The 112,407-nt window shown below is 38.2% G+C and carries 137 protein-coding genes, 1 pseudogene and 1 other annotated feature (2 of these 139 only partly in view); of the genes and pseudogenes, 8 read left to right on the forward strand and 130 right to left on the reverse strand.

Going from position 1 to position 112,407, the window contains the following annotated elements; all coding sequences use genetic code 11:
• From pezT to WKT08_RS00595, 7 genes are all read right to left on the reverse strand, one after another.
• Positions 1-656: the 5' portion of a type II toxin-antitoxin system toxin PezT gene (pezT, locus tag WKT08_RS00565; RefSeq protein ID WP_037606801.1), read on the reverse strand. 115 nt of this gene lie to the left of the window's left edge; only the first 656 of its 771 coding nucleotides appear in the window; the start codon lies at positions 654-656; the stop codon falls past the left edge of the window.
• Entirely contained in the window at positions 656-1,132 is a 477-nt protein-coding gene (gene pezA, locus WKT08_RS00570) for a type II toxin-antitoxin system antitoxin PezA (protein ID WP_340279508.1), read from the reverse strand. The genes pezT and pezA overlap by 1 nt, the downstream gene beginning before the upstream one ends.
• Positions 1,133-1,199: 67 nt before the next feature.
• On the reverse strand, positions 1,200-1,472 hold the full coding sequence (locus WKT08_RS00575) for a hypothetical protein (RefSeq protein ID WP_037606804.1): 273 nt from the start codon (positions 1,470-1,472) through the stop codon (positions 1,200-1,202).
• A 37-nt stretch (positions 1,473-1,509) separates the two neighbouring features.
• Positions 1,510-1,893 (reverse strand): DUF5945 family protein, encoded by a 384-nt coding sequence (locus tag WKT08_RS00580; RefSeq protein ID WP_340279509.1) that lies wholly within the window; start codon positions 1,891-1,893, stop codon positions 1,510-1,512.
• Positions 1,890-2,123, reverse strand: coding sequence for a DUF5965 family protein (locus WKT08_RS00585; RefSeq protein WP_000152419.1), 234 nt, complete (start codon positions 2,121-2,123; stop codon positions 1,890-1,892). Before WKT08_RS00585 ends, WKT08_RS00580 begins: the two co-directional genes overlap by 4 nt.
• Before the next feature lie 50 nt (positions 2,124-2,173).
• A complete protein-coding gene (locus WKT08_RS00590) occupies positions 2,174-3,259 on the reverse strand; it encodes a toprim domain-containing protein (RefSeq protein WP_125394038.1) in 1,086 nt (361 codons plus the stop codon).
• Between the two features lie 9 nt (positions 3,260-3,268).
• On the reverse strand, positions 3,269-3,910 hold the full coding sequence (locus WKT08_RS00595; protein WP_340279512.1) for a peptidylprolyl isomerase: 642 nt from the start codon (positions 3,908-3,910) through the stop codon (positions 3,269-3,271).
• Positions 3,911-4,069: 159 nt separating this feature from the next.
• Here WKT08_RS00595 and WKT08_RS00600 point away from each other — a divergent pair, with 159 nt between their 5' ends.
• Positions 4,070-4,267: a hypothetical protein gene (locus WKT08_RS00600; protein WP_340279513.1), complete on the forward strand. Its 198-nt coding sequence runs from the start codon at positions 4,070-4,072 to the stop codon at positions 4,265-4,267.
• Between the two features lie 862 nt (positions 4,268-5,129).
• Here the strand turns inward: WKT08_RS00600 and WKT08_RS00605 are convergent.
• The 30 genes and pseudogenes from WKT08_RS00605 to WKT08_RS00735 all read right to left on the reverse strand — a co-directional run bounded on the left by WKT08_RS00605 (position 5,130) and on the right by WKT08_RS00735 (position 20,028).
• Positions 5,130-5,312, reverse strand: a complete 183-nt coding sequence (locus WKT08_RS00605) for a hypothetical protein (RefSeq protein WP_340279514.1) — start codon at positions 5,310-5,312, stop codon at positions 5,130-5,132.
• 191 nt (positions 5,313-5,503) lie between these two features.
• Complete coding sequence (locus WKT08_RS00610; RefSeq protein ID WP_340279515.1) at positions 5,504-5,908, reverse strand: immunity 22 family protein; 405 nt, start codon at positions 5,906-5,908, stop codon at positions 5,504-5,506.
• 127 nt (positions 5,909-6,035) lie between these two features.
• Positions 6,036-6,461, reverse strand: a complete 426-nt coding sequence (locus tag WKT08_RS00615) for a hypothetical protein (RefSeq protein ID WP_340279516.1) — start codon at positions 6,459-6,461, stop codon at positions 6,036-6,038.
• A gap of 100 nt (positions 6,462-6,561) precedes the next feature.
• Positions 6,562-7,062 carry an SMI1/KNR4 family protein gene (locus WKT08_RS00620; protein WP_340279517.1) on the reverse strand — a complete coding sequence of 167 codons (501 nt, stop codon included), beginning with the start codon at positions 7,060-7,062 and terminating at the stop codon, positions 6,562-6,564.
• A 61-nt stretch (positions 7,063-7,123) separates the two neighbouring features.
• Positions 7,124-7,528, reverse strand: a complete 405-nt coding sequence (locus WKT08_RS00625; RefSeq protein ID WP_340279518.1) for an NTF2 fold immunity protein — start codon at positions 7,526-7,528, stop codon at positions 7,124-7,126.
• Positions 7,529-7,551: 23 nt separating this feature from the next.
• A complete protein-coding gene (locus WKT08_RS00630; RefSeq protein WP_340279519.1) occupies positions 7,552-8,136 on the reverse strand; it encodes a hypothetical protein in 585 nt (194 codons plus the stop codon).
• Positions 8,137-8,204: 68 nt separating this feature from the next.
• A complete protein-coding gene (locus tag WKT08_RS00635; protein WP_075567210.1) occupies positions 8,205-8,657 on the reverse strand; it encodes a hypothetical protein in 453 nt (150 codons plus the stop codon).
• 96 nt (positions 8,658-8,753) lie between these two features.
• Positions 8,754-9,167 (reverse strand): DUF4279 domain-containing protein, encoded by a 414-nt coding sequence (locus WKT08_RS00640; RefSeq protein ID WP_340279520.1) that lies wholly within the window; start codon positions 9,165-9,167, stop codon positions 8,754-8,756.
• The gene (locus tag WKT08_RS00645) at positions 9,154-9,483 is read right to left on the reverse strand and encodes a hypothetical protein (RefSeq protein ID WP_340279521.1); all 330 of its coding nucleotides are present in this window, start codon (positions 9,481-9,483) and stop codon (positions 9,154-9,156) included. The genes WKT08_RS00640 and WKT08_RS00645 overlap by 14 nt, the downstream gene beginning before the upstream one ends.
• A 95-nt stretch (positions 9,484-9,578) precedes the next feature.
• A complete protein-coding gene (locus tag WKT08_RS10455) occupies positions 9,579-9,824 on the reverse strand; it encodes a DUF7683 domain-containing protein (RefSeq protein WP_445330251.1) in 246 nt (81 codons plus the stop codon).
• Positions 9,825-9,859: 35 nt separating this feature from the next.
• Positions 9,860-10,009: a colicin E3/pyocin S6 family cytotoxin gene (locus tag WKT08_RS10460; protein ID WP_445330252.1), complete on the reverse strand. Its 150-nt coding sequence runs from the start codon at positions 10,007-10,009 to the stop codon at positions 9,860-9,862.
• Positions 10,010-10,158: 149 nt separating this feature from the next.
• Positions 10,159-10,554 (reverse strand): hypothetical protein, encoded by a 396-nt coding sequence (locus WKT08_RS00650; protein ID WP_340279522.1) that lies wholly within the window; start codon positions 10,552-10,554, stop codon positions 10,159-10,161.
• Between the two features lie 10 nt (positions 10,555-10,564).
• Positions 10,565-10,927: a deaminase gene (locus WKT08_RS00655; protein ID WP_340279523.1), complete on the reverse strand. Its 363-nt coding sequence runs from the start codon at positions 10,925-10,927 to the stop codon at positions 10,565-10,567.
• Between the two features lie 42 nt (positions 10,928-10,969).
• Positions 10,970-11,071 (reverse strand): hypothetical protein, encoded by a 102-nt coding sequence (locus WKT08_RS00660; protein WP_340279524.1) that lies wholly within the window; start codon positions 11,069-11,071, stop codon positions 10,970-10,972.
• A gap of 249 nt (positions 11,072-11,320) precedes the next feature.
• Positions 11,321-11,554 carry a hypothetical protein gene (locus WKT08_RS00665; RefSeq protein WP_340279525.1) on the reverse strand — a complete coding sequence of 78 codons (234 nt, stop codon included), beginning with the start codon at positions 11,552-11,554 and terminating at the stop codon, positions 11,321-11,323.
• Positions 11,555-11,737: 183 nt separating this feature from the next.
• Complete coding sequence (locus WKT08_RS00670; protein WP_340279526.1) at positions 11,738-12,172, reverse strand: SMI1/KNR4 family protein; 435 nt, start codon at positions 12,170-12,172, stop codon at positions 11,738-11,740.
• Positions 12,173-12,301: 129 nt separating this feature from the next.
• On the reverse strand, positions 12,302-13,000 hold the full coding sequence (locus WKT08_RS00675; protein ID WP_340279527.1) for a hypothetical protein: 699 nt from the start codon (positions 12,998-13,000) through the stop codon (positions 12,302-12,304).
• 269 nt (positions 13,001-13,269) lie between these two features.
• Positions 13,270-13,593, reverse strand: coding sequence for a tetratricopeptide repeat protein (locus WKT08_RS00680; RefSeq protein WP_074324580.1), 324 nt, complete (start codon positions 13,591-13,593; stop codon positions 13,270-13,272).
• Positions 13,594-13,847: 254 nt separating this feature from the next.
• A complete protein-coding gene (locus WKT08_RS00685; protein WP_247912209.1) occupies positions 13,848-14,144 on the reverse strand; it encodes an Imm40 family immunity protein in 297 nt (98 codons plus the stop codon).
• Between the two features lie 184 nt (positions 14,145-14,328).
• A pseudogene (locus WKT08_RS00690) lies at positions 14,329-14,691 on the reverse strand (SMI1/KNR4 family protein); the annotation flags it as partial.
• A gap of 187 nt (positions 14,692-14,878) precedes the next feature.
• On the reverse strand, positions 14,879-15,355 hold the full coding sequence (locus tag WKT08_RS00695; protein ID WP_340279530.1) for a hypothetical protein: 477 nt from the start codon (positions 15,353-15,355) through the stop codon (positions 14,879-14,881).
• Positions 15,356-15,466: 111 nt separating this feature from the next.
• The gene (locus tag WKT08_RS00700) at positions 15,467-15,604 is read right to left on the reverse strand and encodes a hypothetical protein (protein WP_340279531.1); all 138 of its coding nucleotides are present in this window, start codon (positions 15,602-15,604) and stop codon (positions 15,467-15,469) included.
• Between the two features lie 178 nt (positions 15,605-15,782).
• Positions 15,783-15,986, reverse strand: a complete 204-nt coding sequence (locus tag WKT08_RS00705) for a DUF4926 domain-containing protein (protein WP_340279532.1) — start codon at positions 15,984-15,986, stop codon at positions 15,783-15,785.
• 236 nt (positions 15,987-16,222) lie between these two features.
• Positions 16,223-16,858 (reverse strand): Imm43 family immunity protein, encoded by a 636-nt coding sequence (locus tag WKT08_RS00710; RefSeq protein ID WP_340279533.1) that lies wholly within the window; start codon positions 16,856-16,858, stop codon positions 16,223-16,225.
• Between the two features lie 251 nt (positions 16,859-17,109).
• On the reverse strand, positions 17,110-17,625 hold the full coding sequence (locus WKT08_RS00715; RefSeq protein ID WP_340279534.1) for an SMI1/KNR4 family protein: 516 nt from the start codon (positions 17,623-17,625) through the stop codon (positions 17,110-17,112).
• 82 nt (positions 17,626-17,707) lie between these two features.
• The gene (locus WKT08_RS00720; RefSeq protein ID WP_340279535.1) at positions 17,708-18,475 is read right to left on the reverse strand and encodes a hypothetical protein; all 768 of its coding nucleotides are present in this window, start codon (positions 18,473-18,475) and stop codon (positions 17,708-17,710) included.
• A gap of 57 nt (positions 18,476-18,532) precedes the next feature.
• Entirely contained in the window at positions 18,533-18,919 is a 387-nt protein-coding gene (locus WKT08_RS00725; RefSeq protein WP_340279536.1) for an ankyrin repeat domain-containing protein, read from the reverse strand.
• Between the two features lie 106 nt (positions 18,920-19,025).
• Positions 19,026-19,511, reverse strand: coding sequence for an SMI1/KNR4 family protein (locus WKT08_RS00730; protein WP_340279537.1), 486 nt, complete (start codon positions 19,509-19,511; stop codon positions 19,026-19,028).
• Between the two features lie 37 nt (positions 19,512-19,548).
• Entirely contained in the window at positions 19,549-19,728 is a 180-nt protein-coding gene (locus tag WKT08_RS10465; RefSeq protein WP_445330256.1) for an HNH endonuclease, read from the reverse strand.
• The gene (locus WKT08_RS00735; protein WP_340279538.1) at positions 19,729-20,028 is read right to left on the reverse strand and encodes a hypothetical protein; all 300 of its coding nucleotides are present in this window, start codon (positions 20,026-20,028) and stop codon (positions 19,729-19,731) included.
• 156 nt (positions 20,029-20,184) lie between these two features.
• On the opposite strand from WKT08_RS00735, the gene WKT08_RS00740 reads away from it, so the two are divergent.
• Entirely contained in the window at positions 20,185-20,316 is a 132-nt protein-coding gene (locus tag WKT08_RS00740; protein ID WP_340279539.1) for a hypothetical protein, read from the forward strand.
• 8 nt (positions 20,317-20,324) lie between these two features.
• On the opposite strand, the gene WKT08_RS00745 is transcribed toward WKT08_RS00740, so the two are convergent.
• The 25 genes from WKT08_RS00745 to WKT08_RS00860 form a co-directional block, all read right to left on the reverse strand.
• Positions 20,325-20,600, reverse strand: a complete 276-nt coding sequence (locus WKT08_RS00745; RefSeq protein WP_340279540.1) for a hypothetical protein — start codon at positions 20,598-20,600, stop codon at positions 20,325-20,327.
• Between the two features lie 145 nt (positions 20,601-20,745).
• On the reverse strand, positions 20,746-20,940 hold the full coding sequence (locus tag WKT08_RS00750; RefSeq protein ID WP_247912195.1) for an RHS repeat-associated core domain-containing protein: 195 nt from the start codon (positions 20,938-20,940) through the stop codon (positions 20,746-20,748).
• Positions 20,941-21,021: 81 nt separating this feature from the next.
• Positions 21,022-21,474: a tetratricopeptide repeat protein gene (locus tag WKT08_RS00755; protein ID WP_340279541.1), complete on the reverse strand. Its 453-nt coding sequence runs from the start codon at positions 21,472-21,474 to the stop codon at positions 21,022-21,024.
• 293 nt (positions 21,475-21,767) lie between these two features.
• Entirely contained in the window at positions 21,768-22,100 is a 333-nt protein-coding gene (locus tag WKT08_RS00760) for a DNA polymerase III (RefSeq protein WP_340279542.1), read from the reverse strand.
• 197 nt (positions 22,101-22,297) lie between these two features.
• Positions 22,298-23,149: a hypothetical protein gene (locus tag WKT08_RS00765; RefSeq protein WP_340279543.1), complete on the reverse strand. Its 852-nt coding sequence runs from the start codon at positions 23,147-23,149 to the stop codon at positions 22,298-22,300.
• A gap of 232 nt (positions 23,150-23,381) precedes the next feature.
• A complete protein-coding gene (locus WKT08_RS00770; RefSeq protein WP_006155758.1) occupies positions 23,382-23,621 on the reverse strand; it encodes a hypothetical protein in 240 nt (79 codons plus the stop codon).
• 77 nt (positions 23,622-23,698) lie between these two features.
• Positions 23,699-23,806 (reverse strand): glycohydrolase toxin TNT-related protein, encoded by a 108-nt coding sequence (locus WKT08_RS10470; protein ID WP_445330253.1) that lies wholly within the window; start codon positions 23,804-23,806, stop codon positions 23,699-23,701.
• 14 nt (positions 23,807-23,820) lie between these two features.
• Entirely contained in the window at positions 23,821-24,204 is a 384-nt protein-coding gene (locus WKT08_RS00775; RefSeq protein WP_340279544.1) for an RHS repeat-associated core domain-containing protein, read from the reverse strand.
• A gap of 164 nt (positions 24,205-24,368) precedes the next feature.
• A complete protein-coding gene (locus tag WKT08_RS00780; protein WP_340279545.1) occupies positions 24,369-24,944 on the reverse strand; it encodes a hypothetical protein in 576 nt (191 codons plus the stop codon).
• A 115-nt stretch (positions 24,945-25,059) separates the two neighbouring features.
• On the reverse strand, positions 25,060-25,245 hold the full coding sequence (locus WKT08_RS00785; RefSeq protein WP_340279546.1) for a hypothetical protein: 186 nt from the start codon (positions 25,243-25,245) through the stop codon (positions 25,060-25,062).
• Between the two features lie 26 nt (positions 25,246-25,271).
• Positions 25,272-25,853 (reverse strand): hypothetical protein, encoded by a 582-nt coding sequence (locus tag WKT08_RS00790; RefSeq protein ID WP_340279547.1) that lies wholly within the window; start codon positions 25,851-25,853, stop codon positions 25,272-25,274.
• Positions 25,768-25,959: a toxin C-terminal domain-containing protein gene (locus tag WKT08_RS00795; protein WP_340280082.1), complete on the reverse strand. Its 192-nt coding sequence runs from the start codon at positions 25,957-25,959 to the stop codon at positions 25,768-25,770. The genes WKT08_RS00790 and WKT08_RS00795 overlap by 86 nt, the downstream gene beginning before the upstream one ends.
• Positions 25,960-26,104: 145 nt before the next feature.
• Entirely contained in the window at positions 26,105-26,275 is a 171-nt protein-coding gene (locus WKT08_RS00800; protein ID WP_340279548.1) for a hypothetical protein, read from the reverse strand.
• A gap of 225 nt (positions 26,276-26,500) precedes the next feature.
• Positions 26,501-27,067, reverse strand: coding sequence for a hypothetical protein (locus WKT08_RS00805; RefSeq protein WP_340279550.1), 567 nt, complete (start codon positions 27,065-27,067; stop codon positions 26,501-26,503).
• A gap of 137 nt (positions 27,068-27,204) precedes the next feature.
• Entirely contained in the window at positions 27,205-27,624 is a 420-nt protein-coding gene (locus tag WKT08_RS00810) for a DUF2750 domain-containing protein (protein ID WP_340279551.1), read from the reverse strand.
• A gap of 2 nt (positions 27,625-27,626) precedes the next feature.
• A complete protein-coding gene (locus WKT08_RS00815) occupies positions 27,627-28,055 on the reverse strand; it encodes a DUF2750 domain-containing protein (RefSeq protein WP_340279552.1) in 429 nt (142 codons plus the stop codon).
• A 14-nt stretch (positions 28,056-28,069) separates the two neighbouring features.
• Positions 28,070-28,339 (reverse strand): polymorphic toxin type 8 domain-containing protein, encoded by a 270-nt coding sequence (locus WKT08_RS00820; RefSeq protein WP_340279553.1) that lies wholly within the window; start codon positions 28,337-28,339, stop codon positions 28,070-28,072.
• Between the two features lie 99 nt (positions 28,340-28,438).
• Positions 28,439-28,639 carry an RHS repeat-associated core domain-containing protein gene (locus tag WKT08_RS00825; RefSeq protein WP_340280084.1) on the reverse strand — a complete coding sequence of 67 codons (201 nt, stop codon included), beginning with the start codon at positions 28,637-28,639 and terminating at the stop codon, positions 28,439-28,441.
• Positions 28,640-28,796: 157 nt separating this feature from the next.
• Positions 28,797-29,129 carry a hypothetical protein gene (locus tag WKT08_RS00830; RefSeq protein WP_340279554.1) on the reverse strand — a complete coding sequence of 111 codons (333 nt, stop codon included), beginning with the start codon at positions 29,127-29,129 and terminating at the stop codon, positions 28,797-28,799.
• A gap of 48 nt (positions 29,130-29,177) precedes the next feature.
• Positions 29,178-29,723, reverse strand: coding sequence for a cation:proton antiporter (locus WKT08_RS00835; protein WP_340279555.1), 546 nt, complete (start codon positions 29,721-29,723; stop codon positions 29,178-29,180).
• A 147-nt stretch (positions 29,724-29,870) separates the two neighbouring features.
• On the reverse strand, positions 29,871-30,008 hold the full coding sequence (locus WKT08_RS00840) for an RHS domain-containing protein (protein WP_340279556.1): 138 nt from the start codon (positions 30,006-30,008) through the stop codon (positions 29,871-29,873).
• A 37-nt stretch (positions 30,009-30,045) separates the two neighbouring features.
• Positions 30,046-30,729 (reverse strand): hypothetical protein, encoded by a 684-nt coding sequence (locus tag WKT08_RS00845; protein ID WP_340279557.1) that lies wholly within the window; start codon positions 30,727-30,729, stop codon positions 30,046-30,048.
• A gap of 163 nt (positions 30,730-30,892) precedes the next feature.
• Positions 30,893-31,216: a sel1 repeat family protein gene (locus WKT08_RS00850; RefSeq protein WP_340279558.1), complete on the reverse strand. Its 324-nt coding sequence runs from the start codon at positions 31,214-31,216 to the stop codon at positions 30,893-30,895.
• Positions 31,213-31,377, reverse strand: coding sequence for a hypothetical protein (locus tag WKT08_RS00855; protein WP_247912185.1), 165 nt, complete (start codon positions 31,375-31,377; stop codon positions 31,213-31,215). The genes WKT08_RS00850 and WKT08_RS00855 overlap by 4 nt, the downstream gene beginning before the upstream one ends.
• Before the next feature lie 252 nt (positions 31,378-31,629).
• On the reverse strand, positions 31,630-32,229 hold the full coding sequence (locus WKT08_RS00860; RefSeq protein ID WP_340279559.1) for a hypothetical protein: 600 nt from the start codon (positions 32,227-32,229) through the stop codon (positions 31,630-31,632).
• A gap of 547 nt (positions 32,230-32,776) precedes the next feature.
• Here WKT08_RS00860 and WKT08_RS00865 point away from each other — a divergent pair.
• Positions 32,777-33,637 (forward strand): helix-turn-helix domain-containing protein, encoded by an 861-nt coding sequence (locus WKT08_RS00865; RefSeq protein ID WP_125394041.1) that lies wholly within the window; start codon positions 32,777-32,779, stop codon positions 33,635-33,637.
• A gap of 82 nt (positions 33,638-33,719) precedes the next feature.
• On the opposite strand, the gene WKT08_RS00870 is transcribed toward WKT08_RS00865, so the two are convergent.
• The 4 genes from WKT08_RS00870 to WKT08_RS00885 all read right to left on the reverse strand — a co-directional run bounded on the left by WKT08_RS00870 (position 33,720) and on the right by WKT08_RS00885 (position 41,059).
• Positions 33,720-34,010 (reverse strand): DUF5966 family protein, encoded by a 291-nt coding sequence (locus WKT08_RS00870; RefSeq protein WP_199774062.1) that lies wholly within the window; start codon positions 34,008-34,010, stop codon positions 33,720-33,722.
• Positions 34,011-34,023: 13 nt separating this feature from the next.
• Complete coding sequence (locus tag WKT08_RS00875) at positions 34,024-34,308, reverse strand: DUF5962 family protein (protein WP_037606821.1); 285 nt, start codon at positions 34,306-34,308, stop codon at positions 34,024-34,026.
• Between the two features lie 74 nt (positions 34,309-34,382).
• The gene (locus WKT08_RS00880; RefSeq protein ID WP_340279560.1) at positions 34,383-40,601 is read right to left on the reverse strand and encodes a DEAD/DEAH box helicase family protein; all 6,219 of its coding nucleotides are present in this window, start codon (positions 40,599-40,601) and stop codon (positions 34,383-34,385) included.
• 47 nt (positions 40,602-40,648) lie between these two features.
• Entirely contained in the window at positions 40,649-41,059 is a 411-nt protein-coding gene (locus WKT08_RS00885) for a thrombospondin type 3 repeat-containing protein (protein ID WP_000387510.1), read from the reverse strand.
• Positions 41,060-41,201: 142 nt separating this feature from the next.
• Here WKT08_RS00885 and WKT08_RS00890 point away from each other — a divergent pair, with 142 nt between their 5' ends.
• Positions 41,202-41,390 (forward strand): hypothetical protein, encoded by a 189-nt coding sequence (locus WKT08_RS00890; protein ID WP_199774063.1) that lies wholly within the window; start codon positions 41,202-41,204, stop codon positions 41,388-41,390.
• 30 nt (positions 41,391-41,420) lie between these two features.
• Here the strand turns inward: WKT08_RS00890 and WKT08_RS00895 are convergent, their stop codons facing one another.
• The 47 genes from WKT08_RS00895 to WKT08_RS01125 form a co-directional block, all read right to left on the reverse strand.
• On the reverse strand, positions 41,421-44,234 hold the full coding sequence (locus tag WKT08_RS00895) for a phage tail tip lysozyme (RefSeq protein WP_340279561.1): 2,814 nt from the start codon (positions 44,232-44,234) through the stop codon (positions 41,421-41,423).
• 11 nt (positions 44,235-44,245) lie between these two features.
• A complete protein-coding gene (locus tag WKT08_RS00900) occupies positions 44,246-46,603 on the reverse strand; it encodes a VirB4-like conjugal transfer ATPase, CD1110 family (RefSeq protein WP_230268859.1) in 2,358 nt (785 codons plus the stop codon).
• Complete coding sequence (locus WKT08_RS00905; RefSeq protein WP_105026534.1) at positions 46,554-46,913, reverse strand: PrgI family protein; 360 nt, start codon at positions 46,911-46,913, stop codon at positions 46,554-46,556. Before WKT08_RS00905 ends, WKT08_RS00900 begins: the two co-directional genes overlap by 50 nt.
• 53 nt (positions 46,914-46,966) lie before the next feature.
• Positions 46,967-47,821 (reverse strand): conjugal transfer protein TrbL, encoded by an 855-nt coding sequence (locus tag WKT08_RS00910; protein WP_001054259.1) that lies wholly within the window; start codon positions 47,819-47,821, stop codon positions 46,967-46,969.
• A 16-nt stretch (positions 47,822-47,837) separates the two neighbouring features.
• Positions 47,838-48,080, reverse strand: coding sequence for a hypothetical protein (locus WKT08_RS00915; RefSeq protein ID WP_000627865.1), 243 nt, complete (start codon positions 48,078-48,080; stop codon positions 47,838-47,840).
• Positions 48,081-48,100: 20 nt separating this feature from the next.
• Positions 48,101-49,978, reverse strand: a complete 1,878-nt coding sequence (locus tag WKT08_RS00920) for a VirD4-like conjugal transfer protein, CD1115 family (RefSeq protein ID WP_105026568.1) — start codon at positions 49,976-49,978, stop codon at positions 48,101-48,103.
• Positions 49,978-50,466: a hypothetical protein gene (locus tag WKT08_RS00925; protein ID WP_105026535.1), complete on the reverse strand. Its 489-nt coding sequence runs from the start codon at positions 50,464-50,466 to the stop codon at positions 49,978-49,980. Before WKT08_RS00925 ends, WKT08_RS00920 begins: the two co-directional genes overlap by 1 nt.
• Positions 50,456-50,755 carry a hypothetical protein gene (locus tag WKT08_RS00930; RefSeq protein ID WP_105026536.1) on the reverse strand — a complete coding sequence of 100 codons (300 nt, stop codon included), beginning with the start codon at positions 50,753-50,755 and terminating at the stop codon, positions 50,456-50,458. The genes WKT08_RS00925 and WKT08_RS00930 overlap by 11 nt, the downstream gene beginning before the upstream one ends.
• A gap of 282 nt (positions 50,756-51,037) precedes the next feature.
• The gene (locus WKT08_RS00935) at positions 51,038-51,874 is read right to left on the reverse strand and encodes a nucleotidyl transferase AbiEii/AbiGii toxin family protein (protein WP_000492399.1); all 837 of its coding nucleotides are present in this window, start codon (positions 51,872-51,874) and stop codon (positions 51,038-51,040) included.
• Positions 51,874-52,464: a type IV toxin-antitoxin system AbiEi family antitoxin domain-containing protein gene (locus tag WKT08_RS00940; protein WP_105026537.1), complete on the reverse strand. Its 591-nt coding sequence runs from the start codon at positions 52,462-52,464 to the stop codon at positions 51,874-51,876. Before WKT08_RS00940 ends, WKT08_RS00935 begins: the two co-directional genes overlap by 1 nt.
• A gap of 129 nt (positions 52,465-52,593) precedes the next feature.
• Positions 52,594-53,181 carry a CPBP family intramembrane glutamic endopeptidase gene (locus WKT08_RS00945; RefSeq protein WP_105026538.1) on the reverse strand — a complete coding sequence of 196 codons (588 nt, stop codon included), beginning with the start codon at positions 53,179-53,181 and terminating at the stop codon, positions 52,594-52,596.
• A 2-nt stretch (positions 53,182-53,183) separates the two neighbouring features.
• The gene (locus WKT08_RS00950; RefSeq protein WP_000840776.1) at positions 53,184-53,417 is read right to left on the reverse strand and encodes a hypothetical protein; all 234 of its coding nucleotides are present in this window, start codon (positions 53,415-53,417) and stop codon (positions 53,184-53,186) included.
• A 12-nt stretch (positions 53,418-53,429) separates the two neighbouring features.
• Positions 53,430-53,810 (reverse strand): hypothetical protein, encoded by a 381-nt coding sequence (locus WKT08_RS00955; RefSeq protein ID WP_105026539.1) that lies wholly within the window; start codon positions 53,808-53,810, stop codon positions 53,430-53,432.
• The gene (locus WKT08_RS00960) at positions 53,803-54,252 is read right to left on the reverse strand and encodes a hypothetical protein (protein ID WP_000645887.1); all 450 of its coding nucleotides are present in this window, start codon (positions 54,250-54,252) and stop codon (positions 53,803-53,805) included. The genes WKT08_RS00955 and WKT08_RS00960 overlap by 8 nt, the downstream gene beginning before the upstream one ends.
• On the reverse strand, positions 54,236-55,594 hold the full coding sequence (gene dcm, locus WKT08_RS00965) for a DNA (cytosine-5-)-methyltransferase (protein ID WP_105026540.1): 1,359 nt from the start codon (positions 55,592-55,594) through the stop codon (positions 54,236-54,238). The genes WKT08_RS00960 and dcm overlap by 17 nt, the downstream gene beginning before the upstream one ends.
• 98 nt (positions 55,595-55,692) lie before the next feature.
• Complete coding sequence (locus WKT08_RS00970) at positions 55,693-56,472, reverse strand: replication initiator protein A (protein WP_105026541.1); 780 nt, start codon at positions 56,470-56,472, stop codon at positions 55,693-55,695.
• Positions 56,469-56,642: a hypothetical protein gene (locus tag WKT08_RS00975; RefSeq protein WP_078934346.1), complete on the reverse strand. Its 174-nt coding sequence runs from the start codon at positions 56,640-56,642 to the stop codon at positions 56,469-56,471. The genes WKT08_RS00970 and WKT08_RS00975 overlap by 4 nt, the downstream gene beginning before the upstream one ends.
• A gap of 201 nt (positions 56,643-56,843) precedes the next feature.
• Positions 56,844-57,212: a 50S ribosomal protein L7/L12 gene (gene rplL, locus WKT08_RS00980; protein ID WP_003001622.1), complete on the reverse strand. Its 369-nt coding sequence runs from the start codon at positions 57,210-57,212 to the stop codon at positions 56,844-56,846.
• A gap of 74 nt (positions 57,213-57,286) precedes the next feature.
• Positions 57,287-57,787 carry a 50S ribosomal protein L10 gene (gene rplJ / locus WKT08_RS00985; RefSeq protein ID WP_003001722.1) on the reverse strand — a complete coding sequence of 167 codons (501 nt, stop codon included), beginning with the start codon at positions 57,785-57,787 and terminating at the stop codon, positions 57,287-57,289.
• A 38-nt stretch (positions 57,788-57,825) separates the two neighbouring features.
• Positions 57,826-57,960 (reverse strand) — a sequence feature (ribosomal protein L10 leader region).
• A gap of 61 nt (positions 57,961-58,021) precedes the next feature.
• Positions 58,022-58,819: a formate/nitrite transporter family protein gene (locus WKT08_RS00990; RefSeq protein ID WP_049472301.1), complete on the reverse strand. Its 798-nt coding sequence runs from the start codon at positions 58,817-58,819 to the stop codon at positions 58,022-58,024.
• 166 nt (positions 58,820-58,985) lie between these two features.
• Positions 58,986-59,690 carry a glucosaminidase domain-containing protein gene (locus tag WKT08_RS00995; protein ID WP_021153281.1) on the reverse strand — a complete coding sequence of 235 codons (705 nt, stop codon included), beginning with the start codon at positions 59,688-59,690 and terminating at the stop codon, positions 58,986-58,988.
• A gap of 149 nt (positions 59,691-59,839) precedes the next feature.
• The gene (yihA, locus tag WKT08_RS01000) at positions 59,840-60,442 is read right to left on the reverse strand and encodes a ribosome biogenesis GTP-binding protein YihA/YsxC (RefSeq protein WP_070662235.1); all 603 of its coding nucleotides are present in this window, start codon (positions 60,440-60,442) and stop codon (positions 59,840-59,842) included.
• An 11-nt stretch (positions 60,443-60,453) separates the two neighbouring features.
• Positions 60,454-61,686, reverse strand: a complete 1,233-nt coding sequence (clpX, locus tag WKT08_RS01005; RefSeq protein ID WP_003001797.1) for an ATP-dependent Clp protease ATP-binding subunit ClpX — start codon at positions 61,684-61,686, stop codon at positions 60,454-60,456.
• A gap of 208 nt (positions 61,687-61,894) precedes the next feature.
• Complete coding sequence (locus tag WKT08_RS01010) at positions 61,895-62,404, reverse strand: dihydrofolate reductase (RefSeq protein ID WP_049474509.1); 510 nt, start codon at positions 62,402-62,404, stop codon at positions 61,895-61,897.
• A gap of 146 nt (positions 62,405-62,550) precedes the next feature.
• Complete coding sequence (locus WKT08_RS01015; RefSeq protein ID WP_340279562.1) at positions 62,551-72,147, reverse strand: CshA/CshB family fibrillar adhesin-related protein; 9,597 nt, start codon at positions 72,145-72,147, stop codon at positions 62,551-62,553.
• 203 nt (positions 72,148-72,350) lie between these two features.
• Positions 72,351-73,190, reverse strand: a complete 840-nt coding sequence (locus tag WKT08_RS01020) for a thymidylate synthase (protein WP_340279563.1) — start codon at positions 73,188-73,190, stop codon at positions 72,351-72,353.
• 89 nt (positions 73,191-73,279) lie between these two features.
• Positions 73,280-74,239 carry an ROK family glucokinase gene (locus WKT08_RS01025; RefSeq protein ID WP_340279564.1) on the reverse strand — a complete coding sequence of 320 codons (960 nt, stop codon included), beginning with the start codon at positions 74,237-74,239 and terminating at the stop codon, positions 73,280-73,282.
• 86 nt (positions 74,240-74,325) lie between these two features.
• Positions 74,326-74,844 (reverse strand): hypothetical protein, encoded by a 519-nt coding sequence (locus tag WKT08_RS01030; protein WP_024055631.1) that lies wholly within the window; start codon positions 74,842-74,844, stop codon positions 74,326-74,328.
• A 9-nt stretch (positions 74,845-74,853) separates the two neighbouring features.
• Complete coding sequence (locus WKT08_RS01035) at positions 74,854-76,722, reverse strand: ABC-F family ATP-binding cassette domain-containing protein (protein WP_340279565.1); 1,869 nt, start codon at positions 76,720-76,722, stop codon at positions 74,854-74,856.
• Positions 76,722-77,930: a CCA tRNA nucleotidyltransferase gene (locus WKT08_RS01040; protein WP_340279566.1), complete on the reverse strand. Its 1,209-nt coding sequence runs from the start codon at positions 77,928-77,930 to the stop codon at positions 76,722-76,724. The genes WKT08_RS01035 and WKT08_RS01040 overlap by 1 nt, the downstream gene beginning before the upstream one ends.
• Positions 77,927-78,694, reverse strand: a complete 768-nt coding sequence (gene dapB, locus WKT08_RS01045) for a 4-hydroxy-tetrahydrodipicolinate reductase (protein ID WP_003007457.1) — start codon at positions 78,692-78,694, stop codon at positions 77,927-77,929. The genes WKT08_RS01040 and dapB overlap by 4 nt, the downstream gene beginning before the upstream one ends.
• A 10-nt stretch (positions 78,695-78,704) precedes the next feature.
• Positions 78,705-79,553, reverse strand: coding sequence for a DegV family protein (locus tag WKT08_RS01050; protein WP_003007460.1), 849 nt, complete (start codon positions 79,551-79,553; stop codon positions 78,705-78,707).
• Positions 79,554-79,556: 3 nt separating this feature from the next.
• Positions 79,557-79,931 (reverse strand): DUF1149 family protein, encoded by a 375-nt coding sequence (locus WKT08_RS01055; protein ID WP_003001888.1) that lies wholly within the window; start codon positions 79,929-79,931, stop codon positions 79,557-79,559.
• A gap of 131 nt (positions 79,932-80,062) precedes the next feature.
• A complete protein-coding gene (locus WKT08_RS01060) occupies positions 80,063-82,030 on the reverse strand; it encodes a PTS fructose transporter subunit IIABC (RefSeq protein ID WP_340279567.1) in 1,968 nt (655 codons plus the stop codon).
• A complete protein-coding gene (gene pfkB / locus WKT08_RS01065) occupies positions 82,027-82,938 on the reverse strand; it encodes a 1-phosphofructokinase (protein WP_150906168.1) in 912 nt (303 codons plus the stop codon). The genes WKT08_RS01060 and pfkB overlap by 4 nt, the downstream gene beginning before the upstream one ends.
• The gene (locus WKT08_RS01070; protein WP_031573070.1) at positions 82,935-83,678 is read right to left on the reverse strand and encodes a DeoR/GlpR family DNA-binding transcription regulator; all 744 of its coding nucleotides are present in this window, start codon (positions 83,676-83,678) and stop codon (positions 82,935-82,937) included. The genes pfkB and WKT08_RS01070 overlap by 4 nt, the downstream gene beginning before the upstream one ends.
• A 229-nt stretch (positions 83,679-83,907) precedes the next feature.
• Complete coding sequence (locus WKT08_RS01075; RefSeq protein WP_340279568.1) at positions 83,908-86,229, reverse strand: CAP domain-containing protein; 2,322 nt, start codon at positions 86,227-86,229, stop codon at positions 83,908-83,910.
• Between the two features lie 138 nt (positions 86,230-86,367).
• The gene (gene trmD / locus WKT08_RS01080) at positions 86,368-87,084 is read right to left on the reverse strand and encodes a tRNA (guanosine(37)-N1)-methyltransferase TrmD (RefSeq protein WP_049472535.1); all 717 of its coding nucleotides are present in this window, start codon (positions 87,082-87,084) and stop codon (positions 86,368-86,370) included.
• Positions 87,074-87,592 (reverse strand): ribosome maturation factor RimM, encoded by a 519-nt coding sequence (rimM, locus tag WKT08_RS01085; protein ID WP_031573063.1) that lies wholly within the window; start codon positions 87,590-87,592, stop codon positions 87,074-87,076. The genes trmD and rimM overlap by 11 nt, the downstream gene beginning before the upstream one ends.
• 53 nt (positions 87,593-87,645) lie before the next feature.
• Positions 87,646-87,978, reverse strand: coding sequence for a MazG nucleotide pyrophosphohydrolase domain-containing protein (locus WKT08_RS01090; RefSeq protein ID WP_031573060.1), 333 nt, complete (start codon positions 87,976-87,978; stop codon positions 87,646-87,648).
• A 41-nt stretch (positions 87,979-88,019) separates the two neighbouring features.
• Complete coding sequence (gene kphA / locus WKT08_RS01095; protein ID WP_003001620.1) at positions 88,020-88,259, reverse strand: RNA-binding protein KphA; 240 nt, start codon at positions 88,257-88,259, stop codon at positions 88,020-88,022.
• A gap of 20 nt (positions 88,260-88,279) precedes the next feature.
• On the reverse strand, positions 88,280-88,552 hold the full coding sequence (gene rpsP, locus WKT08_RS01100; RefSeq protein ID WP_003007475.1) for a 30S ribosomal protein S16: 273 nt from the start codon (positions 88,550-88,552) through the stop codon (positions 88,280-88,282).
• Positions 88,553-88,675: 123 nt separating this feature from the next.
• Complete coding sequence (locus WKT08_RS01105; protein ID WP_340279570.1) at positions 88,676-89,365, reverse strand: YjjG family noncanonical pyrimidine nucleotidase; 690 nt, start codon at positions 89,363-89,365, stop codon at positions 88,676-88,678.
• Entirely contained in the window at positions 89,365-89,859 is a 495-nt protein-coding gene (locus tag WKT08_RS01110) for a YkgJ family cysteine cluster protein (protein WP_003001664.1), read from the reverse strand. Before WKT08_RS01110 ends, WKT08_RS01105 begins: the two co-directional genes overlap by 1 nt.
• Before the next feature lie 84 nt (positions 89,860-89,943).
• Positions 89,944-90,588: a hypothetical protein gene (locus tag WKT08_RS01115; RefSeq protein WP_340279571.1), complete on the reverse strand. Its 645-nt coding sequence runs from the start codon at positions 90,586-90,588 to the stop codon at positions 89,944-89,946.
• Between the two features lie 154 nt (positions 90,589-90,742).
• Positions 90,743-92,569 carry a translation elongation factor 4 gene (gene lepA / locus WKT08_RS01120; RefSeq protein WP_340279572.1) on the reverse strand — a complete coding sequence of 609 codons (1,827 nt, stop codon included), beginning with the start codon at positions 92,567-92,569 and terminating at the stop codon, positions 90,743-90,745.
• A gap of 66 nt (positions 92,570-92,635) precedes the next feature.
• On the reverse strand, positions 92,636-93,073 hold the full coding sequence (locus WKT08_RS01125; protein WP_340279573.1) for a GNAT family N-acetyltransferase: 438 nt from the start codon (positions 93,071-93,073) through the stop codon (positions 92,636-92,638).
• Positions 93,074-93,268: 195 nt separating this feature from the next.
• Here WKT08_RS01125 and WKT08_RS01130 point away from each other — a divergent pair, with 195 nt between their 5' ends.
• From WKT08_RS01130 to pepT, 3 genes are read left to right on the forward strand one after another with little or no spacing between them, the layout of a single operon-like run.
• Positions 93,269-94,024, forward strand: coding sequence for a LexA family transcriptional regulator (locus WKT08_RS01130; RefSeq protein WP_049517721.1), 756 nt, complete (start codon positions 93,269-93,271; stop codon positions 94,022-94,024).
• Positions 94,021-94,842: a Cof-type HAD-IIB family hydrolase gene (locus tag WKT08_RS01135; RefSeq protein ID WP_024056087.1), complete on the forward strand. Its 822-nt coding sequence runs from the start codon at positions 94,021-94,023 to the stop codon at positions 94,840-94,842. Before WKT08_RS01130 ends, WKT08_RS01135 begins: the two co-directional genes overlap by 4 nt.
• 2 nt (positions 94,843-94,844) lie before the next feature.
• Positions 94,845-96,065 (forward strand): peptidase T, encoded by a 1,221-nt coding sequence (gene pepT / locus WKT08_RS01140; protein ID WP_070466036.1) that lies wholly within the window; start codon positions 94,845-94,847, stop codon positions 96,063-96,065.
• A gap of 37 nt (positions 96,066-96,102) precedes the next feature.
• On the opposite strand, the gene WKT08_RS01145 is transcribed toward pepT, so the two are convergent.
• From WKT08_RS01145 to WKT08_RS01225, 17 genes are all read right to left on the reverse strand, one after another.
• Positions 96,103-97,842 (reverse strand): ATP-binding protein, encoded by a 1,740-nt coding sequence (locus tag WKT08_RS01145; protein ID WP_340279574.1) that lies wholly within the window; start codon positions 97,840-97,842, stop codon positions 96,103-96,105.
• Positions 97,839-98,930, reverse strand: a complete 1,092-nt coding sequence (locus tag WKT08_RS01150) for a carbamoyl phosphate synthase small subunit (RefSeq protein ID WP_227197761.1) — start codon at positions 98,928-98,930, stop codon at positions 97,839-97,841. Before WKT08_RS01150 ends, WKT08_RS01145 begins: the two co-directional genes overlap by 4 nt.
• Positions 98,931-99,054: 124 nt before the next feature.
• Positions 99,055-99,978 (reverse strand): aspartate carbamoyltransferase catalytic subunit, encoded by a 924-nt coding sequence (locus WKT08_RS01155; protein WP_049488079.1) that lies wholly within the window; start codon positions 99,976-99,978, stop codon positions 99,055-99,057.
• Positions 99,979-100,024: 46 nt separating this feature from the next.
• Entirely contained in the window at positions 100,025-100,543 is a 519-nt protein-coding gene (gene pyrR / locus WKT08_RS01160) for a bifunctional pyr operon transcriptional regulator/uracil phosphoribosyltransferase PyrR (RefSeq protein WP_003001719.1), read from the reverse strand.
• 262 nt (positions 100,544-100,805) lie between these two features.
• Positions 100,806-101,441: a Pr6Pr family membrane protein gene (locus WKT08_RS01165; protein ID WP_227197760.1), complete on the reverse strand. Its 636-nt coding sequence runs from the start codon at positions 101,439-101,441 to the stop codon at positions 100,806-100,808.
• Positions 101,442-101,665: 224 nt separating this feature from the next.
• On the reverse strand, positions 101,666-102,001 hold the full coding sequence (locus WKT08_RS01170; RefSeq protein WP_003016288.1) for a zinc ribbon domain-containing protein YjdM: 336 nt from the start codon (positions 101,999-102,001) through the stop codon (positions 101,666-101,668).
• Between the two features lie 127 nt (positions 102,002-102,128).
• Positions 102,129-102,881 carry an HAD family hydrolase gene (locus tag WKT08_RS01175; RefSeq protein ID WP_340279578.1) on the reverse strand — a complete coding sequence of 251 codons (753 nt, stop codon included), beginning with the start codon at positions 102,879-102,881 and terminating at the stop codon, positions 102,129-102,131.
• Positions 102,856-103,260, reverse strand: coding sequence for a PaaI family thioesterase (locus WKT08_RS01180; protein ID WP_003016342.1), 405 nt, complete (start codon positions 103,258-103,260; stop codon positions 102,856-102,858). The genes WKT08_RS01175 and WKT08_RS01180 overlap by 26 nt, the downstream gene beginning before the upstream one ends.
• 84 nt (positions 103,261-103,344) lie before the next feature.
• On the reverse strand, positions 103,345-104,442 hold the full coding sequence (locus WKT08_RS01185) for a hypothetical protein (protein WP_340279579.1): 1,098 nt from the start codon (positions 104,440-104,442) through the stop codon (positions 103,345-103,347).
• A gap of 3 nt (positions 104,443-104,445) precedes the next feature.
• Positions 104,446-105,150, reverse strand: a complete 705-nt coding sequence (locus tag WKT08_RS01190) for an ATP-binding cassette domain-containing protein (protein ID WP_340279581.1) — start codon at positions 105,148-105,150, stop codon at positions 104,446-104,448.
• Positions 105,147-105,287: a hypothetical protein gene (locus tag WKT08_RS01195; protein ID WP_340279582.1), complete on the reverse strand. Its 141-nt coding sequence runs from the start codon at positions 105,285-105,287 to the stop codon at positions 105,147-105,149. The genes WKT08_RS01190 and WKT08_RS01195 overlap by 4 nt, the downstream gene beginning before the upstream one ends.
• Positions 105,288-105,441: 154 nt before the next feature.
• Complete coding sequence (locus WKT08_RS01200; RefSeq protein ID WP_340279583.1) at positions 105,442-105,912, reverse strand: 8-oxo-dGTP diphosphatase; 471 nt, start codon at positions 105,910-105,912, stop codon at positions 105,442-105,444.
• A gap of 26 nt (positions 105,913-105,938) precedes the next feature.
• Positions 105,939-106,370: a hypothetical protein gene (locus WKT08_RS01205; RefSeq protein WP_340279584.1), complete on the reverse strand. Its 432-nt coding sequence runs from the start codon at positions 106,368-106,370 to the stop codon at positions 105,939-105,941.
• Between the two features lie 499 nt (positions 106,371-106,869).
• Complete coding sequence (locus WKT08_RS01210; protein ID WP_340279585.1) at positions 106,870-107,493, reverse strand: NAD(P)H-dependent oxidoreductase; 624 nt, start codon at positions 107,491-107,493, stop codon at positions 106,870-106,872.
• Between the two features lie 12 nt (positions 107,494-107,505).
• Complete coding sequence (gene uvrB / locus WKT08_RS01215; RefSeq protein WP_215194472.1) at positions 107,506-109,494, reverse strand: excinuclease ABC subunit UvrB; 1,989 nt, start codon at positions 109,492-109,494, stop codon at positions 107,506-107,508.
• A 1,114-nt stretch (positions 109,495-110,608) separates the two neighbouring features.
• Entirely contained in the window at positions 110,609-111,421 is an 813-nt protein-coding gene (locus WKT08_RS01220; protein WP_340279586.1) for a hypothetical protein, read from the reverse strand.
• A gap of 1 nt (position 111,422) precedes the next feature.
• Positions 111,423-112,133, reverse strand: coding sequence for an ABC transporter ATP-binding protein (locus WKT08_RS01225; RefSeq protein ID WP_049505934.1), 711 nt, complete (start codon positions 112,131-112,133; stop codon positions 111,423-111,425).
• A gap of 159 nt (positions 112,134-112,292) precedes the next feature.
• Here WKT08_RS01225 and WKT08_RS01230 point away from each other — a divergent pair, with 159 nt between their 5' ends.
• Positions 112,293-112,407: the beginning of a response regulator transcription factor gene (locus WKT08_RS01230; protein WP_118095237.1), read on the forward strand. 557 nt of this gene lie beyond the right edge of the window; 115 of the gene's 672 nt are visible here — the first part of the coding sequence; its start codon is at positions 112,293-112,295; the stop codon falls past the right edge of the window.

Here is a 112,407-nt window from a genome sequence, read left to right on the forward strand (position 1 = left end):
GGAGCTGTATTTTCTTTTGAATCATATACACAACTTCTATCTCGTTGATAAATTTGAATTCTTTCAAAGATAGCTAGTTCTTCCAATTGTCGTGTTTTATCAACTAGATGATTTACAATGAAATCATGATGTTCTTTTGGAGTTGCGCGTGCTTGATTTGGATTGATAGCGTACAATTCTTCGTATCGGATAAGGGTGTTCAGATAGGACAATTCGGGCTTTGTTGCGATTATGACTAATTGTACTTCATATCCCTTACTTTTCAAGTGTTGTGCTGTTTCCTTTGGAACATCAATTGTTCGTAAAGTTCCCTCGATCAAAAGATTGTATCCCAAATGACTCAATTCGGTTACTAAAGACTCTACCATTTTCCCTGCAAAATCTTTGGTGTATTCAACACTATCTTTGCCATATTCTTGCTGCAGTTCTAAATAGTGTGGATGCTGATAACGAAAACTATCGCCATCTATGATAACAATATTTCCTTGAAATTCTTTCTGTTTAATACGATGAATTGTAGTCTTACCGGCACCACTTTGCCCTCCAAGCAAAATCGCTATAGGGTGTTTACTGGGCTTTTTTCCTCTTGTCAGTGAGCGAATGTTTCGCGCTAGAGCATGTTTGAATTCACTATCAATATAATCTTGGATTCCCACTAGGCCACCATCCGTTTTTCAGATATCTCTAACATACGTTCAATTCCATCCAAATAGCCGCTATATCTCTCTATTTCATCAAAAGTTTCAACTAGATAGATATTCGTATGAATCAAATCAGAAAGATCATCACTCATTAAAATCCAAGGATTAGATTCATCATCAATGCTAATTCCCTGACTATCTTGATAACGATAGAGTCGATATAATAGATTAGCACCTCTTTCTTTCACAATTTCAATTTTTAAAGTCAATTCATAATCTTCAACAGGATTGAGCATTTTATCTTCTCCTACAATATCGACATAAGATACATTAAACTTCTGACAAATGATGTCTATTAGTTCCGTAGAGACTGAACTCGTTCCATTTTCATAACGACTAAGACTATTTCGTGAAATACCTACAATCCGTGCAAATTCGGTTTGTGTTAAGTCATGTGTTTTACGTAAGGATTTTATGTTCTTTCCAATCATGGCAAACTCCTTTATTTTTATAATTCAATTATAGCATAAAAAAGAATAATGCACCAAATTTGGTGCATTATTGACTATTTTTCCTAAATCTCTCTAAATTCTTCTCCAATTGTTCCTTATGAAGTTGATTCTTAGCTTCCTTTAATGTGTCGTCCAAAGTTTCTTCTCTATAAGTTGCTTCTGTTTTTAGTTGTTCTGATCCTTGATCTGGAGTGAAAATGATATCTAGCAGTCGGTCTATTTTTTCAAGATCTTGGACAGACATATCAGATAGTCTATGAATCAGCTTTTTAAATACATCACTATTGTCGTGATTTTTCTTAAAAAGTTTTGTAAACATCTATAACCTCTCAAAAAAAGCAGCCTATCAGGACTGCTTAGTGTAATTCGGAAATCGCATCATAAATTGACTGCAATTTCTTATTGTCTTTATTCTTTGTGTCAATCAGTGTATGTAGCTCTTCAATTTTCTTTTGACTACTTTGAATATCGCTATTGTTATCTGCAATAAGTCTTTTAAGATGTTGCTGATAACTTGTAGTGATATCTGTCTCTTTTCCTGTTCTAACCTCTGTAACTTTGGGTTTAGAACTAGAATTTGATTCCGTCACAGGTGCTTGTTTGCGCTTTTGAAAAGCTGCTTCATAATTTACATCATTACCTCCTTGATGATTTCCAAATAAGGCCGCAATTTTATCTGGATCTTCTTGATTTTCTGATTTACTTTCTAATGGTTGATTAAAACTCCAATCTTTTGTCATTCACTCATTTCATCCTTTCTAAATTCAGAATCATCGAATTGTCTTTCTTTGCCAAATGCATGGTCAAGAGCTTCTTCAAAACTCATGTGACTAATGCTTTGACGCCTTTTGAACGTCGCAAACATCGCTGTCTCCAGTTGCTCTTTGTAAGCAGCTAGTTTTTCTGTCTCTCTTGCTACCTTACTTTCTTGCCTAGTGACCTTTTCTTCTAAGCGTTCAATAATGGTCATATACGATCCTCCTTCATTCTAATATTAGCTAAAACATCTTGATTTTGTTATCACAATTCTAAACATTGAGAGGTTTGTCTTACTGGTGGATTTCCAAATGTCTCTTTTGCATTCTCGATCATCAATTGTAAATCTGATTTCTTTTCTCGAAGAATATCGTTCCAGTCTACTTTTTCTTTCCCAGATTCATTATCAGGTAAATCCAGTAAAACAGGCAATCCAGCTTGAGATAACTTATCAGAAAAATCTTTACCTGCATCATCACAATCTACTGCCAGTGTCAATAAATCAGGATGATTATCAAAATAGCTGGTTGTATCACGAATTGTATTGATTAAAGGCAATAACTTTGAAGGTATTACTGTATCTAAAAATTCCAATTTCTGATTTTCTTCAGCTATCAGTCGTAAAGTTTGATAAGCGACAACAGACCTTTTTAATCCCTCCATAGATACCAAACGAACATCAGATAGATTTTGTTGATGAAGTTCGTAATAGCTCATCAAATCGACGAACGATTCACAAAAGACCAGTCTATTTGGTTTACCAATATCAAAGGATATTCCAATATATCCATGGCTTCCTTTTAGAATCGTTTTCAGCCTCTCTCTAGGAAGAGAGTGATTCTTATAAATCCCCTGTAAGCTTGCTGCCTGCAGCTTGTGACGATGATCAAAGATTTTAAAAACAATAACAGGTTCAACTGTTTCATTTGTTTTCCAGCTGGCTTGTGCTATTAAACCTTGTTGAATCATCCTTTGTACGATTTCTTCTGAAATTCCTCTACATTCTGTTAAGTAATATCTGGCCAGACTACAGTTAGAATCTTCTATTCTCTTTAAAGGATAATAAAATGGTCTCTCTCTTTTTTCTTGAACAGCTTCTTTTTGAAAAGGTTCTTCAGAAAGAAAGGCTAGAGCTTCTTTAAAGGAAATTCCCTGAACAAGTCGAACAAAATCAATGACATCACCTTGAATATCTCTTGAAAACCATTTAAAAGTATTGGTAGTTGAAAAAATCCGAAATGAATCGTGTTCAGGATGTTCATAGACACTGCTCGAAACTTGTTTAAAGGAGATACCTAAACGATTGGCTACATCAAGAATTGAAATTTGCTTACATTCTTCTATTTCCATGCAATATCATCATTTTGTTGTAGTATTTGGTAATGATGGAACAGATGAGGATTCTTCTAAAGTTTTGGGAGTTGCATTATCTAAATCATCTAATCCAGATTTCCAAACCTGTACTTGGTTGACCAATAACTTACCAGGTAGTTTAGAATAGGACAATTTAACAGTTCTGGTTTCTGTCTGATTGGTCTTTGATTGGTTGGCATTCTTTAAATCGGATACATAGGTTACATTATAAGAGACCATGGCAATGGCTTGATTCGTAGTCTGATTGACAAAGATATCAGCTTTTTCAAAATGATAATCTAAAATATAATCCTTATACACTTGGTTCATGGCATCATTTTGACTTGACAATTCTTGAGAATAAGCCGATTCAGTCATATAGGGTTGAATACGTGTATTATTTTCCCCTAGCTTTTCTTTCGTATAGTATTGAGTCAAAAATTCTTTTACTGTATCCGATGACAAAATGCTTGTTTTATCTTCTGCTTGTTTATCCTCTACAAGTTTAGCTGCAACCAATTCAATCTCTTTACGACTTTGCTTAGCAGTAGAATGTTGACCAACAGTATATCCCATCATGAGAATAAAGCTAGTTGCGGCTACTGCTCCAACACTAATTAAGGCTTTAGTTTTGACTTTATTTAACATCTTAGACCTTCTTTCTATAAAAACTAGGTCAAGAATAACAAAAAGGACTTGTAAGTTTTATCACACCATAATAAAAGGTGATTCCTACATTTAAGAAGCAAAATCGTACAGTTAAGAGAAAAATATCAAAACTATCTGTCTTCAGCTTATAATGTAACTATGAAAAATTTAAAAGAAGAAAATTTGAGAAGAGCTCTTTCTCATATTGAACGACATAAACAAGCCATAAATACAAGTAATAACAGTAAGGATAATGATTTTCATAAATTACTGCTCCAATTTAGCTATGAAGTATATGAAAGAATCAAGACTAATAAAAAACCTTATCCGAATTTAGATTCAGATAAAGTCTTCTGACAACAAATCTCATGTTACCTCCTTGTTTATTATGACTGAAGGTTCTTACTGTGTTTTATGATGTCAATACAGAAAAAAACGATCAAATCAGTACTATTTTCCTTTGTGCTCTAAACTGCATAAAGGGAATATCGATGAGTACTTTCATTGATCGTTATTATTATTCAAATTAATTCAATAATAAAAGTAACTTCATCTAAATAATAAGAGCAATTAATTAGCTCAGCAACAACGATAACCACAGCAACTCCTTCTAAACGATGCAAGGAATATCCGCCGTGGCTATCTATTTACTTTTTTTCTTTTACTTCTGTAAGTTACTTTTGTTATTTTTACTTTTTCTGTACTATATCATATTTTGATTAAATTGTCATCTAAGGAAGTAATTTTAAAAAAAATGGAAATTTTTTCAACTGTATATTTTGACAATAAAAAACACTTTTATGTCAATTTAATGATTTTAGAGCGTTTTTAGCTTATTTGATTTTAAAGTTGTCGTCTATTCCTTAGAATTACTTGAAGAACAGGAAAAATTCGACAACAAAGTAAGTCGATCTATTCAGTTATAAAACCTATGAAGGTCTTTCTGCTGGAACTAGCCACTCCTACTTTGGAGATGTAGATTATACTCTTACTTATTCAACTGATAATATCCCTCATGATTTCTCCTCATGTGGTGCTAGTAAACTTCTATATTATAGAACGAAAGGGATAGAATCAACATTTAAATAACACTTTAGAGCGAAAGAATATACTGTCTTGTACCAAATTCCTATTTTAAAAAAGGTAAACTAATTTATTACTAAATTAGTTAATAATTTACTCCAATAACACTACACTCTGTAAAACTAAAAACACAAAATTACCAATAGTACCTTTTCTCACTCAGATATTTTTCTTTTTGTTCTCTAGAATTTTCATGATTTCTAATTCCTAGTAATTCGTCTGTTGAAGAAACTATTGGGTCAATCCAGTCAGCTTTGGATCTAATCCAATCAATTTCTTCTTTACTAAGCTTCCCCGCTATCTCCAGTTTATCAGCCATCAGGAAAAATGACCTCTAGATAGAATGCCATTGCTAATGGTAATGAGATTGTTAAAGAACAAATATTTCAGACGACCTCGAAAAAGAATTGAGGTTGTCTGAAAGGCAGAAACTGCGTGCGTACTTTGACGTGCGCACCTTACTTGTAAATTTAAAAATTTATGCAAGCTACAGCTGGCTAGGCAACCAATTTAACGAAACTTTTTTCTAGGATCTTTAAACGTTCCTATAAATTTTAAGTCATTATAAAGTTTTTCTGGATCATCGGGTTTAAAAGTAGCGTTTGCATAATAATACAAAGAATTCCCTTCATTCACACCTTTTTCTTTAGATGCTCTTATAATTTCTTCTGTGGCTTTTTTCGAATGCGTACCAATTTCTTCAGCTAAAATTTCAATTGGAACAATCTCTCCGTTTTTGGTACGAAAAGCTACAAAAAAGGCTGAATCAATAAATGAAACCCCAAAATCTGCAAATGCTGGACATTGAGAATCTGAATCTTCCATTCCTTCAGTGTATTTATTAAATTCATCTAACGTCTTATTTGATGTTCCTATCCATACAGAAATCATATTTTTTGTATCTGAATCAAGCATTTTAATCGTCCTTTCTCAATTATTGAAAATTTAATTTTAAATTTATTTCATTGCAGAGGTTGTCTGAAAACAGAAACCGCGTGCTTCCCTACGTCAGGATTTGAGGTTTCATGCGGGCTACGGCTTGCTATTTATCATATATTTCCAAGTTTTCTAATTCACCTTCATAAGTTATTTGAGCAGATATTTCCATATCAGGAAGAAACGAACCAGAATAGTATATAAATACTAAATCATCAAAATATGCTCTAATATTGACAATTTTTAAATCATTTGCTAATTCTTTATTATCTAATTCTGTTGGTTCATAATCACTTTGCTCATAACAAGTTTGATTAATCTCTATTGAAATGTCTCTTATTAAATCATCAATGTTTATTCGTTTAAAAAAGCTCTCTACCCTATCAAGAATTGGATAAATTTGGCTTTCTCTTTGTATATCTCCTGATTCATCATCAATAAAAATGGGTATATCATACGGTTGCATATCACTAGGCGATAAAGATATTAAAGCAGTAGCTTTACCGTCATTAAATTTTAAATTTTTAATCATGGATTAAATCCTTCCTAGGGTTGAAATTTAGAAACTACTTACGTGCGCTCCAAACATACTCTCCGTTGTGATAGAGAGTTACATAAGGGCTACAACCTACTCATTCATCTTCATAAGCATCACCATAGCTTTGAAAAGAAGAATCTAACCAAAACCATTCTTTTTCATTGGAAACCAATTTCTCCAGTAGTTCTGTAAATGACTTAGCAATAATGGGAGACTCATCAGGTGTTGCATGAGTTTCTATAAAACTATCATAACAAAAACCAAATCTTTTTTTGTTTAAGTCTATACTGATAAATTGACCAAGCTCTTGAGAAGATGCAATCATGAACCAATCATTACTGATATCATCTGCCAACTCCTCCCAAATAACATCATCAGCTGGATATAGAATTTGGTTTGTTGGTTGCAATTCTGAAAGTGAACTGATTCTTATCTCACAAGAAGTATTAATATTAAGAATAGCATATTCATAATTTTCATAAAAGAATTCTAAATCTTTTGGCAAAGAAAAAGCAAATTTTGGTTTTGATACTGCCTTCAAAAATTGATGACTACTTTTTTGTTCTAATTTTTCAATTAATTCTTTGATTTTCATAAAATACTCCTTAGGACTGAGAGTTTTTGTTCAGGTTACGACTTGCTATAATTACTTTAATTTAGATATGTATAGAATACCATTTCCCATCATAACTATCAAATTCTTTTACATTATCTAATTTCCAGAGACCTGTCTGTTTTTTAAATTTATAAAGTCTTTGTGTTTCCATTCCAGCGTAAAGCACATCACTTTTTACAGTTATAGAGCTACCTTTTTCTTCTATTTCAATGATTTTCTCGTTATTTGGATTGAATGTTGGAGGGTAGCTAACAGTCATACATTCTAACTTTCCCATTTTTCTTGGTTTATCTGTTAGGTATTTATCGTATATTTCCTTTAGTGTTTGTTTCAATATCTCATCAGGAATATCTGTGCCTGCATCAATATGCTTATTAGCATTATCTTCCCATTTATACATTTCCATCAGAAAACAATTTAATACAGTTTCAATACTTTCATTCATAATTCAATCCTTTTTAGTTTTGTTTAAGTTGTTTGTACGAAAAATAATCCACCAGATAGATCTCGATTTATAAAAATATATCCGATGTTCTCAGTTAGATAAAAAATTTCATTTATTTTTTCAGGTAGATCCATTCCTAAGATTTGACCTATGAAAATATATTTTTCTAGAAAATCATCACTCTCTTGCTGTAAATATTCAGGTTGTCCTCCTAGAAAACTCATTTCATCTATATTCTCAATAGGATTAATTGGATAAAATTTATCTAGGTTAAACCTGAACTGATGTTTATCTCCGACGATAACTCTAGTGTATCTTTGAATAGCATCGTCAATTTCAGTAATGTAGTCAAGAAAATAATCTTCTTTATCATAATAAGAAAAAACGTAAATTGCTTTATCTTTATATTCCTTATCCTGAAAATCTGTTTTAAATTGAGGTGCAATAGTTAGTAGATTTTCAATTGGTATAAAAGCAACCAATGCTAACTCATGACCATCTGGCGCTATCACTTTATTTGAATAGTCTAAATCTAGCCCAACTAATATATTATTTATATTTGGTTTACTATCTAAAAAGTTAAAATTAACGTATCCATTTTTTTTCATTTAAATTCTCCTAAAAATTTAAGGGCATTTCTTACCTGATTTTTTAATTTTTGAGGTGCAGTGCAATCTTACTTTTTGGTTTTTTTCTTAGGATTTAATTCGTCTTTACGTTGCTTATAAAACTGCCAATATTTTTTGTCCTCAATACTAAATGGATAATATCCAGCATCATTATAAGCAATATCAAAATATTTATAAGCTTCATCATATTTTCCAAGGTCATAATAAAAAATACCAGCTAACAGGTACGTCCCTGCATTAGTGGTTCCTAAGTCAGCGACACTTAAAGCAATACTCAGCCATTCCTTAGCCTGTTCATATTTTTGATTTTTATAATACAACTCAAACAAAGCAATCGTAACCATTGTCGTTGGATGCGCCCATTGAGTTACTGGCTTGGGTATTAGCTCAAATGCTTCTTTTAATAACTTTTCTTGTTCTAAAAAAGGTTTATTATAAGCCTCACAGACTAAATCATTAATCTTTGATTCTAATTCTGGATTAACGGCATCTAAATTCATAGCATACAACTCCTCAATAAAAATGAAACAAGGTTGTCTGAAAATTGATATCAGATACCCTTGATATTTGGTGGGACTCGACCTAACCCACGCTTACTAAATATTATAATGAATGATTTTTAACTCTATTCCTAACTCAGATAATAATTGAATTTGATTTAAGGAGATTTTATATTCACGAGTGGCCTCATCGGTACCCCAGCTGTATATTATAAGCTCTTTATTTAGTTTATATTTTTTAAATATGTAATTTAAATCCTTCTTTATGCTTTCTATTGTTTTTATAATTTTATTAATTTTTTCCTTTAAATTTTCCTCTTTATCTATGCCAAAAGAATAGTAAGAGTGTTCAATTACAAATTGAATCTTTTGGTTTGGTGATGTAAATAAATCTCCCTTGCTATAAAATTCAGCATTTTTAATATTAAGTATTTTGTCTATTTCTTTCATGTTGATGTAATCATTTGATTCCATATAAAATGTTACTTCAATTAAATTATTCAGCATCATCGCAACCAATTCCTGTTCTAATAAATTCAGAAGAATTTTTTCTTCTTAATAAATGTTCTCCAGTTTTATTTTGTTTATAAACATCATAATGAGATACGGCTCGTTTACCAACATAATCACCTTTAAACGCATGTGGATCTGTGCCTATTTGATCTAAAATCCGGTTCAATTCTTTTTGGTTAATTAGTTTACTATCTTTTGTATCTCCGTCATTACAACTAGACGACAATCTATATAAATCTACCCAAGCTTTTACATTTTGAGAATAGTTATAAAAATTGCTTCCTCCCCACAAACCGACTCGCATCAGGCTCATAGTACCTGAAGAAGTTGAAATGCGGCATCGGCATATTGGTTTTGCAAGTAGAAGGACGATATGCGTTATCTATAAATATAATTTTTGAATTTTGCTTAAATATTATCTTCTTCGCAAGACAAGAAGTAGTCATAATTATTTATGTCTAATTTCTCGCATAAATAAGGTTCGATTATTTTTGCAACTTCATTTGATATCCAATATTCTTCATACATCGAGCTAGTTTCATGAAAAATTTTTTGTAAGAAATCGAGAGATGGTTCATTCTTAAAATTTATGATTTCAATAAATTTATCTCCATTTTTTTCGAATTTTGATATAAATCTTATGATTCTTTTCACAGTTCTATCCTTCTGTTTTTAATAGGTTCTTTTAATTATTTGCCAGTCTTAGAGGAAAATGCGCCAAGGTATTTTCCTCGTTTATCATATTTTTCAACTTCTCCATGTTGAGAGTCACATTCTAGAATGCAGGCTCCAGTGATGGGGCTTCGATAGGCGAAACCGCGTGCGTGCGTACCGCACACACTCCACGTCAGGACTTAAGGTTTTGTCCGGGCTATGGCTTCTTTCTCCGTAAGGAATAAAATGAAGATCGAAGGTCATCTGAAATTTATTTTTCAAACTACCCTATGGTTTAGTTTTATCTTGACTCAACCAACTTACTAGGTTTACTTTAATATTTTTCCCAGGATAAATCTAAATCGTTTTGTGGAATACATCCCATAGTCAAACATTTTACAGCACATTTGTATGCTATTTCTTTAGATAAAATATATTTAGACTCAAATAAACCAATTTGCCCTCCCGTATTTAATTCTATTTTTAAGGTACTTCCTTCCTTAGGGTTTGATAAATTAAAAACAATGCCATTTTCTTCACCTGTTACAACATATTTCCCTCCCCCTCCACCAATCATTAAATAGTTTTCTTCTGATAAAACTAAATTTACAAGAGTATGTTGCTTAGCATCTAATTTTTCTAAAATTTCTAAAAGTCTCTCCGAGGAATTAATATGATAAACCTCTTCCTTACAATGAGATCCACTCCAGTTATCCAAAGTAATTTCCATAATAACCTCCTTATTTAGGTGGGAAATATCTTTTACTTCCACTAAGTGTATGTACATTAATTGACTCAAGCCCTAACTCTCTAGCTAACGAACCAATACCATTGTTTCTACCACATGAAGGGCATAATTCTCTATCAACATAAATATCAACTGTTTTTGCTTTGCCTTTCATACCAGTATTTAAAGCTCTTTGAGTAACATGCCCTTCTGCATGTGTCTTAGTAATAGCATTGACTTTGTCAAAAGTAGTATCTATTCCGTGTTCATTATGTCCATAAAATACTCGACCACCGATTTCTAAACGAGCAGCTGTATGCGCATCCAATTCATGCCCTGCCTTAGACATTTTTTTACGTTTGCGGAATCTAGCCAATAATCGAAACTTGTGTTTAATATCACATGGAGGATCAATAGTTTACGTTCTAGCCCAACCAGAAGGATCAATCCATCCCAGTACATTAAGCGCAAACTGATACAGGTTACTACCACCTGCCAACCCAATCGGATCCTGATTCACAAACCGACCTCAGGCTCGTAATAGCGCATCAGGTTCTAATGCAGCCCCGTCTCTTCATCGAAGTATTAGTTTTGCAATCTGAACGGCTGGTGCGCATTCTTGTAAACCCGCTCATCCTTTTTCAGACGGCCATTGCCTATCCTTCTGCCCAAGGCGTCGTAGCTGTACGCTCAAGTTTCTTTCGTGCCGTCTTTTTTAAAGATTTGGGCTTTAACCAAATTGTTGAGGCTTGTCTCACTCTACAGATTGCTAATTATTGATAATAGATTTTTTAGCTATATGTATTAGATCTTTATAATTCTCCATAAAAGGTTCTTCTAATGTGGATTCTAACAAGCATTCTAAGTCATATATTATTTTTTGCTCAGCTTCATCAATAATTTCATTATTTTCAACGAACTTAACAAGACATTCAAAAAAAACTAATACTTCATAGTTGTTTAATTTAATAATATAGTCGTTGGACTCTTTTTTAATTTCCATAATATTATAATGCTCCTCGAGAAACTACATTTTGTAAATGACTGGTAATGAGATTGTTAAAGAACCAATATTTCAGACGACCTTAAAGAGGATAGTGAGGTCGTTTGAAAAACAGGAACCGCGTGCATGCGTATAGCGAAGACTTTACGTCGTGATTGGAGGTTTCATGCGGGCTACGGCTTGCTATTCACCCAACAATGTTTCTTTAAATAAGTTTTCAAGTGATTCATATAACATTTCCATTTCTGATGAATCATGATAATAAATAAAAATATGTCCCTGTTGGTCCATTAAAATAGGATTGCCTGAACCATCATCTGATATTGCATAAAGTTTATTCATTGGTTGTTCATATAATTCTAAAAGTTTTTGAAATCCCTGAGTTAATTCGATAACTGTTTCTTTTCCAATTAATGTTGAATTATGGAAAGCATGGATATCCAAACCAGCGCTTGCGCCACCGAATTTTTTAATAAATTCAATGTAATCATCGTGAAAATTTATTCCTAAAATATTTTCAGCAAGTTTAATTTCCTCACTACTAGCGGGTATCCCTTTAAACTCAGGGTAATCTTGAAAATATTTAATAAGTAAATTCATTGTTTCTTGGCTAATCATTAAATACCTCTTCTTGATAATTCTTTTAAAGCTTGGTCGTACCAGAACTAGCGTTTCCATTGATTAAATTCTTTAAATTTAGTTAATATGGAAGTCCTTTGGCTATGATGTTTACAGCATATCCTTGAGTTATATTTGTTCATATAAAGTTAAGTTTTTTTCTGTACTTTTATATATATCTGTATAGAAATAAATTTTATTATCTTTTATCTCTTTCAGATAAACCAAGTCTTCGATACCACCAATATACTCAATTGATAAATCATCTAAATTTAATACTGCAAGCCTAAATCCAACAACCCAAAATCGTCTAATGAAAACTGGAATATAAATTTTTCTATTGAAATACAACAAAGGCCCTCCAAAACCCTGTTCTTGAATAATAACTTGACCGTTAATGGACAGACTTCCAACTAGGGGAGAACCTTGATTTACTTCCATCAAATCAAGGTAGCTGACTTCCCAATTGTCAAACAAAAATTTTTCTTGAAAGTCTAAAGGAGTTTCATTCAAGATTTTTAACTTAGACATGTTTATATTTTTTCTTGTCAAAGAATTGAAATCTTCTTCTATTTCTACAAGGAGTTTACCCACCTCATTATTAAATGGCCAAGAATCAATTACTATCCGAGACAATAAAAATTCTTTTCCTTTTTTTGGTTGAGAAATACTTTCTGAATTTAGATAATTAATCATGTCATATAGTTCATTTTTTATAGAAATCAACTGCTGTTTATTTGTATAACTATATTCATCACAATTATTAATCATTTTATCAATTTCGACTAAAACTATATTAGTCTTTTTTATAAATTGCTCCTGATTCATTGTCGTATTAACCTTTCTAAGGCATTAATATATTTGTGTTTATCCGCCAAGAAAACCCAAACCTTGAGGTGCAGCTTTGCCTTCAATAATAGTTGTTCCTGGTTTCACTATAAATTGAGCAATATTAGTCATGTGGTTTCATTTTGGTTTGACTGCGAAGCTACTTCTGGTAGCATGGAATGTTTCAAATAAATAACGACCTAATCGAATCCTGATTCACAAATTGATCCACAGCAGGTTCGTAACGATAATCTGCTCAAACTTATTAATTAATCGATATTTATTAGTATTTTTAATTCTTCTGGTAGTTTTGCACCATTTCTATGTGCCTTCTTAGCCCAAAATATGGCTTTTTCTTTATTGTCTTGTTTGAAAAATAAATCAGCTAAATTGAATTGGGCAATTGGATGTCCATTTTTTGCCGCGATCTTTAGCCATTTAAATTCCAAATCTTGATCTAAAGATACAAACATATGATATTGATATAATTTGAATGCTGAGTTTTTATCTCCATTAGTGGCCTTCTCTTCGAGAATATGAATTTCTTCATCTGAAATCCAATAAATACTACCTGTTGATATGCAATTAGTCATTTTCTCATCCCTTTCTGGATGTTGTGCGCGGGGGCGAAGGCGAACACTTCGTTGCCCGCTTGGGTAATCCTGCCCAGTTTGTCGTACTCGAACCAGGTCGTTCGCGTCCGTTGGTCGGTGCTGTGGGTCAGGTTGACTGAAGGGTGCGGGGGTAGCAATTGACCACACAGCGTCGGGATTGGAGGTTTTGCCAAGGCTACGGCTTGCCACGACTTGTTTTTGGGTCTCGATCCAACCTACGCTTGCTGACAGTTTTATTTGAAAACAAATGATACATATAAATTTTGATTATTTTTAAAGTTATCTAGATATTCTCTAGTTTTTATAATACTATCACTTTGAATATTTCCTTCGTAATACCAATTATCATAGGTATGTTCAAATTTATTATTATTTTTTTTATATAAATCTCCTCCTAAAATAAAGAAATTTAAATTTTCTAAAATATCTATAATATCATTAGATAATTCTATAGGTATAATTACAGTATTTTCTCCTTGTTCAAGTAAACTGACTCCATTATTAATATAAATGCTAATTAATTTATTCATAAATACACTTCCATATGGCATTTTAAACTTTCTCTTCTCCGTTTTTTGACTTTTTTCTTATTCGAGGCCGTCTAAAAAGCGGAAACCGTGTACGTGCGTACCGCAGCCCACGTCAGGATTGAAGATTTCATACTTGCTACGGCTTGCTACGCTTACTATATATATACGACGCTACGCCAGTTTATCAATCATCAGGAGTTTCTTCTAAATTATTTAAAAACGCCTCAAATGATTTCGCAATAATAATTGAATTTCTTTTAAAATTAGCTTCCCTTGATATATTTTCACTCCATACGTCCCTTACATAATAAATAATTTGCCAACTATTTTTTTCTAAACAGAGATAATTACCTCCCCAATCAAAAGCAAAAGGAATTAAATTCCTAGGTAACTCATTAAGTTCCCATTCATTTATTGATCTTCCTTCTAATGTGAAATCTGGATCATCCTCAAACTGCTTAGAATATTTCATTGGAATGAAGTCGCGAATTTCAATATAGTCATAATCAATATTATCATTGACAAAACAAGAAAGATTGGGCGTACCTCCATTCCATTTGAAGTAATGTGACTTGAATGAAGATGGAAAAGATACTTCTAGTTTTTTTCAACTTCATTAAAATCATTTTCAGATAAATTTTTATCACAATCATAAAAATTGAGCATGCTAAACTCCTTAAAGTTATACAAAGCAAAGGATTGCTTCTTCTGGAATAGTTTATTTATTTTTAAAGTTAAGCGTTCACTCCAATAGAAATAGATAAAACATCTTCCTCATTGTCGAGTAGAGATATATCGATAACTTTATCTATTTTATGACCAAAGAATTTTAAACAATAAAAATTAGGTTTGTTTATTAATTCTAGCCAATTGCTAATATTTTTTATTTTGATAATAAACAAGGGGAATAATTCTATTGGTATTTCAGCCGAATCATTTATTCCTCCATAAAAGTATACATAAGCAATATCATTTTCCTCTGATGCAAAAAAACTTAATATTTCATTTTTTATCGATAAACTAAAATTTTCTTTTGATAATTCTATATTTCTATAGGGGGTAAAAGTACGATTTATTATTTCACATGAGAGTGGATATGGAATAATTTTTTCAGAATCTGACATTAAATTATTTAAAAAATGAATTTCTTTCATTTTTTTCATTAAATGATTCTGTTTTAAGGTAAATATTTTATCTTCTAAAGTTGTCATGATACTATTTCCTATGTTGTACGGTTACATTATCTTTGTATTACTCCCAAGAAAATGTACGATTCCCATTATTTCTTTTTTGACTAAGATTTCTATCCATTTTGGCAGTAGCTACATGCCACTGTGGACAAGGGTGTTTTGCAATCGGAAGAGTTTGTGAGCAGTTCCGGATATGTTGGTTTCACTCTTCAGGTTACCCCAACCGTAATAATTGCCGAACCAATCTAGGTTGCCATCCTTATCGGTCATCTCTCTCGGGATGCCGATTTGGTCGCAGTGGAAGTAGTGGGTTTGTTGGCGGTTTTCTCCGTCTTTGTTGGTCCAGTTATGTACCTATGCCAAGGGTTCGTGCGTACCGCACACCCTACGTCGGGATTGGAGGTTTCATGGGGGCTACGGCTTGCTTTTAAGTTTTATAAGAATAATATTATGTATCAAGAAATGGCATTAATTGTTCTGGCTTTAAAGTTAGTAGTGAGATTGTTTTTCCTTTAGTATCGCAAAATTCAACCTCATATGCTTCATAAGGATTTGAATAAACTTCTACAATTGTACCGATGTCTCCTTGTTGTAAATTAAAACCAGGAAGATCTTGTTGCAATTTGACTACTTCTAAAAGTGAATATTTCATTAGAAACTCCTTAATAATTAACTATAAAACATATGTAGTTGCCTTTGGAGGTGTACTCCTGAAGTAATCGCGTTCCGTCCACCGCGAGTTCGTAGGCGGTTTTGGCACCGAGTCCGTCGATGTAGGCGGTCAGTCGGTCGAGGCAGTCGTTTTGCCCTCTCCCCAGCCTTCTCCCACGAGAAAGGGAGTAGATGTTGGGATGGAAAAAAGTTCATCCAACACTTCTTTGATTTATATTAATCCCAATAAAAGTCTGAATTATTTAATTCCTTCCACTCTTCCAAAGAATAAAGAAAAGGCAAAGAAAAGTTTTCCAATATTTTTTCTTTTAAATTTTCTGACACCATAAATGCTCCTGAATAATTATAATTGGAAGACAATAAAATATCCTTATCTGAATTAGTATATGCCTCCAGTGAATAATCATCTTCATCTAATGCTAAATCTGGGTAAACAATTTCATCCTGAATTTCCCAATCAACTATTCTTACCAAATAATAGATTTCATTCGTCAATAGCTCGCCTTTTGTATTGACAATAATTACCTTGCTCATACCAAAATCATGATCAAACCCGTATTTTTTAATAAATTCCAAAAAACGCGCTGACATGATAAAGAAATCATTATATGGAAGAAAATCAAAAGTAACACCTCGGGCTTTTTTCAAGCATACATACACCTGTTCAGGCATTGGAGGAATTTCTTGTCCCTTTACGAACCAACTCCATGGAAAGTCAAAATCAGGATGCGTTTTTTTAGGGTTAAACTTCTCTGATATACCTAGAACACCACTGCTTACACGTGGTAGCCCTATTTTTTCTGCTTTATCCATGCTTTGTAGGGCATATCCCCATACTAGTAATTTTTTCATAATATTCTCCTAATCTAATCGTTTTGGTGAGTTGGTAGATGAACATCCTCCAACAGATATGGACTTACTCAAACGTTTTTTTAACCTTTCTTGTAAATTTCGTAAACGCCGTCGCGCTTGTGCCTGTAATCGACCATGATATGGTTGCGGTAGGCGAAACCGCGTGCGTATAATTCTGCGCACACCTAACATTAAAATTGAAGGTTTGTGCGGGGCTACGGCTTGCTTAATAAATTTATTGAATATTCCAATTAAAAATACTTAAATGGATAAACATTAAACAAATTATTACTTACACTATTTACTGAATTTATAAACTCAGCTTTTACATTATCCGTAAGTGTCTCTCCTTCATCTAATAGGTATTCTAAATCTCGGTATAAGAAAGCCAACTGGATAAATTGTGAGAAATCTATCCCTAAATTTGTAAATCCAGATTTGGTATATTCTCCAGTATCATGATTATAATGAAAAATGGTATTATCTATTTTATTTAAAAACCATCCATCTCCCTGTCCTGCTTGTCCAACACTCCAAAAACACCTTGATATTTCGGGATAATTACGCTCTAAGTATCTATTTTCATTTAAAGCCTCTTCATAATTAAAAAGAGAAATATCAGGTATTATCACTACCTCCTGATACTTAGTAATGAATAACAAATAGTTATTATCTAGCTTGGGAAGTTTATCTAACTTTTTAATCTCTACTTTACGCTTAATACATATATTAAAAAAATCCTCGGGAAATAATTTTAATTTGAACATAAAAGTATCCTCCATAAATTTCAAACCATGTATCGGATTCACCAGCCGATCGACTCCTACCGTCCCCTTTACGGTAGGGAAGTTATAAATAAAGTTGAATAGTATTTGTTATTTTTTTTTGTGTTTCAACACTAATTTCCTGGTTAAAATTTTGGATTAATTTTAAAAAATCAATAATTAAGTTGATTTGACTAGTGTTAAATATCGTACTTTGGTTTCTTAGGGCAATATATAAAAATTCAACAACGTAACCATATAAATGAAATTTAGATAAATTAGAAAAAATATGTTTTAAACAGCAAGGAGTAAAATATAATATAGCCTTATTAGTGAAGGCTTGCCACTCTAGTGATTCAAGTATTGAGAGAAAATCATCGTATGTTATCTCAATCCAAGTTTTAGTAGATAGTTGCATTATAGAAAATATATAAGAGTTGTCACTGTCATCAAAACTTATGATGTTATTTTTATCAACTTTGAAAACTGGGAAAGTAGGCCTAATCTTTTCCTCTAGACAATTTCGTTCTTGTATATATTTTACCTCCATAAGAAATTTTTCAAATTCACAACATAGTCCTAAGTCTTTGACAAATTTAGAGATATATTCTAAAAAATCTTGAATTATATTGATTTCATTTTTGGTTAAAGATTGTAGCAAATTAAATAGTTCACTTACTTCTCCTTGGGATAGGTTAGAATAATAGCTAAATAATTCTATGAAACAATCATTATCTATACTAGGATTTTCTATTGAACTTAGTAAAAGTGTATTTAAATGTAAGGCATTTTCATTTTTTTGTTTATCTGACATTTGATTTTTAATTAATAAAATTAGATTGTTTTTATTCATGTCTTACTTTCTATATTTTAAGGTATGGCACCATTTGATTGAGTTATAATCTATTTTTTATTTACGTTTTCTAAAATCATTTAATAGTTTTACTATCTTCTCTTTATTTTCGCTGGATGAGTTAATTGCAATTCTAACGGCATTTTCTCCAAATTCATTTTGTATATTTGTATCAGATCCATTGTCAAGGAGTACTTTCACCATTTCTATATTTCCAAACATGCATGCATAATGTAGGGGGGTATATCCTAAGTCCCCTTTAAGATCGATCAATGCCCCATTTTGAAGAAATACAAGAGCATCATTTAAAGAATTATTTCTGGCTGCAATATGTAAAACTGTATCATCCATACCTCCTACTTGATTTACATCTTCAATAGTGTCACCTAAAAAATCAGGATGCGTTTCATATTTTTTTAAAATAGATAATAATTCTTTTTTCATTAACAATACCTATAGTTCTAAGTTGATAAATTTAATAAAACAGAAACCGCGTGCGTACTGTACACACTCTATGTAAGGATTGAGGGTTTCAGCTAACCAAAGTTTACTAATATAATTTCTCAAGCAATTCTAAAAAATTATTTGCAATCACACCGACTTCTTCATCAATAGAATCAATATTATGATTAAAAAAACGAACTTTCCCATCTGAGGACAAAATAATACTATCTCCAGAAGGAGTTTCTGCAATTGGTAATCCATATTGTTGAAAATCGGAATATATATCAATGATAGAGTTAAGTTTATAATCAGACTTAAAAGACAAAAAATGATCAATGACCATCTTATTGCCTTTTATTCTAATCTTAGATGGAACTCCTCCATTATTTTTAAGCAAAAAATCAACATAATCTGTATCAATCTTAAAACCTAATTTATCTTGAAATTCAATAATATCTTTGATATTTGGGTTACTTGAATTATATGCTTTACTTAGACTTTGTAAAGTCCTCTTATCTGGCAAAATTCCATAATTTTTCATCTGCTGTATGTCATCTGGGCTCAAACCAAATTTTTTAAATTTAATATTCACTTTTAAATCACTCCTATTACTAATTTTACTAAGTTATTTAACACTTTCCTTTTCCCTTCCGTGTTTGATGTTGAGCCGCACTACCTGTATGTTTCACAGACTTATGTATATCTTTAGGAAGTAACCTCATCATCCCTCCTGTATCATGATGCCATACAAACCCTGGAGGAGTCTTTGCATCATATTTATCGTTTGCTGTTTTTTTACAACGTGTTATTTAATCTACTTTATTTTCAAATCTCATAAAAAAGCATCCTTTGTATATATTTAATGAAAGAATATTATCATTATTTTCAATAATATATATTTTTTCATATAGAAAATTTGGAAAATCAGCCAATATATCTGTAACTGCACTATCTATTGCTTCATACTCATCATCTGTCAGTGGTGAGTCAATATATACATAAAGAGCAAATAATTCTTCAGTCATATCAAATGCAATAAGTCTGACTTTATTACAAATTGCCCCAAGAAAAGCCATTTGCATACTTAAAATAATTTCTTGTTTTTTCATAATTAATTTCTCAAATAAAATATAGAATTTATGTTATATCAGGCAATGCAGGAACAATATGTTTACCTTTTGCACCATATGAATGACTGTTGAAATAGATAGCCCCAACGGGTCACCCCACCCCACATCAGGCTCTTAATACCTGAAGAAGTTGTAATGCAGCCCCGTCTCACGATCGGCATACTGGTTTTGCAGGCTGAACGGTTGGTAAGCACTATCCGTTACCTTGGTTTCCTATTTCAGACGACCTTGATGTTTTGTTGGGTCTCGACCCAACCTACGGTCTAAAAATGGTCTTAAAGAGGCTTGTTACCTTTAAATACATTAAATCTTGATAGATTTGCACCTTTTGATTGTATATGTCTTATAGCTAATTCAAATTCATTAAATTTATCGAATTCTTCTATCTCATAATCTTCGGCCTGATCCAATTTATTTTTGGGTACCGTATAGTAATATGTAATATAAATTCCATTACTTTTCTTAATAGCAAACACTTGATAAACAACTTCTCCATCAATTTCAATAAGTTCATCATATCCTTTTGTTTGTAAATTAGTTAAATTTAACATATCTATTTTCCTATAATATCAATACGCACTTTTTTTCCATCCAGATGTCTAATACTTATGTGCGGGTACTTTTCATGTCCTTTTCCTTGTGGATCATCATGTCCTTTTCAACATCCTGTTGCTTTATCCATAGCATAATCTTTTCCTAATTCACAAACCGCCCTGCATCCGGCGCGTAATACCTGAATAAATTGTAATGCAGCCCCGTCTCACGGTCAGCGTACTGGTTTTGCAGGCAGAAGTGCTGGTACGAGCTATCCGTTACCTTGGTTTCATCTTTCAGACGCCCCCAGCCGGTGTAGTTGCCAAACCACAAGAGGTTTCCGTGGATGTCGATCATCTCTCTTGAGATGCCGAACGGGTCGTAGGCGTAGCGGCGGTTAAGTACGGTACAAAAAAGGTCGTCTGAAAATATCGAATCTTACTTTTTGGTTTTTTTCTTAGGATTTAATTCTTCTTTACGTTGCTTATAAAATTGCCAATATTTTTTATCCTCCATAGAGAACGGCGTGTAGCGTAACTCATTATAAGTTAGGTCAAAATATTTATAGGCATTCTCCATATCGCCCAATTCATAATAAACGATTCCTGTCCATATGAACACACCTGCTGCAGGTTCATCTTTTCGTGCCTCAAGTGCAATTAACATCCACTCAAGGGCTTTTTGATAATCGCCTAATTTTTTATAATTTTCTGAAATACCACAGGCGATTGCCGAAGTTGGCTCGACGAATTGAGTGGCTGGTTTAGGCAAAAGTTCCCATGCCTGCTTTAGAATATCAATTCTTTCCTCCGGTGTGGGCGCGTCATTTGAGTTACATACAAAATCATTGATTTTCTTATTTAATTCATAATTTACTTGATCTAAATACATAATTTATCCTTCTTAGATTAACAGCCTTTAGGTAATTTTCCATTTTTAGGCTTGCGGGGTTTCTTATAACGTTCTTTGCTCTTTGCTCCACGGGAACAGTTTCATGGTCCATATTCTAATCGATAATTATTAGAATCAAGCATCCTTTTTCGTACTGCCTGAGACTTGGCTCCATAATAACGACCGCAACGATTCCAATAAGAAACGGCATCTTCAGGATTATGTCTCATATGTGCATTCCTTATTTTTAGAAGACCTCAAAGAAGATATTGAGGCCGTCTGAGAATATAAAATTACTTTTTCTTGGCACGAATTTTTTTCAACCCGTTCTCTAAAATAGTAACTTTCTCGGGAGGAGTTCCCCTATCCAAAGCATTCCACCAGTTATTTACTGGTTTAACGAATAATTGAAAACCTTCATCCGTTAAATTTGATTTCTTAATAATTAAATCATTTTTTACTGATCCATCTTGATTAAAAGGATTTATATTTACCAACAAATCATTTTCTATTAAAAATTTCATCAAAGACAAAGACATTTTTTTTATTGCTTCTTGGTAATCAACATCTTTACTTCCTGAAATAAATGCATCAAAATCAAATAAAACTATATCATTTGCTTCCATAAGATTCCTTTCTATTTCAATCGGATAATTTTAAATAATTCATCTGAAGGTGACGGAAGTGAGGCTGTGCGTCGCCTTCGGGTTAGGCGATTTGACAGAGGTCGTCTGAAAAACAGAAACCGCATGCGTACTGCACACACCCTACGTCAGGACTAAAGGTTTTGTGTGGGCTACGGTTTGCTATGGCTTACTTGTGATTACCAGCTAGTAATAGGTCTATGCAAATTTACCCAAAATTTTAATAATGATTGTTCAAAAAAACGAAATTCGGACAGATCTTTTTCTACAACTAGACCTAATTCTTTGAAAAGATATTTAGATTTCGTTCTCTCAATAACTTCATATTGACTTAATAGCTCAGCAAACCCTTTTTTTGATGATATATCCATTTCATTATAGTATATTGCAAACTCTACTTTTTTATCATTGAAAATTGTAACCTCAGTTAACTTTTCATTATCAAACCTTAGTACAAAATTGTTTATCTCTATAATATTTTTTACCTTCGGGATAACATTGTTTGATAAGTCATATTTTTTTATAACATCTGATAGAGAACAATTTAATTCAAAATCGCCTATGCTCTTATAAGGAATAAATATTAATTTATCATGATCTAAAGTTGGGTTTTTAAGTTTACTTTTTTGAAAGTCTGAGTACTTTTTACCTTTATTATCATATAAATTTCTTATAGTCTCATCGTAAATTAATATCTGCAGAAACAAATTATCCATATAGTCGACATATAAAACTAAATTATATTTTGGAAAAATATAAAAATAATTTTCTTCATCCGAAACTTCTATTAGAGGATCCTCCTCTTCTAAAAATTTTTCAAGATTTGAAAAGTTAATAACTTTTCCATTTAAGCAAAATTCATCACAATTCATCAAGGAGGATACAGTAATCAATTCTGAATCAGATTGTATCTTATGCTTTCTATCAAACTCTAATGAATAACTAGGATCATTTAAAGTAACATCATCAAAATCAGCCTTTTTTTTACCCAATACAATTCCATCCAAAGAATTATTCAATATTTTCAACATAATATATATCCTTTCCTGTATTTGTCAATGTCAATTAGCTTCTCAGCCATCAGGAAAAACGACCTCTAGATAGAATGCCATTGCTAATGGTAATGAAACTGTTAAAGAATCGATAGCTCAGACGCCTTCAAAGAAGATTTAGATGTCGCTTAAAAAGTAGAAGCCGCGTGTATGTTACGCACATATCCCATACCATAATTAAAAGTTTCATACAGGCTACAGTTTGCTTTTTTCATTCGAAAGAAAAATTTAACATTTTTGATAACCGATTTATAAAATATAGAATTGCCAAATGTTCATCTTGGTAACAATATTCTTCGGTTCTCAATCCTCTTTCAGAATAGAATATATGCCATTTTTTATTTTCTTCAACAATACATAATGATTCATCATTTACTTCATTGATTGAGTAACTATCTTCTGGTACTCCTTTACTTTTAAGATATGAATTCAATTCATTAATTTTTAACATTTTCCTATTTTCACCTTTTCCATATGCTCAGATTCTATATATGATTTAATAATTCTTACTGCGTCCCTAAATCCAATCTATCCAAACAACGGCATAATTTTGCTTGCAGCTACATTATCAATTGGTTTCAGTACCCTATATATGGTATAAGGCTTTCCATTAGAACCAGGAGGTAAGGCTCTCATAGGGTATGGTGTTCCTACTGGAGATACAGATTGTCTCCGCCTGAAAGCCCAATCGGATCCTGATTCACAAACCAACCTGCATCAGGCTTATAATACCTGAAGAAGTTGAAATGCAGCCTCGTCTCACAGTCGACATATTGGTTTTGCAGGCGGAAGGGTTGGTATGCGCTATCCGTTACTCGGGTTTCCTCTTTCAGACGACCCCAGCCGGTGTAGTTGCCGAACCATAAGAGGTTGCTGTCCTTATCGGTCATCTCACGCGGAATGCCGATTTGGTCGCAGTGAAAGTATCGGGTTTGTTGTCTACTTTCGCCGTCTGCGTTGGTCCAGTTACGTACCTGCGTCAAGGAGTCGTAGCTGTCGTATTGTAAGTATCGGTAACGGTTTCGGGCAGCCATCGGGCGTTGTAGCCGTAGCTGGTGGTGTAACCGGCGGTGTCGGTGATATTGATGGCGATTTGGTAGAGGTCGTCTGAAAAACAGAAACCACGTGCGTGTCACATACACCCTTACGTTAGGATTGAAGATTTTGTGCAGGCTACAGCTTGCTACGACTTGCCCATTTATAGAGACTGTATGACTTCTGTATATCTATCTGATTTTTTATCCCAAAAAATGTACAAATAAGTAGTATCATGCTTCATCTTCGATATATCTAACTGCCCTAGAAACATTGCGGGAATATTATCGACGATAGGCCAATCAGGCTCCTGTAACCATTTGGGATATTTATCCATACAAATGAAATGTTCCTTAATAATCTTTTTAAAAGTGGTCGCAGTCTTAGGTTTGTACTTATCATACAAGAAATTTAAATAATCCATATCAGCAGGTATCCAGTTAGGAATAGATTCCAAAATTAAATCGAATTTTTTTTCTGTCGTTGAATTCGAAGAGTACGGGATATGCTTGTAATCTAAAATTTCCCTGAAAATATCCATCAAATTTAACTTTGCATCAAGAGATGTCAAATCCTGACTAATTAAATATTCATAAGTAGAATTACTATTCATATAAGGTTTAGCTTTAGTACTTTCCAACAGGGAAATTAATTCTTGATTGGAATACAACGCCATTTCCAATTCTTCAGTTGATAATTTTTCTTCCACAAAATTCTTTAAAATTTCTATTGCTTTCATAGCTAATCTCCTAGATTCCTATAAGGGTCAAGCGCTGCATGTTGTTCTCTAGTTACTTCTCTCAAATTAAAAGGACTATGCCTATTCTTCTACCCAAGGCGTCGTAGGTGTAGGATCAAGTTTCTTTTATGCCGTCTTTTTTGAAGATTTTGGCTTTAACCAGTTGGTCATGCAGGTCGTAGAAAAAGTTCTGCACCTCGCCGTCGGCCAGTTCGCGGTGGATGAGGTTGTCGAAGTAGTCGTATTCATCATTTTTTTGTATTTCTAAAGTGTTTGGAGTTATATTTTCTTTGCGATCCATATCTTTTGTTAATTAATAATTTGGTTTTAAAATGGTTTAATTCTCTTAATTTGTTTGTATTTTATATATGGAGATATATATTTTTCAATATTTAATGTCGTTGATGAAGTATTAAAAAAACAGTATAAATCCTTATTGCATATGCAATATAAGTAATAATCATAGCCAAAATGGAACTCACAATTTCTGGAACATAATTTACACCAAATTTTTTCTCTCAAGATAAGTTTTAATAACTTAATCAAATCTTCTTCATTGGTTATTTTCTGATTGTTACTATATTGTTTTAAGTTATTGAAATTATCTAGTTCTTTTATTTTTAGAGATTTGATCTTATGTAATTTACAAATTTTTAATATAAGACAGATATATTCAGATTCAATTTTTGTGTATTCATTAAGAGAGACTATCCCTTTTCCTACATCAGAAAAACTCGTCCATTCTTCAGGCGAGGTACATAATATCTTTTTATCTTCGTTTGAGTATTTATGGTATTTTGTGATTCTATAAGAGAACTTCATTTTAATCTCCAATTCGTTTATGTGCTGCATCATACGTACCTGAGCGTATTTGCTTACTATCCAATGCCTTAGCTGAATCAGCACCATTCCAAACACCTCCATTATGACTATCTACATCAGTAGTGATAAATATAGGACATCCCGATGGAGCAGTTTTTGTTTTCTTAAGAACGGGTCGTCCATGCGATATCACACTTGTTTTCGTGTATCCCAATGCTTTTGTAGCCTTATTTTCCTCTGAAGAGGTTATAAGTCCCAAAGGATCAATCCATTCTTGAGCATTCGGTGAAAACTGATACAGATTATCCCCCCCAAAAACAACCTAATCGGGTCCTGATTCACAAACCGACCCGCATCAGGTTGTAGTGCAACCCAGCTTCATGGTCGCAAAACTGGTTCTGCAGACTGAACGGCTGGTGAGTAGTTCCGGATATGTTGGTTTCACTCTTCAGTTTACCCCAACCGTAATAATCTCCGAACCAAACCAGGTTACATTCGCCATTGGTCATCTCTCTTGGGAGGCCGATTTGGTCACAGTGGAAGTAGTGGGTTTGTTGGCGGCTTTCTCCGTCTTCGTTGATGGGGTTTCGATAGGCGAAACCGCGTGCGTGCCACACACCCTACATCGGGACTGAAGGTTATGTGCGGGCTACGGCTTGCTACATCAAAATAGAAATTTCATACAAACTACAGCTTGTTTAAGAAGTTCGGAGTTAAATTATTATGGGAAATACTCAATAGATGTATAAATATCCTGCTGAATAATCAAAAGGCCTCTCACTAAAATCCATTATGTTTTCAGATTTAAAACTCCAACCACAAGGCATATATCCATCATTAATGATTTTAAGAAGATTCAAATTTAAGTCAACTTTTATATTTTCATCTACCTTATTAATTGAATATTCTAAAAAAGCCCCTAAAACAATACTATATAATGCAAAATATGTATCATCTGTTTTTAATTTACTTTCTTTTATTTTTTCTTTTAAAAGAGATTCATGTGAATGAAAAAATTTTGCAATACATTGCCCAAATTCATTTACCATGGCCCCTTTACCAGTTGCGTTTTGAAATAAATTAAATAAATAGTCATTAGAAGCCCTTTGCACTCCTTCCCATAACTCATCATTAGCAATCCATTTTTTTGCATCTTTTAAGGTTACTATTTTTTTACAAGAAAATGGATAAGGTTGTTTTCTTTGCTCTTCTGGGAAATCTCCTACTTTTCTTAGCCAATTATCAAAATAAAGGTTACGTTGAAATTCGTTAAGAATAGAAGTTATTGTTTCTTTATTCATTATTTTACCTATTTTTCCTTTTTTACTATTACTTTTAGAAATTGGTGCAGTACAAGTATATTTTTAAAATGTTTATTTAAAGAACAAATATTTCAGACAACCTTACGGTTTGGTTAGATCTTGAACTGACTATTCGTTTAAAGATAAGGCAAATCTAAGGCCTCATCATAACTTTCATCTAAGATTTTATTAACTGAGGCGGCAAACTGAATAGCCTTCATATCAATAGTTTCAGGATTGTCAGGAATCGGAAAGACAGCTATACCTATATTATTTTCTATCAACCATGGTATTCCATCCTCTAAAAATTCTTCTATCTCAATTTCATAAATATCAGAATTCTTATCCTCAGAATTTGCCATAATTCTCGCGAATTCTAATTCAGGCCATATGGCTAAAGATGAATTTTTCTCATCTCCCCATAATATCCAATCTCCGTCTTTGTCTGCTAAAACATATAAAACTCCAGAGTCAGTTATCCTTTTTAAAGTATGCTCATAACGTTCTTGACTGGACAAATTAAGAATTGCATTTATTGCTTTTTTATGTAAACCCATTGTTAACCTCCTAATAAATAAGGTAAATCAAATTCTTCCCCATACCACTCATAAAAATAATCATTGATCATCTTGGCAAATTCAATTGGATCAAAAATAATAGTTTCTGTTTTTTCATCTATAGGAAAAATAGCTAATCTAATATTACTTTCAGACATTAAAGGAACGGTATCTTCTAAGAAGTTCTCTAGTTCCATTTCATCTATTCTCAATGCTTGAGGATTCCATTGGAGAGCTAACTCCGCAAACTCAGATTCTGGAAAGATCATTAGATATTCTTTTCCTTCATCATCTTGCAAACATATCCAGTCATCTTTTCCATCTAGTAGGTATAAAGTTTCAGTACCGGATATAGTTTTAATAGAATAATCCAATCTTTCTTTAGCTGATAATTTAACAATTGAATCACTTGCTTGTTTTGGCAGGCCCATTATTTAAATCCTTTCTACTTTCGTGAATCTTTGATTTCTTGCTCAGATTTTCCACCACATTTTTTTGATGCTCGCAAAGGTTGTCTTCGACCACCATTATCTTTTTTATACTGAAGTCTATGTAATATTCTTGTCAAAAGACACGTAAAGGTATAACTAAACCCTTTCTTACTCTCATATTTTCTCCAGTGAGCTAAATCAAAGCTAGGTGGTAATCTCAAGGACAATTTAGTAGTTTTACCTAGACTCTTACGAGTCTCTACTCTTCTAATTTCATTCTGCACCCAGCCACGGACAAAACGAGGTTGAGATTTATCAGTTGCAAGTGCCCTAATACGTTCCTGTTTTCCTGCATAACTTCTTCGCAGTCCTAAAAAATAAACCTAATTTTGAATATTAGGAGCAAACTGATACAAATTCTCTCCACCCAACAATCCAATCGGCTCCTGAATCACAAACTGACCTGCATCAGGCTCGTAGTATCTGAAGAAGTTGTAATGCAACCCCGTCTCACGGTCAGCGTACTGGTTCTGTAATCGGAAGAGCTGGTATGCGCTATCCGTTACCTTGATTTCCTCTTTCAGACGGCCTCAAAGGAGGTTGTGAGGTCGCCTGAAAAGCAGAAACCGCGTGCGTGCGTTCCGCACATATCCTACGTTGGGACTGGAGATCTCATACAGGCTTAGGCTTTCTAATACTTGCTTACATAAAAGTACGAGACCAATCATAGGTATATCTAGATTACAGTAAATCTATTATAGGTAATTCAAGAATATCTTTCGTTGTTAACTCTCTAATTTTCTTTTCAATAAAAGACAACTTCCTATTTTTCACTAATTTGTCATCATGGAAAGCATATTCGTAGATTTTTCCATTTGTTTTATTATAGACATATCCATAATAATCATCCTGATTATCCTCATCTTCAACAAAATTCATAAAGAATACTTCATCGTCTTGCTTTAATCTCTCCATTACTGCACTGTATAAATTTGGCACCTCATTTACTACAAAATTTGTACATTCTAAAACACTTTCCAGCAAAATTTTAGAAGTTAATTCCTCAGACTCCATCAACTCAACTCCTATCTTTCTAAATAGTCTACTCAGGCTTGCATCCATTTATCTATATTTCTTAATATCCTGTAAGGTAATTATACTATTTCTTAAATCATCTAAAAATAACAATTGAATTTCATATTCACGTTTTAAATTTTCGTCCTCTATTTTGTCATCTTCGGAGTATGAGAAATTCGCTAAAGCATCTTTCCAGTTAATTACGTTTTCAGCACATGCAGCAAAGTAATAACTATCAGATGATTTTTGTTGTATACCTAGTAACATATTTCGAATCGAAGCTAATAATTCTATAGTTCCTTGTGTTTCTATCATATCATTTAATGGATCATCATCATCCCAATTTATATCTTCTATAGCTTTTTGAGAGATTCCAATATTTATTTGGGAGAAATCATACCAACCAGCTTTAATGATAGCATCACAGAGTTGGTAGTTCACATTTGAATTAGTTATTTTAGTCAAATTTTCATTAATTTTTTTCTCAATGATCAGTGCATTACAGCACCAAGCTGCAAATTTACATTTCTTTTGTAAATCCATTTGATCTAAAAGAGATTGTACTCTTTCAATATGCAATTCTATATTCATAACTCATCCTTTCATTAATCATATACGCCGCTAGCATCGTCAACACTTGATCATCGTAATACTGGTTTTGCAATCTGAACGGCCGATGCGCGTGCTGATAGACACACTCATCTTTTTCAGATGACCCCAGCAGGTATAGTTGCCGAACTACAAGAGCTTGCCGTCCTTATCGGTCATCTCTCTTGGGATGCCGATTTGGTCGCAGTGGAAGTAGTGAGGTTGTTGTCGGTTTTCTCCGTCTTCGTTGATGTAGTTTTGATAGGCGAAACCGCGTGCGTACCGCACATATCCTATGTCAGAACTGAAGGTTTTATGTTAATTATTAAGTGTTTTGAATAAAGAAAATACCTGCTTGACTTCCAGATAGAAGTTTTTTCTTAACATTTTGGTCATAATAAAAATAACCAATACCATTCTGAAAAATATGTAACTTTTTATCTATATCTTCTTCTAATAATTGCAAGCAAAAATTAAACTTAGGAGAAGGATATATTATATCTTGTTCAAAATAAGGATTGCCAAAAATTTTGGATACATCCAATCCCATCCCATTATCTTCAAAGAATAAATGTTCATTTTCATTGTATTTCGCATCGGCTTCTTTATCAACTTCATCAAGTCTTTCAAAAAATTTTCTTTCCAAAGAAGTACTTCCTAAATCTTGCTTGCCGGTATCTTGTTCCCTTTCATAAAGAACAGCACAACTAAAACCATCATTTAGTAAAATTAAATCACCCTGACAATTAACAGTATATTTAGATGAAATAGAGTCTTTTACTCCTCCCAGTGCATGCTCCTCTATGGAAATAAAAACAGAGATATAATAATTTCTACGAGGAAATACATTTTCAGGTAAAAAGTCAGAATAAAGAGTAAATAGATGCGTTTGATAGGCATCAGAATTTGGAACTTTAGGCCATAATTCTAACGGAATATGGTCAGCTCCTCCTCCAATATAACCGATACTATGTGATGTTTTAGAAGAAGTAAAAAGTAATTTTGACATTTAAATTTCCTTAATAGCATTTATTTTTTTGCAAATTTTATTGCCTGTTTGTGCATTTGGAGTAAACTGATACAAATTCTCTCCACCCAACAACCCAATCGAATCCTGATTCACAAACCGACCCGCATCAGGCTCGTAACGATAATCCGCTAAATCTTATTAATTAATTGATATTTATCAATATTTTTAATTCGTCTGGTAGTTTGGCACCATTTCTATATGCCTTTGTAGCCCAAAATATGGCTTTTTCTTTATTGCCTAGTGTGAAAAATAAATCGGCTAAATTGGATTGGGCAATTGGATGTCCATTTTTTGCCGCTATCTCTAGCCATTTAAATTCCAAATCTTGATCTAAAGATACAAACATATGGTATTGATATGATTTGAATGCTGAGTTTTTATCTCCATTAGTGGCGTTCTTTTCGAGAATTTGAATTTCTTCATCTGAAATCCAATAAGTACTACCTGTTGATATAAATTTAGTCATTTGCCACCAATACCTGCTCCCAATGCTCCAGCTAACACTTCTGGGATTGGACTCTCTCTTATTGTACGTGTTTTATCATTAAGAGCTGCCGCGGCCTCATTAATTACGTTTACAACTTGTTGTAGTGATTCTACACTTTGAAATACTAGTTCTTTACTCATAAAAAATCCACTTTATTTTATTATTTTAATTATACCATGTATAAATTGAAAAACTGCAACATAAAAGTTACATTCTAACAATATTTATCCAAAAACAGTGTAATGAATTATACCCTATCTTTTATCATTCACGAGCAATACTCACACATCAACGTGTGCTTACATCTAGCTTTTCCTTCTATAAATTTACTAAAGTTAAATTTGGGGTATTAGAGGAATAGAAATATTCTCTTTCTAATCCTATAGATATGCCTATTCTGTTCGAGTTTCAGCTAAATATATTCCCCATTCAGCTAATTCTTCAGGCAAATCATAAACAGTTTTTCCATTACTTTCATAGATTTCAGAGATTCCTGGTGAGGTCTTAGAAAAAGTTTTCCAAGCTGTCACTAGTTCTTCTACAAATTGAATATTATGAGGTTCAAAAAAGTCATTAAATTTCGATAGTTCTTTACTATAAATTGTCACAACATTATAGCTATCAAGCATGATTTCATCGTGACTTTTATGTCCACCAAATCCAAACTTACTTAATCCATCATTTACAAGTAAATCACCGTATCTAATCAACAGTGCTAGACATTCTTCTCTTGAACAACCATCAATATAATAAACATCCTTATGGGATTCCTTAATAATATTCTTTGCTATCACTTTTTCTCTATCAATACTGACAGGCAATTCCAAAATAAAAAACAAGGGCTCGTCATGAATCACAATAAAGTGTTGAAAAATCTCTAATATTTTTTCTGCGTGTACATTCGCCATCAAATGATGTTCAGTTAACTTTGTAAATGATTCAAATAGGTTTTCTACCAAGCTAACTTGGTGTCCTTTTACTAAATTCAGCATTATGCGTCCTCCAGAGATTTAAACAATATCCACATTTATAATCTCATTATACCATTAAACCTCTAAAAAGACTGCAACTTCCCAGTCACAGTCTCTTATAAATCTACCTCAGTTCCTTCAAGGAAAGTTACTACAATTTGTCCAGTTTCTGAAATAGATTGATAGCATGTCAGACTATAGTATCCAGAAGCCATACTTGAACTATTACTCTGATTCTTACCCTCTATTCGGTTAGAGAAGCTACCTTCACGCTTTTCATTCTCCCTTTCGTTACAAGGTTTCTAAACTTTTACAAGTAGTGATACCGCCTCAACGTGGGTTTTAGAGGACTAAATGGAGTCTGAATTGCCTGATAGAGATGTAGTATTGATTAAGCAATCAACAAATAATGTACAAAACAAAAATAAAGTACACTGCTTAATAAGTGTACTTTATCCTTCTAATTCAGTTTTATCAATGGTTTAGCTCTAGTTTAGTCAATTGTACATAAATTTTTAGTTTTAAAAGTATATAATTAATCGTAAATTTATTTAAAGAAGGTTTAAAGATGAGCATATTATCTGATAAACTAAAAGCCAAGAGAAAAGAAAAAGGATTCTCACAAAAAACACTTTCCGAAGAAATTTGTGAGCAAAGCCAAATCAGCAAAATAGAACGTGGTAACTATATGCCTGCTGCTGATTTACTCTATAAACTTGCAAATCGGCTTCAAGTTCCCTTAGATTATTTTTTCGATGAACAGATTGAAATGACTTCCAATATAGCACCGTTTAAGAAATTAGCAGAAAAATTACTTGAAGATCGTAATTACGAGGATTTAAAATACCTCTTAAACTTAGAAAAAGAAAAGTATCAGTATCTGTCTACTGAGGATGAATTTTATCTTCTATGGATTCAAGCGATTATCCTTTTCTACTTACATAGTTCCAAAGATGAAGCTATCGCCAGTCTAGAAAACACTTTGCCAAAGCTTTCGGTCAGCTCATCTGTGTATCTTAAACTCCTCAATACTTTATCTAATTTTTATTTTTCTGTAGGGCGTGATGCAGAATACGAAGAAAATAACTCACTTCTTATCAGTTTGTATCAGGAAAAAGATTTAAACCACCAAGAGTATTTATTTGGTTATATTCGAGTTAAACATAATTTCGCCTATTATTTACACTCTAAAGGTAAGGAATTAGAAGCCGTCCAAGAAGCCTTAGAAACCATTGACTTTTGTAAACAAAAAGAGACCAGCTATCAGCTGGCGCCTCTTTTAACTATCGTTGCAAATGCCGGAAAAGATTTTTTAAAGCACGATGAAATTCTTGACTATTATTTACAGGCTCGTGATATCTGTAAAATATACGAGCACAAGCTCATGATGGCTAAGATTGATCATTTTTTAAAAGATAAGGATAGGTGACTTCAATCGTAATAAGTTATAATTACCAATTAGCTAGAAACGTAAAAGTGGAGAGGAACTAATATAGTTTTCTCCACTTTTGTTAATATCCCCTCTTCCATTTGTATCCCGCCAAACTTACTAATACAAGTAAAACTAAATTAAAGATGATAAAGAAAATCGTAAAACTAAATAATCCATTCTGTGCCAAATCTTCCGTGTAAAGTTCAGTCTCTGTAAAGAACAGATAAATTCCATATCCCTCCACGAAAATAAGAAAACTGACAAAACCAATAAGGAAAAGTCCACTGGCAATAAGAAAGAGTCTCCATAAAAGAATGAGAATTCCTCCTACTGATAAAAAAATTACTGGGACAAGGAGTAAATCATTCATGACTTTCTCCTTTCTAGTCAATCAATTGACAATAATGGGTGGCAAGAGAGGAATCAAATACCTCTAGCTTTTGAACTAAGTCCAAATACTCCTCTTTCTCATGTTCTTCAAAGTCCACACCTCGATGATTCTGAAGAGCGATTTCCAATTGACTAGTGAGCTCTCGTTTAGAAAAACTGTAATCCCCCGTCACTTCCTCAAAATGTTCCTTTAGTTCCTTGTAGGCATGGTATTCTTCAGGTGTTTGAAATCCCTGTACCAAAGCCTCTTCTAATTGATAATAGGTATCTTCCATCATAATTGTTACCTCGTTTCTTTCTATCTTTATTCTACCGCGCTTTCCTTTTCTTGTCCGCTATTTGTATCTATTTTTTACTCCAATTCAAAAGAAAGTTGTTCTTGCTTTTCTTTTCCTTTTTCATGGAATTGTCTTAAGGCCTGATCAATAATATCTAAATCCGTTTCCGTTTCAATCAATGGCGCGAGTACATCGTATTCGGCCTTTTTAGTTTGATAATCCTCTTCCTTTGGAAAGTTTTTCTCAATTTCTACCTTAGCAGTATTCCATTTATCCTTTAATTCATCCAATAAGTTCTGAGTTTTCACTTGGTCCTCTTTAATGTGATCAATCGTATGCTGAAGCCTTTGAATTGTCCCCAAAGGAGAGTACAAATCTAAACTGACAGAATATTGATTTTCTCCTACAATCTTAACAGAGAAGGTTTCAGGAAGAGGTTGATTTGTTGGAAGACTAAGCATTTTAATGTCAAATCCTCGATAACTTGCTAGGGTACGAAATTCTTTGCTGTCAGATTGATTATGACGGATAAGACGGTGTAGGGATTCACCTGCTTCAGCTCGTTGCTCAAAAGCTTGCTTACCTACTGTCATAGAAAATGATTGGTCTTTCGACATTTCAGACTGTTGAATGTCGCCTTCATACTTGCTTAATCGTTTCTCAAGAATGGGAATATTTTCTTCACAGTAAGAGATTGTATGACGATAGTGATCCTTGCTGCGTTGAAAGGCGCGTCTTTGATTTTCTAATAGAGTTAGATCATTCTCTAGTTCCATCTTATATTTGAGATATGGATTACCTGTTGCTAGTGCTTTAAAATCAGAAGCTGTCATGGTCTGTTCATCAATGTCTTCCGCAGCACGAATCGGCTCCTTAGAAGTCATAATCTGCTTAATATAACGAAGTTTGTTCTCCTGAGTTGCCCATAGATAATTATCAAATGAACCTTTGGTAATGTAGTGGTAAATATCCACTTCCTTGTTTTCATTTCCCTGTCGGATAATCCGTCCATTGCGTTGCTGAATGTCACTTGGTCTCCACGGTACATCCAGGTGATGAACTGCTTTCATCTTGCTCTGAACATTTAAACCTGTTCCTCCTTTTTCAGTTGAGGCAAGTAAGATCCGCACCTCTCCTGCATTGACCTTTCGAGACAAACTATTCTTCTTTTCATCACTATTGGCATCATGTACAAAGGCAATTTCCTTACTAGGGACTCCTCTATCAACTAATAAAGCCTTAATCTCAGAATAAACATCAAAGCCATTGTCCTTTTTCTTAGGTGTTCCAATATCTGAAAAAATCATCTGAGTAGCCTTATTTTCCATTCCTTCACGATAAATTCTTTCAACATTATCCACTACCTGAAGCAGTTTATGATTGTCTGCTAGACTATAACTAGAGTCTAATAAACGCATATCAATAGCTAGTTTCCGTGCCTCACCTGTTATCTTTAACATGTTATCCTGGCTTGGATCAACTGTTCCACATTTAACCGCATCTGACCTCATAACTAATTCTTCTAAATAGAGTTTCTGGTTTTCAGTTAACTCACTCTCAATAGGTATAATACGAGCTTCTGGAACAGGTAAATCCAACATATCTTGTGTTTGAATGTCGGCTGTTTCTTTATAGATTTTCATCAACTCAGGTAGATTGACAAACTTTTTAAATCGTTTCTTAGGTTGGTACTTATCCCCTGTAGGAGCTAATTCCATAGAGTTTTGAATTTCTCCAAAAGCACCTACCCAAGAGTCAAAATAATCAACTTGATAGCGTTTTAAGATATCCGGTTGAATGTAGTTCATCATAGTATACAACTCACTAATAGAATTGGAAACAGGTGTTCCTGTCGCAAAGACAATATTTTTAAAATCATGTTCTTCCTGAATCTGTCGAACCTTCATTTCCATATCCACGTTCTTCTTAGAGGTTGTATTGGTAATCCCTGCTACATTTCCAAGTCCAGTAATTGGACGAATATTTTTAAAGTGATGTGCTTCATCCACAAAGAGAAAATCAATTCCTAAGTTCTCAAAATCAATAAAACTATCACGATTGAAACGTTGGAGTTCTTCCAATTGTTTCTCTAGACCACTTATTGATTGTTCTGCTTCTTTAACGGTATACTTATTTTCAGAATGTGTTTTAATCTCTCGTAGTTCATTGAGTTTATCCTCGATATAATTCATCTGTCTTTCTTTACTGACAGGGATTTTTTCAAATTGAGAATCCCCAATGACAATGGCATCGTAATCTCCTGTAATAATACGTGACACAAATTGTTTTCTTCTCGCCTTCACAAAATCTTTCTTAGTGGTCACAAAGACTTTTTTAGTAGGGAAAAATTTCATGATTTCTTGGCCAAATTGAGCAGACAAACTAGAGGGCACCACATACAAGGGCTTATGAACCATCCCCAACTCTTTTAATTTAAACCCAGCACCAAGCATGGTCAAGGTCTTTCCTGAACCTACCTCATGAGCTAATAAAGCTCTTTTTTCTTCTACGATTCTTTGAATGGCATTCTCTTGATGAGGGCGAAGACTGATGTTTTGTGCCAAGCCATCAATGACTAGATGCCTACCATCATACTCTCGACTAACCGTTCGATTATAAAGACGATTGTAACTTTCTTCAATGACTTGTTGGACTTCTGGATACCGTGAGACAAATTCTTGAAAGAGCTCTTGTAAATGCTGCTCTTTTGCTCTTAGAACAGAGGTTTTTTCCAAATCTGTGATGGTCTTTTTCTTTTCCCCTTCCGTAACAGTCATAGTAATAGTCGGTTGGTTCGAATTAAGTAAATTCTCAAAAATCTTTCTTCCTGTATCATAACGTGAGCCACTGACTCCAAGACTACTATCTTTGGCACTTGGATAGCGATAAGCAAATGATGTCCTTAAATGAACCTGCCCATCGACAGGATTCACTTCAATGACTTGTTCAACATCAGGCGAAGACAATTCAAATTCACGGTTGGTAAAACATTCAAAGGCAAATTTACCATAAACGGATTGAGGAATCCAACGTGACCCTATTTTAAACTCAATATCTGCCAGATGAATCCTTGGAGGGCGAACAGATTCTAACAAATCTAAAGCATGAGACCAGTCACATTCTTGATTGTTTTCCTCTACTAATAGTTGAACTACTTCTATCTTGTTGAGAATATCTCCTGACAAAAACTGGTTCTTAGAAAGATATTTTCTTTCCCCTCTTAAATAGCTTTCTGGATCCATTAAGATCTGGTCACCCAACTCATCTAAAATAGCTACTTGGCTATGTTCAGGGTAAATTGATACCATATAGTCTATATCAACCCCTCTACCATCTGATAAACTGGAGTTTAGGGCATCTAAAGCCGTTGAAACTCTTGTAATCACTCTCTCCGGCCTAACCAATGCTTTCTCAAAGGCTAAAGATTTTTTATATTTTACTTTCTGATCTTTAGAATCAATGTATTCATCTTCTAAACTTGCTAGTAAAGAATACTTATCGTCACTATCAAATAAGTTCCGATTGACTGAGACATTCAAGTATCCAAATTGGCTTACAAACCGATCATAGTCACGATTGAGTTTACTAAGTAATACCTGAAAATCTGTCCGACTATAATCTGGATGGCGTTGGATTTCAATTAAGGCTTGATATGTCTCTCTCAAATCAACCATACCCTTAATGCGACTAATATCCTTATCCGATAAGGGGTTTTCATAAAAGACCGTTTTTTTGAACAAGCCCTTATATTTCCCTCTTTTACTCGCTTCTTCTGACTTGTATACATCTAGTGCTTCCTCATCTGTCAAATGAAGTTGCACGAATCGATCTATTTTATGTTCAGACAAGGAACTGTCCCAAGCTTTAAAATCTCCCTTCTCATCTACATAATAACTAATCTCGTCTACTTTTGAACTTTTCCGAATGCCATGCGTATCTCGATAATAAATTTGATTTCCCTCATATCCAAAAGAATATAGAGCTAAGTTCTCACGTATATGACTTGGGATAGAATTATCCACTTCTTCTTGGATAAAAACAGGTGCTTTCAAAGAATTGTCAATTTGTTTAGGTGCTTCTACATTCTCTAATGCTTTCATTATTTCAGTAGCTAATGTTTCTGATTCCCCCTTAACATTGAGGGTTCCTCCATTAAAATTACGTACCTCATATTCACCCAAAACTTGTGTATTGTATTTCCCATCAAAATAAGGATTGATCCAGACACGCTTATCCTCCTCAAAGGGAATAGAGCCACTAAAGACAAGTTCCTCCTCATTAAGATTCTTTGCTTGATCCTTTTGAAAGAATAGGAGATCTGTGGTCACTCGAGTACCTGCAATCTTTTTAAAAGCCGTATCCGGCAAACGAACTCCCCCTAAAAAATGAGTGTTGGTTTTAATCTCTTGTAAGACATTATCTGTCCGCTTATCCATTGTCCCGATAGATGAGATAATCGAAACTTGTCCCCCGTCTCTTACTAAATCAAGTGAGTGTTTGACAAAGTAGTCATGAATCATATAAGGTTTATCATAGTTTTTATCGGCAATGCGAAAATTTCCAAAAGGAACATTCGTTAAGACTAAATCAAAACTATTATTTTGATAGGGAACTTCTTCAAATCCTCGCACTTCAATATGGGTATTGGGGTGGAGTTGTTCTGCGATTGCGCCTGTCACACTGTCTAATTCAACCCCATAGAGTTCTGACTTCTCTCGTATACTTCTAGGCATCGCCGCAAAGAAGTTCCCAGTCCCCATAGAAGGATCTAGTATCCTTCCTCCTTCAAAACCATCATCCAGTAATTTTTGCCAAATCTGGCGAATAATCATTGGGTCTGTATAATAGGCTGTAAGAGAACTTTGTTTCATGGTGGAGTATTCTGATTTACTTACTAAGCTCCTAAGAGTTAAACGTTCTGATTCGTACTTTGGATTGAGTTCATCGAAAAATTCATTGGCAAGACCGCCCCAGCCGACATACTTGGCGAGTAGCTCTTGTTCTTCTGGATTCGCTTGTCGTCCCTCTTTTTCTAATCTTTTAACAAGTTCAATTGCGGCGATATTCGTTTCAATCTTTTCTCGATTTGTCTTAGGATAAAAGTCCTCTAAGTCATCTGGAAAAACAAAATCTTGAACAGTAACATCCGTCTCTTCTATACCTGAAATTAAAGGTTTTGTTTCCTTGTCCTTTTCCTTTTCATTATCTTCTTCCAGGTAGGAAAACAAATCTATTTCCTGACTTTCACTTGATGGATCAATCTCAATCTCTGAATCTTCTTTTTCAAGTTCTACATGAGACAACACTTGTTCAATCTCTTCCAAACTGTTCAAGTATAAGATAGGATTCTCTTCAAATAACTGGTTGGAATCACTGAATAGTTCTAGGCGAACCAAGTCATTTAACTGAGCATTTTCAATCGAAACCAACTGAAATACTTGTCCTTTATAACTTACTTGTGAACCAATTGGATATTCCCTCAAAGCTTCTTCTACAATTTTATCGACATTAGAAAAAGAGTTCGTTTCTTCCGTTTCCTGTTCAATATCACTTGAAGGAGATAAAGATTCCTCTACTTGATTAGACTTTTCTCTTATAGCTTTCACTTCATCAAAATGAGTAATAATCTTCAGCTTTTGTGTCAGTGGGAGTTGTGTGTAGTTTTCTTCATGATGGACAAGATCCGTAACGGTATCTAAAGTAGCCATCAATTCTGAACCCAAATAGGCTAGAACATCTCCCTCTTTTTCTTCAAAATGAATCTCAAGAACCTCTTTTTTTAGTTCTTTGGAATCAACCATTAGAAGAAACTTCTCTATATCTCTACTAATGCGATCAGATAGATTATTCGCAACCCGATAGACATTGACTAAATTGACATCCTGATTCTGATAAAATACAAGCTCACTTAGTTGTTCTAGTTCTTCTTTTTCAGATTGAATGTGAAATCGAGTGGAAAGGTTATAGGTTGCGACTTCTAGAACCAAGTTTTTCTCCCAATTGCTTAATTGAGATAATTTACTTAGACCTGCTTGTCCAAAATTTCTTGTGTAACTTTCTAAATCTTGGTCATTATTTTCAGAACTGGCCTCTAGGAAAGAAACAATATCTTGATGAAAAGAATAGACATGAGGTATCTCTTTTATCTTTCCCTCTTCAGTCAAAAAACTCTCTACTAAGTCCTGCCATTTCTCATCAAAATGTTGTGCTTGATAACGAAGAAATAAGTCCATTTTCTCTCTATCTTTTGGAATTGTTCCACGAAACATAGCCAATAATTGCATTACTTCCATACTTGCTCCTTTCATCTATACGAAAATAGGAGAATCACATGATTCCCCTACAACTCTATCTCCATTTCAACCTCTTGAGGACTGGTTTCTAAATCACTAGACAAAAGAGAAACGGCATCTGTTCTCATGTAGTAAGTATATAAGTCTTCAAGGTCTTGTTCGTTTTCAATCCCTGTTTCAATACTAATCAGAGCCTGTATAAATTCCTTGTAGTGACTCTCCATCATATCTGAAATCTTTTGTTTCATTTCCATAAATACTGAAGACGGTTCAGTTATACTTGTTTGGTCTATGTCTTGTAAATCCTTTTCTAAGGGATTGGTTCCTTCTTCTACTTCCACTAAATCTGAACGTCCATCACCATCAGAATCTGCGCTAAGAGGATTGGTTCCTAGCGCCAATTCTTGAGCATCAGTCAGTCCATCTTGATCCGAATCACGTTGATAAATGGCTTCCATATACTTCCTTCTTTCCTAGTTAATCTTTTTTCACTCCAATCCTACCAAATATTCCTTGAAAGAAGTATCACAACAAAAAAAGAGAACGAGCCAAAACTGCGTTCTCCTTAAAATGATAGAATATTATTATCAAAGTAAAAAGATGACTTACAGAATCTGTAAGCCACCTAGTCAGTCGGTTTATTCTGGTGTCTGCCACCGCTTGGCCATTACGTCCAAGATTGCTATCGGATTTTGTTCTGGTGTCCGCCACCGCTTGGCCCTTATGTCCAAGATTACTATCAGATTGACCATGAGCCGACCACTCATCTACACTATTTATTCTACCTGAAAATGGTTAAAATTTCAAGTGTAAACTCTTCTATTTCGTAGTATAGGCAAAACTAATGGCACTATCTGCTTGAGAGATTTTTCTAAAGGTATAGTTAGGATTGCCACCATAGTTTGTTTCAGAAACTAGGAAAGAACCATCATCATATACTTTCTCTACAAAAGCCACATGACCGTAGATGGCTGGTGTGCCATGTGTACCTCCCACAAAAGAAACAATTGCACCTGCTCTTGGTGTAGAGCCAGTTTCCCCACCAAGACTTGAAGCTGTCGCAACCCAGTCCTGACCATTTCCCATGGTATTAATGATTGAAATCTTTTCTCCATTTCTACCTTTTAATTTTAAGCCTAACTGGTTCATACGAGCCGCAACACCCCATGTACATTGTCCATAAGCATAAGCCATACCATCTCCACCACCAGGAACAGAATGATCATACAAGTCTCCACGAACACCTTCAAGGGATTGCGGGTCACTTTTTGCCTGACCTCCATTTGTTTGGCTAAAACCTTTTTCAATTTGGTAATACCATTCCGTTGCTCTGGTTTGTCTTTCCAGTAGTTTGTCACCAGAATTTCCCTCCCAATAGGTGAGGAAGAGTTGGGCCATATTGGCTGCACTGCCTGTATTTTTAAAGAAATCCTTTAACCAACTTTGATAGTAAGGACTATCCCCATGAAGCATAAAATCAAGTTGTAGGTCTAAATCATACCATTTCTTATTTTGGGTGCGTGCATAATTTAACAAAGCTGTATGCCGTGTTGACCCATCTGCGGTATCCGTCCATTGCCCTAAACCTAGACCTCTATGAAGAATATTAGGATAAGCACCTCCATAAATGGCTGGACCTCCAATCGCTAACCAGGTTTCATCATCCCATGAGGAATCGGTAGCGCCAACTGGAGGAGATAAATAATCTCCTTCAGCTCGTTTAGGATTGATAGAAGACTCTACAGACCAATTTCCTAAAATTGCCGCAATGGCTTGGGGACTTGCCCCTTGAGATTTCAAAAACTCATAAATATGTTTCGCTCGTTCAAACTCATCTCCGCCAAACTGACCAATGGCTGGCAAGATAGTGGTCTGAAGTTGAATGACTTTTGGAAAATAAAATTGCGGATTGACATACACCAATTTTTCTTTCTTGTTTTTATACTTTTGATAGGAAACTTTCAAACCTGTATCGTCTGGTGTTTCACCAATAATATCACCCGTTAGAACTCTTGTCCCCTCAATAGCACGGTCATTATGAATAGAATACAAGGTCAATCGACTCTCATTCTCTCCTTTTCCGTTAGTGAGAATAACATCATCTCCGTCTAGAGATACAACACCATCCATTGGTGCAACAATTGTTTGGTGCGCCTTCGCTTCTAGTAGAATATACTCCTGAAGAGTAGGTTTTCCGTCTAAATCATAGTATCCATAACGATAAGTCATGGTTAGACTATCTTCGTTGCTTTTCCCCTCAAATGGATTGTCCAATTCCTGCATGGAAGCATAGACACCCTCTTCTTTTAGTTCCTTTATTTCCTCTTGATCGTCTTTCGAGAGTTTATACTTAGGAGTTTCATAGAGGTCTTGCATGGATTTCAAATCATCCCCATCGTTTAAATCATGCCACAAAGTAGACAGATAATCCTTGTAAGTTTCTGAACTAAATAAGTGAACTGGTTTGTGTAACTCATAGTCATGGAATTTAAAGTTCATATACCCCATCACATAATCAACTTTTGTGTAATAAGTAATTCCTTTGTCATTTGTGCGAGTATGTTCTGCATCTTCCCAAGTTAGGTGGGTATAAGCTTTTGTTAATTCAAATTCATCTTGTTGAATTAAACTAGCAGATGAAAATCCTAAAAAGAAGCTCATCATAAGTAAAAGAAGAAAGACTATTCCTCCAACTATCCAGGTTACAGGATTTCCAGCCGCAAATGTAAAGAAGGAAAAGGCTGCTTTTAGTTTTTGATAGATATTTCGGACAGTTGTAAGACCTTGTTTCTTTAATTTTCGAAACCGATTTTTAAGGGAACTTGGGTTATCTTTCGCTAGTTTCCATCCTTTTCCATCCTTAAAATGATGGTATCGCTCTTTTGTGTTGGTCAGTCTTTTCTTGGTAAAACGACCTGATGCTTGTCCTGTTTTGACACTAGCTTTTCCAAGGTTATAAGAAAGGCGACTGTAGCGTTTTCCTTTTCTAATTGTCTCTTGAAGTGTGCGATAGCCTTCTAAATCTTCATTATCTGAAGCTAACTCTCCACCTTCACGTCCAAGGACATAAAGAAAAGTTTTGGCTTTCCTACTGACTTTTTTGGACTTATAGGCTTGTTTAGTAGATTTTAGATCCTCTTTTGCGGCCTTGACTTCTTTCTTAGCTTTTAATTCTTCTAAACTCTTGCCTTGAAAGAAAAAATTAGATTTATGTTTAGATTCCTGACCGTAGAAAAATTTTTGATTGGTTTTTCTTTCTTTACGACCCTCTTTTCTTTCTTCTTTTGCTTCTTCCTTTGCTTCCTTAAATTGCTTCTTGGCTATTTTCAATCGTTTCCTAGCATGAGGCAACAGTCTGTCTCTTAATTCTTTGCGATTTAAAAGAGAAGGAGGACTATTTTGAAGAATATGATTGTAGTCTTCATTTGCTTGTTTTACTCTAGGCTTTGATGCTTCTCTCATCTCCTCTAGCTTTTCCTTTATCTCTTTTTTCCATTCTTTTTCATCCAGTACAGCGGAATCTTTTTTCTGTTTCTTCACCTCCTTCTTTCCTTGTTTCAAGAATTTCTTCTCAACTTTTAGACTTCTTCTAAATGCCTTTCGGGCACGTATGATTTTTCTTTTATCCTTCATTTCACTTCCCCTTAATTAGAAGCCATTTTATCAGGATCCGTACTCATGATATCAAACAATTGAGTACCTTGAGGAATCTTATTTTTAAAGGGAACGACAACGGAACCAGCTTTTATTAGTCCAGCCCCTTTTTCTGGATTGACAAGGTATTTTTCAAGTTCTTTTGACAAACCTAAGAGTTGAACCAGTTCTTCTCGGTCATTTTTTGCTTGCTTGAGGAGAATCATAAATTCACTATTTGCAATAATCCGTCTACCATTTGGATCTAACAATAAGGTTTCGACGTTTTGAGTTATTCCAGTCGGACTGGCTCCATATTTTCTGACACGACTCCACAATTTAAAGAAGAAATCACTGGCATATTTATCTAATAAGAGAAGCTGCATTTCATCAAAATAAATCCAAGTCTTCTTCCCTAATTTTTGGTTTCGAACAACACGATTCCATATCTGATCAAACACTACCATAAGAGCGATTTGTTTCAGCTCATCTCCTAACTTTTTAACATTATAGATTAAGAAGTTAGATCCTGTCTGAATATTGGTCTTATGAGAAAAAATATCAAGAGAACCTTCGACATACAGTTCCATATCAAGTGCCAAATTCTGCGCTTCTTCTTCTGGTTGTTGACTCAAGACAAAGACCCATTCTTCCAAAGAAGGCTCTTTAAATGACTGATAGGTGAGTCTCGTAACTCGGTCGATAATCGATTTTTCTCTTCCATCCATTTTCCTATCCAATAATTTGCCGATAAAGGATAAAAGAAATTCTGATTTTACCTTTACAGGATCCTCATCCATATTTTCTTCAGACAAGTCAAGGACATTGAGATAGGTTTGGGAATCAGGCGCAATATCAATCATTTCTCCACCAAAAGCCCGTCCAATGATACTGTACTCTGCTTCTGGATCCACAATGATAATTTCAGTATTTTCACCAGATTCCTTGATTTTGGTCGTGATAATTTCATGCTTGGTTGCCATCCCTTTCCCAGCTCCAGATGTCCCTAAAATCAGACCAGACGGTGTATTTAATAGGCTGCGATCAATGGTAATAATATTACTTGATATTTGATTGATACCATAATATTTCCCACTACGATCTTGTAAGTCTACTGAAGTCCAAGGTGAGTTCACTGCTATATTGGACGTTAATAAACTCCGTGATACTCCCTCTAAAAAATCACAACCAAATGGCAGCAAACTATTAAAGGCTGCTTCTTGCATATATGGAAGTTTATCAATCATTAGGTCATTTGAGCCGGCCACTTGTTGGATAGTGTCTAGGGCTTGTTTGAGTTCTTCTTCATCCTGACCAAAAACCCCAATCAAGAAGACCGTTTGAAATAGTTTATCTCCTGTCTCGGTCATGGTTTTTAAGAGTTCCTCAGCTTCATCGATATTGCTTTCTAATACATGACCTACTTTTTCCAAATAGATACCTGTACGAGCTAGTTTTTGTTGTTCCCCAATCTTTTGGGATTCCATTAAGGTTTTCTTTGTTCGTAGTTTCTTCATGGCATCTGCCTTGGTCGAACTTTGAGCATGAAGGCTTACAATCAATTCCAGATCTCCTTGCATGAGGTCTCGGATAAACTGATCCCCTAATTCCATACCGTAGTCTCTCACATAGACAATCTGTAATAAGCGGTCATTGATTTGTAGGTAATTCTTGTTTTTAAAATCCAAGAGATTAGGTGCTATGAAGTGACGAGTTGTCTGGCCAGATCTCGTTAAATCACGATATGAAAAAGGAAGATGGTGTTCTCCTCTAAGCATATCTGCCAACAAGTTCACCCGTTCTTCTCCAGTCAAGGATCCAAATCGAGCATCAATTTCTGAGAAACCACTCTTGAAATATTCGCCTATTTGAGACAAGGAACGATAAGCTTGTTTGGGATTAGAATCCTTTCTACCAAAACTAATCAGTTTCACAGCCGAAAAGTTATTTTCACCACTATCTAAATTTTGATTCATCATCCGATTCAATTCTTTACGATAGCTATCGTACCCATCTTCTTTTTCCTCATACAAAACACTGTGTCTGAATTTTTCTAAATTCAATCTTTTATTAAAAATGGTCAATTGGAAGTTGGTTTGGTCATCTAAAGAGTTAATCAAATCAGAATACTTCTCAATGATTGCTCCCTTATCTTCTAAACCAACAGTCTGGTAATTGACATCACCAAGTAAATAGCTTTGTGAAAAATAATCTTCTTTTACCTGCATCAGACCATTTTGATACAAGGCTTGATAGGAAAGAGTATTAGCCGTTGATGGTAACACTTCCTCTTTTTTATCTTTAACTTCTTCCTTTTTATTAGTCGTTGAAGTTTTTTGTTTCTTTAATGTATTTGATTTTCTTTTCATGTTCAAGTCCTTTCTTTCCTGAAATTGTGCGTAGGGGTATCGTTAGTTCAAAATGAAGACGGTATTTCAAATAATGTTCAAAATTTAAATCATTGGGTTTATAGACTCCAAAAAGCAAGAGGGGGATGGTAAAAGCAAACACAAAACCGTAAACAAACCAATCTCCAAATTGCCAGAAAAAGAGATTCAAGCCCAAAACAATAATTGTGACAATAAAGGCTGGTAAAACAAAGATGATTTGTCTTGTGGTGAAACCTAACCAAGCCCTGTGTTGGTATTTTGAGATGTCTTTAAAGACACGTGTATTCATGACTTTCCTTTCTAAAAAGGCTAAGAAGCAACCACTTCCTAGCCTTTATCTAATTACATACCTAAGATTGAGCGAGCAGTACGTTGAGAACCAACGAGGGCAATAATCAGTAAGATAGCTTGTACCAAACTACCAAACATAATCGCAAGTGATTGCAGGACTCCTGCACCATTTGAAACAGCTATTTTACCAGCAGATTCAAACAAAGGAACAAGAGAAACAATCAGAAAAATAAGAACCCCTTGTACCGCATAGACCATAATATTTTTTAAATAGCCTATACCAATAGACTTCCATTCATCACTTAAAAATGTTGGAATCGTAAGAGGGGCAAATGGGATCATAAGGTAGAGTTGAATAAATCGAATAGATACCAAAAGATTAACCATGGCTGCACTTACTATCCGAACTAGCCAAATGAGAAGGGCGAAAAAGCCCACAATCATCCGGCCAATAAATCCTGACCCTTTTAATCCAGAGAGTGTATCATACTTTGCCCCACCGTGAGCCACAATCGAGGCCACTTGTTCAATGGCATGACTCGCAATCCCGATGATGGCTTCTACAATGACGGTAGTGTTGGTAATTACAACTGCGACCATAATATAACTAATCAGCATTGGCGCTAAGGCTTCAAAGGTCATCGCTCCACCTGAGTTAGCAATTTTCTTTGCCATCTTCGAAAATTCTAGGATGAGAACAACCGATAAAATCGCAACTCCAAGGGGCTGCATGACACTTTTAGTAATACTAGACATATAAGTCCAAACAGTTGGATTGTAGCTTGATAGGGATTTAATCAGATCTACCGTAGATTGTAAATCCACATTAAATCCTTCAAATAAATTTTCAGCTGATATTTTTTCAGATGCAAGGTAAACAAAGGGTGAGACTAAACTAAGATTCATGTCATTGTTTATCCTCCTAAATTGAAATCTGGGTTACAAAGGCTCCAGCAGCCCCGACCATAACACCACCGACAATTTCAAGAATGGCATTCCGAACACCTGGTCCACCATCTTTAATGTTGGTTGCAAGGTTGACAATCCCTACAACAACGAGAAAGGCACCAACCGCAATCAATCCCTTCTGTAACAAAGACATAGCTTGTGCAAACATAGCACTTGCGTCTACTCCATAAACAAAACCTTTAAAATGCGTAATCATCTATTTCCTCTTTTCTATTTTTATTTTAAACTAGATTCAAAAGTTAGATCACGAATTCTAAGGCCGTCAAGATGATTTTCTTGTCTTTGATTCAAAGGATTGATCTGATAGTTCCACCACCGTTCATCGGTTTCTTGATTGGCTAGGTATTTCCAGTTTGGATGCTTAGTGGAATTGTACTTTTTGCTTTTAAAGACAGGCATATTGGCAATTCGAACCAGGCATTCATGTCGTTTCATATTTCCGACTTCATCAGGTGTCATTAAATCACGAGCAATCTTTTGATGAGAAAGGGATCCTGAACCTGTCTGGCCAAAGGAACGACTAGTATTTCGAACATCAATGGTTTGTTTACCGAGTAAGCCACTCATAAATTTAAAGGTATCTTCATCATTCCCACCTAAGTAGACTAAGCTATCACAGTTCCCAAGAATGGTTTTCCAAGCTTCTTTTTCTTTATAGAGTCCTTGAAGTTGGGCAATATTTTGAAGAATGGGAACGAGACTCATATTACGAGAACGAACTGTTGAGGTTTGTTCAGCAAAATCTGGAATTTCTCCGATATTTGCGAACTCATCTAAGTAAACTCTCACATGAAGAGGCAATTGACCCTTAAAATCAATATCTGCTTGTCTTGTTAGGGTTTGAAATACGGTTGAAAAAAAGAGGGCTGAAAGAAAGCGAAAGGTACTATCGTTATCTGGGATAACTAAGTAAACCATTGATTTTTCCTTGCCCCATGTCTTCATATCAAGGGTATCTCTTTTGGTCAAATCCATGACACTTTGAATATTGAAGAGGGCAAATTTAGCAGTGGTTACAGCTATAACAGAATCCAGAGTCTTATCCTTATAATTTTGAAAATCTGCCCAATTTCGCATGGTAAAATTTTCAGTCCCATACTTTTTAGCATAATTTTCAAATAGAATTTCTAAGACACTTTTTTCTTGGTTTTCACCCTTGGATAGGTGTTTAATGAGTTTTGAGATTTCAGCAAAACTTGGATAACGCCCTCGTTTTTTTCGCTCTTCCACTTCTTTTTTTTGACGTTTCAACAAGTTTTGGTATTCCTTTTGACTCAAACGACTCTCTTCAATGAGCTGTTCTCTTGTTTTAGGTGGGTTATAGAAATCGACCAAGTAGGAGGCTAAAGCTCGTACCAAAGTCATAGAAGCTTCATCCCAAAATGGATCACTACGGGAGCCAGAGCCTTTGGTGTTATTGAAATAAACCGTCAGCATGCGATTCAAATCGTTTTCTGTCTCTATATAGCGAAAAGGATTAAAGCCATCTGAGTTCTTCATATTGACTAAATCTAACACCTTTACTTGGTAGCCATGTTCTAAAAAGAGTTTGCCTGTTTTTTCGGCCAAGTGATCTTTAGGATCCACTACAATATTAGAACTATTCATCTGAATCAGATTGGGTTTCACAAAGCGAAAGGTCTTCCCACTTCCTGAACCTCCAATCACCGCAATATTCTTATTTCTATCATATTGGGGTGGTTTTTTATCTAATAATGTCAAACGAACATCTTGTGCTAAGATCGTATCATGAGAAAATTCTTTACCGTAAAAGAGCTTCTTTTCTTTTAGAGTTCCAAAACGGGCGCTCCCGTATTCTGCCCCTTCTCGGTATTGTTTTTTGCCAGTCTCTAAATAGAGATAAACCAGCAACATCATCACAAATCCTAGTAGAAAAAAAGCACTTGATTTTCCAGTAAAGGAAACATTCCATGGCGACTGAAGAACTTCATCTTGACCTTCCATCAGAAGATGAGTCCATTTATCTAAGCTATTTCCAGTATAGGAATCATACAAAAGCGTCAAACGATGAAAAAGATAGCCTAGTAAGATTCCTAACAGTGAGAATAGTAGGAATTTCTTTCCACTGTACATCATCTCACCATCTCTTTCTGTTTGACGGCCCCTTCTTGTCTAAAGGTAATTTGGGATTTAGCCTCATCAATTGCTTGGTCTAAAGACTTATCCATGGTAAAATCAGCTAATTTCTCTGGATCATTAACCATTTTTTCTAACAGATGGTCTAAATGATTATCTAGAATCGAACGGTCTTTCGTGTAGAAATGCAGAGAATCCCCTTGCCAAGCGATGGCTAAAGGAATCTCTTCTTTTTCTAAAAAAGCTTTAAATTTCTCTATATCAATTGATTTGTCTAAAAAATCTTTTTTCAGATTAATTGTATCAATCGCATAGGGAGATTGTAGCAATTCTTCTAATTTCTGTACCCCTATTTTATAGGCGGAATCCTGTGCTAAAGCCTGACGTCTAGACCATTCTAGAATCTTTAAGAGACTTTTTACAGTAAATAAAAGACTACGCTCTGCATATTGAACCGCCATTCGTTCCTGTTGTTCAGAGGACATCTGATGCCTCCTCCTTAACAAATAGCAGCTTTCCTTCTTTAAAACGATAAGCTATCAATTTCTGACGTTGCTTAATCGACTTGACAACCTGCAGTAGATCTCTAGAATAAGGTTCTCGAAGAGTAACTTCTACTGCTTTCCCATCAACGATACCAACACGTTTAAATTCAATGTAGTCTTTTTTGAGATGTCCTAAGCCCATACCAAAAGGAAAGTGATGAATCAATTGGATGGTACAACCATCTTTATTTCCCATTTGTTTCAAATCATACAAGTTTACTACCTTCATGATTAACTCCTTTATCTAGTTTGTCGCATCGTTTAAGTCTGGTAACGATAAACTCCGTGTCTGTTAGAAAATTCTCACACACGTCTTGTGCCAGTTGCCCTTCACAGGGAAATACTCTCAGTCCCTACTTACACAGGCACGCTAATCAAGACGGAGTGGATTCAATTTTCAAAGAACAGGTAGCTTTATTATAGATAAGAGTAGTTGAAATTTTTATCACATTTTTGGGGTTGTTGGAATAAAAAAAGCAACTCACTGCTTTACGAATGAGTTGCTTTTGTACTAAAATATTTGTTGCATAATTTCCCTAATGACCTGAACAGAGTTATCAAATGAGATATCTTTAGCATACTTAAATTGGCGTTGATAACGAATCCATAGCTCTTTCTGATAATCAGAAATTTCAATTCCTCTCACTTGTTCTTCCCAATTATAAATAGTATCTTTACTTTTACGTTTTTCTGCCGTATTCTCAAGTGCATTTTTTAATACTTCTAGATTAATCTCTTCTTTTCTAAGTTTATACAAGGTGAAAAGATCATATCGATCACGTGGGCGTGTCGAAGCTAATCCCCTACTGATGATCGTTTCTAACTTTTCAGCAAGTACAGTCTCTAGATTATATGTCCATATCTTGATGCTTTCATTAGTAAAGATAGAAGTCATTGAATAAGTAATTTCTCTTGGTGTGATCTTATCACCAGTAGTAATATCAATAAAAACAACTTCCTTTAATGTATCAAAAGTTGCATTTAATTTTAATGAAAATCCTCCATATTCATCATCTTGGCGAATAGGTTCTAGCTTATCTACTGAAAATGAAAATCCATCAGTTTTAGAACAAAGAATCTCTTCAAAGATATGAATCAAATTTTCTCTGCTCATTTCGGTTCCCTTCAGAGTGACATCTAAATCCATTGTGGTTCGCTTATCTAGTCCAATCATTTGACCTATTAGATACCCTCCTTTTACAATGAAGGAATCTCTATAAGAACTAGTAGAAATCAGCTTTAATACTTGCTCAATTAAATAATGTTGTTGTACTTGTTGAGCTGGAATTCCCTTATCTTTTGAAATGTTTTTGATTTTTGCTTTAAAGCTATTCGCATTTGAAAACATTAAGATAGTACCTCCGTATAAGATTGTAACTTATCAGTTACTTTAAATAGCTGGGCATAATAAAATAATTTGTGTAATTGAATTTTATTTTGTTGAAAATATTTTTTAAACGCTGGTGCAATAATTTGAAGATCCACCTGATGAACTGGTCTTAGACATTCAACCAAAACTCGTTCAACTTCATAAACTTTAATAAATTGACCAGGAAGGCGCTCTATTTCAATAATTCCTTCACTATAGTGAGAGCGTAAAATAATAGGACATATATCTGCTTCCTTAATGTTTTTGGTATTCGTACCATAAGGAAAACTCATCGTCATATTAAAAGGGATAGTCAAAGATAAACCATGTAACCAAAGTGCTGTCTCCAAAGAAAAGATTCCCTTTGGAAATCGATACTGAAGGACAAACCACTCATCTAAATAAATATCAGGTAAGCGATATAACCCTTTTTCTTCAGCATCGATTTTTCCTTCTGCAACCATTTTTAATAAGGTTTTGTAGTGTAAATTTTCATCTATTACTTGTTTAAAAGTTAAAAAACCATACTGATTGAAAGAGTTCATCAGTTTCTCTCTTTTATCAACCATATCATTCTCCTTTCTTAGAAATAAAATGCTAACACCTACTATATATGTTAGCATTTTATTTCTTTAAAATCAATTCATTTAGTTTTTTTATTTCAAAATTAATCCATGCTTAAGACAGACCAGCTATTATTAAAGAAAAAATAAGACATAGACTGATAGGTTCCACACCAAATGTAGCCCCATACTGCCCCATAAGTCCGATTTGTATCGCACAAGCCCTAAAAACATCCCAAGTGAAACATACAAACACCAAGCTAAAATGGTTCCTGGATGATGAGCTAAGGCAAATAAAATACTTGTCAAAGCAACTCGAATATCTAATTTTCTAACCAGGTTCCATAAAATTTCTCGATACAGAAATTCTTCAACCATACTCGCATTGATTAATAACAATAAAAATGAAAACCAAGGGACTTGATGTTGAAGGCCAATTAAGTTTGCTTGATTCGTAGTTCCTTGAGCATGGATTAGGCTAAAACATAGATTTATAATCAGTAGGCTAACGAATCCAATACCAAGCCATTTCATCCTAGTTTTCATATTGACCTTGACAACTTGTTTTCGTTGACCATACATCCATAAAAAAGAAATGAGCGACGCACAATAGAGAATCTGTAGTATGGTTAACTCACTAATACAAAGCAATTTCAGTAAGTATAGGGATACCAATAAGACATTTACTTGTTGGAATATATAAACTGGAATTATTCTTTTCATAGTTACCTCCGAAATAAATCTTCATAATCTAAATCTAATACCTGCACAATCCTTTCTACCCATGGACTTTGAGGCATTCGTTGTTCCATCTTGTAGTGGCGTATCTTTTGATACAAACGATTCAATTCACTTGGATAGTGAAACTCTCCCGCAAACATTTTTCTGGTTAACTCAATCCAGCTGATATTCCTTTCAGCCAAAATAATGGACAAGTTCTCCCAAAATCGTTCTGCCATATTGATTCTCCTTTAGTTAGATAAATAATGTGTTTGTGCCATGTAAATCAATTGTTTCGTATCTCTTGGCAATAAAGCTCTAGCCTCCTCCAGATTCAAATTTGGATAAACTCGCTTATTTGAAACCGCAAGAGGAAGTCTGATGGTTAGTTCAGGATTTTTTAATATCATTTCGATGAAATCTGTTAATTTTAGGTTATCTCGATTCTTAAAACGTAATAAATTGGGAGATAAAAACTCGAAACAATCTGAAGAATAGCTCATCATCTCAATTAATTTATCCTTTGTCATTTCAGAAATAGAATGAGGAGTGACATCTATGCCATACTTTTGAAAGAAATCCAAAAGAAGTTGATTTCTATGACAATTTTTACTTAGATAGAGATCAATCATGGGAGACCTCCCAAAGATTCGGTTCCATTTGATATTCTGAGACGATTAAGGAATCTAATAAATTTGAGAAGTTAATCGGTTTCTTGTCTTCATCATAAGCTTTTACAGTTACTTGGGTTGTAAGTATTCCCTCTTTTCCCTCGGCTCGATAGCCTTGTCCATATAAAACAAAAACAAGATTTTGATGATCATCTACAAAGGCATCAACCCCATTCTTTATGTCTTGACTTTCAAGGAATTCCATCACGTTTTGAAGATAGGATTCGTAAAATAGTGGGTAGTTGTGTTTTTTATGGTAATCATCTAAAAATGTTACTTCAAACTCACATGGATAATTGGGTATCAAAAATAATTGTTCATCCAGCTGTTTGATTTCTGCATCATGTAATTCTGTTTCTAATTCATCACAATCTAGTATTGATTCTTTATTTAATGCTTTCATCTTTTTCCTCTATTTCTTTTAATTTCTTTGCGATTGCGGCAATCACAGGAACGGTTACACTATTACCAGCTTGTTTATAGAGCTGACTATTACTAGAGACTCTTCTAGCAGCTTCAAAAGCCCAATCAGGAAAGCCCTGCAAGCGAAAACACTCTTTAGGAGTGATTCGTCGTATCCTCAGACGGTAAAATTGTTCATCTATTAATATACCGGCTACATGATAAACTTGTTTATCTTCTCCTTCATAACTAGCAACTACTACTCCCATTTGTCCACTAGTTGTTAACGTATTAGCTATACCTTTTCCAACTCTACCACGACGATACTGAGAACTTGGTCTTTCCAAATTGATTGAATCTCCTATTTCTGCTTGAGCGTATCCTTTTTTCGTTGCTTCCCGGACTTTTAGAAATTGGATTGGTTCTGGAATCAGTATTTTGGGGATTTTATCTCCACCTTGCATCGTAGTCAGTGTTGGAGATAACCCCTCACTTCCATAGACACGACCGGTCTCCTTAAAGCTAGTCGGTAAATCTCCAACAACGACAATGCCCTGACGATCCTGAGTATTTAAAGTAAACATTGGCTCTTGGTTTTCCTTAAAGCGTCTACCATTTTGTCTCTTGTCTAATCTATCTGGTGTCATACAAGGAATCGCAATCTTAAATCCTTCTCCTTTCCCACGAACTAAGGTTGGCGCAAGACCTTCTGAATAATAAACTTTACCGCTCATTCCACTTTTTGATGGATTCAAATTTCCTAATGTTTTTAAAGTCTCAGAGTTAGTTGCTTGACCTTCTCGTCTGAAAGGAAATAAGAGTCTGATACCTTTCTTTCTAGAATGTCCGATAATAAACACCCTCTCTCTATTTTGGGGAACGCCAAAATCCTTACTGTTAAGCACCTGCCACTCAACATCAAACCCCAACTCATCAAGTGTGGTAAGGATTGTGGTGAACGTCCGTCCCTTATCGTGATTGAGTAGGCCTTTAACATTTTCAAGAAAAAGAAAACGTGGTTGGATTTGTTTGGCCGCCCGAGCAATTTCAAAGAACAAAGTTCCTCTAGTATCTTCAAATCCCAATCGTCTTCCTGCGATTGAAAATGCTTGACAAGGGAATCCCCCACAGATGATATCGACTTTCCCTCTAAGTTTTTTAAATTCGTCATCTGAAACATCTCGTATGTCATGAAATTCAATTTCTCCTTCCGTTTGAAAAATGGACTTATAAGATTCTCTAGCAAATTTATCAATCTCACAAAATCCAATACACTCGTGTCCGACACTTTCCATTCCTAGTCGAAAACCACCGATACCTGAAAATAAATCAATAAATTTCATTTCTTTATCACCCCTTTCTGATCGACTATCAATGTCCAAAGAGTCACACCACTTGAAATGAAAATGAGCATAACTAATATCCACTCGATTGGTGACATTTAACCACCTCCTTTTCTAACACGGTTATTCCAAACGGAATATAGGCCATTAAACACAAATTCAGCAAGTACTTCCGCACGTCTAACAAAGCGAACATTGTCAAGAGCATACTGATAGATTCTCTCAAAATCAGTCATAGCAATTTCACTGGCTGTTTCAGAAAACCCCTCTCGTCTAAATTGATCTTGCACCAATCCCCAAATATAATCTCGATCATATTTTGTGACGTTTTCTACTTTTCTTTTCAAGATAGGTTGAGTATTCCTATCCTCCTCATCCTCACTAAATAAAGAATCAGTCTCACTATAGTTAGTCTCACTAACTTCAGTCTCACTAGGGGCTGAATATGAGACGGGGGCCGTTTCATTTTCAACCTGCCCTAGTCTTTTTTTAACACTAGGCCTGTCAGAAATAGATACTGGGGTAGAAGATAATTCCCCTAAGTAAATCTTATTGGCTAGTCTTCCTTTCTCACTTGAAGACTGTTGAACTTCATCAATTAAGTCATATTCTTTAAGAGTCTTTTTGATGGACAGTAATTTGGACTTCGAACAACCTAACAGCCTCATCAGTTTAGAATTAGAAAATACTAAATAGACCGCGCCTTCTTCATCTATCCAACCACGATTGAGAGATAATTCTAAGCGATCTTTTAAAATAGAATAAGCCACCTTTACTTCTAGTTTCATATCCATATATTTCTCATCTTCAAAAAGAATCTTAGGTAATTTATAATACCGTTCTGAAGTTTGGTATTGATTTGCGGTAATTCGTTTCATAGCACTCCTCCAAGTTCTTTGAGTATTAAATCTCCACTTGATTCCAATCGAACCAAGCCACTTTTTTCTAATTCAGCCATAAGAGATATGGCTTCAACAATGTCAATTCCCATTTCACGTACTAAAAATGAAATGACAATATAGCGTGATGATTGTAATTCTTTTGTCATTTTCCCTCCAGAAAATAAAAAAAGGAGAACAATATTCAACTGTTCTCCAAAATAATTTTATTAAAAAGAAAAACCCTGCCAAATTAATTTTTGGTAGGGTTTTTGGCAGGAAACTAAATTAATTTATCAGTTTCTAAAATGTGTTCACGATTCTAAAAGGCTGATACTATAGTATTCCGAATTCTAATTGGTATATGCCTCTTATTTAAGAGTAACTGAAGCTCCAGCTTCTTCCAATTTACCTTTGATTTCTTCAGCTTCAGCTGCAGCAACACCTTCTTTGATAACCCCAGGTGCACCATCAACAAGTTCTTTAGCTTCTTTAAGACCAAGACCAGTGATTTCACGTACAACTTTGATAACGCCGACTTTCTTGTCGCCTGCAGATGTCAATTCGATATCGAATGAATCTTTAGCAGCACCTGCGTCAGCAGCACCAGCTGCAGCAACAGCTACAGGAGCAGCTGCAGTTACACCAAATTCTTCTTCGATAGCTTTTACAAGGTCGTTCAATTCAAGGATTGAAGCTTCTTTAATTTCAGCAATAATGTTTTCAATGTTCAATGCCATTGTTATTTCCTCCAAATAAGTTTTAATTTTATATTTTTATTTTTTGTAGCTAGGCTACGCTGCGTAGCTTAAGATTAAGCTGCGTCTTCTTTGTTGTCTGCAACCGCTTTGACTGCAAGAGCAACGTTGCGCACTGGCGCTTGAAGTACAGAAAGGAGCATAGAAAGAAGTCCTTCGCGGTTTGGAAGAGTTGCAAGTGCAAGAATCTCTTCTTTAGATGCGACAGCGCCTTCGATTGCACCACCTTTAATTTCAAGTGCTTCAGCGTCTTTTGCAAAATCGTTCAAGATTTTCGCAGGTGCGATAACATCTTCGTTAGAAAATGCTACTGCAGAAGGTCCAACGAATACAGATGCAAGATCTTCAAGACCAGCTTTTTCAGCTGCACGACGCAAGATTGAGTTTTTGATAACTTTAAACTCAACTTCGCTTCCGCGAAGGTTGCGACGGAGAACTGTATCTTGCTCAACTGTCAAACCGCGAGAATCTACAACGACGATTGATGCAGCAGCTTTCATTTTTTCAGCTACTACGTCAACAAGTTCCGCTTTTTTAGCAATAATTGCTTCACTCATTAGTGTGTTCACCTCCGTAATTATTTTGCTTGGGGAATTTTTCCAAAAGAAAAACGCGCCCAAACCTAGACACGAAAGTACAATACGCTTCTTTTAATTGATACGTTTTGTCCTCGGTAGGATCTTTATGAGTCGAGCTCCCCTACTGTCTTAGGCAGTTTTTTCAAACCGTAGATTAGTTTATCATATATAAAAAAAGAATGCAAGTACTTTTGCAAACTTTTTTTATATTTTTTAATCGTTGTAGAGGCTCTTGATATTATTCAACCAAGCATAGGCTAGTCCCATTAGAACTCCTCCTCCTACCCAGTTGGCAAAGAAGGTCACGCTATAATGACGTAAAATATTTAAAAACTCAAAATGTGGCAATTGGCTAGAAACTGAATTAAAGCTCAACAATGAGAAAGAAGCAAAGTTTGCAGCCAAGTGTTCATTGGTCATAAAGACAAACATATAGATAGCAGATAGGGCTAAGAGCACCTTCGCTGTTTCATCTTTGAAATATAGATATGAAAGAATAGCAATATTTACAAAGATATTGGCAATAACTCCCTCAAAGAAAACCACTTGATTGCTTCGTTGGAGTTTATTTTCTGCTACCGTGGCTAGGAAACCTTTTGGATCGATATGTGCGAAGGCTGTTGTCTGATTGAAAAGAAAAGCTACGATTAAAGCACCAATTAAATTAAAGAAGGTACAATAAAGAAGAATCTCCAACGCTTTCTTCCAGTTAATTTTCTTTAGATAGGTACCCGCCGTCAGATACATCATATTTGAGGTGGTTAATTCCGCATTTAAGAATAAGAGGTAAACCAAGCCCCAGGCAAAGATGAATGGAAATAGAAAACGACCAGATCCAGGTACGAAGGTATTCAACAGGTCTGCAGCAACTGCTCCGACCGCCGTACTTAAAGTAAGAAATCCTCCAGCAAAAATAGAACGCACTGCATAGCGCGTTTTAGATTTCTGATAGAGATCCTCTTTCTTATTACACGCCGCTCCTACTTTTTGAATGAAATTAGATTCAGACATAATATTCTCCTTATATAATGTTTGTGAATAAAATCATTATAACATAGAGAGAAAAGAATGAAAAGGTTTTCAGAGAGAATTATTATTTTTTCATCACATACGTTTTATATCGAATATCACTGTGTGAAAAAAACAACAAAAAAACAGGCATCTGCCTGTTTTACTTTTAATAATTCAAACGGTTAGCCCAAGCGATATCCAAATTCAAGATTTCTTGTGAAGTGAACTGTTGACGGTATGGATTGTATACCGAACCTGTGATACCACCTTGAACATTTGGTGAATCGTATTGAGTCAAATTATAGGTTTCAATGATGTTATTAAGTTTTGCATAGTAGCTTGTGTCTGTTGCATAAACCCCTGTCAAAGCTGCTGTTGCATCTTGGTAACTTGAGGTGTTGCTCTTCCATGCGCCAGCAAAATGCCCTTGTTTCAAAACAGCTACATAGTCTTGCAATGATTCATAGTAAGATGGGTAAGAACGAAAAGCGTCATTAATCGTATAGGCATTTCCTGCACCGTCATCCTCCCAAGTTTGCATCACTGCAGATTGGCCAGCATAACTTCCTTTAATACCGAAAAGGTTGTAATGCGGATAAGAAGACAAGCCAGACTGACCTGATCCACTTTCAAGAATAGCTTGTGCGATCATAACGGAAGCATAAAGGTCATTCTCTTGACCGAGCTGACGAGCTGACTCACCAATTTGTGAGATGAAAGCTTCAGTAGGGTCTGAATAAGCTTGGTAAGTTCCGTCATTAGCGCCAACTGATGTGACGTGCTCGCTCATAGCAGCAGCAAATGTCCCCACTGCTAATACAGAAACGAACAAACCAAATAATTTCGTTTTATTCCGTATTTTCTTTTTCATAATACAATTTATCTCCAATTAAATTTTTATCATCTTTTATCTTTATAGAAATTATACCATATAGATAGAAGAAAACAAAGCCACTTATATTACACTTGTATTACAATTGCGAGATAAATCCAAAACAAAAATGACATTTTCATGTCATTTCAATTTATTTCGTAAAACGCATTTTCTAAAATAGCATCCCATGACTTCTCTAGTCCTTCCTTGGTTACCGAAGAAAAGACAATGAAAGTGTCTGCTGGATCAAAATCTAGTTTTTTCTTAATGATGGATTCATGTTTGTTCCATTTTCCACGTGGAATCTTATCTGCCTTGGTCGCTACTAAGATCACAGGGATCTCATAATATTTTAAGAATTCATACATCTGAACATCATCTGCAGAAGGTTCATGACGAAAATCGACTAGACTAACGACTGCTTTTAAGTTCTCACGACTGGTGAGGTATTCTTCAATCATCCGCCCCCACTTCTCGCGCTCTTTTTTAGAAACACGTGCATAGCCATAACCAGGTACGTCTACCAAACGGAGTTTATCATCGATATTGAAGAAATTTAGCAATTGGGTTTTTCCTGGTTTCCCAGATGTTCTGGCTAGGTTCTTTCGATTTAAGAGAGTATTAATAAAAGAAGACTTGCCGACATTTGATCGACCGGCAAGTGCAACTTCTGGAATCTCATCTTGAGGATAATGGCTCTTATTTGCAGCGCTTAAGAGAATATCCGCATTATGTGTGTTAATTTCCATATTTCATCTTTCTAGGCTGTTTCAAGAATTGGTTTTTCAGTTCCATCTACAGCTTCTTTTGTGATTCGGACAAGTTTGACATCTTCTTGACTTGGAATTTCAAACATGACATCCATCATAGTTTCTTCGATAATCGAACGAAGTCCACGAGCTCCTGTTTTTCTTTCGATAGCCTTATTAGCAATCTCTTGAAGGGCTTCATCATCGAATTCCAATTCAACATTATCATAAGAGAGCAAGGTTTGGTATTGTTTTACCAAGGCATTGCGTGGCTCTTTCAGAATACGGACAAGGTCGTCAACTGTCAATTGCTCAAGGGCCGCAAAGACTGGAAGACGTCCGATCAATTCTGGGATAATCCCGAATTTTTGAATATCTTCTGCCACGATTTCTTGCATGTAAGAGCTTGATTCATCAATAGCTTTATTGTTCTTACCAAAACCGATGACTTTTTCACCGAGACGTTGCTTAACAATTTCTTCGATCCCGTCAAAAGCCCCACCCACGATAAAGAGGATGTTCTTGGTATCCACTTGGATCATCTCTTGTTGTGGGTGTTTGCGTCCACCTTGTGGTGGGACACTAGCGACAGTTCCTTCGATGATCTTCAAGAGGGCTTGTTGTACCCCTTCACCAGAAACGTCACGTGTGATAGAGACATTTTCACTTTTCTTAGCGATCTTATCGATTTCATCGACATAGATGATGCCTCGTTCTGCACGCTCAATGTTAAAATCAGCTGCTTGAAGAAGTTTCAAGAGAATGTTTTCAACGTCTTCTCCCACATAACCAGCTTCTGTCAAGGCTGTTGCATCGGCAATAGCAAATGGGACATTCAAGCTACGTGCTAAGGTTTGGGCCAAGAAAGTCTTACCTGAACCAGTAGGACCAATCATGAGGATGTTTGATTTTTGCAATTCAACATCTGTCTCATCTTCGCGCGTATCGTGGAAGTTGATGCGTTTGTAGTGGTTGTATACCGCTACAGCAAGAGCACGTTTGGCACGATCTTGACCGATCACATAGTGGTTCAAGATATTGAGCAATTCGATTGGTTTTGGAACTTCGCTAAGGTCTGCAAGGACTTCTTCTGCTAGCTCCTCACGGATAATTTCTTGTGCTAACTCGACACATTCATTACAGATAAACGCGTTGTTTCCTGCAATGATTTTTTGGACTTCATCTTGACTCTTTCCGCAAAATGAACAATAAACCATCATATCATTATTTTGATTCGTTGGCATGTATTTCCTCTTTCTGTCATTTTCTGTTTCTATTTAGTTTAAAATAAGGTCATGTAAAAGGCGTGAATGGAATTCACAAGATTGGTAAAAGCATTTAGTAAGAATAAAATAGCGAGGCCAAACCGTTTTTTACGAAAGGTTTGTAAGGCGCAAATCAAACAGATGACACATAGGACAGCTGTAAAAAAACCAAAGACACTTCGCTCCATTAGTCTAAATCCTTTCTCTTATAATAGTTGACCGTAAAATCATATGGGTTCTTCTCATCTTTCGGATGATGGACTTGACGGACTCTTTCATAGCGGTTCTCTTCAAATCTCGGTGCCAATGTATCTCCATCAATCGTTGCATGAATCATGGTCTGGATCAATTCTTCTAACTGGTCAGAGAAGAGCTTTAAAATCTGACTGCCTCCAATAATGTAAAGATTCTTCTCTTGGTTCTGGTACCACTCCAAGACTTCTTCTTTGCTGTGCATGACGAGTACAGCATCATTTTCAGGATCATAGGCTTGATCTTGCGTTAAGATAATACTAGTCCGACCTGGTAGAACCCGTTTTTTCATACCATCAAAGGTCACTCTTCCCATGAGAATGGCTTGTCCCATGGTTGTTTCTTTGAAATGCTGAAGCTCAGCTGGCAAATGCCAAGGCATGACTTGGTCCTTCCCAATAATGCCATTTTCAGTTTGAGCCCAGATACCAATTATCTTTTTCATTCTCTCATCCTTTACACTGATACTTCTATTTTATCAAATTTTCTTATAAAAGACTGATTTCAACTATCTAGTTTGGAGGATATTTTTTTAGATACAAACAGAAAAAACCGCGAGATTTTCGCGGTTTTTCTTAGCCACAAGTTAGCTTAGTCTTCTTTTTTACGTTTTGCAAATCCGAATAATGACAGACCTGCTAAAGCGCTAAAGATTGCAAGACCAGCAGTAGAAGATTCTTTTGTTCCTGTATTTGGAAGTTGTGCAGTAGGATTTTGTGGATCGATATACTTCACTTCTTCTTTCGTTTCTGGAACGACAGGAATAGTTTGTTCTTCTGGTTTTGGTTGTGGAGTAGGTTGTGGTTGTGGTGTTGGTTGCGGTTGTGGAGTAGGTTGTGGCTGTGGCTCTGGTGTCGGAGTTGGATCCGGCATTGGAGTTGGTGTCACAGTCTTCTTGTAGATATGTTGAATGTTTCCATCTTTATCTACAACAGTCTTCACGAAGTCATAACCTGGGATATCTTTCTTCGGTTGTTCCCCATCTTCTGTTGGGTTACCTGGGATTGGGTCCCCATTTTCGTCTACATATGAAGTCGTCACTTTTTCATAGACGTGTTCAGTATCACCATTAGGCAATTTCTTCGTTTCCACAAAGCGGTAACCTGGAATTTCAGATTTTGGCTCTTCTCCATCAACTGCAGGATATCCTGGGATTTCCTTACCTTCTTTATCAACAAACTTAGTGATTGGAAGGACAGTTGGTGTGTAAGTTGCAGAAGCTTTTGTTCCGTTCACATCTTCACGAACCACTGTTACAGCTGGTGCTGTTCCAGTGAATTCAGGTTCTGGTGTGAAGGTTACAGTTCCATCTGCTGCTACTGTGTATGTACCAACACCTGGAATTGTCTTCGTAGTTGAACCATCTTCAAAGGTTGCTGGAACTCCGTCATTCATTGGTACACGGCTATCGCCTTCTGTGAAGGTTGGTTTGCCTGTTTGAGTGGCACCCTTCTTACCAATTGAAGTAGCTGGTTCTGCAGTTGGTGTAACTGGTGTTACAGTTGGTGTGTAAGTTGCGGTAATTGGTGTACCGTTCTTATCAACACGTTTCACTGTTACGCCTGTACCGGTTCCTGTGAATGATTTTTCTGGTACGAAGGTTACGGTTCCGTCTGGAGAAACGGTGTAAGTTCCTTCACCTGGAATAACTTTAGTAGTTGATCCATCTTCAAAGGTTGCAGGTACATCATCATCCATTGGTACACTTGGGTTACCAGGCGTGAAGCTTGGTTTACCTGTTTGAGTTTGACCTTGGATATCTGTTGATGTAGCAGGATCAGCTGTTGGTGTCACAGGTGTAACAGTTGGTGTGTAAGTTGCGGAAGCTTTTGTTCCGTTCTTATCTTCACGAACAACTGTTACTGCTGGTGCAGTTCCGACAAATGATTTCTCAGGTACGAATGTCACTGTTCCGTCTGGAGCAACTGTGTAAGTACCAACACCTTTAACTGTCTTCGTAGTTGAACCATCGTCAAATGTTGCTGGAACATCATCGTTCATTGGTACACGGCTGTCACCTTCAGTAAATACAGGTTTACCAGTTTGTGTTGCACCTTGGATGTCAGTAGATGTTGCTGGCTCAGCGGTTGGAGTTACTGGTGTTACAGTTGGTGTGTACTTAGCAGTAACTGGAGTACCGTTCTTATCAACACGTTTCACTGTTACGCCTGTACCTGTTCCTGTGAATGATTTTTCTGGTACGAAGGTTACGGTTCCGTCTGGAGCAACTGTGTAAGTTCCTTCACCTGGAATTGTCTTCGTAGTTGAACCATCTTCAAAGGTTGCTGGCACATCATCATCCATTGGGATTGCAGGGTTACCAGGTGTGAAGCTTGGTGTACCTGTTTGAGTTTTACCTTGGATATCTGTAGATGTTGCAGGGTCAGCAGTTGGTACAACCGGAGTAATCTTAGGTGTGTAGGTTGTTTCAGCAACTGTTCCGTTTGTATCTTTACCTTGAACCTTAACTGGAACAACATCACCTGAGTAAGATTTATCCGTTGGTGTGAAGGTCACAACACCTGTTTCTTTATCGACCGTGAAAGTACCAATTTCTTTACCTTCTGGTGACTTAGCAACTACAGATTCTGCTGGTTGGCCATTTTCGTCAAGAAGAGTAATGGTATCCTTGTCGATTGGTGCAACTGGGTCACCTTCAGTGAAGGTTACAGTTCCAGTTTGAACCACACCTTGAGGTGCTTCTGATTCAGCTGGACTTGCTGTTGGGGTTACTGGTGTCACAGTTGGTGTGTACTTAGCAGTAACTGGAGTACCGTTCTTATCAACACGTTTCACGGTTACGCCTGTACCTGTTCCTGTGAATGATTTTTCCGGTACGAAAGTAACAGTTCCATCTGGAGCTACTGTATAAGTACCTTCACCTGGAATAGTCTTGGTTGTTGATCCATCTTCAAATGTTGCAGGTGTATCATCATCCATTGGAACATTTGGATTACCTGGTGTGAAGGTTGGTGTACCTGTTTGCGTTTGACCTTGTTTGTCAGTAGATGTTGTATCTTCTGCAGTTGGTGTAACTGGTGTTACGGTTGGTGTATAAGTCGCAGAAGCTTTTGTTCCGTTCTTATCTTCACGAACCACTGTTACGGCTGGTGCAGTTCCAACGAATGATTTTTCTGGTACAAAGGTTACTGTACCGTCTGCTGCTACTGTGTATGTACCAACACCATCTACAGTCTTCGTAGTTGATCCATCATCGAAGGTTGCTGGAACATCATCGTTCATAGGTACACGGCTGTCACCTTCGGTGAATTTAGGTTTACCAGTTTGAGTTGCACCTTGGATATCTGTTGATTCAGCTGGTGTTGCTGTTGGAGTTACTGGTGTCACAGTTGGTGTGTACTTGGCTGTGATTTCAGTGCCGTTCTTATCCACGCGTTTCACTGTTACGCCTGAAGCAGTTCCAGTGAATGATTTTTCTGGTACGAAGGTTACGGTTCCATCTGGAGAAACAGTGTAAGTTCCTTCACCATCTACTGTCTTAGTGGTTGAACCATCTTCGAAGGTAGCTGGTGTATCTTCATCGATTGGTACATTTGGATTACCTTCTGTGAAGGTTGGTTTACCAGATTGTGTTTGACCTTGAATATCTGTCGATGTTGCAGGATCAGCTGTTGGTACGACTGGAGTAATCTTAGGTGTGTAAGTTGTTTCAGCAACAGTTCCGTTTGTATCTTTAGCTTGAACCTTAACTGGAACGACGTCACCTGAGTATGATTTATCCGTTGGTGTGAAGGTTACAAGACCTGTTTCTTTATCAACCGTGAAAGTACCGATTTCTTTACCTTCTGGTGATTTAGCAACTACTGATGCAGCTGGCTGACCATTTTCATCAAGAAGAGTAATGGTATCCTTGTCGATTGGTGCAACAGGATCACCTTCTGTGAAGGTTACACTTCCAGTTTGTACCACACCTTGAGGTGCTTCAGATTCAGCTGGAGTTGCTGTAGGTGTTACTGGAGTCACAGTTGGTGTGTACTTAGCAGTAACTGGAGTACCATTCTTATCGACACGTTTCACAGTCACGCCTGTTGCTGTTCCTGTGAATGATTTTTCTGGTACGAAAGTAACTGTTCCGTCTGGAGCTACTGTGTAAGTTCCTTCGCCTGGAATTGTCTTGGTTGTTGATCCATCTTCAAAGGTTGCAGGTGTATCATCATCCATTGGAACATTTGGATTACCAGGTGTGAAGGTTGGTTTACCTGTTTGCTCTTGACCTTGTTTATCAGTCGAAGTTGCATCTTCAGCTGTTGGAGTCACAGGAGTTACTGTTGGTGTATAAGTTGCAGATGCTTTGGTTCCGTTTTTATCTTCACGAACCACTGTCACTGCTGGTGCAGTTCCGACAAATGATTTTTCTGGAACGAATGTTACTGTACCATCAGCTGCCACTGTGTAAGTACCAACGCCTTCTACTGTCTTAGTTGTAGAACCATCATCAAATGTTGCTGGAACATCATCATTCATTGGTACACGGCTGTCTCCTGCAGTGAATTCAGGTTTGCCTGTTTGAGTAGCACCTTGAATATCAGTTGTTTCAACAGGTGTAGCTGTTGGTTTAACAGGAGTTACTGTTGGTGTATAAGTTGCTTGAGCTTTGGTTCCGTTCTCATCTTCACGAACAACGGTTACAGCTGGAGCAGTTCCAACGAATGATTTTTCTGGAACGAATGTTACAGTTCCGTCTGCTGCTACTGTGTAAGTACCAACACCTTCTACTGTCTTAGTTGTAGAACCATCGTCAAAGGTTGCTGGAACAGCATCGTTGATTTCAACAGTCTTCTCAACGCCATCAACCGTTACAGTTCCACCCTTGAATTCAGGTTTACCTGTTTGAGTAGCACCTTGAATGTCAGTAGTTTCAGCTGGGGTTGCTGTTGGAGTTACTGGAACGATTTCAGGTGTGTAAGTTGTATCAACTTTAATACCGTTTGAGCTTTCAGCTTGAACCTTAACTGGAGTAACTGCACCAGTGTATGATTTATCTGTTGGTGTGAAGGTTACTTGGCCAGTTGCTGGGTCAATAGAGAACGTACCGATTTCAGTTATTCCATCTGCAGCATAAGCTGGTGTGCTTGAAACTTCGTTACCATCTTTGTCCAACAATGTGTAGCTATTGTCTTTAATCGTGATCGCTTTATCTTGACCATTTACTTCAACAGTTGTACCCGCAAAGGTTGGTGTTCCTGTTTGAGTAGCACCTTGGATATCTTTAGAGGTTGCTGGTTTAGCTGTAGGAACAGCTGCTACAACTGTTGGTGTGTAACTTGCATCTGAAGTGATGGTGGTTGTTTTACCATCTTCATTTGTAATCGTTGCAGTCGCTTGGACTTTCACTCCAGTTGCAGTTCCAACAAAGTCTTTTTCAGGTGTGAAGGTCACTGCTCCTGTAGTCGGATCGATTGTGTAAGTTCCTTCACCCGCTACAGTCACTGTTGTTTCATCAGTTGGTTGACCTGTTGCAGGGTCAATCAACTTCTTGCTAGTGATTTTAGCAGTCTTGTCGTTACTTAAATCAAAGGTTGGTGTTTGGGTTTGAGGGACATTTTGAATGTCTTCAGAAACTTTATTTGTTGGAGTAAGAGTGACTGGATTTACAGTTGGTGTGTAAGTTGCAGAAGCTTTGGTTCCGTTCTTATCTTCACGAACAACAGTTACGGCTGGAGCAGTACCAGTAAAGCTTGGTTCTGGAACAAAGGTTACTGTACCATCAGCTGCTACTGTGTATGTACCAACTCCATCAACTGTCTTAGTTGTTGAGCCATCATCAAATGTTGCTGGAACGTCATCGTTCATTGGTACACGGCTGTCGCCTTCAGTGAAGGTTGGTTTGCCTGATTGAGTAGCACCTTGAACGCCTGATGTTTCTGCTGGTGTTGCAGTTGGAGTCACAGGAGTTACTGTTGGTGTATAAGTTGCAGATGCTTTGGTTCCGTTCTTATCTTCACGAACTACTGTCACTGCAGGTGCAGTTCCGACGAATGACTTCTCAGGAACAAATGTAACTGTTCCGTCTACTGCTACTGTGTAAGTACCAACGCCTTCAACCGTCTTAGTTGTAGAACCGTCGTCGAATGTTGCTGGAACATCTTCGTTGATTGGAACAGTCTTTTCAACACCGTTAACTTCAACTGTACCACCCTTGAATTCAGGTTTGCCAGTTTGAGTAGCACCTTGAATGTCTTTTGTTTCTGCTGGTGTTGCAGTTGGTGTGACAGGAGTTACTGTTGGTGTATAAGTTGCAGATGCTTTTGTTCCGTTCTTATCTTCACGTACCACTGTCACTGCTGGTGCAGTTCCGACAAATGATTTTTCTGGAACGAATGTTACAGTTCCGTCTGCTGCTACTGTGTAAGTACCAACTCCTTCAACAGTCTTAGTTGTTGAGCCATCGTCAAATGTTGCTGGAACAGCATCGTTGATTTCAACAGTCTTCTCAACGCCATCAACCGTTACAGTTCCACCCTTAAATTCTGGTTTACCTGTTTGAGTAGCCCCTTGAATGTCAGTGGTTTCAGCTGGTGTTGCTGTTGGAGTTACTGGAACGATTTCTGGTGTATAAGTTGTATCCACCTTGATACCGTTTGAGCTTTCAGCTTGAACCTTAACTGGTGTAACTGCACCAGTGTATGATTTATCCGTTGGTGTGAAGGTTACTTGGCCAGTTGCTGGGTCAATAGAGAACTTACCGATTTCAGTTGTTCCATCTGCCGCATAAGCTGGTGTGCTTGAAACTTCGTTACCATCTTTATCCAACAATGTGTAGCTATTGTCTTTAATAGTGACTTCTTTGTCTTTACCATTTACAGAAACAGTTGTACCCGCAAAGGTTGGTGTACCTGTTTGAGTAGCACCTTGGATATCCTTAGAGGTTGCTGGTTGTGCAGTTGGTTTAGCAGCCACTACTGTTGGTGTGTATGTTGCATCAGAAGTGATGGTTGCAGTCTTACCTTTTTCATTGGTAATGGTTGCTGTCGCTTGGACTTTCACTCCAGTCGCAGTTCCAACAAAGTCTTTTTCAGGTGTGAAGGTCACTGCTCCTGTAGTCGGATCGATTGTGTAAGTTCCTTCACCTGCTACAGTCACAGTTGTTTCATCTGTTGGTTGACCTGTTGCAGGGTCAATCAATTTCTTGCTTGTGATTTGAGCAGTCTTGTCGTTACTTAAATCAAAGGTTGGTGTTTGGGTTTGAGGGACATTTTGAATGTCTTCAGAAACCTTGTTTGTAGGAGTCACTGTGATTGGTGTAACAGTTGGAGTGTACTTAGCTGTTGCTGTCTTGAGGTATTCATCACGAACTAAACCATCTTTGTCTTGTCCAACTGGAGCTGTGAGCGAAACTGTTACACCGTTTGCAGTACCTGTAAATCCAGGTTCTGGTACGAAAGTTACTTGACCAGTCGTATCATCGATGGTGTAAGTTCCTTCTCCTGCTACAGTCACAGAAGTTGCATTTGTTGGTTGACCTGTTGCAGGGTCTACCAATTTAGCAGGATATGTTGCACTTGGAGTGACAGTAATCTTAGTACCATCTTGGTTCGTTCCAACTACATTAAAGGTTGGTGTACCGGTTTGTGTAGCTCCTTGCACATCGGTAGACGTCTTGTCTTCGCCTTCCATGTCTTTTGGAGTAACTGTTGGGATGTATAGACCGTCCATAGTATTGATGGCCGTATCGACATTTGCTTCATCGGCCGGGAATTTCGTTGACCAACCTGTATCATAGCCATTGGTATCTGTACGACGAATCGAAATACCATCCGCTGTTCCTAAGAAGTGATCTTCAGGAATGAACTCAACATCCACAGAAGTTCCGTTTGGAGTGATCTTGTATTTCCCTTGACCAGCTACAGCATAGTAGCCATCTGCTCCAGGTGTTACGACTTGCCCTGTACGGTTATCGATCATTTGTGGAGCTACTGTTTCATCAATTTTTGCTGACTCAGTAAGGCTATAGCCTTGCAAACCTCGAGCAGTAAAGGCTACGGTTGCTGTTTGTTTCTCAGCTTGAGGGCCAGTTGTTTCTTTGACTTCTCCTTTTGGTGGGTGAGTGATTTGAGTCTTAAAGTCCTCAACTTCCCCTGAAAAGGCCATTCCCGTCGGACTCTCAATTTGAGTAGCATCCTTAGCAATACGGACACGTACCCCTAATTCATTGACACTAGGGTCGATATAGGTTTTGCTTTTGGTGAATCTTAGAGTAACGGGTCCATCCTTAGTAATGGTTGCTAAATCAGAGCGTTCGTCTTCATCAAAGGTACCGTTTTGGTTAAAGTCAACCCAACCATAAATATTGGCTTGAGGCGCCCCATCTGTGTGAGCTTCAACAGTAATCGTATAATTCCCTGGTTTGGTACGATCCATCTTGATCAACTCATTGGTTTTTCCTTTGAGGTCATTCGGAAGCAATTGGTCGATGCCTTCATCAGCTGTCGTCGCTTTATCATCACCGGTCCAATCAAGAGTGTTGTTTTCATCCATATCTGGGCTCAAGTGACCAAGATAAGGTTGGTTGATTTTTTTACCGGTTATTCCATCAACCGTTGCGATAGAATGAACAGCCTTGCCATATGATTCAGGAGCATCTCCCTCATCAAGCGGGAAGAATCCAAGCATAGCTGATTGTTTACCTGAGGATGCGATATACAAACCAACTTCGGACGCTCCACGTGTCATTACCATAGGTACGGCAATCGTGCTTGCAGAAACGTTAGGACCAAATACGCCTGTTCCTAAACCACCTGTCTTCAAGTCTGCGCTTCCATAGTATTTCCATGCTACAGTTTTACCGTCTTCACCCACACCAGTTGCTCTACGTAAAAGGTTTAAGTTAAGTGCACTAATGTTAACTCCATCAACGTTTACAATACCGTAATTTTTTGACGGGTCAAATAGATCTGCTGTATTTTGAGGAACATAATTTTTTGTATTCTTATTATTATTTTTAAACCATTCCCCAACATGTTGCCAACCTGAACCGTTTGTAGTGAAGAGTACTAACTCACCTGGGTTAGCTGACTCACCATCCGCCATGACAATAGCAGGTTTGACCGCTTTCCCGCGGAAGGTCGCAGAAATTTCAAACTGAACACCGATATTTCCACCGTTGAATTCTGAAGAAATCGTAGTTTGTTTATTACCAGTGTCGATCCCTTCTTTACGGATTTCAGTCCATCTATTTTGTGGATCCGCAATTACTTTTGCTTCTTCTTTATTATTAAAAGCAGCTTTTGTTGCTGCATCATTAATAGAGTTGATATATCCATTTTTTGCATTTGGATCATAAGTTGCTTTTTCTGCTTCTGTTGCTCCTCGCTCTTCAAGACGTTTTTTATAGAGTTCAGTTGCTTGGAATGGTTTCAAAGACTTAACCTTGATGGTAACTACATAGCCTGGCATTATTTCCTTAGTATAGGTAGCACCAACTTGGAGTGCAAGTTTGCCATCTGACGTTGTCGTTGTACCTGTCCAGTTAGCCTTATCCCCAAAGTCCAACCATGAGATTTGACTAGCAAGGTCTGCGGCTTTTACATTTGTTGTAAAGCCTGGTTTTTCTTCTTTCGGAGTTGAAGTTGCATCGACAACATCATCCCCAATCAAGTTTGGATCATTTGCGTCACCCAATGCACGGCGATTACGGCGTTTACCACCAGATGTTTCTGCCGTCACAGCAGGAGTTTCAGTTGCTGGTGCTTGGACACCTGACGCAAGTTCTTCCTTCTTATCTGTAGTTGTTGAAACTGCTTCTGCTGCCTTGTTTGCTGACGTAGTCACTTCTAGGCTTGGTGCAGTTGATGTTGCTGGTGCAGTTGAGGCTGCAGACGCTGCTGTACTGGTGCTACTTGCTTCACTAGTTGAAGCAGGTGCTGTTGATGTTGCTGCAGCAGTTGAAGTCTCTGGTGCAGTGATTGCTGCGTTTGCATCATAAGTAGATGTCGTTGCAGCTGTTGATGTTGCTGAAGTTGCTGTAGCTGTTGAAGTTGCGGACGCTTCTGACGCTGTTGCAACTGTTGCTACATTTTCACTTGTCGTATCTGTCTTTTCTTCTGCGGCTGCACTTGCTGCTGTACCAACCATGACAAGTGTCCCCAAAAGTACTGAGCAAACACCCACATTCAATTTACGAATTGAGAATCTGCTAATACGATCATTAAATAAGTCTTTCCCCATCTAATGGACCTCCATATTTATCTATAAATTAACATTCTTTTTAAAATTGTTTAGTTTTTACAAACCTTATCTATTTTAACGAAAACCGAACGATTTTCAAAACATTTTGACTCAAAAATGAGTAAAAATTTTTAGCTAAAATTGTTTTAATTCTAAAAGGATTTTACCAATTGATCAAGGCATCAAAAAACCTTGATTTATTACTAAATGGCAAGATCGAACTTCAATTGTGGCTTCACTGGGTCATAATCGACAAGTTCAAAATCTTCTGGTTTGATATTAAAGAAATTGGTCCCATCTGGCACATTCAAGACCAAGCGCGGTTGGCAATCTGAGGGCTCGCGACGGAGCAATTCTTCTGCTTGTTCAAATTGATTATCATAAATATGAAGATTATTAATAAAGTAAAAGAATTTTCCGACCTTCCAGCCAAAGTGCTTGGCAATCATCATCTGAAGAGCAACATATTGCATGGCATTGATATGGTGAGCTACCAACATATCATTCGAACGCTGGGTCAAGGTTGCATCTAGATAGATCTCTCCATCCACGCGCCGTACGTCAAACATGGTCTGAAAAGCACAGGGCAAGAGTCCTTCCGTCTCCTCGAAGGCATCATAATCCCAGAGGGAAATAATATTGCGGCGATTCCAAGGATTGGCTTCTAATTGCTTGAGGATCTTGTTCGTAATGTCATGCTTTTTGACGACAGCTCCATAGCGCTGACCGATTGTCCGGCTATCTCCTACTTCCCAATCATTCCAGTAGTGGACATTGTACTTGTCTTCTAAAAGATCCAAACTATTCGACTGATCCTGGTAGATCCAGAGCATCTCTTTGATAGCTGATTTAATCGCGATGGGACGAAGGGTGGTAATGGGAAACTCGCCTTTTGCGAGGTCGAATTCCATAAAGGCTCCCGTGATATACTTGGAGTTGGCCGTTCTACCATCCTTGTACTTGGGACGCGCCTGCTCTGACCAGACTCCTTCTTCCATGATTTTTCGAATGTTTTCTTTAAAAATTGTATCTGCTTTTGTCATATACTCTCCTTGAATCCAGTTTTGTCTTCATTATATCACAGGAGACAGAAAAAAGGAGATCCCAGCACGAGCCAGATCTCCATTTCATCTTATTGTAATACAAGGGATGCAGCACCGATGACACCGGCGTCATTTCCCAAAGTAGCAAGTGCCAATTGAGTAGATTCACGCACTTGTGGGAATGAGTTTTCTTCAAAGACCTTGCGCACACCATCCAAGAGGAAGTCTCCAGCAGCGGAAACCCCACCACCGATAACGATCTTAGATGGGTTCAAGGTTGAACCGATGTTAGCAGCAGCAAGTCCAAGGTAACGTGAGAAGTTCTTGTAGACGATCAAAGCAAGAGCATCGCCTTCTTTTGCCAGGTCAAAGACCGTTTTAGCCGTTACTTCTTCTCCGTTGTCGATCAAGACTTTCAATTGAGAGTCCCCTTCGTACTCATCGGCATAACGACGAGTCAAATTGACGATACCTGTTGCAGATGCAACCGTTTCAAGACAGCCTTTTTTACCACAGGTACATTGGATTGGATCATCAAAGTCAACAGTGATGTGACCAAGCTCCCCAGCAGCTCCACGTACACCGTGCAAGAGACGACCTTCAGCGACGATCCCACCGCCGACACCAGTACCAAGTGTCATGAAGACAACATCTGGTTGGTTTTCACCAGCCCCTTTCCAACGTTCACCCAAAGCAGCAACGTTGGCATCGTTGTCGATGAAGAATGGAATGTGAAGCGCACTTTCGATTTTTTCTTTGACTGGTTGAAGGGTCTTCCAGTTCAAGTTGTAGGCACCGATAACGGTTCCTTTTTCGCGGTCGACAACACCAGGTGAACCCATTCCAATTCCTTGGAATTCAGCAGCATCTAGTCCCAACAATTCCAAACGATGGGCGATAGACTCGATCATATCATCCACGATATGGCTACCTTCATCTAAGATATTTGTTTTAATAGACCATTTTTCTTGAACTTCCCCATCCAAAGTAAGGATGGCAAACTTAATTGAAGTTCCCCCAAGGTCAATCCCAATAATTTTTTTAGACATCTGTAACTCCTTTCAAACTTGTAAACACTTACAGATCTATTATATCAGACTTTTTATCAAACGCAAAGGTTTGCACGTAACTTTTCTTAACTTTTTAACAAGAGACTAAAAGATTGAAATCCTAAAATGAGGAAAATCAAGCCAATAATATTTAATAGAAAGACGCTAATCGAAAGCGGACTAACGATTAAGAATAAGCCGATGAAGAGCTGTAGCAAGGCAAAGAAAATATAACGCTTGGACAGTTCCTCAACCTTCCTCGAGTAGAAATTGGCTTTTCGGAAGTTTAAAATCGAACGGTAGATCAGCCAAATTCCTAAAGTGACTGGAAATACAATCGGCAAGGTCTTGTAGCCATAGAGCAGTAAGTAGACCGCAAAAACCAAAGCGACCATACTGTGAAAGAGCTGTTGCTGCTGAATGATACCAGCTTGGCGCAATCGGTAATAGCGTGAAAAACGCGAAAGGGAAATTAAAAAGAAGCCACAGGAAATCAACCAGCTAAATGAGCCGATGTGCTCAATCGGATTGATAAACAAGACGATACCGATAATGGTAAAAATAGTGGCTGAAATCCCAAGGGATATACGGTTCAATTGATTCATAGGGCCTCCTTATTCATCTAATTCGCTCAGGTATTCATAGCGATCGTATTTCTCAAGCAATCGCTCATTTTCCTGATCCAATTCCTTTTGAAGAGCTGACAATTTGCCAAAGTCAGAGCCGTTTTCATTCATCTCCACTTCAATCTCTGCGATCCGATTTTCAATCGCTTCGATATCTGCTTCAATGCTCGCCCACTCTTGCTTTTCCATGTAGCTCATGCGCTTCTTCTCTTCTTTTGGCTTGACAGGTTTCTCTTTTTCAACCTTGTGACTAGCCGTTACTTGAGCAGCTTCAAAGGCTTTCTCATCCAGGTAATCCGTATAATTGCCAAAGAACTCACGAATGCCCCCATTTTCAAAAGCCAGGATCTTGCTTGCAACCTTGTCTAGGAAATAGCGGTCGTGGCTAACGGTAATGACGGGACCTCCAAAGTTTTGAAGAAAGTTTTCCAAAACCGTCAAGGTTGCGATATCCAAATCATTGGTTGGCTCATCGAGGAGAAGCACATTGGGTTTTTCAATCAAGAGTTTTAAGAGAAAGAGGCGTTTCTTCTCCCCACCGGAGAGTTTTTCGATTAAGGTTCCGTGCATGGAACGCGGGAAGAGAAATTGCTCTAAGAGATCTGCTATCGAAGTTGTCCCAACGGTCGTCTTCACTTCCTCAGCAACTTCCTGGAGGAAATTAATCACGCGCTTGCTCTCATCCAACCCATCAATCTGTTGAGAGAAATAAGCCACCCGCACAGTTCCCCCGATAATGACTTGCCCAGACTGTGGCTGGAGTCGCTCAGCGATCAAATTGAGTAGAGTCGATTTTCCGACGCCATTATCTCCGACGATCCCGATGCGGTCCTTGTTTTGGACTAAGAGGTTAAAGTCCTGTAAAATTGGTTTGTTTTCAAAAGCAAAACTCACATCTTTAAACTCGATGACTTTCTTTCCGATTCGGCTGGTCTCAAAGTTCATCTCCAAATCTGTCTGGCTGCTTTGACCAGACAAGTCTTGTTTGAGATCATGGAATCGATTGATCCGCGCCTGTTGCTTGGTCGCACGCGCCTGTGGTTGACGCCGCATCCAGGTTAACTCCTGCTTATAGAGTTGCTGCTTCTTATGAAGAAGGGCTGCATCACGCTCGTCTTGCTCAGCCTTTAAGCGGACATAATCCTGGTAGTTGCCCTGATACTCGATCAAGCCACCTCGATCCAACTCAAAGATCCGCGTCGAGATATTATCCAAGAAATAGCGATCGTGAGTAATGAAGAGCACGGTTTTCTTAGAGTTCTTTAAGAAATTGGTCAACCATTCGATGGTATCAATGTCCAGGTGGTTGGTCGGCTCATCTAGTAAGAGCAGGTCGTGATGAGACAGCAAAACTTGGGCCAGTTGCACCCGACGACGCAAGCCCCCAGATAGATCCCCAACTTTGGCATTCAAATCTTCAATCCCAAGTTTGGAAAGGACTGTCTTGACCTGACTCTCGATTTCCCAAGCATTGAGCGAATCCATCTCCGCCATGACCTTTTCAAGACGGGCTTGATTCTCTTCTCGGTAATCCGCCATCAAGTATTCATAATCACGAATCAGCTGCATTTCGCGCAAATCACTAGATAGCACCGTATCCAGAACCGTCTTTTGATCATCAAAGTCTGGCTCCTGAGTCAAGTAGCCAATCGTATAATCACTCTTTGCAGAAAAAGGACTCACATCTCCATCAAAGCCAGAGCGACCTGACAACACATCTAACAGAGTGGTCTTGCCAGTTCCATTGACTCCGATCAGTCCGATCCGATCCAAGTCGTGAATGATAAAGGAAATCTCACGAAAGACAGTCTTATCTCCGACCGATTTGGTTAATTTATCGACAATAAAATCGCTCATTATTCCTCCTCTTTTACTTGCTGGATATAGGCGATGATGGCCTCTTTCTCATTAGCCAGCTCCCCATCGACAATGGCATATTCAATCTTTGTCAACATCTCCCCTAAGGCTGGACCCGGTTGGAAGCCATATTCCTTGATCAGCATACCGCCATTGACCACCACTTCATGCTTATCATGAATGGTCAAGCTATCATAAACGCGCTCAATGGCCAAATAATCCACACTCAAGGCATACGCTTCACGGAGCTCTTCAGCTAGTAGCAACAAACGCTTCTCATACTTGTAGCAGGCACGCTGGTCTAGACTTCCATTTTCTCGAAGTTTTAGAATCTCCACGATCTGCTCCACCGTCTTGGCAAAGTCTCTAGAGGTCTTCCATTTCTTAAAGAATTTTGGAATATCTTGAATCTCTAATGCTAAGACCAAAGCAGCCCAGGCTTGCTCAGAAGTTGAAAAGGTATATTCTAGCTCTATATCAAACAACCGCTCGATCACTTCTTTACGATCCTTCATCTCTGGCAGATAGTGATAGGCTCCACTGGCCAGCATGGCTTCCAATCCCTGTCTCCAGTATGGGGAAAGTAAGAGCTTATCAAACTCGATGAAGGTGCGCTCTACTGAAATCTTTTCAAGTAATGGAGCACACTCCTTCATGGCATCAAAGGTTGCCTCTTCTAATTCAAAGCCAAGACTGGCCTGAAAACGAAAGCCTCGCATGATCCGGAGCGCATCTTCGTTAAACCGTTCGTTTGGAAGGCCAACCGCCCGAAGAACCTTGTTTTCTAAATCTTCTAGTCCATGAAAGAGATCAACAATTTCTCCTTTTTCATTTAAGGCAAAGGCATTCACCGTAAAATCACGACGCTTGAGGTCTTCTTCTAGTGAGCGTACAAAAGACACGGAGCTTGGACGGCGATAATCGACATAGACATCCTCCGTCCGGAAGGTCGTAATTTCATATTCTTGCCCATTTTCAAGGACCAAGACGGTCCCATGTTCGATACCGACATCTACTGTGCGATCAAAAATCGCCTTGGTCTCTTCTGGGTATGAGGAGGAAGCGATATCGACATCGTGAATGGGACGATCCAAGAGGGCATCACGGACAGATCCCCCGACAAAATAGGCCTCAAAACCAGCTGCTTTAATCTTCTCTAATATTGGTAAAGCCTCCTGAAACTCAGAAGGCATCTTTTCTAATCTCATAGTAAGTGTTCCAAACCATAGACAAGCTCATGACGCTTGACAACTTCTTTAATTCCTAGATTTACTCCTGTCATGAAGGAAACACGATCATAGGAATCATGACGGAGAGTCAACCCTTCGCCTTGGCTACCAAAAATCACCTCTTGGTGAGCGACTAGGCCAGGCAATCGAACCGAATGGATGCGCATCCCTTCAAACTCTGCACCTCTTGCTCCAGGCATCAACTCTTCTTCATCTGCTGCACCTTGCTGGATCTTCTCGCGCTTCTCAGAGATCAACTCAGCGGTCTTAATCGCTGTTCCACTCGGTGCATCTTTTTTCTTATCGTGGTGCAATTCGATGATTTCCACATTCGGGAAATACTTGGCTGCTTGCGCTGCAAATTGCATCAAGAGCACGGCTCCGATGGCAAAGTTCGGCGCGATCAAGCCACCCAGGCCCTTTTCACGTGAAAGGTCTGTCAATTCTTGGATCTGCTCAGGAGTGAATCCAGTCGTTCCCACAACAGGCGCAAAGCCATTCTCAATTGCAAAGCGAGTATTTTCGTAAGCGACCTTGGGCATGGTAAAATCTACCCAAACATCTGCCTCTAGACCCACAAGATCTTCTTTGCGGTTAAAGACAGGGACTCCTGCAACCTCTGTCTCATCAGTAAATGGATCGATCAAGCCAGCTAATTCTAACTCAGGATCTTCAGACACCATCTTGTAGGCTGCTTGTCCCATTTTTCCCTTGAAACCTGCGATAATGACTTTAATTGACATAGAATTCTCCTTAAACGATGGGGATATACCCAACTGCTAAGCTATGGTCACCTAAGTGCGTCCCAATAACTCCTCCAAAGGTAGCAAAAGGAATGTCACCTTCCACTCCTTCTTCAATGAGCAGTTGGCGAAGTGCTTCTGCTTTTTCAGGGACATTGGCATGGATGACAAAGACTTGGTAATGACCATCTGCGATATCAGATACAACAATCTCTACCAAGCGTTTCATGGCTTTCTTTTCCGTCCGGACTTTCTCAAAGACCTCAATCACGCCTTCATCATTAAAATGAAGAATAGGCTTGATGCTCAAGAGGTTCCCAAGAATGGCAGCCCCATTTGACAGACGACCACCTTTAACCAAGTGGTTCAAATCATCCACCATGATATAGGCAGAGGTTCCATCAATCTGGTGTTGGACATTGGCAACAATCTCGTCGAAGGAACGGCCTTCACCAGCCCATTTCAAGCAGTCTTCTACCATCATCCCTAGAGGAGCACTGGTGATTTTTGAGTCCGGAAATTCGACGGTCAAGCCTTCAAATTCGTCCTTCAAATATTGGATATTTTGGTAGAAACCAGAAATACCAGATGACAAGAAAAGACCGATAGCATGCGTATAGCCCTTAGCTGTCAAACCAGATAAGACTTCTTCTAACTCTGCAACACTCGGCTGGCTAGTCTTTGGCAATTCCTTAGACGCCGCCATCTTTTGGTAGAACTCATCATGTGTCAGGTTCTTCCCTTCAACATAAGACTCCCCATCTATATAGATCGGGATCTCTAAAATAAATAAGTCGTCGTGATGGAGCACGTCTTGCGGTAAATAGGCAGACGAATCCGTGATCACTGCTAATTTCATTGATTAAAACTCCAAATTAATACCCGGTAAATCGAGGGCAATTTCTGTGACTTCATAAGTCAAACGGTTGAGCATATTCAAGCAAGGGCGAGCCAATTCTTCCACTTCGTCTTTGCTGAATTCACTTGGTTCATTGACATAACGACCAAACAAGTGGTTGATTTGAGTGATGGTTCCACTGATCACAAAACCGTCAAAAACGATCATGTAGCTCAAGATGACAATCAAAGAAGTTGTGTTTTGTTCTTGATCACGATTGATTAATTGAAAGTTTACATCTACTTTTGTTTCAGGGATGCCATTTTCTTTTTCCCACTCAAAATTACGAGCATCATAGTGGTATTGGCTGACAAATTCTTTTTCACGTTGAATATCCATTTTTATTCTCCTAAAAATATGCGATAGGCTTATTATATCATAATTCAGCTCAAGATACCAACGCCGAAGGAGGTGATTTTTTCACTTGTACAAGAAGAAAAGGCCAGGGTTTCCCAACCTTTTAATCATATTTAGTTTTTAGGTTTGCGAAGCAATCCGAACAAGATACCACTTACAACTGCACCGATCAATACGAACAAGATGTAAAGAAGTGGATTTGATGTAAGGGCGATAACGAAGATTCCTCCGTGAGGAGCCATTAGTTTCAATCCTGCAAGACCAACAAGGGCACCTGTCAATGCTGAACCAGCAATGAAGCTAGGGATGGCACGAGCTGGGTCAGCTGCACCGAATGGAATGGCACCTTCTGTGATGAAGGAAAGACCCATAACGATGTTTGTCAAACCTGAATCGCGTTCTTCTTGTGTGAATTTATCTTTAAACAATACAGTTGCTACGAATACTGCCAATGGAGGAACCATACCAGCTGCCATAACAGCTGCCATAACTATAGAACCACCTGAAGCAACAGATTCAGCAAGTGTACCTGTAGCGAAGACATAAGCGGCTTTGTTAACTGGTCCACCCATATCGACAGCCATCATACCGCCGACGAGAAGTCCAAGAAGGACAGCTGAGCTACCTGACAAGCTTGAAAGGAAGTTGTTAAGACCAGTATTGATAGCAGCCATTGGAATATTGATGAGGAACATCAAGAATCCTGTCAAACCAACACCAAGCAATGGCAAGAGAAGGATAGAGCGGATACCATCGAGTGAACGTGGAAGACCTGCAAGGGCTTTGCGAAGTAAGAGAACAACTCCACCTGCAAGGAAACCACCTACCAAAGCTCCAAGGAAACCTGATGATACGGCTGCTGGTAATTCACCTTTAGCAGCACCGTAGGCGATATTTCCAAATGCTGACCCTGAGCTAGCAATAGATCCAGCGATAAACCCAGCTACAAAACCAGGTTTTTCAGCGATGGAGAATCCAATGTAACCTGCAAGTACAGGAAGCATGAAGCCAAAGGCTACTCCACCAATTGTTTTAAATTGTGCTGCTAATACATGATAAGAACCAAGACTAGACAATTGATCTTGAGGTACACCCATAACTTGGTCAATCAAGAAGGCAAGGGCGATCAAGATACCACCACCGATAACGAATGGAAGCATTTGAGAAACCCCACTCATCAAGTGTTTGTAGAAAGCTCCACCCAAGCTCAATTTTTCTTGGCTAGCGCTAGCTTGTGCAGCATTTTCAGCGTGGAAGACATCTGCTTTGCCATCCAAGATGGTTTGGATCAATTCTTCTGTTTGACGAATACCAGCTGCGACTGGTTTAGAGATCAATCTTTTGCCATCGAAACGAGCGGTTTCAACTGCTTTATCTGCTGCAATGATAACCCCTTCAGCTTTGGCAATTTCTTCAGCTGTCAAGCGGTTGCCGACACCAGATGCCCCGTTGGTTTCAACGCGGACTGTAACACCCATTTCTTCCCCTTTTTTGATGAGGGCTTCTTCTGCCATGTAAGTGTGGGCGATACCTGTTGTACATGCTGTAACGGCAACGATGAGAGGTTTGTCAGACGAAGCTGCTTCTTTGACTGCTTCTGCTTTTTTCGCTTCTTCAGCGGCAGCTTCTTGCTCTTCTGCATCAAAGGCTGCGATCACTTGATCAGGAGTGCTTGCTTGGCGAAGTTTGTCTGCAAATCCTGGTTTCATCAAGTACTTAGACAATTCAGCAAGGGCTGCCAAGTGAGTGTCATTTGCCCCTTCTGGAGCTGCGATCATGAAAAACAAGTCTGTTGGTTGGCCATCAAGCGAAGCATAGTCCACACCCTTGTTTGATTTTGCAAACAAGACCGTTGCTTCTTTGACTGCTTCATTTTTGCTGTGGGGCATAGCAATTCCGTCACCCAAACCAGTTGAAGTTTGTGCTTCACGGTTCATGATTCCAGCCTTGAAGGTGTCAAAATCTGTCACCACACCATTATCAACGAGCGATTGAATCATCTCATTGATCACGCCCTCTTTATCTGTTGCTTGAAGGTCAAACAACATCACGTTTTTATTTAAAACGTCTTGAATTTTCATAGTTTTTCTACCTCTACTTTTTCATAAGTTTCTTTTATATAATCAGCTGTTGCCAAATCATCTGAGAAAGTGGTCGCTGTTCCACAAGCCACTCCCCATTTGAAGGCTTCAATAACATCTCCCGTCGTTGCGAGCTTCCCAGTGAAGCCTGCTACCATGGAATCTCCAGCTCCAACAGAATTCTTCACTTCCCCTTTGATTGGTTTTGCGAAGTAAGTGCCGCTTGGACTGACCAGAAGAGCACCATCACCCGCCATGGAAATAATGACGTTTTGTGCACCCTTGGCCAAAATTTCTTTGGCATAGCGTTCAATTTCTGGCAATTCCGTCAAGGTAACGCCAAAGATATCTCCCAATTCATGGTTGTTTGGTTTGACCAATTGGGGATTGAACTCCAAGGAATCAATCAAGGTTTGCCCTTCAAAGTCGCAAACGACTTGCGCTCCTGTCGCACGAGTTGCTGCGATCAATTGTTTGTAAATGGCATTTCCAAGTGAAGATGGGGCAGATCCTGCAAAGACTACCACATCATCTGCTGTTAAGCTTGATAGGATGCTGAGTAATTCTTGCAACTGCGCTTCTGTCACTTCTGGACCGTTCCCGTTGATCTCTGTTTCTTGATCAGCTTTGATCTTGACATTGATCCGGGTATCCTGATCCACTGTCACAAAGTTGGTTGAAATGGCTTCGCTAGTCAGTACGTCTTCGATGAAGCGTCCTGTGAAACCACCGATAAATCCAGTCGCTGTGTTCTCAATATCGAGCCGCTTCAAGACACGACTGACATTGATTCCCTTACCACCGGCGAATTTATCTTCCGAAGCCATCCGATTGACCGCTCCAGTCTCTACATGATCGAGACGGACAATATAGTCAATTGCTGGATTCAGTGTTACTGTATAAATCAAACCTCTATAACCTCCGTTTTTTCTTTTAAAACCTTTAATCGTTGCGGTTCACTTTGATTGGTGATAATCATGGCTCGCTTAATAGGAGCCACTTTGACAAAGGATGTCACCCCAATTTTCGAATCATCCGCTAGGATATAGGTTTTTTTCGCATTTTCGATAATCGCACGCTTGACAGATCCTTCTTCCAGGTCTGGAGTGCTGTAAAATTCATCATCGATTCCATTCATTCCAAGAAAAGCCTTGTCAAAATTCAACTGACCGATTTGATTGAGCGCGATCCCTCCGATACTAGCATCTGTAGAAGATTTTACCTTCCCACCGATGATGACCGTCGGAACATTTCGCTCGACCAACTTGGTCGCATGGTGAATCGAGTTGGTCACCACGGTTACTGTTGGATTGACAATTTCTTGTACCAAAAGTTCATTGGTCGTCCCGGCATCGATAAAGATCACATCATGATCTTTGATCAATTCCGCTGCTTTTACAGCGATCTTTGACTTAACTTGAATGTTTTTGATAGATTTTTCTTTATTGCTTTCTTCCTCTTGAAGAAAATGCAGGCTTTCCGCACCACCGTGAACCCGGCGAAGTTTACTTTCAGCTTCTAATTCATCCAAGTCACGTCGAACCGTTGATTCAGACGTCCCTAGCTCTTGTACAAGGGTTTCTAAGGAAACAAATTTTTCCTTCAGTACCTTCTCGAGGATGAATTGTTTTCGTTCAGACTTAAGCATTTCTCCTCCTTTTGCAATCGATTACAAGGACTATTATACTCCATCTCCAAAAAATGTCAACACTTTTTATCAATTTCTATCATTTTCTTTCAAAAATTCTAAAAGTGTACAAAAAAAGAGCAGGAAAGAACTCATTTTGTTAAAAGAGTTCTTTTCCCACCCTCATATATCTTCTTTGAAGAGTTTAAGCAATAAAGTGTCTAAGCATCCACTCTATCTTCGGTATGTCTTAATCATTTTTTGAAGATTGTTTCTTTTTCTTGAAACCAAACAATCCAGCAAGTAACCCAACGGCAACACCTGTTGTTGCTACTGCATATTTGGAGGAATCAGATCCAGCCACAGCTTGGCTGTTTTCTTTTTTCGGTTTGATTTCTTCTACTTTAGCTTCTTGTTTTGGCGCCGGAGTAGCTGTTGGTGCTTGCACTTGTGGACTATTGGTAGTTGTTGGAAGAACCGTTGGTCTATCCGAGAAAGTTGTTGGATTGCTTGAGCGGATATCCATTGGCATATCTGCTGCTTCTAAAATAGCTGGATCCATCCGTGAGGCTAGATCTTCATATTGGGAATTCAACAGCTCCACAACACTTTGATAAGATTGAAGGGTTGTAAATTCTGCTTCCAATTTTTCTTTTTTATTCTCTAAATTAGCCACCGCAGCTGATAAAACGGATTGGGCTTTGACCAATAATTCTGGTGCATTTTTAAAGTCAGAAAGACGTTTTTCAGCTGCAACCAGGCGCTCTTGAGCTGCCTTCAAGCCCTCATGCGCTTCTTGAACGACTTGGGCTTTTTCTGCTTCTTCTGCTTTTAATAGATCTAATTTCTCACGCGCAGCCGCTAACAAATCTTTCGCTTTTTGAAGGGCTGCTTCTTTTGGTTGGATGGCTGCTTCAATCCGACCTCGAGATACATCCAGAGTCGCCTTCGCCTTTTCAACCGCATGGTCCTTGCTCACAAGAAGAATCTTGTAATTTTGGATGGTCTTTTGGACATTGGCCATCTCTACTGCCGCATTTGAATTAGCATGGCGGGCGTCTTCTAATTTGCCTTGCAAGATAATGATTTGAGACTCTTGATTGGCCTTGTCTAACTTGAGATTAGCAACTTCATCAGATTTTGCTTTCACATCTGATCTTGTCGTCGTTGCGCCAGCTCCCTGACGCAATTGGTAAGCGAGTGCACTGGTTGACACTGCTGAATTGACCGGGCTGTGTAAGAAAGCTGCTTCTGACATGGCATTGCTAGGGTCATAAGCGACTGATAAAGCTGTCGCTTTGTTGTCTACCATTTGGAGGTAGTGACCAACCTTAGCAAAGGCCTCAGCCCCAATTTTCATATAAATGTCATTGGCATCGATTTGTGTTTCGTCTGTTGGTAGACCATATTGAGCCGCTACTTCCTGATAAGCCGCTTTTTCATTGTACCAAAAGTCAACCGCACCAGCAGGTGAGAAGCCATAAGCAATGTTTTCGTTTGGCAAATACTTAAACATATGCCAGTTGGCTTTTTTGAAGTATTCCAACTGTACTTGACTGGCTGGAAGGGAATAGGGATCCAGCTCCAATTCAGGCAGGCCGGCATTGCGACGATAAGCGTTGATAGCATCAGCAATTTCAAGAGCTCGGAGGTTGGCTTGCAAAGATCCAGACTCTCCAACCGTCAAGCTATCTTCTTCCCGACCACGCTTGTAGAGGGCTAAAGCACTCGCTGCAGCTTCATTGCCATTGTCAGCTAAGTGTTGCAAGTAACCTTCATAGGTTGCTTGACTTAACTGAACTGGGCTATTGGCCGCTGCTTGTTCTAAGGCTGCCAATTCTGCTTCCTTTGTTGCGATGACTGCTTTCAAATCTGTCAGACGTGTTTGAGCCAGTTGAATGTCGCTCTCAATTTGAGCCACTGTATCTGAGCCAGTTTGCTGACTCGCTTGCAAGGTTGCAAGATGATTCTGAGATTCTCGGATACTTTGCTCGACTTGACTTTGCTCCAACAAAGCCTGGTTGAGCACATTCTCATCATTAGAAATCGGTGCTTTGGCTTGGTTCAATTCATTTTGTGCTACATCGACCAAAGATTCCTGAGCTGTAACCTGATTTTCCTGTTGACGAACAGCCTCTACAACTTGATCATGTGCAGCTTCCGCCTCTCGAACCTTATTTTCTTCGATGGTCACATAGGCTTGCGCCACCTTGACGTCATTTTCTGCATTCTGAACTTGTGAATTTGAAGTCGTTGCGATCAGGTTTTCCGCATCCGTTACATCTGCTTTCTTTTCTTCCAGTTCTTGTCCAGCAGCCTTGACTTCCGTTTGAGCATCGATCACCTTTTGCTCTTGGTAATGGACATCTTTCACCACTTGGCCTTTTTGAGCTGTAATTTGCTTCAACTCATCAACCGTAATTGGTTTTTCAACTACTTCCGTGCTGTTGGTTTCTGGATTTTCATTTTGCTTGACCTCTTCGGCATTTGCTTTGTGATGAAACATACCAGATAGGACTGTTGTTGCAGCAATCCCTGTCGTGAAAACCGATTTTCCTAATTTCTTTCCCATTAAACTCACCCCCAAAACTTAACAATTTTCTTGAAGTTTCTCTACCCCTTAGCATACCACATTTTGTTACCAATAACTAGTAGGTTTAAAAAGTTTTTTTCATAATATTTTGGAGCAAAAGAAAAACAGCTGACGCTGTTAGTCTTCTTGTTTAATTTGTTCCAACATTTTCTCTTCTTCTGCTGTCAACTCATAGTTTTCTAGCAAGTCTGGACGACGTTCTAAGGTTTTTTTCAAACTCTGATAGAGGCGCCATTGACGGATATTTTCATGGTGACCACTCATGAGGACATCGGGAACCGTCATTCCTCTGTATTCATATGGCCGTGTGTATTGAGGATATTCTAGAAGACCAGAGGAGAAACTGTCATCCTGGTGACTGGACTCTTTTCCAATCACCTCCGGAATCAAGCGCACCGTCGCATCAATCATAGTCATGGCCGCTAGCTCGCCACCTGTCAAAACATAATCTCCAAGAGAAATCTCATCTGTCACCAAGGTCTTGATCCGCTCATCGTAGCCCTCATAGTGACCACAGATAAAGATCAATTCTTCTTCCTGAGCCAACTCTTCAGCATAAGATTGATCAAAGGTCCGACCAGCAGGGTCCAGCAGGATCACGCGCGGATTCTTTTTCTCAATGGCATCAAAGGCATCAAAGATCGGCTGCGCTCGTAGAAGCATGCCTTGCCCGCCCCCATAGGGTTCATCGTCCACATGGCGCGCTTTCTCCGCATTTTCGCGGAAATTATGGTAGTTGATTTCGAGGAGTCCCTTTTCACGAGCCTTTCCGACGATGGAGTGCTCCAGGGGTGAAAACATCTCTGGAAAGAGGGTTAAAATATCAATCTTCATCGTCTAACCCTTCTAAGATATCTACATCCACCCGGTTTCCTGGGATATCAATATTCAAGACGACTGGTGGGATATAAGGCAAGAGAAGATCTCGTTTGCCTTTTCGTTTCACGACCCAGACATCATTGGCACCTGGTTGCAGGATTTCCTTAATCTGACCGATTAGCTGGTCATTTTCGTAAACATCAAGGCCGATAATCTCATGGTAATAAAACTCGCCATCTTCCAAATCCGTCAAATCTTCTTCTGCAACCTTGAGGCTAAAACCCTTGAATTTTTCGATGGCATTGATATGGCACATATCCTTAAACTTGATGATATCGAAGTTCTTGTGCTTGCGGTGACTGGCAATGGTCACTGTTTGGACAAAACGATCCTTCTCATCAAAGAGAGCCAACTCTGCTCCTTTTTTAAAACGCTCTTCCGCAAAGTCTGTCACAGACAAGACCCGCATTTCTCCTTGCAGACCTTGCGTATTGACAATTTTCCCGACATTAAAGTAATTCATGATTTCTCCAGTGTAGTTTATTCACTCTATTTTATCACGTTCAAGGGATTTTCTCAAATGGACTTATCTGCTAAAAACTGCTCCAAATCCCGTTCGTGCTGGTATTTTACGGCTGCTGTTTTATCTTTTTCAAAGATAGTTTTAGTAAGGTCAATCTCATTGATGGCCGCGATAGCAACCGTGTAGTGAATGATATCAGCCAGTTCTTTAGCCAATTCCTCATTTGAATCCTGGACACCCGCTTTCCGTCCAGAACGTCCATTTAAGACCTCGGCTACTTCCCCAACCTCTTCAACCAGCTTGATAAATAGTCCTTCTTCTGTCCGAGTATTCTGGTAATGTTCTTGTAAATAGGCTTGTAATTGGCCAATGGTCACTTCTTTCATTCTTTCTCCTTCCAACAAAAAACGGGACCAAGTCCCGCCTTTTATTTTTCGTCAATAACGATTCTTACTTTTTTATCTTCAGTTGGGACAGAGTAGACAATCGTTCTTATCGCAGAAATGGTGCGACCTTTTCGACCGATTACACGACCAACATCGCTAGGATCAAGGTCAAGATGGTACTCCAAGAATTCAGGAGTATCTTCGATCTTGATGGTTAAAGCATCCGGTTGTGAAATCAAGGGTTTCACAATTGCAATAATGAGATTTTCAATCGTATCCATACATCAACCTACTTAAAAAATTATTTTGAGAATTTAGAATCGTGGAATTTCTTCATCACACCAGCTTTTGAAAGGATGTTGCGAACTGTATCTGAAGGTTGAGCTCCATCAGCCAACCATGCAAGAACGCGGTCTTCTTTCAAAGTTACTTGGTTTTCTTCAACAAGTGGATTGTAAGTTCCAACTGTTTCGATGAAACGTCCATCACGTGGTGAACGTGAATCTGCTACGTTGATACGGTAGTAAGGTTTTTTCTTAGAACCCATACGAGTCAAACGAATTTTAACTGCCATTTTTATAAGTCTCTTTTCTATATTTTAATTTTCGGTGAAATAGACAAGCTATTTAGCACATGATCTATTATAACACATTTCATCAACCTGTCAAGAAAAAAACTTGACAGTGTTTAAAATTTTTTAATTAAGCAGTAAATCGACGATTTCTTGATAGGTGCTAACTTCATAAGTTGGCACTACTTGGCTGGTATTTTCCTTGTGATCTGGATTATACCAAACGGTAGCAATCCCCGCAGCATTCCCTCCTGCGATATCAGCTGTCAAAGAATCACCGATCATGAGGGTCTCTTCCTTGCTAAAATCTTGAATCAGTTGGCCTACTTTGTCAAAAAATGCAGGTTCTGGTTTCTGAGTATGAAGCTGTTCAGAGATAAAGACCTCTTTAAAATAAGGCGCGATGGAAGAATGAGCTAAGCGTCCTTCTTGAATGGCAGTCACTCCGTTCGTTGCACCATAGAGCTGGTAACCTGCTTTTTCAAGTCGTGCCAGTAAGTCCTCCGCCCCTGGGAATGACTTCCCTTGAAGACTGATGTAATCTTGGTAGCGAAGAGCCATCTCGGCCCCATCAACCGTGATCCCAAAGTGGGCAAACCCAATCGCAAACCGACTATCCACGAGTTCTTGTTTGGTGAGCTTCTTTTGTTCTAAATCCTTCCAGAGCCCTTGGTTCATAGGTTTGTAGTAATCTTTAAAGGCCTCTACATCTGAAAAATTCATGTCTTCTAACATCTGCGTCAAGGCTGTTTCTTCAGCAGATTCAAAGTCCAACAAGGTATGGTCCAAATCAAAAAGTAAAAATTTATATGTCATTACAAACGATCTTTCAATTTTTCTACAAATAAATAAGCAGCTGGGCAAGTGAGCGTATTTTTGATGGTCAGATGGTTGATCTGATAGATCTTCTTGCGATCGGTGTGAGGGAATTCCCGACAAGCTTTTGGGCGTACATCATAAATGGAACAGAGATTGTCCCCACCAAGAAAGGGGCAAGGCATGGATTTAAAAACCTTGTCCCCATCTTCGTCAACTTGAAGAAATTCTGCCTCAAAGGCAGGAAGCTTCATCTTGAAATATTTGGCGATCCGCGTGATATCCGCTTCCTTAAAATCGGGCCCTAAGGTTTTGCAGCAATTAGCACAAGCCGTACAATCGATTTCTTGGAAAACTTCATCGTGGATTTCTTGCGCTATTTTATCTAAATTCTTAGGTGGCTTCTTCTTGAGATTCGCCAATACCTTGCGGTGCTCCTTTTGCTTTTGGAGAGCTAACTGATGGTATTTTTCAATATCAATTTCCTGTGTCATCCTCTATTTCCTCTTCTAAACAATAGAAGCATTATACCACAAAGACTGTGAAAAAAGATAGATCTTGCGATCTATCTCACTTAATTAATCGGTTACAGCACCTGTTCCATCTAGACTCCAAGTGTCTTCGATGTATGGGATAAAGGTTTTCAAGGTTTCTGCATCCCCTTCAAAAGAAATGGTATAAACTTTTTCACCCTTCTGAAAAATCCAAGTAATCAAATATTGACCGGATTTCATGATGATTTGAAGCTGGTAGGCGTCCAGTCCTGCGACTTTAGTCCGCGCTCCCGTCATCTTCCCAACATCCTGGTTATCTTGCCACATTACAGCCAGTTTCTTGGCTAGAAATTCAGCATTAAACTCGATATCCGCAGGAACTTTGGCCTTTTCCCGCGTAAAGCTGTTCAAGGTGACAATATTATAGCCACTGCCATCTGTATATTGGACAGCTTCTGTCCCATCGATATCCGTGAACTTGATCCATTTACTTGGAATATCGATGTAACCATAATCTGCATTTCCAATCCGCTTGGTTTCTTGACTGGAAGTGGTTTTCTTTGTAGAAGAAGTATCCTTTGACGAAGAGCTGCTTGTTTGCTTTTCGACTTTACTGCTACTTTCTTTTGTAGAAGAAGCTGCTGTGTCCTTTTGAGTGGTGTGACTACAAGCCATGAGTGTGCAGGTAGAAAGAATCGTTAGTGATGCGGTCAATAATTTGTGTTTCATGCTCAACCTCCTTGAGAACGTTTTCTTTCTTCTAGTCTACCATGAAAGTGGGTATTTTAAAATAGGATAAGTGTCACATCTGATCCAACCTTTCTAATTCAGTCTATTTCTTTTGAACATAAAACAAAAGTGCCCTTTTGAGGCACTTTAAATGTTATTCTTCATCCATTGACAAGACAGATAAGAAGGCTTCCTGTGGTACTTCTACAGATCCAATGGCCTTCATCCGTTTCTTACCAGCCTTTTGTTTTTCAAGAAGCTTACGTTTCCGTGAGACGTCCCCACCATAACACTTGGCCAAGACGTTCTTACGAAGGGCCTTGATATCTGTACGGGCCACGATCTTATGACCGATGGCTGCTTGGATAGGCACTTCAAACTGTTGACGAGGGATAATCTTCTTGAGTTTCTCAACGATTAACTTACCACGTTCATAGGCAAAATCCTTGTGAACGATAAAGCTGAGGGCATCGACAGTATCGCCATTGAGAAGGATATCCATTTTAACCAATTTAGAAGGACGGTATTCAGACAACTCATAATCAAAGCTCGCATAGCCACGAGTAGAAGATTTCAATTTATCAAAGAAATCAAAGACAATTTCCGCCAGTGGGATTTGATAGATGACATTTACCCGATTTTCATCGATGTAATCCATGGTCACAAAATCCCCGCGTTTCCGTTGGGCTAATTCCATAACCGCCCCGACAAACTCTTGTGGCACCATGATTTGGGCTTTAACATACGGTTCTTCGATCGAAGCGATCTTGGTTGGATCTGGGAACTCAGAAGGGTTGGAGACATCCAGTGCTTCTCCATCTGTCAAATTAACCTTGTAGATAACAGACGGTGCCGTCATAATCAAGTCAATATTGAACTCACGCTCCAAACGCTCCTGGATAACGTCCATATGAAGGAGCCCCAAGAAACCACAACGGAAACCAAAACCAAGGGCCTGAGAAGTTTCCGGTTCAAATTGAAGACTGGCGTCATTCAATTGCAATTTTTCCAAGGCTTCACGAAGATCATTGTATTTGTTAGATTCGATTGGGTAAAGACCGGCAAAGACCATTGGGTTCATTTGCTTGTATCCATGTAGTGGCTCACTTGCTGGATTGGTCGCTAGGGTCACCGTATCCCCGACGCGGGTGTCCGCAACGGTCTTGATAGAGGCCGCAATATAGCCAACGTCTCCAGTTGCCAGGAAATCACGGCCAACTGCTTTAGGAGTAAAGATCCCAACCTCGATAACATCAAAGGTCTTGCCATTGCTCATGAGCTGGATCTTATCGCCTGGTTTGACCATTCCATTGACCACTCGGACCTGAAGGATTACTCCACGATAGGCATCATAAACAGAGTCAAAGATCAAGGCTTGAAGAGGAGCTTCTACATCCCCAGTCGGAGCTGGAACTTTCTCAACGATCTGCTCCAAAATTTCTTCAATCCCAATACCAGCCTTGGCAGAAGCTAGGACAGCTTCACTAGCATCTAGACCGATGACATCTTCTACTTCTGTGCGCACACGTTCTGGATCTGCAGCTGGCAAGTCGATTTTATTGATAACTGGCAGGATTTCCAAATCATTGTCCAGCGCTAAGTAAACGTTGGCTAGGGTCTGAGCTTCAATCCCTTGAGCGGCATCTACTACGAGAATGGCACCTTCACAGGCAGCAAGCGACCGCGAAACCTCATAGGTAAAGTCCACGTGTCCTGGTGTGTCAATCAAGTGGAAGATATAGGTTTCCCCATCTTTAGCCGTGTAGTTCAACTCGATGGCATTCAGCTTAATGGTAATCCCACGTTCCCGTTCCAGGTCCATGCTATCTAGGAGTTGGGCTTGCATCTCCCGACTAGACACGGTTTCGGTTTTTTCTAAAATTCGATCGGCCAAGGTTGACTTTCCATGGTCAATATGGGCGATGATCGAGAAGTTCCGAATCTTCTCTTGTCGTTTTTTTAATTCTTCAAAATTTGGCATAATCATCTTCCTAGTAAATTTAATCGTACTCTTCATTATAACAAAAAAGATAGGCCTTTGCCTATCTTAATTCATTATTTTCAAAAATCGCTTCTGCGTTTTATTTCCCTCATAGCCTATTCGTTCGTAAAAGAGATGGGCTTCTTTTCGATGAGAGGCAGAATTTAAACGGATAAAAGCATAATGCTTGCTTTTGGCAAGTTCTTCAACTCGCTCCATCAATCGGCGACCGATCCCACGTCCTTGAGCAGATGGAAAAACCGCAAGTCCTAAAATATTTAGACCAGCATCACTATAGAGACTTTCATAAACTTCTGCCTCCACATAACCAAGAATATTTCCTGTTTGGTCCTCTTCATAAACAAAGCAAAAATGATCCGAATCTGGCGAATTAAATTTATCGATCTGAGCTGCCACTTTCTCAAGGGTTGAATCATACCCCAATGCTTGGTGACATAAATCTCTAATTTGACCTGCATCTTTGACTTGAACAGTACGAATCATAGCTCCACCTCCATGAACTCTTTGGTATAATCTTAGACCTTTTTCCTCAAAAAGTAAAGGAATATCTGATAAAATTTAAAATGAAAATCCGATTTAGATCAAATTCATCTTTTTTCGCATTTCTCAGGGATTTCTATTTACTTTTTCGATTTAATTCATTATAATAGTAAGGGTAAATACAAGGAGGTGAGTACGTTGGCTAGAGGTCGTGGAAAAGCAAGCCCTCAAGACAAAGAGGCATTACGGATTATATCGGAAAAAATCAGAGAATTACTGAAAGAACAAGGAAAAAAACAGATCGAATTATCTCGTATTACTGGAATCCCTGCAAGTACCCTGACTGGATATGTAAAAGGAACTTCTCTTCCCGTTCCTGAAAATTTAGAGAAGATTGCAGCCTTTTTCCAGGTAGCGGTTGCTGAAATTGACCCGCGATTACGCAATGATTTTGTGGTCATTGATTCAGAAATTGAACGATTGTATAAACAGCTCGATGAAGGAAATCAAGAAAATCTTCTCTCTTATGGAAAGAGTCTCTTGACCCATCAGAAAGAAAGACAGAAAATTGAAAAGCAATACCACTCGTATTCTGTCTATGATTCTTTTGCAGCATACCAAAATCAGAAGCAAGCTGATATCGTTTGGTTTGATCAAAAGATTCCTTACGATTTGGCTTTTTGGATTCATACGGATTCCCTCGAGCCTAAATACGTAAAAGGGGCCGTTGTGTTAATCAAGCAAACCTATTATGATCAGGCAGGGGCTATTTATGCCATTGATTTTGATGGGCAGACCTTGATCAAACGAGTATTTCGTGAGGCCAACGGTATTCGACTGGTTTCCCTCAATAAGAAATATAGTGATCAAATCATTCCACTAGATGAGGAACCTGGGGTGATTGGAAAAGTGATTGATGGCTTTGTTCCTCTTGATTTGGAGGAAATCAAATGATTAAATTAATTGCGATTGACTTGGACGGAACTCTTTTGCATGAGGATAAGACTCTCTCTAAAGGCAATATTGAAGCTCTCCACCGAGCCCATGAAGCCGGTTATGATATTGTGATCTGTACTGGGCGCCCTTTAGCGGGTGTACGTCCTATCTTTGAAGAGATTGGACTTCCTGATGGTAACTACTATATGATTATCAATAACGGGTGTACAACCTTGTCTACTCAGAATTGGGAAATCATTGGTAAGGAAGAATTAAGCCTTGAGGACATGCACCGGTTGCAAGTTTTGACGGAAGATACAGACGTCCAGCTAACCTTATTTGATATGGATCACTACCTAGTGGTTGCACCTGAAGCCAGTGAACTTGTCACGATGGATGCGGGTATTGTTAATAGTAAACCGACACTTGTCTCAGAAGAGGATCTGCCCAACCTTGTTCCTATTTTTCAAGCCATGTACGTAGGAGATCCTTCTGCTATTGATGACTTCCAAGCTCAGAACGAGGCTGCATTAGAGGCCGATTTTAACACTGTACGTTCACAGGATATCTTGTTTGAAATCTTGCCAAAAGGCGCGAGCAAGGCTTCTGCTCTTCAAGCATTAAGTCAAACATTAGGTTACAGAAGAGACCAGGTCATGGCTCTTGGAGATGCCAATAATGACCTTGAAATGCTACGTTTTGCTGGTTACAGTGTCGCCATGGGAAATGGCAATGCTGCTGTCAAGGAAATCGCAGACTTCATCACCCTGACCAATGATGAGGATGGCGTGGCCCATGCTATTCACAAATTAATTGAAACTGAAAAAGGAGAATGATCATGAAATACCAAAATTTGTTGGACCGTTTTATTACCTATGTAAAGGTTAACACACGTTCAGACGAAAATTCTACAACCACTCCAAGTACCCAATCACAAGTTGATTTTGCAACAAACGTCTTGATCCCTGAAATGAAACGCGTGGGTCTTCAAAACGTCTACTATTTGCCAAACGGCTATGCTATTGGAACACTTCCAGCTAACGATCCAAGCTTTACTCGCAAGATTGGATTTATCTCTCACATGGATACCGCTGACTTCAATGCCGAAAATGTCAATCCACAAATTGTTGAGAATTATGATGGCGGTGTCATTACCCTTGGTGACTCTGGTTTCACACTCGATCCAGCTGATTTTGCTCATTTGAACAACTACAAGGGACAAACCTTGATCACAACGGATGGTACTACTCTTCTGGGTGCAGACGATAAGTCAGGTATCGCTGAAATCATGACAGCTATTGAATACCTGACAGCTCATCCTGAAATCAAACATGGAGAAATCCGTGTCGGCTTTGGTCCAGATGAAGAAATCGGAGTCGGTGCAGATCAATTTGATGCAGAGGATTTTGATGTAGACTTTGCCTATACTGTTGATGGTGGTCCTCTCGGAGAGCTTCAATACGAAACTTTCTCAGCAGCTGGGGCTGAAATCACCTTCAAAGGACGCAATGTCCACCCAGGTACAGCCAAAGGTCAAATGATCAACGCTCTTCAATTGGCCATTGATTTCCATAACAAACTCCCTGAAGGAGCACGTCCAGAATTAACCGAAGGCTATGAAGGCTTCTACCACTTGATGAACATCGATGGAACTGTCGAGGAAGCAAGTGCTAGCTATATCATTCGGGACTTTGAAACAGAAAGCTTTGAGAAACGCAAAGACCTTATGAAATCTATTGCCGATCAGATGAATGCGGAGCTCGGTAGCGAACGCGTTCTCCTCACCCTCAAAGATCAGTATTACAACATGAAGCAAGTGATTGAAAAAGATATGACACCAATCACCCTTGCTAAGGAAGTCATGGAAGATCTTGGAATCACTCCAATCATTGAACCGATCCGCGGTGGTACAGATGGCTCTAAAATTTCCTTTATGGGGATTCCAACACCTAATATCTTTGCCGGTGGCGAAAACATGCATGGTCGCTTTGAATACGTAAGTCTCCAAACCATGGAACGCGCAGTTGATACCATTATCGGTATTGTGACCAAAAAATAAGAAACAAAAAAGGATTCGGATAGATTGTCCGGATCCTTTATTGTCTATTAGAAAGCTTGACAATATCTTTGACCTGATCAATGGTCTGAATCAGGTGAAGGCTTGTCTCATTAATAGGAAGATAATAGACTTTATCTGCCAAAGATTCTGTAAAAGGACGATTCGTGAGTAAGATCACCTGTTGTCCTTTTTCTTTCAGCTCTTTCACTTTCTTTCTCACCTTTTGGTAAAAACGCTCATCACCGATTTCTAGATCATCCACCAAGACACAAGCAGCGTCCAAAGCCAATGATTCATTGGTTCCATTCTGGGTCAGATAATAGGCTGCTCCCGCTTTGACCTCATATAAGCCAGCTGATGGCTCAACCGGAAGAAAGGCTGGGCTTGTTGCAACTTCTGCTCCTTTTTCTAACTCCACTAGATTAGCCAAAACCTGCAAATAAATTGGGGCTAATTTACTCAAATCCAAGAGTTCCTCAAACTCAAAACCACGTTTCAAGGCTTCTAAGATATAGAAGAGCCGGTGGGGCATATGACGAGCAATTTTCTGGATTAATTCATCATCGCTCATTTCCTCAGGAAGGATGGTCAGCAAGTTCTTGTCTTTAATGGTTTCTAGGGCTTGTTGATAAGCTTCATCGATTCTCTTCCCAAATCCATAAACTGCCCCATAAGAGTGAATTTGGGTATTGAGGCGGGCATTTTTAGCAGCATCCGAAAAAATCGGAATCTTAAAGAAGATATAGTCCAAACTTGGTTCATAGACAGCCTTTAGATCCTTTAATAAAGGGTGAAGCAAATGCTCGAGAGATCGCCCTAATTGTAGCTGAACTCCTTGCTCAAACAAGGAATAGCCCAAGCCCATAGAGGCCATCGAGATACTATCTGATGCAAATGGATTAACCTCTAAGATATAAAAAGCATAGCTCGTCGGATCCAATGCAAACTTGATGGAAATAGCTCCTGTCAGTTTCAAATAGCGACTGATATGGATCGCTGCTTCTCGAAGATTTTGAAACTCCCGGTCAGTAAGGGTGACCGCTGGCATAAATTGATAAGAGTCACTAGAGTGGATCCCGACAGGATCAATGCTTTCGATAGAGGCCGCCAGGTAGTGATTGTCTTCGCGATCTCGCATAACGACAAAATCCAATTCCTTAAAGCCATAGGTCGAAAATTCTAGCAAACACTGCTGACTTGGAGAGACCGAAAGTCCCGTTTCTACTGCTTCGCACAAGTCATCCAGGTTATGGGCAATCTTTCGCCCCTGCCCTTGCTTGCTCGCTACCGGCCAGATCATAATAGGAAATTGAATGCCTTCAGAAAACTCGATGGCTTCGCGAACCGAGCCAACCAGTGCGGAAGCGGGTACCTGATAACCCAGCTCTTGAAAGAGTCGTCGTTGATCTGCCTGCTGATAAAAACTACGATAACGTTGAAGGCTCGGTCCCACAATCCTAATCGATACTTCTTTGAAAAATCCAGTTTCCTCCAAACGAAACAAGAGATTCAAAATCTGTTTATCCGCAAAGGCTAAGAGCAAACGAGATCCAGTATAAGAAAGAAGAATCGTCCTAAGAGCATCCAGCTTAAGCTTACTGACTACAACCTGTTCTCCAGCTTCTTGGGTGATAGTATTTTCTTCGCCCAGATAAAGGACCAGAGCATTCCCATCCTTGGCATTGAGTTTTTGTGCTTCATTTACCGCAGCCAAGAGGCTAATATCCTGATAAGAATCCCCACATAGGAGAAGCAATTTCTGGTTTTGATTCATCATTCCTTCTCCCTTCTACCTTCGTGAATTTTGGCATCAATTAATTCTAAAAATTCATCGTAAAAATAGAGATTTTCCCTTGGCCCTGGACTAGCATCCACTTGGAATTGAACCCCTAAAATCGGTTGGTAACGATGGCGAAAAGCTTCGATACTATGGTCATTGACGTTTTCATGCGTGACCAATAAATCATGGGGTAGGCTATCGCGTACGATACTATACAAGTGATTTTGACTAGTCATCTCAATTTTTCCTGTCGCAATTTCACGAACAGGAATATTTAATCCGAAGTGTCCAACTTCCATGGGAGCTAGCTCCGCTCCATAAGCTTGAGCCAGTACCTGTGCTCCCAAGCCCATGCCCCAGATCGGAATCTGTCCATTGAGCTTTTTGATCAAGCGGCAGAGTTTTTTCACCTGATGGGGATCTCCAGGCCCACTGGATAAAATAACGCCATCGGGCTGCTGTTCCATCAGTTCATCATAAGAGATATCATAGGGATAAACTGTCACATTACAGTCCCTTTGACTCAGCTGGCGTAAGACAGAGTGTTTGACACCTAAATCAATCAAGGCAATACTCTTTCCAAATCCTGGTACAGCATAGGCTGTTTTTGTCGAGACTTGACGCACTTGGTCTTTGGGAAGGACTGTCGCTCGCAACTGATCCAAAATATGCTCAATTGAATCCCCCTTGTTAATGACAGTCGCCTTCATCCGTCCATACTTGCGGACAATTTTTGCCACCTGTCTCGTATCAATCCCTACAATACCAGGGATTTTTTTTCGCTTCAAGAATTCATCCAAGGTCATCTGTTGCCGCCAATTGCTCGGCATCTCCACTAGATGCTGAACCACTACTGCCAAACAAGTGGGTGTAATGGATTCAGAATCATCCCGATTGATCCCTGCTGCACCAATAACCGGGAAGGTAAAGGAGAGAATCTGGCCACTAAAAGCCTGATCCGTGATCAATTCTTGATAGCCTGTCATGGCTGTGGTAAAGACCAACTCACCAGTCACATATAGGTCTGCACCAAAGGCTTCCCCTTCAAATACAGTCCCATCCTCTAGGACCAATAATCGTTTCATCGAACCCCTCCCTTCTTTTACACTAGTCCAATTTTATCATAGTTCCTCAAAAAAAGGAAAGTCAGATTCCATGTAGCTCTCTACTCTGTCCTCTTCCTTTCCTTTCAATGAATTGTCAGTTATCTTATTTTGCACCGCGACCTTTAAGGACGGCTTCAATGATGGCCATACGGACAAAGACACCGTTGGTCATTTGTTCTACGATGCGTGATTTAGGAGCTTCTACCAAGTGGTCCGCAATTTCAACGTCACGGTTGACTGGTGCTGGGTGCATCAAGATCGCTGTATCTTTCATACGGTCATAACGTTCTTGAGTCAAACCATGAAGACGGTGGTAGTTTTCTTTAGAGAAGAGTGATTCGTAATCATGACGTTCGTGTTGCACACGCAAGAACATCATCACATCTACATCTTCAATGACTTCATCGATAGTGACGAAGGTTCCATAGTCTTCAAATTCCGCACTTCTCCATTCGTCTGGACCTGCAAAGTAGAGGGTTGCTCCCAAACGTTTCAAGATTTGCATATTTGATTTTGCCACACGTGAGTGATCCAAGTCCCCAGCGATACAAACTTTCAAGCCATCAAAGTGACCGAATTCTTGGTAGATGGTCATCAAATCAAGCAAGCTTTGGCTTGGGTGTTGACCTGAACCGTCCCCACCATTGACGATAGATGCAGTGATCGTTGGGCTTTCAACCAATTCTTTGTAGTAGTCCACTTCAGGGTGACGGATGACGCAGACATCTACACCAAGAGCTGACATGGTTAAGATGGTATCGTAAAGTGTTTCCCCTTTGTTCACAGAGCTTGTCTTCACATCAAAGTCAAGGAGATCACATCCCAATTTCAACTCTGCCACTTCAAAGGCTTTGTGGGTACGAGTTGAAGGTTCAAAGAAAAGGTTTGAGATGATGTGTTGGTCTTCGTAGGCTGCTTTAGCTCCGTTTTTGAACTCAATCCCACGTTTGATCAATGCCATTACTTCTTCATTGGTAAGAGTTTCCATTGAGACAAGGTTTTTAAGAGCGATTTGATTTTCAGACATGTTGTTTCTCCTTTTATAATGTGAATGCAAATAGTTTACAATTTATTTAAGCTTCTTTGATGAGGACGCGGTCTTGACCGTCTAGCTCCACCATCTCGACAATGATTTCCTCTGACTTACTTGTCGGGATATTTTTCCCAACAAAGTCCGGACGAATCGGCAACTCCCGATGCCCACGGTCGACTAGAACCGCCAGACTCACTCGAGCAGGACGACCGTGACTGACCAGATTATCAATGGCAGCGCGTATCGTGCGACCTGTATAGAGGACATCATCGATCAAAATGACTTCTCTATGAGCGATATCAACTGGTAAGACCGTTGTATCCTCAGTCGCCTTCATGTCATCTCGGAAAGGCTTGGTATCTAGTTCTGCAACAGGGACATCGATTTGTTCCAGCTGAGAGAGGCGTTCTTGGATCCGGCGAGCGATGTAAACACCACGCGTCTTGATCCCCACCAGCACAATCTGGCTTAAATCTTTGTTTCGTTCAATGATTTCGTAGGTGATCCGAGTAATGGCCCGTTTCATCGTCAAATCATCAACGACTTCTTTGGTTTTCATTCAGTCCTCCTTAGTTGTAAAAGAAAAACCTCCTTTTTCAAGGAGGTTCAGCAAATGAATGGTCTAAGAGGATAGAGTCTCGCCCTATGGTCCTAGCCATTGTTTTTCACAGTCTCCTTGCCTGCCTCACGGGACAGGATTAAAGGATTTATTTAATTGAGATAACTATATCACAGTTTCAAACGACATGCAAGAAAAAACTCAACATTTTTCAAAAAAATTTAAAAACAAGACTTTTCGTCCGAATAATGTTCGGTTTTTACTAAGAAACAGCCGATTTCCGCTTGATATTTTTAATCCCATAGAGTACATAGCCAGCTAAGAGGTAAGCGATAAAGATGATCACCACCCATTTGCCAACAAAGCCCCAGCCGTATTTATTAACATTGATAAAGAAATAGGCAAAGGGACTATCTTTTGCACCTGGAATTGGCCACTTCAAGACCAACCCATTGAGAAGGGCAAAGAGCATGTAAGCGAGGGGAATCAAGGTCCAAAGGAAGGGATCGAGCTTACGGTATTGCTTGGCTTTATCAATCACTAGGGTATCAAAGAAGAACATCAAAGGAACGATGTAATGACAAAGGAAGTTTTCCAAACGATAAAACTTCTCAGGTGTCGCGATGGGTGCTAGCATAAAGTGGTAGATGACACAGGTGATCATAATAGACATGGTAACTGCCCCCTTCATACGAAGGTAGCCCTGAGTCTGGGTCGAACGCCCTCGAACCATGCGCCAAACCATATCTCCCATAAAGAACATGACCAACATGTTAGATAAAATGGTGTAATAGAGCATCATGCCAAAGCCACCATGCTTGGTCAGTTGCAGATAAACACCGAGTACACTTAAGATAAACAATAGAAAACGATAGCTAAATAATAGTTTGAATTTCATAGTATTCTCCTGAAAGAAAAGGGGGTAGCCCCTTCAGTTTAATCAGTAACTTTCCTTAAGTGAGGACGGACGTCAGCGAACTTCTACGAAGTTCCATGACTTAGTTTTGAACCTAAAGTTTCAAAACTCCCGAGTACTTGAAACAATACTGTTTCAACTACTTTTCTCACAGCGGAAAGTTCCATTATAAACTTAAACAACTCTATTAATTTGTGTACTTTTCTTTAGATTTTCTTGACAAATTCTGATTTGAGCTTCATTGCGCCAAAACCATCAATCTTACAATCGATGTTGTGGTCCCCTTCCACGATACGGATGTTTTTCACGCGCGTACCTTGTTTCAAATCTTTCGGTGCACCCTTCACTTTCAAATCTTTGATCAAGGTCACCGTATCGCCATCAGCCAATTTGTTTCCGTTGGCGTCAATCGCTACGACACCCTCTTCTTCTTCGACCTCAGCTGGGTTCCATTCATACGCACACTCTGGGCACACCAAGAGCGCTCCATCTTCATAGACGTATTCAGAGTTACATTTTGGACAGTTTGGTAAGTTATTCATTTTTATCTCCTTATTCAAATTAACTTTCATAGTATACCATGAAAGCGAAAATTTGACAAATCCTGTTCTACTGTAGCATTTTCAAGAAAAAAGGAGGCAACTTGGCCTCCCTACATGGATGATATTTTCAATCTTCCTGCAATTCTTGAATATCTCGAATCACGCGCACGCCTGCTTGATTCTTCTCGCGCAGTTCAGCATCAGAGTATGGGAAGGTATTGATCAAGATACTCTCCATCCCGATACTTTTGGCAACAGCGACATCTGTTGTAAAGTCATTCCCCACCATGACCGTTTTCTCAGGGTTCAACTGGTGTTCTTTCATCACTTCCAAGAGAAACTCTGGCTGAGGTTTGCGAATACCTGCATCAGATGACAAGTAAATGGCATGGAAAAGTTCTCTCAAACCAACCAAATCAATCTCCGGATTGGTAAAATCTGCTTGGGCATTGGATAAGAGAAAGATTCGGCAACCTGCAGCTTTCATATCCTCTAATACTTCTTTCGTATGAAGATAAAGCTCCAACCGCTTGCGAGAAAGGACACGGAAAGTCCGCGCAATCAAACGTCCCCACTCTTTGAGGTGGGAAACACTATTTCCACTTGGATGACTTTCTAAATACAATTGCACAAAGATGACCGTTAGATCAATCTCTGGGTAGGCAACTTGTTTTTCCTTAGCCAAGTCTTCTTCGGCTTGTTGCACCAACTCTTTATAACGCAGGCGCAAGCCTTCTCCTGTGTAGCTTGCCCCGTAGGATTGGTAGATCTGAGCCATGGTATCCCATAAAATGGGACTCGACTCATCGGTTTCGATGTCGACCAAGGTTCCATAAAAATCAAAAATATAGTTTTTAAATGCGTACTTGTGCGGATTCATCTCTCACTCCCGTAACAAACATTGTAAAGGTTGCCTTGCAGACATTGGCCCCATCTTGATTGGTAATATCGACATCCACAACTCGAGTCGTCCGTCCACTGTGGACACATTCGCCATGGATCGTGAGGACATCCCCCAGACGCCCTGCTTTCAAGTAATTAATCGAGGATTGCAAGGTCACCCCATCGACCCCTTGAGAAACCACGACCAACCCACTGACTTGGTCACACAGGGTAAAGAGATAGCCTCCGTGCGCATTTCCATAATAATTAAGCGATGATTCCACGACCTTGGTTGTCACCACCACATGGCCATCTCTCATCTTTTCGATTTCGTAATTTTCAAATGCAGCAATTGCATCAAAGTGAAAATCTTTCATATTACTTGCCACCTTTTCTAGCATCTTTTCAACTCCTCTATCATACTACAATTAAGAAGCAGATACAAGCGAAGGGGCAATTCCTTAGAAGCAGAAAAGGAGACTCCAACTAAGTAAGAAGACGATACTAGGCACAATATATTTTCTTGGGTGCTTCCAACATTCTCTTTTTAAATTCCATTTTCTTAAAGGGAAATAGATTTCAATCAGTAAGTGCAAAACAGCTTCAACTACTGCTAGAATCATCACTCCTAGTAAAAATAGAATCCCCAAGTCAGGCATGACCACCATTTTTAATAACAGAGCAACAAATAGATTGACAGATAAAAAATAAGTCAGCAATACACGGTAATACATCAAGTAAAAGAACCGACTCTTAGGTAGGGACTTGACATGATCGATCAAATCTTTATCAGAGGAAATGAGGGTGGTTAATGGCGTATTGACAGAAGCAATCGTTAAAAGGATGATGATTTTTAATGGAGCATCATAATCCTGTATCAGAATGAGAAGGAGGAAGATGAGAGTAAAGACAAAATTGATGGAAAAATAGCGCTCTTGAAATAAGGAAATCCAAAAATAATTGCCACTTCTTCTCTTTGCGACGAGCAACTGATCATGTTTTGAAATCGCGATCAAGTCCTCGTTTTTAAAAATTAAGATAGTAACAAGGGCTGAAAGTAAGACCATATAGGGCACTTGTTGGACCCATAAAGAAGATGCTGTAAGAACAGTCGTTACAGAAATGAGTACTCCTCCTAGAAGACTTGGCCTTGTATTGAACTGGATAAAGATATAAAACACACTCAATACCACCAGTAAAGAAAGGAGGACGAGCTTAAAGGATTGTAGCAGGTCTAACCTGACTCCCAAAAAGAGGATCAATAACAGCACGCGCTCTAGTAAATTGAGAAGAAAGGTTACCGTCAGAAAAGACCCTTTAAAACGATTGAGAGACAAGGGAAGCTGGTAGTAGGCCTGGACCCTCTCCATCGAAAAATAGGAATAGAGTAATTGAAAGGTTGATAGAGCAGTAACAATAGCCGTACTGATCAGCAAGACTTGAAAGCTCGTAGAAAATTTTGCCCCAACAAGATGGTAATAAAGAGCAAAGGCTAAGGAAGTTAAGAACAGGAAGAGCCGATTTTTGGACACCAAATCTCTAAAAATAGCTAGTAACATGCTCTACCCCCTCTGACGATTGATGTCATGAAACCAATCTTCTAAATTCGATTCGATCGCGTCTAGGTAACCATCTTCAATAGAATAAGCTGTATCACACACCCGAACGATACTCTCTGCGATATGCGAACTCATCAAAATAGAGCCTTCTTCTTTATACTGCAATAGCAAACTATATAGAAATTCTGTCGCATTAAAATCTAGGCCATCAAATGGTTCGTCCAATATAAGGAGGGGAGGTTTGAGATAAAAAGCTGTGATCAAGAAGACTTTCTTCTTATTTCCCGTTGACAAACTACCGATATCGGTGTTGAGAAATTCTTCAAAATGAAAACCTGAGATCAGGTCCTGCAATACCTTTTCATCTCTCTTTCGATGATACAAACGACAGACAAAATTAAAATAGTGAACAAAATCCCAGTTTAAAAAACTATTGTTTTCGGTAAAAACTGTATAGGTACGGCTCTTATAGAAATTCGTATGAAAAGATGTCACCTTGTCTTCAATGGTAACAGTCTCAACTGCATACTGCCGATGATCAAAAACACTACTTAAAGCTTTTAGCAAGGTTGTCTTCCCAGCTCCATTTCGACCAATCAATCCTACTACAGAATGATTGGGTACAAGCAAATTCACGTCTTTTATAATGGGCTTGTCTTTTTTATACCAAACATTTAGCCCCTTGATGTTTAAACACTCACTCTTCATCGACTCACTCCTTTATAAAGGTAAGAAGCCCCAACTAAAAGCAACAGCAAAGCGTATAACCATTCCTTTTTAAAGGCAAAGACTAAGGCACCGATCAAGAAGCAAATTCCTATCAGGATTCTAAATTGTAATTTCATATCTTGCCTTCTTTCTATTCACAGTATGAAAGATTACAATTGTATTTTATGCTTATACTATAGTACTTTTTCTGAGCAGATTCAAGCACGAATAGAATATTCTTTCTTCTTTTACCTTACAAGCAAAAAAAGCTAGATCCCTCTAGCCCTTTGCTTAAAATCTTAATTTTTCCCAATCATCGTCTGTCCGTTTGCGATAATAGAACTCAGACAAGTCCGGGTCTTCCATCACTTCCAGCAGAGGAAGCATGTCATAGGATAAATCCAACTTTTCTAATTGGTCTTTCTTAACCCAAGAAACTTCTCCTTCTTCAGATGATCTGAGTTGGCCTGAGAATCTTGTTGCCTTGTAGCAAAAGACAATATAGCGGCCTCCATCGTCTAATGGCCAATCTTTGACTGCGACGAGTTTTGGATCTGCAATTGTCAGTCCTGTCTCTTCGTAAACTTCACGAATGACGGATTCTGCAAGACTTTCACCTTCCTCGATATGACCTCCAGGAAAGGCATAGCCAGACCATTTCTTGTAACGCTCTGGCGAGCGGTATTGGAGGACTACTTTTCCATCCTTAGGATCTTCTACCAAACAAAGATTAGTAAGTACAGTAGATGTTGCGCGTGACATAAATTTCCTTTCTATGATATTAACAATTAATCAATATAAACCTTCTTTTGTATCTCTTTCTTCATCACAAAGGGATTTACCAGCTCATGGTATTCATCAAAAATATCCAAAAGAAAGCCTCTCTCAAAGACAATGGTCTTCTCTTTTAACGAATATTCCGAGTGAATTGTTACCGGACCATGGCCATCAAAGGTAAAGAACAACTCAATGAAAAATACCAGAATCACCATAGCAAAGAGACTCAAAAGAACACTAACAAGGTTCTTCCAATTTGGAGTATGTTTTCGATAGAAACGATACCAAATGTGACTAATAGCCGTCACAGCTCCTAGATACAGCCAGGGATTCCACAGGAGCGGTGTAAAGGCATAACCATAGAAGCTCAATATAAAGTTCACAAGAACAAAAAGCAACAGAATCAGATACAGGATCCGAAACATGTTCAAATACTTTCTCATGTTTGGTCTCCCCTTCGTAATAATTGGATTAAACTGGATCTCCTAAAGAAACATCAACAGAAAATGATAACCTAACCGGAGCCAATGATCAATTAGAGGCGCATCCGGATCATTTTTTTTACTATCTAAAAATAGACTTAGCGATAATAAAAGTAAGCTAAGAGCTATAACTATTCTAAGAACGAATCTCATACCGCCAAGAGCAAAAGAAACTATAGAACCAATTAGTGGTAAAGGGGAAAATATAAATGCCACTAAGCCGAAATAGATCTTAACCAATGATAAAACCAATAAACTATAAACGACAATCTTCGTAAAAAGAGAGACCCTTTTATCTTCTCTTTTCAGTTGTGAAATGGAATAGATGACATAGATCATATACATAAATAGAAACATATTTATTTACCCTATTTCCTATAGATTTTATTCCTATTTTATCCAACATCCGTTAAGAATACAACCGCTTGCCTGGACATGTCCAACAAAGACGAGGACAGGATCAGAGTTTCTTCACTTCTGCTGCTACCTTTTGAAGATGCTTCTCTCGCATGCTAGCGGTGTTCACATCCCGACCGACTTCTCCCAAGATGGAGACGCGCTTGGTTTTAATCCCACAGTGGTTCAAAACTGCATTCTTCAAAACAGAGATACCATAACTATCTGGAATGTTGAGAGGGCCTGAAAAAATCTTGTACCACCAGGTAGGTGCCATCGAAGTTGCATAAATACTGGCTGTTTTCCCTTTGAGCAACTTCTTGAATTGCTTGCCTCTGAGGTAATTCCAGATAAAGCTGCCCTGATCATTAGCCGAGTAAGCAATCCCAGGTGTGAAGACCCGATCAATCCAGCCCTTCATGAGGCTCGGCATACTGCTCCACCAGATGGGATAGACAAAGATTAGGTGGTCCGCCCACTGGACCCATTCTTGAGAACGAAGGATAAAGGAATCTTCCTCCATCCGCTTTCGATAACCGTAGCGAAGGACCGGATCAAAACCCTCTTCATTGAGATTGATCACTTTAAGCTCGTGGCGATTGGAGTCAATAGTTTCGACAATGGTTTGAAAAATAGCCTGACAGTAACTTTCCTTATCCGGGTGTCCATTGATGACTAAAATCTTCATTCTTCCCTCCTACTAATCCAAAGCCTTGACTTCCAACATCATATCGCGGATTTGGGCTGCTAGTTCAAAGTCAAGCACTTCGACGGCTTCTTGCATTTGGCCTTGCAGTTTCTTGACCAGTTCCTTGCGCTCTTGGCGGTTGAGACTAGTGATATCCACTTCCTTGTCCTCTTCTTTGGCTACCGCCTTGGTAACAGAGATGAGGTCACGGATTTCCTTCTTGATGGTTTGTGGCACAATGCCATGCTCTTTATTATAAGCCATCTGGATTTTCCGACGACGGGCCGTTTCATCGATAGCTTTTTGCATAGACTGAGTCATAGTATCTGCGTACATGATCACATGACCCTCACTATTACGGGCAGCACGACCGATGGTCTGGATCAGCCCCCGTTCGTTACGGAGGAAACCTTCCTTGTCAGCATCAAGGATAGCAACTAGACTGACTTCTGGTACGTCAATCCCTTCACGAAGAAGGTTAATACCGACCAAGACATCAAAAACGCCCAAACGCAAATCACGGATTATTTCCGTCCGCTCCAAGGTCTTAATGTCCGAGTGCATGTATTTGACCTTGACCCCCATTTCCTTGAAATAGTCGGTCAAGTCTTCTGCCATCTTCTTGGTCAAGGTAGTGACAAAGGTCCGCTCTCCACGTTCTACACGCGCATTGATCTCACCCAAGAGATCGTCCATTTGTCCCATGGTCGGACGCACTTCCACCTCAGGATCGAGTAGACCTGTCGGACGAATGATCTGCTCGATGACGGTATCGGTTTGTTCCATCTCATAATCACCCGGGGTCGCTGACACATAGACAATCTGGTGGACATGGCTTTCAAACTCCTCCCGACGCAGTGGCCGGTTATCCAAGGCAGACGGCAAACGGAAACCATAGTTGACCAGCATTTCCTTGCGCGAGCGGTCTCCATTGTACATTCCCTTGATCTGTCCCATGGTCATGTGACTTTCATCGATCATGATGAGAAAATCTTCTGGGAAGAAGTCAAGAAGGGTGTAAGGTGGCTCTCCCTCACTCCGGCCATCCATGTGACGAGAGTAGTTTTCGACGCCATTGGTGTAGCCCATCTCCCGTAGCATTTCAATATCGTACTCTGTCCGTTGTTTCAAGCGTTGAGCTTCCAAGAGCTTGCCTTCTTTCTCAAAGACCTTCAACTGCTCCTCAAGTTCCGCCTGAATCTTGGCAATGGCCACTTCCATATGGTCATCATTGGTCACGAAGTGAGTAGCTGGGAAAATGGCCAAGTGGTCCACATCTCCTAAAACCTGGCCCGTCAAAGCTTCGATCTCACGAATCCGCTCAATCTCATCCCCAAAGAACTCCACCCGGAAGGCATGCTCATCACGCGAAGCTGGGAAAATCTCCACCACATCCCCACGAACACGGAACTTGCCCCGTTGAAAGTCGATGTCATTGCGCTCAAACTGGATGTCCACTAAGTCATTGAGTAGTTTATCACGAGAAATTTCCAGTCCGGGACGCAAGCTAACTACGCTATCGGCATATTCCTTCGGCGAACCCAAACCATAAATACAAGAGACAGAAGCCACAACGATGACATCGTTACGCTCCAACAAAGCTGAGGTTGCGGAGTGACGAAGCTTATCAATCTCATCATTGACCGAACTATCTTTTTCGATATAGGTATCGCTCGACGGCACATAGGCTTCTGGCTGGTAGTAATCGTAGTAAGATACGAAGTACTCGACCGCATTCTCTGGAAAGAATTCCTTGAACTCCCCATAGAGCTGGCCTGCTAGGGTTTTATTGTGGGCGATGACCAAGGTCGGTTTATTGACCTGGGCAATGACCTGGCTCATAGTATAGGTCTTCCCCGTACCAGTTGCCCCCATCAAGATTTGGGCCTTTTCGCCACCTTCGATGTTATCCACCAACTGTTCAATGGCCTGCGGTTGATCCCCAGACGGTTGGTATTTGGATACTAGTTTAAATTTGTTGTCTGTTACTCGATTAATCATCTCTTTGTCCTCACATATATAGACCTTATTTTACCATAAATCATTAGAATTCTCTGAGATGAGGAATGAAGAGAGAAGACAACATGTTACAGAACGATCCATTAAATTGGTACATGAGCGAATTACAATCTAATTAATTGGACACGCATTAGCATAAAAACTAAACAAGACTCTCGCAATTACTTCGAAAGTCTTGTCTTTTATTCTAAAACCATGCAATACGTAACAAGAGGCTGGGACAAAAGTCATAGCCTCTTAATTGTTTTTGGATTGTCGAACAAGATGCAGGGGTTGAGTGGGCTCTACTACGCTGATTTCATCAGCTTTTACAGCCCTACTCAACTGTGCGGAGGTGGGCGACGAAATCGAATTCTAACGAATTACCGATTTCTGTCCCACTCTCCCAAAATTAGAAAAGTTTGCTCATCAGTATCATTTTTATTTACTACTTAACTTCTTGGTTCCTTACCAAGAGGTAGAGAGTTGCTCCAAGTGAGCATACAAGTCCAATAACGTACGTACAGAGTTGCAAATAGGAAGCTCTCCCTAATATTGTATCTGCAACAATATTATAAAATAGGTAACTAGTCAATGGTTCCACTACTCTTTCTATGAATGGTTGTACTAAAATAGGAAATAGCAATAAAATAGCTAAACTCCCCATTGGACTTTTGAAAAAATAACTTAAAAAGTAAGAAATCAAAAAGTATTGGATGGAGCCAATCAAATAGAAGCTGAAAATTTCTAAACTGACACCATTTTCGCTACTAAAAAATGAAACCATATAAGCAATACAATGAAATACAAGGTTGATTGTAGTACTACATCACATAACTCTACGAACAGGATCCTAATTGAACTTAAGATCCTTTTTCCACTTACCAAATAAACTAGTTTTGTTTCGTGTGATTGTAACTCAACAAATGCATTAACACACCCTATACTAACAGAGAGCATTGAGGCAAAAACAAGAGCTTGCTTTATAGATAATTGTACAACAGTATCATTGATTGAAACTGGTAACACACCGAAGAGACACACAAAACCTATCAAAAGTGACTGTATAGCTATCTGGTACTTTACGGGTTTTAAACTATATTTTTTGACGATAAGACTAAATAATATTCTTGCCATTCTTCCTCCTCATTCGAATCATTTCTACAACCATTATGAACACCAAGAACAAGATCCCTTCTACTACTAAAAGTGTAAAGCCGTAAAATTGGCTCGTTTGAGTCCCTTCAATTCGGCCAAAAGCAAATGACTTTGCTCCAATCAAAGGCAATAGATTCTCTATGTTAGAAGAAAGTCCTCTTAGAACACCTGATAAAGTGATTACCAATAATAAAACATCTGCAATTAATGAAGTCATTGATTTTTTCGTTACTATTACGAAAAGTAAAGCTAATAAAGTAAGAACGATTGCAAATATCATAACTCTTACCGTGACATCTAAGAACAATGTCAATTCTAAATAATTCTTTAAAGTTGAATCTAGAAAAATGAGTAAAATAACAGCATTTACTATAGAAAATACTAAAGTAGCAAGTAACGATAAGACAACCGAACTTGCAATAAAACCAGTAAGACGAACTTTCCAGTTAGGAATCAATAACTGAGTAAAACTATCATCACCAAATTGGTAATGGGTTGAATAAACAAGTGAAACCAAGATTGGTAAGAAAATAACACTTGCTTGGTAGGGGGAAGATAAAAGAGCATCCCTGACTGTATAGACTGGATTAGATGATAACATAGACGGATCAAGGTTAACTGCTTGACCATTTCCTTCCACTAAAGCATTTATCACCTGGATATTTTGAATTGAAAAAAATATGCTGACTCCTAAAATAAGAAAAAAAGTAATTTTAAAAGTAGGTAAACTACTATATTTATAAAGGTCACTAAAAAAGGAACGCTTCAACATACTATTCACCTTCTTTCCCTTCGAGCGCCTTAAAATATGCTTCCTCAAAAGATCCAAACTGTTTCAAAATATCTTTTGTAGGAGCATCAATAACAATTTTCCCATTAGAAATACCAACCAGATGATCTACAGTTAATTCTAACTCACTCATATAATGACTTGTCATTAATACAGTTTTACCTTCATTGACAAAAGACTGCAAAAAATTGCGTACCCAGCGTATTCCTTCTGGATCTAGTCCATTGATTGGTTCATCTAAAATTAAGATGTCAGGATTTGCTAATAAGGCTGTTGCTAAACCAAGACGTTGCTTCATTCCTAATGAATAGTCTTTTACTTTTTTATTTTTAGCTTCACTTAACCCCACCAACTCTAAACATTCGTTGCACCTATTTTTGTCAACGCCACAAGCCAAGCCAATCCACCGAAGATGCTGAAATCCGGTTCTTGTTGGATAAGGTTGACAACTATCTAGGAATGATCCACAAATACAAAAAGGATTATCCCCCAATTGAGAGTATTTTTTTCCATCGATCAAAGCCATTCCCATTTGACTATTTTCTAAACCAAGTAAAATTCTAATTAAAGTTGATTTTCCAGATCCATTCGGTCCAATCAATCCGGTAATCTCACCTTTCTTGGCTTTGAAAGACACGTTTTGAAGGACAATTTTATTATTATATTCCTTATGTAGCTTTTGAATTGTTATCATTCATTCTTTTTCCTTTCTGACTTTTAGTGAAAATCCATCTTCACTTGGAGCAAGTATAACAGGAGAAAATCAGGAAATTCTCAGAATAATTATTTTTTTTCATTTCTAACAAATTGCATTCTAGATTTGCTATAATATGCTCATATAATTGGAGGAACTATGAAGTATAAAATTTTAGCCATTGACGATGATGAAAAAATCTTACGATTAATAGCGAATACATTAAAAGCGAACAACTTTCACGTGGAAACCCGTAAAAATATAGAGGAGATTA

This window comes from Streptococcus sp. HCA-5024, assembly GCF_037890265.1.
GTDB lineage: Bacteria > Bacillota > Bacilli > Lactobacillales > Streptococcaceae > Streptococcus > Streptococcus lingualis.

Coding starts and splice junctions, on each gene's coding strand:
- WKT08_RS00755 (WP_340279541.1), bottom strand. CDS start 21,474: ATGTATTTAGATCAAGTAAATTATGAATTAAATAAGAAAATCAATGAT.
- rplL (WP_003001622.1), bottom strand. CDS start 57,212: ATGGCATTGAACATTGAAAACATTATTGCTGAAATTAAAGAAGCTTCA.
- WKT08_RS00665 (WP_340279525.1), bottom strand. CDS start 11,554: ATGGAAATTAAAAAAGAGTCCAACGACTATATTATTAAATTAAACAAC.
- WKT08_RS00870 (WP_199774062.1), bottom strand. CDS start 34,010: ATGAATGATTTACTCCTTGTCCCAGTAATTTTTTTATCAGTAGGAGGA.
- WKT08_RS01165 (WP_227197760.1), bottom strand. CDS start 101,441: ATGAAATTCAAACTATTATTTAGCTATCGTTTTCTATTGTTTATCTTA.
- WKT08_RS01115 (WP_340279571.1), bottom strand. CDS start 90,588: ATGAAACACAAATTATTGACCGCATCACTAACGATTCTTTCTACCTGC.
- WKT08_RS00955 (WP_105026539.1), bottom strand. CDS start 53,810: ATGATTGATCTCTATCTAAGTAAAAATTGTCATAGAAATCAACTTCTT.
- WKT08_RS00635 (WP_075567210.1), bottom strand. CDS start 8,657: ATGAATTTAGATGCCGTTAATCCAGAATTAGAATCAAAGATTAATGAT.
- WKT08_RS00850 (WP_340279558.1), bottom strand. CDS start 31,216: ATGACTAAATTTATATCAACAGGTAGTACTTATTGGATTTCAGATGAA.
- WKT08_RS00800 (WP_340279548.1), bottom strand. CDS start 26,275: ATGACCAATGGCGAATGTAACCTGGTTTGGTTCGGAGATTATTACGGT.
- WKT08_RS00935 (WP_000492399.1), bottom strand. CDS start 51,874: ATGTTTTCAAATGCGAATAGCTTTAAAGCAAAAATCAAAAACATTTCA.
- WKT08_RS00740 (WP_340279539.1), top strand. CDS start 20,185: ATGCAGCCCCGTCTCACGATCGGCATACTGGTTTTGCAGGCTGAACGG.
- WKT08_RS00895 (WP_340279561.1), bottom strand. CDS start 44,234: ATGAAGGATAAAAGAAAAATCATACGTGCCCGAAAGGCATTTAGAAGA.
- WKT08_RS00705 (WP_340279532.1), bottom strand. CDS start 15,986: ATGAAATATTCACTTTTAGAAGTAGTCAAATTGCAACAAGATCTTCCT.
- WKT08_RS00990 (WP_049472301.1), bottom strand. CDS start 58,819: ATGTCTGAATCTAATTTCATTCAAAAAGTAGGAGCGGCGTGTAATAAG.
- WKT08_RS00625 (WP_340279518.1), bottom strand. CDS start 7,528: ATGAATGAAAGTATTGAAACTGTATTAAATTGTTTTCTGATGGAAATG.
- WKT08_RS00940 (WP_105026537.1), bottom strand. CDS start 52,464: ATGGTTGATAAAAGAGAGAAACTGATGAACTCTTTCAATCAGTATGGT.
- WKT08_RS01015 (WP_340279562.1), bottom strand. CDS start 72,147: ATGGGGAAAGACTTATTTAATGATCGTATTAGCAGATTCTCAATTCGT.
- WKT08_RS00710 (WP_340279533.1), bottom strand. CDS start 16,858: ATGAAAAAATTACTAGTATGGGGATATGCCCTACAAAGCATGGATAAA.
- WKT08_RS01025 (WP_340279564.1), bottom strand. CDS start 74,239: ATGTCTAAAAAAATTATTGGGATTGACCTTGGGGGAACTTCAATTAAG.
- WKT08_RS00945 (WP_105026538.1), bottom strand. CDS start 53,181: ATGAAAAGAATAATTCCAGTTTATATATTCCAACAAGTAAATGTCTTA.
- WKT08_RS01225 (WP_049505934.1), bottom strand. CDS start 112,133: ATGATAACAATTCAAAAGCTACATAAGGAATATAATAATAAAATTGTC.
- WKT08_RS01090 (WP_031573060.1), bottom strand. CDS start 87,978: ATGAAAGAAGTGACCATTGGCCAATTACAAGCCTATTTACAAGAACAT.
- WKT08_RS01040 (WP_340279566.1), bottom strand. CDS start 77,930: ATGAGATTAGAAAAGATGCCTTCTGAGTTTCAGGAGGCTTTACCAATA.
- WKT08_RS00675 (WP_340279527.1), bottom strand. CDS start 13,000: ATGAATCAGGAGCAATTTATAAAAAAGACTAATATAGTTTTAGTCGAA.
- WKT08_RS00700 (WP_340279531.1), bottom strand. CDS start 15,604: ATGACCGATAAGGATGGCAACCTAGATTGGTTCGGCAATTATTACGGT.
- WKT08_RS00610 (WP_340279515.1), bottom strand. CDS start 5,908: ATGCTTGATTCAGATACAAAAAATATGATTTCTGTATGGATAGGAACA.
- WKT08_RS00815 (WP_340279552.1), bottom strand. CDS start 28,055: ATGGGCCTGCCAAAACAAGCAAGTGATTCAATTGTTAAATTATCAGCT.
- WKT08_RS00765 (WP_340279543.1), bottom strand. CDS start 23,149: ATGTTGAAAATATTGAATAATTCTTTGGATGGAATTGTATTGGGTAAA.
- WKT08_RS00920 (WP_105026568.1), bottom strand. CDS start 49,978: ATGTACAGTGGAAAGAAATTCCTACTATTCTCACTGTTAGGAATCTTA.
- WKT08_RS01150 (WP_227197761.1), bottom strand. CDS start 98,930: ATGAAACGATTATTGGTCCTAGAGGATGGGACTGTATTTGAAGGGGAA.
- WKT08_RS01180 (WP_003016342.1), bottom strand. CDS start 103,260: ATGAAAGATTTTCACTTTGATGCAATTGCTGCATTTGAAAATTACGAA.
- WKT08_RS00760 (WP_340279542.1), bottom strand. CDS start 22,100: ATGGAAGCAAATGATATAGTTTTATTTGATTTTGATGCATTTATTTCA.
- WKT08_RS00810 (WP_340279551.1), bottom strand. CDS start 27,624: ATGGGTTTACATAAAAAAGCAATAAATGCAATTCTTAATTTGTCCAGT.
- WKT08_RS01035 (WP_340279565.1), bottom strand. CDS start 76,722: ATGAGCGATTTTATTGTCGATAAATTAACCAAATCGGTCGGAGATAAG.
- WKT08_RS01105 (WP_340279570.1), bottom strand. CDS start 89,365: ATGACATATAAATTTTTACTTTTTGATTTGGACCATACCTTGTTGGAC.
- WKT08_RS01145 (WP_340279574.1), bottom strand. CDS start 97,842: ATGATGAATCAAAACCAGAAATTGCTTCTCCTATGTGGGGATTCTTAT.
- pepT (WP_070466036.1), top strand. CDS start 94,845: ATGAAATACCAAAATTTGTTGGACCGTTTTATTACCTATGTAAAGGTT.
- dapB (WP_003007457.1), bottom strand. CDS start 78,694: ATGTCAATTAAAGTCATTATCGCAGGTTTCAAGGGAAAAATGGGACAA.
- WKT08_RS00685 (WP_247912209.1), bottom strand. CDS start 14,144: ATGAATAAATTAATTAGCATTTATATTAATAATGGAGTCAGTTTACTT.
- WKT08_RS00770 (WP_006155758.1), bottom strand. CDS start 23,621: ATGTTAAAAATTAATGAATTGAATTCATATCTTAAAAGTAAAGGAGTA.
- WKT08_RS00790 (WP_340279547.1), bottom strand. CDS start 25,853: ATGGTGCTGATTCAGCTAAGGCATTGGATAGTAAGCAAATACGCTCAG.
- WKT08_RS00640 (WP_340279520.1), bottom strand. CDS start 9,167: ATGATGCTGAATAATTTAATTGAAGTAACATTTTATATGGAATCAAAT.
- WKT08_RS01060 (WP_340279567.1), bottom strand. CDS start 82,030: ATGAAAATTCAAGACGTTTTAAATAAAAACGTGATGTTGTTTGACCTT.
- WKT08_RS00785 (WP_340279546.1), bottom strand. CDS start 25,245: ATGGATCGCAAAGAAAATATAACTCCAAACACTTTAGAAATACAAAAA.
- WKT08_RS00970 (WP_105026541.1), bottom strand. CDS start 56,472: ATGAAACGAATTACCGCAAATCAATACCAAACTTCAGAACGGTATTAT.
- WKT08_RS00605 (WP_340279514.1), bottom strand. CDS start 5,312: ATGGCTGATAAACTGGAGATAGCGGGGAAGCTTAGTAAAGAAGAAATT.
- WKT08_RS00950 (WP_000840776.1), bottom strand. CDS start 53,417: ATGGCAGAACGATTTTGGGAGAACTTGTCCATTATTTTGGCTGAAAGG.
- WKT08_RS01155 (WP_049488079.1), bottom strand. CDS start 99,978: ATGTCTGAAAATCAAATCGCTCTTAAAAACCTTGTCTCAATGGAAACT.
- WKT08_RS00865 (WP_125394041.1), top strand. CDS start 32,777: ATGAGCATATTATCTGATAAACTAAAAGCCAAGAGAAAAGAAAAAGGA.
- lepA (WP_340279572.1), bottom strand. CDS start 92,569: ATGCCAAATTTTGAAGAATTAAAAAAACGACAAGAGAAGATTCGGAAC.
- clpX (WP_003001797.1), bottom strand. CDS start 61,686: ATGCCAACGAATCAAAATAATGATATGATGGTTTATTGTTCATTTTGC.
- WKT08_RS00910 (WP_001054259.1), bottom strand. CDS start 47,821: ATGAATCTTAGTTTAGTCTCACCCTTTGTTTACCTTGCATCTGAAAAA.
- WKT08_RS01200 (WP_340279583.1), bottom strand. CDS start 105,912: ATGTCACGCGCAACATCTACTGTACTTACTAATCTTTGTTTGGTAGAA.
- WKT08_RS01135 (WP_024056087.1), top strand. CDS start 94,021: ATGATTAAATTAATTGCGATTGACTTGGACGGAACTCTTTTGCATGAG.
- WKT08_RS00745 (WP_340279540.1), bottom strand. CDS start 20,600: ATGTTAAATTTAACTAATTTACAAACAAAAGGATATGATGAACTTATT.
- WKT08_RS00720 (WP_340279535.1), bottom strand. CDS start 18,475: ATGAATAAAAACAATCTAATTTTATTAATTAAAAATCAAATGTCAGAT.
- WKT08_RS00575 (WP_037606804.1), bottom strand. CDS start 1,472: ATGTTTACAAAACTTTTTAAGAAAAATCACGACAATAGTGATGTATTT.
- pezA (WP_340279508.1), bottom strand. CDS start 1,132: ATGATTGGAAAGAACATAAAATCCTTACGTAAAACACATGACTTAACA.
- yihA (WP_070662235.1), bottom strand. CDS start 60,442: ATGGAAATTAACACACATAATGCGGATATTCTCTTAAGCGCTGCAAAT.
- WKT08_RS01195 (WP_340279582.1), bottom strand. CDS start 105,287: ATGAAATTACAATTTAGAATCCTGATAGGAATTTGCTTCTTGATCGGT.
- rimM (WP_031573063.1), bottom strand. CDS start 87,592: ATGAATTACTTTAATGTCGGGAAAATTGTCAATACGCAAGGTCTGCAA.
- WKT08_RS01175 (WP_340279578.1), bottom strand. CDS start 102,881: ATGAATCCGCACAAGTACGCATTTAAAAACTATATTTTTGATTTTTAT.
- WKT08_RS00995 (WP_021153281.1), bottom strand. CDS start 59,690: ATGAAAAAGAAAATACGGAATAAAACGAAATTATTTGGTTTGTTCGTT.
- pyrR (WP_003001719.1), bottom strand. CDS start 100,543: ATGAAAACCAAAGAAGTCGTTGATGATTTGACGATGAAACGGGCCATT.
- WKT08_RS00775 (WP_340279544.1), bottom strand. CDS start 24,204: ATGGCTGCCCGAAACCGTTACCGATACTTACAATACGACAGCTACGAC.
- WKT08_RS10470 (WP_445330253.1), bottom strand. CDS start 23,806: ATGAGAGCCTTACCTCCTGGTTCTAATGGAAAGCCTTATACCATATAT.
- WKT08_RS01070 (WP_031573070.1), bottom strand. CDS start 83,678: ATGCTTAAGTCTGAACGAAAACAATTCATCCTCGAGAAGGTACTGAAG.
- WKT08_RS00925 (WP_105026535.1), bottom strand. CDS start 50,466: ATGTCCTCTGAACAACAGGAACGAATGGCGGTTCAATATGCAGAGCGT.
- WKT08_RS00725 (WP_340279536.1), bottom strand. CDS start 18,919: ATGAAAAAAGAATTATTATCTATTTTAAAAAAATATGAAACGCATCCT.
- WKT08_RS00620 (WP_340279517.1), bottom strand. CDS start 7,062: ATGAAAATCAAAGAATTAATTGAAAAATTAGAACAAAAAAGTAGTCAT.
- WKT08_RS00915 (WP_000627865.1), bottom strand. CDS start 48,080: ATGATTACGCATTTTAAAGGTTTTGTTTATGGAGTAGACGCAAGTGCT.
- WKT08_RS01020 (WP_340279563.1), bottom strand. CDS start 73,190: ATGACAAAAGCAGATACAATTTTTAAAGAAAACATTCGAAAAATCATG.
- uvrB (WP_215194472.1), bottom strand. CDS start 109,494: ATGATTAATCGAGTAACAGACAACAAATTTAAACTAGTATCCAAATAC.
- WKT08_RS00600 (WP_340279513.1), top strand. CDS start 4,070: ATGAAAAATTTAAAAGAAGAAAATTTGAGAAGAGCTCTTTCTCATATT.
- WKT08_RS01110 (WP_003001664.1), bottom strand. CDS start 89,859: ATGACACAGGAAATTGATATTGAAAAATACCATCAGTTAGCTCTCCAA.
- WKT08_RS00805 (WP_340279550.1), bottom strand. CDS start 27,067: ATGAATAAAGAAACAATAACTTCTATTCTTAACGAATTTCAACGTAAC.
- WKT08_RS00905 (WP_105026534.1), bottom strand. CDS start 46,913: ATGAATACACGTGTCTTTAAAGACATCTCAAAATACCAACACAGGGCT.
- WKT08_RS01170 (WP_003016288.1), bottom strand. CDS start 102,001: ATGAATAACTTACCAAACTGTCCAAAATGTAACTCTGAATACGTCTAT.
- WKT08_RS01220 (WP_340279586.1), bottom strand. CDS start 111,421: ATGTTGAAGCGTTCCTTTTTTAGTGACCTTTATAAATATAGTAGTTTA.
- WKT08_RS01210 (WP_340279585.1), bottom strand. CDS start 107,493: ATGAAGATTTTAGTCATCAATGGACACCCGGATAAGGAAAGTTACTGT.
- WKT08_RS00875 (WP_037606821.1), bottom strand. CDS start 34,308: ATGATGGAAGATACCTATTATCAATTAGAAGAGGCTTTGGTACAGGGA.
- WKT08_RS00595 (WP_340279512.1), bottom strand. CDS start 3,910: ATGTTAAATAAAGTCAAAACTAAAGCCTTAATTAGTGTTGGAGCAGTA.
- WKT08_RS00880 (WP_340279560.1), bottom strand. CDS start 40,601: ATGGAAGTAATGCAATTATTGGCTATGTTTCGTGGAACAATTCCAAAA.
- WKT08_RS00890 (WP_199774063.1), top strand. CDS start 41,202: ATGACTTACAGAATCTGTAAGCCACCTAGTCAGTCGGTTTATTCTGGT.
- WKT08_RS00650 (WP_340279522.1), bottom strand. CDS start 10,554: ATGGAAATTACTTTGGATAACTGGAGTGGATCTCATTGTAAGGAAGAG.
- WKT08_RS01050 (WP_003007460.1), bottom strand. CDS start 79,553: ATGAAATTAGCAGTGATCACGGATTCGTCTGCCTATTTACCGCAAGAC.
- WKT08_RS00715 (WP_340279534.1), bottom strand. CDS start 17,625: ATGTTCAAATTAAAATTATTTCCCGAGGATTTTTTTAATATATGTATT.
- WKT08_RS00885 (WP_000387510.1), bottom strand. CDS start 41,059: ATGGAAGCCATTTATCAACGTGATTCGGATCAAGATGGACTGACTGAT.
- WKT08_RS00780 (WP_340279545.1), bottom strand. CDS start 24,944: ATGAAAGCAATAGAAATTTTAAAGAATTTTGTGGAAGAAAAATTATCA.
- WKT08_RS00960 (WP_000645887.1), bottom strand. CDS start 54,252: ATGAAAGCATTAAATAAAGAATCAATACTAGATTGTGATGAATTAGAA.
- WKT08_RS00680 (WP_074324580.1), bottom strand. CDS start 13,593: ATGACTAATTGCATATCAACAGGTAGTATTTATTGGATTTCAGATGAA.
- WKT08_RS00845 (WP_340279557.1), bottom strand. CDS start 30,729: ATGTCAAAATTACTTTTTACTTCTTCTAAAACATCACATAGTATCGGT.
- WKT08_RS01125 (WP_340279573.1), bottom strand. CDS start 93,073: ATGATTCGTACTGTTCAAGTCAAAGATGCAGGTCAAATTAGAGATTTA.
- dcm (WP_105026540.1), bottom strand. CDS start 55,594: ATGAAATTTATTGATTTATTTTCAGGTATCGGTGGTTTTCGACTAGGA.
- WKT08_RS01185 (WP_340279579.1), bottom strand. CDS start 104,442: ATGTTACTAGCTATTTTTAGAGATTTGGTGTCCAAAAATCGGCTCTTC.
- WKT08_RS00830 (WP_340279554.1), bottom strand. CDS start 29,129: ATGGAGTCTGAGGAATTAACTTCTAAAATTTTGCTGGAAAGTGTTTTA.
- WKT08_RS00580 (WP_340279509.1), bottom strand. CDS start 1,893: ATGACAAAAGATTGGAGTTTTAATCAACCATTAGAAAGTAAATCAGAA.
- WKT08_RS00615 (WP_340279516.1), bottom strand. CDS start 6,461: ATGATTAAAAATTTAAAATTTAATGACGGTAAAGCTACTGCTTTAATA.
- WKT08_RS00835 (WP_340279555.1), bottom strand. CDS start 29,723: ATGAATATAGAATTGCATATTGAAAGAGTACAATCTCTTTTAGATCAA.
- WKT08_RS00645 (WP_340279521.1), bottom strand. CDS start 9,483: ATGAGCCTGATGCGAGTCGGTTTGTGGGGAGGAAGCAATTTTTATAAC.
- rpsP (WP_003007475.1), bottom strand. CDS start 88,552: ATGGCAGTTAAAATTCGTTTGACTCGTATGGGTTCTAAGAAAAAACCT.
- WKT08_RS00630 (WP_340279519.1), bottom strand. CDS start 8,136: ATGAAAAAAAATGGATACGTTAATTTTAACTTTTTAGATAGTAAACCA.
- WKT08_RS00590 (WP_125394038.1), bottom strand. CDS start 3,259: ATGGAAATAGAAGAATGTAAGCAAATTTCAATTCTTGATGTAGCCAAT.
- WKT08_RS01205 (WP_340279584.1), bottom strand. CDS start 106,370: ATGAGAAAGTATTTGAACATGTTTCGGATCCTGTATCTGATTCTGTTG.
- WKT08_RS00670 (WP_340279526.1), bottom strand. CDS start 12,172: ATGATTAGCCAAGAAACAATGAATTTACTTATTAAATATTTTCAAGAT.
- WKT08_RS00750 (WP_247912195.1), bottom strand. CDS start 20,940: ATGATCGACATCCACGGAAACCTCTTGTGGTTTGGCAACTACACCGGC.
- WKT08_RS01010 (WP_049474509.1), bottom strand. CDS start 62,404: ATGAAAAAGATAATTGGTATCTGGGCTCAAACTGAAAATGGCATTATT.
- WKT08_RS00860 (WP_340279559.1), bottom strand. CDS start 32,229: ATGCTGAATTTAGTAAAAGGACACCAAGTTAGCTTGGTAGAAAACCTA.
- WKT08_RS00975 (WP_078934346.1), bottom strand. CDS start 56,642: ATGACAAAAGAATTACAATCATCACGCTATATTGTCATTTCATTTTTA.
- trmD (WP_049472535.1), bottom strand. CDS start 87,084: ATGAAGATTGATATTTTAACCCTCTTTCCAGAGATGTTTTCACCCCTG.
- WKT08_RS01190 (WP_340279581.1), bottom strand. CDS start 105,150: ATGAAGAGTGAGTGTTTAAACATCAAGGGGCTAAATGTTTGGTATAAA.
- WKT08_RS01075 (WP_340279568.1), bottom strand. CDS start 86,229: ATGGGAAAGAAATTAGGAAAATCGGTTTTCACGACAGGGATTGCTGCA.
- WKT08_RS00855 (WP_247912185.1), bottom strand. CDS start 31,377: ATGAGTAAAGAACTAGTATTTCAAAGTGTAGAATCACTACAACAAGTT.
- rplJ (WP_003001722.1), bottom strand. CDS start 57,787: ATGAGTGAAGCAATTATTGCTAAAAAAGCGGAACTTGTTGACGTAGTA.
- WKT08_RS01055 (WP_003001888.1), bottom strand. CDS start 79,931: ATGGATATTCAACGTGAAAAAGAATTTGTCAGCCAATACCACTATGAT.
- WKT08_RS01030 (WP_024055631.1), bottom strand. CDS start 74,844: ATGAATCAATTGAACCGTATATCCCTTGGGATTTCAGCCACTATTTTT.
- WKT08_RS00900 (WP_230268859.1), bottom strand. CDS start 46,603: ATGAAAAGAAAATCAAATACATTAAAGAAACAAAAAACTTCAACGACT.
- WKT08_RS00735 (WP_340279538.1), bottom strand. CDS start 20,028: ATGAAAAAACAAGAAATTATTTTAAGTATGCAAATGGCTTTTCTTGGG.
- WKT08_RS00585 (WP_000152419.1), bottom strand. CDS start 2,123: ATGACCATTATTGAACGCTTAGAAGAAAAGGTCACTAGGCAAGAAAGT.
- WKT08_RS00695 (WP_340279530.1), bottom strand. CDS start 15,355: ATGACAACTTTAGAAGATAAAATATTTACCTTAAAACAGAATCATTTA.
- WKT08_RS00930 (WP_105026536.1), bottom strand. CDS start 50,755: ATGAAGGTAGTAAACTTGTATGATTTGAAACAAATGGGAAATAAAGAT.
- kphA (WP_003001620.1), bottom strand. CDS start 88,259: ATGGATACGATTGAAAATCTCATTATTGCAATTGTGAAACCCTTGATT.